Below are 110,887 nucleotides of genomic sequence, written 5' to 3' on the forward strand. Positions count from 1 at the left end.
GCTCGCGCTCTGACGCGCGGCCCCGCGGGGGGCTAGTACACGACGACGGTCGTGCCGATCGGCACGCCCCACGAGTCCCACAGCCAGTCCATCGCGGAGTTCGACACCCGGATGCAGCCGTGCGACGCGGGGTACGGCGGGATCGAGCCCGACCCGTGGACCGCGATCCCGCCCGTGAAGTACTTGGGCCGGTACATCGAGCCCAGCTCGAGGGTCGACTCGTGCAGGTAGTCGCGCTCCATGTAGGTGGCGTACGTGCCGCGCGGCGTCGTCGCCGTGTACGTGCGGCCGAGCGCCTCGTACGACTCGCCGTTGCCCGACGACGCGTTGAACGTCCGCACCACGCGACCGTCCTCGACGGCCTTGACGAGCTGACGGTCGAGGTCGATCTCCACGACCTTGCCCGACGACGACTCCGCGCCCGGCCGCACGCCGTCGTCCAGCGCCTGCTCCGTGCGCGGGCCGACCACCCCGTCGCGGTACAGGCCCGCGGCCTTCTGCAGCGCCCACACGGCCTGCTGCGTCATCGGCCCGAACGACCCGTCGACCGACGGCAGGTGGTAGCCGAGCTCGACCAGCCGCTCCTGCAGGGCGGTCACGCCGGCGCCGGACGAGCCGACCTCCAGGAAGTCCGGCTCGGCCGGCTTCTCGTCCTCGGACTTCTTCTTCGTCCCGCCGTCGGCGGTGCCCCCGGCGTCCGCGGAGGCGTCGTCGTCCGGCTCCGGCTCCGTCGAGGCCGACGGCGAGGGCGACGCGGACGGTGACGGGCTCGCGGTGGTCGGGGTCGGGGCTGGTGACGGGCTCGGGGGAGCGCTCGACGGTGACGGTGTCGGCGACGCCGAGGGGGACGGGGACGGGGCGGTCGACGCCTCCGCGACGGGTCCCGGGGACGCGGCGGGGGCATCGCCCGTCAGCTCGGACCACGCCGCGCAGCCGGGCAGCACGAGCAGAGCCGCGGCCAGCGCCGCCGCGGTCGCCGTCGCGCGACGGCGCGACGTCCTGCGGTGCGTACCCATGCCCCCACCCCTCCCGGACGCGCCCGGCGCGTCCTGCGGACTCCTACGGTGCCCTGCCGGGCGCCGTCCGGCGACCCCACCGGGCCGACCTCCCGACGATCGACACCGTCTCGTGACCTGTCCTCCGCGGACCGACCCGGCCCGTCCCGCCGCGGCACCCGGGGTACCGGCGGGGTCGGGCGCGACGCGGTCGGGATCAGACGGGCCGGGCCACCGGGTCGTCCGCCAGCCAGTCGTCGACGCCCGCCAGCAGGCGCTCGCGGGTCGTCGTCGACGCCCGGGACGCCCGGATCGACGACCGGGCGAGGTCCGCCAGCTCGGCGTCGGAGAACCCGTGCACCTCGCGGGCCGACTCGTACTGCGCGACCAGCCGCGACCCGAACAGCAGCGGGTCGTCCGCGCCGAGCGCGACCCGCGCGCCCGCGTCCACCAGCTCCCGCAGCGGCACGTCCTCGGCGTGCGCGTACACGCCCAGCGACACGTTCGACGCCGGGCAGACCTCCAGCGCGACCTCGGACTCCACCAGCGACGCCAGCAGCGTCGGGTCCTCCACCGACCGCACGCCGTGCCCGATCCGGTCCGGCGCCAGCGCGCCCACGACGTCGCGCAGGTGACCCGGGCCCAGCAGCTCGCCGCCGTGCGGCACCGACGCGAGCCCCGCCCGCCGCGCGATCCGGAACGCGTGCGCGAACTCGTCGGTGTCGCCGCGGCGCTCGTCGTTGCTCAGACCGAAGCCCACGACCTCGCCCGGTCCCTCGCCGGCGTACCGCGCGGCGAGGCGTGCCAGGGTCCGCGCGTCCATCGGGTGGCGCATCCGGGACGCCGCCACGACGACCGCCACCTCGAGGCCGTGCCGCGCGCTGGCGGCCCGCGCCTCGTCGAGCACGATCTCCAGGGCCGGGGTGATGCCGCCGACGAACGGCGCGTACGACGTCGGGTCGACCTGGATCTCCAGGCGCCCCGACCCCTCGGCGGCGTCGTCGGCGGCCGCCTCGTCGACCAGACGCCGCATGTCGGCCTCGGACCGGACGCAGTGCCGGGCGGCGTCGTACAGACGCTGGAACCGGAACCAGCCGCGCTCGTCCGCCGGGACGCGCAGCGCCTCGCCGTCGGTGAGGGCACCGGGCAGGCGGATGCCGTGGGCGGCGGACATGTCGGCGAGCGACGTCACGCGCAGGGAGCCGGTGAAGTGCAGGTGGAGGTGGGCTTTGGGGAGCCGGGCCAGGTCGCGCACCCGCACAGTCTGGCAGCCGTGGACCCCGCGGCGAGGGTGTGACGAACCCCGGTCGGGACGCGGTTCGACCTACGGCCTCGCGTCGCGTACAGTTGTCCCTCGGTGGTTGACGGCCACCATGCTGGGTCGCGCCCTTCGTGGTGCCCCCAGGACGGTCGTCGAGCACGAAGGGTAGTGGCGCAATTGGTAGCGCAGCGGTCTCCAAAACCGCAGGTTGCAGGTTCGAGTCCTGTCTACCCTGCCAGCGTGTTCCCCCGAGGGACCGCGCAGCGTGGTCGCGCGCCAGCGCGGCCCGGAACGCCAGAGTCCGTGCCGTGGGTGCGTCGCCGGCAGGCGGCGTGGCTGCGGTCCGATCGCGAAACGGGGTAGTGGAAGTGAGCGAGTCCTCCGCGCACGCCGCTGGAACGCACGACGCAGAGTCCGGCAAGGAGCGTCGCAACGTCTTCGCTCGGATCGCCCTGTTCGTCCGCCAGGTGGTGGGCGAGCTGCGCAAGGTCGTCACCCCGACGCGGTCCGAGCTCGTCAACTACACGATCGTCGTGATCGTGTTCGTCACCGTGATGATGCTGTTCGTCACCGCGCTCGACTACCTCGTCGGTCAGGGAGTCTTCTGGCTCTTCGGGGCCTGACCTTCGGGTCGGACCCTCGACCGCACGCCCCGTCATCAGCCAGAAAGCAGGTTCTTCCGTGTCCCAGGATCCTCTGGAGCAGACCGAGGACGTCGACGTCTCGCAGCCCGACGCCACCGGCGCCGAGGCCGAGCTCGACGCACCTGCCGACGTGGACGCGGCCGACACCCTGGCCGAGCAGGACGCGCCCGAGGTCGACGACGACGCGGCCGACGGCGAGCCCGGCACGGACGCCGAGGCTGAGCCCGCGGTCGACGCCGACGTCGACGACGAGGCTGACGCCGACGCCGACGCCGAGGCCGAGGTCGATCCCGCCGAGGAGCTGCGCCGTACGCTGCGCGGCCAGTTCGGCGACTGGTTCGTCATCCACTCCTACGCGGGCTACGAGAACCGTGTGAAGGCCAACCTGGAGAACCGCATCCAGAGCCTGAACATGGAGGACTACATCTTCCAGGTCGAGGTCCCCATGGAGGAGGTGACCGAGATCAAGAACGCGCAGAAGAAGACCGTCCGCCGCGTCCGGATCCCCGGCTACGTCCTCGTCCGCATGGACCTCACCGACGAGTCGTGGGGCGCCGTGCGCCACACGCCGGGCGTCACCGGGTTCGTGGGTCACACCCACCAGCCGGTGCCGCTGTCGCTCGACGAGGTCTTCGGCATGCTGGCCCCCTCCGTCCTCGAGGCCGCGCCGGCCAAGCCTGCCGCGTCCGCCGCGAAGGGCGGCGCGTCCGCGCCCGCCATCGAGGTCGACTTCGAGGTCGGCGAGTCGGTCACCGTCACCGACGGCCCGTTCGACACGCTGCCCGCCACGATCTCCGAGATCAACGCCGAGGGCCAGAAGCTCAAGGTCCTCGTCTCCATCTTCGGCCGGGAGACCCCGGTCGAGCTGTCGTTCAACCAGGTCGCCAAGATCTGACCGCGCCGCCGGAGCTCTCCGGCGCGCCGCGGGACGGCAGCACTGCAACCGGGTCATCGCCCACGGCGTCGGTCCACGACACAGGAAAGGGGAAGCACCATGCCTCCCAAGAAGAAGGTCGCCGGCCTCATCAAGCTCCAGATCCAGGCCGGTGCGGCCAACCCCGCCCCGCCGATCGGCCCCGCGCTCGGTCAGCACGGCGTGAACATCATGGAGTTCTGCAAGGCCTACAACGCGGCGACCGAGTCGCAGCGCGGCAACGTCATCCCCGTGGAGATCACGGTGTACGAGGACCGCTCGTTCACCTTCATCACGAAGACGCCGCCGGCCGCCGAGCTCATCAAGAAGGCCGCCGGTGTGGCCAAGGGCTCCCCGACGCCGCACACCGTCAAGGTCGCGCAGCTCTCGCAGGCCCAGGTCCGCGAGATCGCCGAGACCAAGATGCAGGACCTCAACGCGAACGACATCGAGGGCGCGATGCTGATCATCGCGGGCACCGCCCGCTCGATGGGCATCACCGTCGCCGAGTGACGCCGCCCCGGCTCCGGCAGGGTCCGCCCCGCCGGAGCCGGAGCACCCCGTCCGTCCTGGACGACCAAGACCCGACGAGCGTCGGGCACGTGGGAGGGTCCGCGCAGACCCGACGACCACGACTGCAGCAAGGAGAACGCAGATGGCAAAGCGCAGCAAGGCGTACCGCGCCGCCGCGGCGAAGATCGACCGCGAGAACCTGTACAGCCCGCTCGAGGCCGTGAAGCTGGCCAAGGAGACCGCCGCGTCGAAGGCTGACGCGACCGTCGAGGCCGTGTTCCGTCTCGGTGTCGACCCGCGCAAGGCGGACCAGCTGGTCCGCGGCACGGTCAACCTGCCGCACGGCACGGGCAAGACCGCCCGCGTCATCGTCTTCGCGAACGGTGCGAAGGCCGAGGAGGCCCTCGCGGCCGGTGCCGACGAGGTCGGCGGCGACGAGCTCATCGCGAAGGTGGCCGCCGGCTACACCGACTTCGACTCGGCCGTCGCGACGCCGGACCTCATGGGCAAGGTCGGTCGTCTGGGCAAGGTGCTGGGTCCCCGTGGCCTCATGCCGAACCCGAAGACCGGCACCGTCACGATGGACGTCACCAAGGCCGTGACCGACATCAAGGGCGGCAAGATCGAGTTCCGCGTCGACAAGCACGCGAACCTCCACTTCATCATCGGCAAGGTCTCGTTCGACGAGTCCGCGCTGGTCGAGAACTACGGCGCCGCGCTGGACGAGATCCTGCGTCTCAAGCCGTCGTCCTCGAAGGGTCGCTACATCACCAAGGCGACGCTGGCGACGACGTTCGGCCCGGGCATCCCGGTCGACCAGTCGAAGACCACCAAGCTGCTCGAGGGCTGACACCCTCCCGCACGCCCCGACGGCCCGGCACCTGCTCGCAGGTGCCGGGCCGTCGTCGTCCCCGCCGGGGCTCCCGAGCGGTGCCGCGGGTCGGTCCGCCGGGCCCGCCGGACCGGGTGCGCACGATTCGTGAAGTTTTTCCGCAGACGTGTATCAGGCCCGTCGGCGACCCCTCCCTCGCGGGTGACACTGCCGATGAGGTGAAGGGTGAATTCTGGTGACGGGAGCCATGGAGGGACGCGGGGCACCTGGTGCCCCCCTAGGCTCGTGGCCAGCCCCTGCCCGAGGGGTCCCGCACGACCACGACGAGGTGCCCGCCGTCATGTCCAGCACTGCCGACACGTCCAGTCTCGGTGACAGGGCGGCGTTCGCGCTGCTCGAGTACCGCGAGGGTCGTCCCGACGCCCTCGGCGACTTCGTCCGCGAGGCGATGCCGCTGCTGTGGCGGACGGTGCGCGCCCAGGGCGTCAGCCGGGAGGCAGCCGACGACGTCGTCCAGCACACCTGGGCGGCGCTGGTGCGCCACGCGGACTCGATCACCGAGCCGAAGGCGACCCTGAAGTGGCTGCTGGTCACGGCGCGGCGCGCCGCGTGGGAGGCCGTGCGCAAGGACCGCGCCGACCAGGGGCACCGCACCGAGCTGCCGGACGACGACGCGGAGACGTCGGCGACGCTCCCGGACGCCGGCCCGGGGCCGGAGGCCGAGGTGCTGAAGGACGAGCGGGACCGGCTGCTCTGGCAGGCCCTCGGCACGCTGCCGAAGCGCTGCCAGGAGCTGCTCCGGCTCGTCTCCCTGGCGGACCGCCCGGACTACCGTTCCATCTCCACCGCGATCGGCATGCCGGTCGGAAGCATCGGCGCCACTCGGGGACGCTGCCTCGCCAAGCTGCGGGTCGTCCTCACCGAACATGGGGAGGCCTCATGGACATGACCGAGCTCGACCACGTCCCCGGCGCGGACGACCCGCTCGACGGGCTCGACATCGCGCTGCTCACGCGGCTCGCCACGGTCGACGACCTGCTCGACCCGGTCCCCGACGGCCTCGTCGAACGGTCCCGCTTCGCGATGACGCTCGCCGGTCTCGAGGCGGAGGTCATGGAGCTGCAGGTCCTCGAGGTCCCCGTCGGCTCCGTGCGCAGCGACGCCCCGGTGGAGACCCGCACGATCACCTTCACCCACGAACGGCTCACCGTCATGGTCGCGCTGTCCGCGGGCAGCGAGCGCGGCACCGTGCGGGTCGACGGCTGGCTCGCGCCGGCCGAGGCCCTCGACATCGAGCTCCGTCGACCCGAGGGGACCGTGACCACCCGGTCCGACGAGGACGGCCGTTTCGTCATCGAGGACGTCCCGCGCGGGCCCGCCAGCCTGCTGGTCCGGCAGGGCGAGACACCCGTGTCGACGCCGGTCGTCGAGCTGTAGCAGCACCCTGCACCACCTGCACCACAGCGTTGTCGAGCGGTGGGCACGGGCTTCGCCCTGCCCTGATCCGAGGAGGAGCACGTGAGCGAGTCGTACATCCAGGACCCGGCCGGTGGCCGGCGCCCGGTCCGTCATCTCGACCCGGACCGGGTGCGTCGCAGCCCCGGCGCGGCGCGGGTGCAGGACACCACCTACGTCGCGGACCGGCTGATCGTCCGCGGCGACCTGCCGCCGTTCCTGCGCGAGCGTCTCGCCGGGGAGTCCGACCGTCTGACGGCGGGCGGGCAGGGAGCGGTCGTCGCGCTGGACGACTGGGCGGACGAGGGCGAGCCGACGTCGTGGCTCGACGGCGTGCGGCGGATCGCCACCGAGATGGGCTACCGGGTGGTCTACGACGGCACCCTGGGCGACCTGGCGGTGGACGACGTCGACGACGAGACGTTCGGGTACGCCCTGCGGTTGGTGCCGGCGCGGGACGACGACGTCGAGGTGGACGTCTGGCAGGTGATCGAGCGGATCACGGGCGAGCTGGGCGACCTGGACGCGGCGGACGAGGCGGACGAGGGGGACCGGCCCACCCCGCGGGTCGCGCTCGACCACGTCATGCGTGCCCAGCGACGGGGGAAGTCGACGCCGTTGCCGTTCGTGCCGGTGGCCCGCCCGAAGTCGACGCCCCTGCCGGTGAGCGCGATCGACGAGTACGGCCGTCCGGGCACGGGCGGTCTGGCGCCGGTGCGCTACCTCGGCGGCCCGCCGCGCCGGTCGCTGCCGGACGGGGAGACGCCCTGGGTGGCCGCGGACGGCACCCGCCGCCCCGCGGTGGCGATCGTCGACACCGGTGTCGGGTCGCACGAGTGGTTCGGCCCTTACGTCCCCGACGACCCGCAGGACAGCGCGGTGGTGGTGCGGACGGCGCAGCTCGAGGACGGCCGCCCCGTCGGGCTCTACCCGGTGCCGGACCTCCCGTCGGAGGACGCGGAGTACGGCGGCCTCAGCGTGGACCCGCTGACGGGACCGCTCGACCCCGTGGCCGGGCACGGCACCTTCATGGCGGGGATCGTGCACCAGGTGTGCCCGGACGCCGTGATCGTCGCGGTGCGGGCGTTCGGCGGCTCGGGGGACATCCCGGAGTGGCAGGTGCTGCACACGCTGTGGCGGCTGCTGCGGTTCCACCGGCGGGGTCAGCGCGGCGACGAGGGCTACCACCCGATCGACGTGGCGGTCCTGGCGATGGGCTACTACCACGAGCAGCCGGAGGACTACGGGTACGACGGACCCCTGCGGCGGGTGCTGCGGGCGCTGCGGCAGGCGGGCGTCGTGGTGGTCGTCGCGTCGGGGAACGACGGCACGACGCGGCCCATGTTCCCGGCCGCCTGGGCGCCGCACGTGGTGCGGCGTCCGGCGCCCGACACCGCCGTCGGGGAGACCACCGTGCCGGTGCCGGTGGACGACCGCCAGCTCACGGCCGACCACCCGCCCCTGCTGGTGGCCGGGGCGACCAACCCGGACGGCACCACCGCGGTGTTCAGCAACGACGGCCCGTGGGTGACGTGCGTCCGGCCGGGGGCGGCGGTGGTCTCGACGATGCCCGACACGATCGACGGTCCCGAGACCCCGCAGGCGAGCCTGCCCGAGCGGCTGCGGCCGGGCACCCGCGCGTCGGTGGACCCGGACGACTTCACCGGCGGGTTCGCGACGTGGAGCGGGACCTCGTTCGCGGCGCCCTACCTGGCCGCCGAGGTCGCCGCGGCGCGCCTGGCCGCCACGCAGCGCGTGGCCGCCCAGGCGGAGCCGGTGAGCGCCGCATGGGATGCTGTGACGACGACCACCCACCTGTCCGGTGCGGCGATCGGTGGTTCCGACGTGTAGGAGGAGGGGGCGGGACCCGGGTGACGAGCAGGACGGCCCTCGACGCGCGCCTGCGTGAGGCGCAGGAGCTCAACGCGGCCTCCCGGGTCCGGCCCGCCTCGAAGGCGTTCCGGGCGCTGCTGCGCGACGTCGCGCCGCTCGACGCGGCGACGGTCGGCTCCTGGGTGGTGGAGCTGCGCGTGCGGGCGCTCGTCGGCGAGGCGGCGTGCGTGCACTCCCTCACCGGGGACCTGGATGCCGCCCGGAGGCTGGTCCAGGAGGCCCTCGAGGTCGCGCAGGCGGCAGGGGACACCCGCCTGGCCGCCGTCGCCCACGGACAGCAGGGCCTGTTGCTGCTGTGGTCGGGTGAGGTGGCGGCTGCCGCGGACGCCTTCGACCGAGCACTGGCGGGTGTGGCGGCCGACAACCACCGCGACCTCGCGGTGCTGCACATCAACCGCGCGGCGGCCAACCTGGAGTTCGGGCGTCTGGACGAGGTGGTCGTCGACCACGAGGCGGCGCTGCAGCACGCCCGTGCCATCGGTCACGAGCGGTACGAGGCGTTCGCGGGGTTCAACCTGGGCTACGCGCACTACCGCCAAGGCGACTTCCCGGCGGCGCTGGCCGAGCTGGAGGCATCGGCGCGGCGGCAGCCCGGCGGACCCGACGGCTGGTCCGAGGTCATGCGGGCCCAGGTCCTCGTCGACGCCGGCCTGGTGTCGGAGGCCGAGCAGGTGCTGGCGGACTCCGAGGAGCTCCTGGCGACGGAGAACCTCGCCGGCGAGCTCGCGGACGCGCTGTACACCCGAGCGCTCTGTGCCCTGCTGCTGCGGCGCGCGGACGAGGCGACCCGCTGGGCGCGTCAGGCACGGCGGGCGTTCGCGCGGGTCGGGAACACGACGTGGGCCCTCCAGGCGGAGGTCGTCGAGCTGGAGGCGCGGCTGTCGCAGGACCGCCGCTCGCCCGGCGTGCGGCAGGCGACCTTGCGGCGGCGGAGCGAGGAGGCGTTGGCCCTGGCCCGGGCGGGGGACGACCGCGGCCCGGCCGCCGTGGCCGGTGTCTCGGTCGCTGCGCGGCTGCTCGCGGCGGAGTGGGCGCTGCTCGCCGGCGACACGGGTCGCGCTGCCGAGGTGCTCGACGCGGTCCCGCGCCGTCTCACGGCTTGCCCGCTGCCGCTGCGGCTGCACCACGAGTCGGTGCGTGCGCAGCTGGCGTTCGCGCGGGGGGACCGCCGCGGGGGGCTGGCGGCGGTGCGGCGGGGGCACCGGGTGCTCGCGGACCACCGGGCGCGGCTGGGGTCGGTGGACACCGTCACGGCGGCGGCGACGCACGGTGCGCGCCTCGCGATCGTGGACGTCGAGGCGGCCCTGGCGACGGGGCGTGCCGGCACGGTGTTCGACGCGACGGAGCGCGGTCGGGCGGCGTTCGCCGGGGCGGCGCGGGTGCGGCCTCCGGAGGACCCGGAGCTGGCGGACCTCATGGCGCGGGCCCGCCGTGCCGCGGAGGAGGCACGCGAGCTGGGTGCCGGTGAGGGTGGTGACGCCCGGGAGGGTGCCCGCAAGACGGTGGAGGCACGCCGGCTGCAGGAGCGGGCGCGGCAGCGGTCGTGGCAGCTGGGCGGCGCCGCGGGTGGTCCCGTGCCCCGGCCGGCGACGGCGCGGGCGGTGTCGGCGGGCCTGGCCGGGGACCGGCCGGGTGCCGCCGTCGTGTCGTTCCTGCTGCGGGACCGGCTGACGGCCGTGCGGGTGGACGCCCGGGGGGCTCGGCTGGTGGAGCTGTGCGCGCAGCCGGAGGTGACCGAGCTGGCCCGCCGGGTGCGGCAGGACCTGGAGGTGCTGTCCAACCGCCTCATCCCGGCGCCGATGCGGCACGTCGCCGCGACGTCGGCCGGCCGTTCGCTCGCCCGGCTGGACGACCTGCTCCTCGCGCCCCTGGAGGTCACCGGCCCGTTGTACGTCGCGGCCCGTGACGGCCTGCTCTCGTTGCCGTGGGCGGCGCTCCCGTCCCGGGCGGGCCTGCCGACCCGGGTGCACTCGTGGGTCGACCTCGGGGGGCTGCCGGAGCCGCCGCACCGGCGGGGCGCCCTCGTGGTCGGTGGTCCCGACCTGGAGTCGGCGGAGCGGGAGGCGGCTCTGGTGGCCGGGGAGTGGGACGAGGTCGTGCTGCTGACCGGCGCCGACGCCACGTGCGCCGCGACCACGGCCGAGCTGTCGCGTGCGTCGGTGGTGCACGTGGCCGCGCACGGCGTGCACGAGCCGGACAACCCGCTGTTCTCCTGTGTGCGCCTGGCCGACGGCCCGTTGTACGCGCACGAGCTCGACGGCGTGGACCTCGCCGGGACGGTGGTGGTGCTGTCGGCGTGCGAGGTCGGCCGCGCGTCGACCCGGGTCGGGGGAGAGCCCCTGGGGCTCAAGAGCGTCCTGCTGAGGCTGGGGGCGCGCGCCGTGGTGGCGTCGGTGGCGCCGTTGCGCGACGACGTCGCCGCCCGGGTGATGCCGCGGCTGCACGCGGCGCTCGCCGCGGGGGAGGCGCCGGCCGCGGCGCTCGCCACGGCGGTGGAGCCCGAGCAGGAGCCGGTCCCGTTGGTCTGCTACGGCCCGTTGCCACTGGACAAGGGGCTGCTGGGGTCCGTCCCGGCGCGCTAGCGTCGGGCCTGCCGCCGACCGGCGGCACCGAGGACGCCGGCGCCCCGGCGCTCGTGTGACGAGGGCCTCGTCCCGGAGGGTGCAGGGGCGGGGCTCTCGTCGTGTACAGTTCTCAGGTAACCCAAGACCGCCGGTCGTCGGACGCTGCCCAGGTTCACCTGGGAAAGCAGAAGACCGAAGTCCCGCTACGGAGCGGAGGCCAGCGCAGGTGACACGACGACGATCACACGGTTCAGACCGTGTTCTCCGAGCCCCGTGCGCACCTGCGCCGGGGCTCTTCTCTGTGCCGGGGTGGACGGCGGCTCCACCATCGGAAGGATTGCCATGGCGAGGCCGGACAAGGCAGCCGCCGTCGCGGAGATCGCGGACAAGCTCCGTAGCTCCAACGCGGCCGTGCTGACCGAGTACCGCGGGCTCACCGTCACGCAGCTCCAGGAGCTGCGGCGGTCGCTGCGCGGCAACGCAACCTACGCCGTGGTGAAGAACACGCTGACCACTATCGCGGCCAAGGAGGCCGGTGTCGAGGGTCTCGACGCCGAGCTTGCTGGACCGTCCGCGATCGCCTTCGTGACCGGTGACCCGGTCGAGGCGGCCAAGGGTCTGCGTGACTTCGCCAAGGCGAACCCCGCGCTGGTCATCAAGGGCGGTGTCCTCGACGGCGCCCCCCTGACCGCTGCGGAGATCACCAAGCTCGCGGACCTCGAGTCCCGTGAGGTCCTGCTGGCCAAGGCGGCCGGCGTGATGAAGGCCAAGATCAGCCAGGCTGCCTACGCCTTCACCGCGAAGCCCGCCCAGGTCGCCCGCGTCATCGATGCCCTGCGTCAGAAGCAGGAATCGGCTGGTGCCGCTGCCTGACCAGGCGGCGCACCGACACATCACCCCTGCTTCTGGCGGGCCTGACTGGCCCGTGAAGCGCTGACTGAAAGGAACGCCATCATGGCGAAGCTCAGCACCGAAGAGCTCCTGTCCGTCTTCGAGGAGCTCACCCTCATCGAGCTCTCCGAGTTCGTGAAGGCCTTCGAGGAGAAGTTCGACGTCACCGCTGCCGCCCCGGCCGCCGTGGCCGTGGCCGCCCCCGCCGGCGGTGCCGGCGACGCCGCCGCCGAGGAGGAGAAGGACGAGTTCGACGTCGTCCTGACCGCCGCCGGTGACAAGAAGATCCAGGTCATCAAGGAGGTGCGCGCGCTCACGTCCCTCGGTCTCAAGGAGGCCAAGGACCTGGTCGACGGCGCCCCGAAGCCCGTCCTGGAGGGCGTCAACAAGGAGACCGCCGAGAAGGCCAAGGCTGCCCTCGAGGGCGCCGGCGCCTCCATCGAGCTCAAGTGAGCCGTGCGGCCCTGCCGCACCTCACGGTGACCGCGGTCTGACCGCGGACGCTCCCGGAACGGCCCGCACCCCTCGGGGTGCGGGCCGTTCTGTCGTTCCTGTGAAGGTCTGCGGGAGTGTGAGCAAACCCTCCGCCGGACGGGTGGCGACGTCGTACCGAGGCGGGTAACGTTGGTGGGTACCGTTTCTTGGGCGGCATATGGCGGCCACCGAGACAACGTCCTCAGATCCATGAAACCCGAGGACGTCTCCTCGCGCGCCCACGCGGGTGGACTTGTTCAGAGGTTTCGGCTACGCTAGCGCTTTGCGCTCGACTGTGCCCCGACGCTCCTCCACGCCGACGAAGTCCCGCCCTCGCCACCCGTGTGACTCCCCGGACTCACCCTGTGACGCTTGGACGCGGTCCTCGCCCCGCCCCGGTGCCCGTCGCACGACCGAGCGTACAGCGTGCCATCGAACTGCAGGGAAGGACCCCTCTTGGCTGCCTCGCGCACCCCTTCTGCTCCGTCCGCCGACGCCATCGCGAACCGTACCGCCTCCCGCCGCGTCTCCTTCGCCAGGATCCACGAGCCCCTCGCTGCTCCGGACCTCCTCGGTCTGCAGGTCGAGAGCTTCGACTGGCTCCTCGGCAACGAGGCCTGGCAGGCCCGTGTGGAGGCCGCGATCGAGGCCGGCCGCCACGACGTCCCCGAGTCCTCCGGCCTTGAGGAGATCTTCGAGGAGATCTCCCCGATCGAGGACTTCGGCCAGTCGATGTCGCTCTCCTTCTCCAACCACCGCTTCGAGCCCGCGAAGTACACGGTGGACGAGTGCAAGGAGAAGGACTTCACCTACGCGGCGCCGCTGTTCGTCACCGCGGAGTTCGTCAACTACACCACCGGTGAGATCAAGAGCCAGACGGTGTTCATGGGCGACTTCCCGCTCATGACCGACCGCGGCACCTTCGTCATCAACGGCACCGAGCGCGTCGTCGTCTCGCAGCTCGTCCGCTCCCCGGGCGTGTACTTCGAGCGCACCCCCGACAAGACGAGCGACAAGGACGTCTTCTCCGCGAAGATCATCCCGTCGCGCGGCGCCTGGCTCGAGTTCGAGATCGACAAGCGCGACGCCGTCGGCGTCCGCGTCGACCGCAAGCGCAAGCAGCCCGTCACCGTCCTGCTCAAGGCGCTCGGCATGACCGAGGCGGAGATCCGCGAGGAGTTCGCCGAGTTCCCCGCCGTGCTCGACACCCTCGAGAAGGACCACGTCCACACCCAGGACGAGGCCCTCGTCGACCTCTACCGCAAGATCCGTCCGGGCGAGCCGCCCACGGTCGAGGCCGGTCGCGCGCTCATCGAGAACTTCTACTTCAACTCCAAGCGCTACGACCTCGCGAAGGTCGGCCGCTACAAGCTGAACAAGAAGCTGGGCGTCTCCGCCGAGCTGTCCGACAGCACCCTGGCCGTCGCGGACGTCGTCGCGACCATCAAGTACCTGGCCGCGCTGCACGCCGACATGACGTCGATGGCGGGCACCAAGGACGGCGAGCCGGTCGAGGTCCGCGTCGAGACCGACGACATCGACCACTTCGGCAACCGTCGCATCCGCGCGGTGGGCGAGCTCATCCAGAACCAGGTGCGCACCGGTCTGTCCCGCATGGAGCGCGTCGTGCGCGAGCGCATGACGACCCAGGACGTCGAGGCGATCACGCCGCAGACCCTGATCAACATCCGCCCGGTCGTGGCGTCCATCCGCGAGTTCTTCGGCACGTCGCAGCTCTCGCAGTTCATGGACCAGAACAACCCGCTGGCCGGCCTGACGCACAAGCGCCGCCTGTCCGCGCTCGGCCCGGGCGGTCTGTCCCGCGACCGCGCCGGCATGGAGGTCCGTGACGTCCACCCGTCGCACTACGGCCGCATGTGCCCGATCGAGACGCCGGAAGGCCCGAACATCGGCCTCATCGGTTCGCTCGCGTCGTTCGGTCGCATCAACCCGTTCGGCTTCATCGAGACCCCGTACCGCAAGGTCGTCCGGGGTCGCGTGACCGACGAGGTCGTCTACCTCACCGCGGACGACGAGGACCGTCACGTCATCGCGCAGGCCAACACGGCCCTCGCCGAGGACGGCACGTTCCTGTCCGACCGCGTCCTGGTCCGCACCAAGGGTGGCGAGACGGACGACGTCCCCGCCTCCGACGTGGACTACATGGACGTCTCGCCGCGCCAGATGGTGTCGGTCGCGACCGCGCTCATCCCGTTCCTCGAGCACGACGACGCGAACCGCGCGCTCATGGGCGCGAACATGCAGCGCCAGGCGGTGCCGCTGGTCCGCTCCGAGGCGCCGCTCGTCGGCACCGGCATGGAGCGTCGTGCCGCCGTCGACGCCGGTGACGTCATCGTCGCCACCAAGCCGGGCGTCGTGGCGCAGGTCTCGGCCGACCTCATCACGGTCGAGAACGACGACGCGACCACCACCACGTACCGCGTGGCGAAGTTCCGTCGCTCGAACCAGGGCACGTCCTACAACCAGCGCGTGCTGGTCGACGCCGGCGCCCGCGTCGAGGTCGGCTCCGTGCTGGCCGACGGCCCGGCGACCGACGAGGGCGACCTCGCGCTCGGCCGCAACCTGCTCGTGGCGTTCATGTCGTGGGAGGGTCACAACTACGAGGACGCGATCATCCTGTCGCAGCGCCTCGTGGAGGACGACGTCCTGTCCTCGATCCACATCGAGGAGCACGAGGTCGACGCCCGCGACACGAAGCTCGGGCCCGAGGAGATCACCCGGGACATCCCGAACGTGTCGGAGGAGGTCCTGGCGGACCTCGACGAGCGCGGCGTGATCCGCATCGGTGCCGAGGTCGGCGCCGGCGACGTCCTCGTCGGCAAGGTCACCCCCAAGGGCGAGACCGAGCTGACCCCGGAGGAGCGCCTCCTGCGCGCCATCTTCGGCGAGAAGGCCCGCGAGGTGCGCGACACGTCCCTCAAGGTGCCCCACGGCGAGTCCGGCACCGTCATCGGCGTGCGCGAGTTCAACCGGGAGGACGGCGACGAGCTGCCCGCCGGCGTGAACCAGCTGGTGCGCGTCTACATCGCCAACCGCCGCAAGATCACCGTGGGTGACAAGCTCGCCGGTCGTCACGGCAACAAGGGCGTCATCTCGAAGATCCTGCCGCAGGAGGACATGCCGTTCCTCTCGGACGGCACGCCCGTCGACATCGTGCTCAACCCGCTGGGTGTGCCGGGTCGTATGAACGTCGGTCAGGTCCTCGAGACCCACCTCGGCTGGGTCGCCAGCCGCGGCTGGGACGTCGAGCTGGCCGAGGGCGACGACCTGTCGTGGCGGGACAAGCTGCCGGAGCACGCCAAGCGCTCCGAGCCGGGTGTCCCGGTCGCCACGCCGGTCTTCGACGGCCTGGAGGAGGACGCCCTGCGCGGCCTCATCTCCACGACGCTGCCGAACCGCGACGGCGACCGCATGGTCGGCCACGACGGCAAGGCGCCGCTGTTCGACGGCCGCTCCGGCGAGCCGTTCCCGGACCCGGTGTCCGTGGGCTACATGTACATCCTCAAGCTGCACCACCTGGTCGACGACAAGATCCACGCGCGCTCGACCGGCCCGTACTCGATGATCACGCAGCAGCCGCTGGGTGGTAAGGCGCAGTTCGGCGGTCAGCGTTTCGGCGAGATGGAGGTGTGGGCGCTCGAGGCGTACGGCGCCGCGTACACCCTCCAGGAGCTGCTCACCATCAAGTCCGACGACATCCCGGGCCGCGTGAAGGTCTACGAGGCGATCGTCAAGGGCGAGAACATCCCGGACTCGGGCATCCCCGAGTCGTTCAAGGTGCTCCTCAAGGAGATGCAGTCCCTCTGCCTGAACGTCGAGGTGCTCTCGAGCGACGGTGTCTCCATCGAGATGAAGGAGTCCGACGACGAGGTGTACCGCGCGGCGGAGGAGCTCGGCATCGACCTGTCCCGCCGTCCGAACTCGGCGACCACGGTCGACGAGATCTGATCCAGCGACCAGCTGAACACCACGGATATTCCGAAAGAGCTTTGAGGAAGTAGGACATCTTGCTCGACGTCAACGTCTTCGACGAGCTTCGTATCGGCCTGGCCACGGCCGACGACATCCGCGCCTGGTCGCACGGAGAGGTCAAGAAGCCCGAGACCATCAACTACCGCACCCTGAAGCCGGAGAAGGACGGGCTCTTCTGCGAGAAGATCTTCGGTCCGACCCGGGACTGGGAGTGCTACTGCGGCAAGTACAAGCGCGTGCGCTTCAAGGGCATCATCTGCGAGCGCTGCGGCGTCGAGGTGACCCGTTCGAAGGTCCGCCGTGAGCGCATGGGCCACATCGAGCTCGCCGCCCCGGTCACGCACATCTGGTTCTTCAAGGGTGTGCCGTCGCGCCTGGGCTACCTGCTCGACCTGGCGCCGAAGGACCTGGAGAAGGTCATCTACTTCGCGGCCTACATGATCACGTGGGTCGACGACGAGGCGCGTCAGGAGGACCTCCCCAACCTCCAGAACGAGATCGACCTGGAGAAGAAGGAGATCACCGACCGGCGCGACAACGACATCAACGCCCGCGCCGTCAAGCTCGAGCAGGACATCGCCGAGCTCGAGGCCGAGGGCGCCAAGGCCGACGCGCGCCGCAAGGTCCGCGACTCCGCCGAGCGCGAGATGGCGCAGCTGCGCAAGCGCTCGGACGCCGAGCTCGACCGCCTCGAGCAGGTCTGGGACCGCTTCAAGAACCTCAAGGTCGCCGACCTCGAGGGCGACGAGATGCTGTACCGCCAGCTCGTCGACCGCTTCGGCACCTACTTCGAGGGTTCGATGGGTGCCGCGGCGATCCAGAAGCGTCTGGAGAGCTTCGACCTGGACGCCGAGGCCGAGTCGCTGCGCGAGACCATCCGCACCGGCAAGGGTCAGCGCAAGACCCGCGCCCTGAAGCGGCTCAAGGTCGTCAACGCGTTCCTCACGACGACGAACTCGCCGTCGGCGATGGTCCTGGACGCCGTCCCGGTCATCCCGCCGGACCTGCGTCCGATGGTGCAGCTGGACGGTGGCCGCTTCGCGACCTCCGACCTGAACGACCTGTACCGCCGCGTGATCAACCGCAACAACCGTCTCAAGCGTCTGCTCGACCTGGGCGCGCCGGAGATCATCGTCAACAACGAGAAGCGGATGCTCCAGGAGGCCGTGGACTCGCTGTTCGACAACGGTCGCCGCGGCCGCCCCGTCACGGGCCCGGGCAACCGTCCGCTGAAGTCGATCTCCGACATGCTCAAGGGCAAGCAGGGTCGTTTCCGTCAGAACCTGCTCGGCAAGCGTGTCGACTACTCGGGCCGTTCGGTCATCGTGGTCGGCCCGCAGCTCAAGCTGCACCAGTGCGGCCTGCCGAAGCAGATGGCGCTCGAGCTGTTCAAGCCGTTCGTCATGAAGCGGCTCGTCGAGCTCAACCACGCGCAGAACATCAAGTCGGCCAAGCGCATGGTCGAGCGCACCCGCGCGGTCGTGTGGGACGTGCTCGAGGAGGTCATCACCGAGCACCCGGTGCTGCTGAACCGTGCGCCCACGCTGCACCGTCTCGGCATCCAGGCGTTCGAGCCGCAGCTCGTCGAGGGCAAGGCCATCCACCTGCACCCGCTCGTCTGCGGCGCGTTCAACGCCGACTTCGACGGTGACCAGATGGCCGTGCACCTGCCGCTGAGCGCCGAGGCGCAGGCCGAGGCCCGCATCCTCATGCTGTCGAGCAACAACATCCTCAAGCCGTCGGACGGCCGTCCGGTGACCATGCCCTCGCAGGACATGATCATCGGTCTGCACCACCTGACGGCGGGCCGCCCCGGCGCGAAGGGCGAGGGCCGCGTGTTCTCGTCGCAGGCCGAGGCGATCATGGCGTTCGACCGTGGCGAGCTCGACATCAACGCGACGATCAAGCTGCGCGTCGACGACCTGGTGCCGCCGAGCCGTGGCTTCGTCGCCCCGGAGGGCTGGGAGCCCGGCACGCCGCTGCTGTTCGAGACCTCCCTGGGCCGCACCATCTTCAACGAGGCGCTGCCCGTCGACTACCCGTTCCAGAACGAGGTCGTCGGCAAGAAGGAGCTCTCGGCGATCGTCAACGACCTCGCCGAGCGCTACCCGAAGGTGGACGTCGCCACGTCGCTGGACGCGCTGAAGGACGCCGGCTACCGCTGGGCGACCCGCTCGGGCGTCACCATCGCGATCTCCGACGTCGCGATGCCCGAGGTGAAGAACGAGATCCTCGACGAGCACGAGGCGCGCGCGCTGAAGGTGCAGAGCCAGTACGACAAGGGTCTGATCACCGACGACGAGCGCCGTCAGGAGCTCATCGAGATCTGGACCCAGGCGACCGACAAGATCGCCGCGGTCATGCGCGAGAACCTGGAGAACGACGAGCGGAACACCCTGTACCGCATGGTCTCCTCCGGTGCCCGTGGTAACTGGATGCAGGTCCGTCAGATCGCCGGCATGCGCGGCCTCGTGGCGAACCCGAAGGGCGAGATCATCCCCCGCCCGATCAAGTCCAACTACCGCGAGGGCCTGTCCGTCCTCGAGTACTTCATCGCCTCGCACGGTGCCCGCAAGGGTCTGGCCGACACGGCGCTGCGTACCGCGGACTCCGGCTACCTCACGCGTCGTCTCGTCGACGTGTCGCAGGACGTCATCATCCGTGAGGACGACTGCGGCACCGAGCGCGGCCTGACGCTGCCCGTCGCGGAGCGCATCGGTGACCAGCTGGTCCCGGACGCCCGCGTGGAGACGTCGATCTACTCGCGCTCGTTCGCGACCGACGTGGTGGCCCCGGACGGGACCGTCATCGCGGCCGCCGGCTCCGACGCCGGTGACGTCGTCATCGGCGAGGTCATCGCGGCGGGCATCGAGGAGGTCAAGGTCCGCTCGGTCCTGACCTGCGAGTCCCGCGTCGGCACCTGCGCCAAGTGCTACGGCCGCTCCCTGGCCACGGGCAAGCTCGTGGACATCGGCGAGGCCGTCGGCATCATCGCCGCGCAGTCCATCGGCGAGCCGGGCACCCAGCTGACGATGCGTACCTTCCACACCGGTGGTGTCGCCTCCGCGGAGGACATCACCCAGGGTCTGCCGCGCGTCACCGAGCTGTTCGAGGCTCGCACCCCCAAGGGTGAGGCCCCGATCGCCGAGTACAACGGTCGCGTCGCGATCGAGGACACGGAGCGCACCCGTCACCTCGTCCTCACCCCGGACGACGGCGGCGAGGAGATCCGGTACCCGGTCACCAAGCGTGCCCGTCTGCTCATCGCGGACGGCGACCACGTGACGGTCGGCACCCAGCTCGTCCAGGGCGCCGTCGACCCGAAGAAGGTGCTCCGCATCCTCGGCCCGCGCGCCACCCAGCGTCAGCTGGTGGACGCGGTGCAGGAGACCTACCGGTCGCAGGGTGTGGACATCCACGACAAGCACATCGAGGTCATCGTGCGGCAGATGCTGCGTCGCGTGACCGTGCTCGACGCGGGTGACGCCGACCTGCTGCCGGGTGAGCTCGCCGAGCGCACCCGCTTCGAGGACGCCAACCGCAAGGCCGTGGCGGAGGGTGGCCAGCCGGCCTCCGGCCGTCCGGAGCTCATGGGCATCACGAAGGCCTCGCTCGCCACCGACTCGTGGCTCTCGGCCGCCTCCTTCCAGGAGACGACCCGCGTGCTGACCGAGGCGGCGATGAGCGGTCGTCGTGACCCGCTGCTCGGCCTCAAGGAGAACGTCATCCTCGGTAAGCTCATCCCGGCCGGCACCGGCCTGGCGCGCTACCGGAACATCGACGTGGAGCCGACCGAGCAGGCCAAGGCGGAGCTCTACCCGAGCTTCGGCTACGACGAGATCGACTTCCCGACCCTCGGCATGGGCTCGGGCGAGGCGATCCCGCTGGAGGACCTGGACTTCGGCGACTTCCGCTGATCGTCCGTTCGACGGGGGAGGCCCCCTGCGGGACCGGGAGACCGGTCCGGCAGGGGGCCTCCCTGCTGCCGCCGGGGCGGCGCGACGGACGTCACAGCCCGCCGGCCGTCTCACCCTTTGACCCGGCTTGCTTCCCCGGGTAATCTTGGAAGCCGTGCCCGTGCTGTCGCGCCGTGCATCCCCCGAGGCTTCGGACATCGTCCGTCGAGCTCGGGAGGACGCGCCGCCGACGTCGTGCGGGGGCATCCCGGGACAACGTTCGGACCGCCACGTGCGGGGGAGCGGACCCGGGCCATCGAGCCGGTGGTACGTGGCGTCGCGGTCCTGAGGGACCGCTGGTGCCGCATGCGATCGGCACGCACAAGCCAGACAGACCACCGTCGGGGACCGCCCGGTCCCCGTGAGCTCGAGAGACGACGGAGACGTAGTGCCTACGATCCAGCAGCTCGTCCGCAAGGGCCGGACCTCGAAGGCCGGGAAGTCGAAGACTCCGGCCCTCAAGGGTTCCCCGCAGCGGCGCGGCGTGTGCACCCGTGTGTACACCACCACCCCCAAGAAGCCCAACTCGGCGCTCCGCAAGGTCGCGCGTGTGAAGCTCTCCTCCGGCATCGAGGTCACCGCCTACATCCCCGGTGTCGGCCACAACCTCCAGGAGCACTCCATCGTGCTCGTGCGCGGCGGCCGTGTGAAGGACCTTCCCGGCGTCCGCTACAAGATCGTGCGCGGCGCGCTCGACACCCAGGGTGTCAAGGGCCGCAAGCAGGCGCGTTCCCGCTACGGCGCGAAGAAGGAGAAGGCCTGATGCCTCGTAAGGGTCCGGCCCCGAAGCGGCCGCTCATCGTCGACCCCGTCTACGGGTCGCCCGTCGTCACGCAGCTGATCAACAAGGTCCTGCTCGACGGCAAGAAGTCCACCGCCGAGTCGATCGTCTACGGCGCCCTCGAGGGCGTCCGTGCGAAGACCGACCAGGACCCGGTCGTCGTGCTCAAGCGCGCGCTCGAGAACGTCCGCCCGGCGCTCGAGGTCCGCTCCCGCCGTGTCGGTGGCGCGACCTATCAGGTGCCGGTCGAGGTGCGCCCCACGCGCTCCACGACGCTCGCGCTGCGCTGGCTCACCGACTTCTCGCGCGCCCGTCGCGAGAAGACGATGACCGAGCGTCTCATGAACGAGATCCTCGACGCCTCGAACGGCCTCGGTGCCGCGGTCAAGCGCCGCGAGGACATGCACAAGATGGCCGAGTCGAACAAGGCCTTCGCGCACTACCGCTGGTGATGCGCACGGACGACCCCGGGGGATCCCCGGGGTCGTCCGCGGATCCGGAGCCGGCCCGCCGCCGGGTCTCCGGCACCGGTTCCCCGACCCACTGACCCGAGGGGTAAGACACCGTGGCACTCGACGTGCTGACCGACCTGAACAAGGTCCGCAACATCGGCATCATGGCCCACATCGATGCCGGCAAGACCACCACCACCGAGCGCATCCTGTTCTACACCGGTGTGAACTACAAGATCGGTGAGACGCACGACGGCGCCTCGACGATGGACTGGATGGAGCAGGAGCAGGAGCGCGGCATCACGATCACGTCCGCCGCGACGACCTGCTACTGGAACAACAACCAGATCAACATCATCGACACCCCCGGGCACGTCGACTTCACCGTCGAGGTGGAGCGTTCGCTCCGCGTGCTCGACGGCGCCGTCGCGGTGTTCGACGGCAAGGAGGGCGTCGAGCCCCAGTCCGAGACCGTCTGGCGCCAGGCCGACAAGTACGACGTCCCGCGCATCTGCTTCGTCAACAAGATGGACAAGCTGGGTGCCGACTTCTACTTCACGGTCAAGACGATCGTCGAGCGCCTCAAGGCCAAGCCGCTGGTCATCCAGCTGCCGATCGGCTCCGAGAACGACTTCACCGGCGTCGTCGACCTGCTGCAGATGAAGGCGCTGGTCTGGCACGGCGAGACCGCCCTCGGCGAGAAGTACGAGGTCGAGGAGATCCCCGCGGACCTCCAGGAGAAGGCCGAGCAGTACCGCAACGAGCTCATCGAGGCCGTCGCGGAGTCCGACGAGGACCTGCTCGAGAAGTACCTCGGTGGCGAGGAGCTCACGATCGACGAGCTCAAGGCCGGCATCCGCAAGATGACGATCAACTCCGAGGCCTTCCCGGTCCTGTGCGGTTCGGCGTTCAAGAACAAGGGCGTCCAGCCCATGCTCGACGCCGTCATCGACTTCCTCCCGTCCCCGATCGACGTCCCGGCCGTCCAGGGCCACGACGTCAAGGACGAGGAGAAGGTCATCGAGCGTCACGCGGACGCCAGCGAGCCGTTCTCGGCCCTCGCGTTCAAGGTCGCGTCGCACCCGTTCTTCGGCAAGCTCACCTACGTCCGCGTCTACTCGGGCAAGGTCGAGCAGGGCGCCCAGGTCCAGAACACGACCAAGGGCAAGAAGGAGCGCATCGGGAAGCTCTTCCAGATGCACTCCAACAAGGAGAACCCGGTCCCCGAGGCGCAGGCCGGCCACATCTACGCGTTCATCGGTCTCAAGGACGTCACCACCGGTGACACCCTGAGCGCCCCGGACGCGCCGGTCATCCTCGAGTCGATGACCTTCCCGGAGCCTGTCATCGACGTGGCCATCGAGCCCAAGACGAAGGCTGACCAGGAGAAGCTCTCCACGGCGATCCAGAAGCTCGCCGAGGAGGACCCGACGTTCCGCGTCAAGCTGGACGAGGAGACCGGCCAGACCGTCATCGGCGGCATGGGCGAGCTCCACCTCGACATCCTGGTCGACCGCATGAAGCGGGAGTTCAAGGTCGAGGCCAACGTCGGCAAGCCGCAGGTCGCGTACCGCGAGACGATCCGTCGCAAGGCGGAGAAGATCGACTACACGCACAAGAAGCAGACCGGTGGTTCGGGTCAGTTCGCGAAGGTCCAGGTGACCTTCGAGCCGCTGGAGACCACGGAGGGCGAGCTCTACGAGTTCGACAACGCGGTCACCGGCGGTCGCGTGCCGCGTGAGTACATCCCGTCGGTGGACGCCGGTATCCAGGCGGCCATGCAGCAGGGTGTCCTCGCCGGCTTCCCCGTGGTCGGGGTCAAGGCCACGCTCATCGACGGTGCCTACCACGACGTCGACTCTTCGGAGATGGCGTTCAAGATCGCCGGTTCGATGGTGTTCAAGGAGGGTGTCCGCCGGGCCGACCCGGTCCTGCTGGAGCCCGTCATGGCCGTCGAGGTGCGCACGCCCGAGGAGTACATGGGTGACGTCATCGGCGACCTCAACTCGCGTCGTGGACTCATCCAGTCCATGGAGGACGCGACCGGCGTCAAGGTCGTTCGCGCCCAGGTACCGTTGAGCGAGATGTTCGGGTACATCGGTGACCTGCGTTCCAAGACGCAGGGCCGCGCCGTGTACTCGATGCAGTTCGACAGCTACGCCGAGGTCCCCAAGGCTGTGGCTGAGGAGATCATCAAGAAGACCCGGGGCGAGTGAGTCCCCACAGGTCGACGACCTGCACAACCATCAACCTGTAGGAAACCGCAACGCCCGCAGGGTTAGGCTTGATCGGCCGAACCTCGCAATCGTTCGGAACATCTACCCAAGTCCCAGGAGGACACAGTGGCTAAGGCCAAGTTCGAGCGGACCAAGCCGCACGTCAACATCGGCACGATCGGTCACGTCGACCACGGTAAGACGACGCTGACCGCCGCGATTTCGAAGACCCTCGCGGACACGTACCCGGACCTGCCGGCGAACGTGCAGCGCAACTTCGACGAGATCGACGCCGCGCCGGAGGAGAAGCAGCGCGGTATCACGATCAACATCGCGCACATCGAGTACGAGACGCCGAAGCGCCACTACGCGCACGTCGACGCGCCGGGTCACGCCGACTACATCAAGAACATGATCACGGGTGCGGCCCAGATGGACGGTGCCATCCTCGTGGTCGCCGCCACCGACGGCCCGATGGCCCAGACGCGTGAGCACGTCCTCCTGGCCCGCCAGGTCGGTGTCCCCTACCTGCTCGTGGCGCTGAACAAGGCCGACATGGTCGACGACGAGGAGATCCTCGAGCTCGTCGAGATGGAGGTCCGCGAGCTGCTGTCGTCGCAGGAGTTCGACGGCGACAACGCTCCCGTCGTCCGCGTCTCCGGCCTCAAGGCCCTCGAGGGTGACCCCGAGTGGACCGCCAAGGTGCTGGAGCTCATGGAGGCCGTGGACGAGAACGTCCCGGAGCCGGAGCGCGACCTCGACAAGCCGTTCCTCATGCCGATCGAGGACGTCTTCACCATCACCGGCCGCGGCACCGTCGTGACCGGCAAGGTGGAGCGTGGCACGCTCGACATCAACTCCGAGGTCGAGATCGTCGGTATCCGCAACCCGCAGAAGACCACGGTCACGGGTATCGAGACCTTCCACAAGCAGATGGACCAGGCCCAGGCGGGCGACAACACCGGTCTGCTGCTGCGTGGTCTCAAGCGCGAGGACGTCGAGCGCGGCCAGGTCGTCGTGAAGCCGGGTTCGATCACCCCGCACACGAACTTCGAGGCGCAGGTCTACATCCTGGGCAAGGACGAGGGCGGCCGTCACAACCCGTTCTACTCGAACTACCGTCCGCAGTTCTACTTCCGGACCACCGACGTCACCGGCGTCATCACGCTGCCCGAGGGCACCGAGATGGTCATGCCCGGCGACAACACCGAGATGTCGGTCGAGCTGATCCAGCCGATCGCCATGGAGGAGGGCCTCGGCTTCGCCATCCGTGAGGGTGGCCGCACGGTCGGTTCCGGCCGTGTCACCAAGATCAACAAGTGATCTGACGATCACCTGCTGATCCTGGGGAGCTGACGCTCCACCGGTCCGTCCGAGGCCCGGGCCCCGTCCGCGGGGTCCGGGCCTCGGTGCGTCCGGTGTCACACCCGTCCGGGCTTGGAATCCCTGGGGCGGGTATGGCAAGATAGTCAAGTTGCCTGTCACGGGCGCGTTCTTTCTCGTGTCGAACAGTGTGTAGCACCGCGGTGCACCTCACGGCCTCAGGTCGTCGGTGCGCCAAGTGCGATGTCCCTCCGGTGGAGGGGATCGTGGGATGCCGGCTGTCGACGCGCACGAGCGCCCCATGAGCACCAGTGTTCGACAGGCTCGACAAACGTCGTGGTCCGCGTCCGCGGTCCACATCCACGGCCCCTCGCCGTCTTGGCATGCGCCCGGTTGTGTCCCACACATGCGACACGCCCGAGCGCGGGGGTCGGACAGTAGCGGTTCGAGAGAGAGAGTCAGACGACGCCATGGCGGGACAGAAGATCCGCATCCGGCTCAAGTCCTACGACCACGAGGTCATCGACAGCTCGGCGCGCAAGATCGTCGACACGGTGACGCGCGCTGGTGCGACGGTCGTGGGTCCGGTGCCGCTGCCGACGGAGAAGAACGTCTTCACCGTCATCCGGTCGCCTCACAAGTACAAGGACAGCCGCGAGCACTTCGAGATGCGCACGCACAAGAGGCTGATCGACATCATCGACCCCACGCCGAAGGCCGTCGACTCGCTCATGCGTATCGACCTGCCGGCCGACGTGAACATCGAGATCAAGCTCTGAGGCTGGGGGATACATCATGACCAACCAGCAGAAGAACGTGACCGCGGTGCTCGGCACCAAGCTCGGCATGACGCAGACCTGGAACGAGGACGGCAAGCTCGTCCCCGTGACGGTCGTCGCCGTCCCCACCAACGTGGTGACGCAGGTCCGCACCGGTGACGCCGACGGCTACTCCGCCGTCCAGCTCGCCGCCGGCCAGATCGACCCGCGCAAGGTCACCAAGCCGCTCAAGGGCCACTTCGAGAAGGCCGGCGTCACGCCGCGCCGCCACGTGGCCGAGATCCGTACCGAGGACGCCGCCGAGTTCGCGCTCGGCCAGGAGATCACCGCCGCCGCCTTCGAGGCGGGCGTCGTGGTCGACGTCGTCGGCACCACCAAGGGCAAGGGCACCGCGGGTGTCATGAAGCGCCACGGCTTCTCCGGCGTCGGCGCCTCGCACGGTGCGCACCGCAACCACCGCAAGCCGGGTTCGATCGGCGGCGCCTCCACGCCGTCGCGCGTCTTCCGCGGCATGCGCATGGCCGGTCGCATGGGCCACGCCCGCAAGACCGTCCAGAACCTGACCGTCCACGCGGTCGACGCGGAGAAGGGTCTGCTGCTCGTCAAGGGCGCCGTCCCCGGCCCCAAGGGTGGCGTCGTCCTCGTCCGTACCGCCGCGAAGGGAGCCTGAGCATCATGGCTAACCTGACCGTCGACGTGATCGACGCCGCGGGCAAGAAGGCCGGCACCGCCGAGCTTCCCGCCGAGGTGTTCGACGTCGAGACGAACGTCCCGCTGATCCACCAGGTCGTCGTCGCGCAGCGCGCGGCGGCCCGCCAGGGGACCGCGTCCACCAAGACCCGCGGCGAGGTCCGCGGCGGTGGCCGCAAGCCGTACAAGCAGAAGGGCACCGGCCGCGCCCGTCAGGGTTCGACCCGCGCCCCGCAGTTCGCCGGTGGTGGCACCGTCCACGGCCCGCAGCCGCGCAAGTACGACCAGCGCACCCCCAAGAAGATGAAGGCCGCCGCCCTGCGTGGCGCCCTCTCCGACCGCGCTCGCGCCGGCCGCGTGCACGTCGTGTCGGGCTTCGGCGTCGACGGCGTGCCGTCGACCAAGACCGCGCTCAGCACGCTCGCCACGCTGACCTCCCGCACCCACGTGCTGGTCGTCACCGAGCGCACGGACGAGCTGACCATCAAGTCGCTCCGCAACCTCGAGCAGGTCCACCTGCTCACCGCGGACCAGCTGAACACCTACGACGTCCTCGTCTCCGACGACGTCGTCTTCACGCAGGACGCGCTCGCCGCGTTCCTCGCGCCGAAGACCGAGGAGGCCACCAAGTGACCGCCGTGACGAAGGACCCGCGCGACATCCTGATCGCGCCGGTCGTCTCCGAGAAGTCCTACAACCTCCTCGACGAGGGCAAGTACACCTTCGTCGTGGACCCGAACGCCAACAAGACCGAGATCAAGATCGCGGTCGAGAAGGTCTTCGGGGTCAAGGTCGCCTCGGTGAACACGATCAACCGCAAGGGCAAGGCGCGTCGTACGCGCTACGGCCTGGGCAAGCGCAAGGACACGAAGCGTGCGATCGTCACCCTCCGCGAGGGTTCGATCGACATCTTCGGCGGTCCGGTCGGCTGACCCGGACGAGAGCAGATCGAGGACTACTTCCATGGGAATCCGTAAGCACAAGCCGACGACGCCCGGCCGCCGCGGCTCGAGCGTTGCCGACTTCGTCGAGATCACGCGCTCGCAGCCGGAGAAGTCGCTGGTTCGCCCGCTGTCGAAGACCGGTGGCCGCAACAACTCCGGTCGTATCACCACCCGTCACAAGGGTGGTGGCCACAAGCGTGCGTACCGCGTGATCGACTTCCGTCGCCACGACAAGGACGGCGTGCCCGCCAAGGTCGCGCACATCGAGTACGACCCCAACCGCACGGCGCGCATCGCGCTCCTGCACTACGCGGACGGCACCAAGCGCTACATCATCGCGCCGAACAAGCTGTCCCAGGGTGACGTGGTCGAGGCCGGCGCCGGCGCTGACATCAAGCCCGGCAACAACCTGCCGCTGCGCAACATCCCGACGGGTACCGTCATCCACGCCGTCGAGCTCCGCCCCGGTGGCGGCGCCAAGATCGCCCGCTCCGCGGGTGCCTCGGTGCAGCTCGTCGCCAAGGACGGCCCCTACGCGCAGCTGCGCATGCCGTCGGGCGAGATCCGCAACGTCGACCTGCGCTGCCGCGCCACGGTCGGCGAGGTGGGCAACGCCGAGCAGTCGAACATCAACTGGGGCAAGGCCGGCCGCATGCGCTGGAAGGGCGTCCGCCCGACCGTGCGTGGTGTCGTCATGAACCCGGTCGACCACCCGCACGGTGGTGGTGAGGGCAAGACCTCCGGTGGTCGCCACCCGGTCAGCCCCTGGGGCAAGCCCGAGGGCCGTACCCGCCGCCCGAACAAGTCCAGCGACCGGCTGATCGTCCGCCGCCGTCGCACCGGCAAGAAGCGCTGACAAGGAGCCTGACAGATGCCTCGTAGCCTGAAGAAGGGCCCCTTCATCGACGGACACCTTCAGAAGAAGGTCGACGTCCAGAACGAGAAGGGGACCAAGAACGTCATCAAGACCTGGTCCCGCCGGTCGGTCATCACGCCCGACTTCCTCGGTCACACCTTTGCCGTGCACGACGGTCGCAAGCACGTCCCGGTCTTCGTGACCGAGTCGATGGTCGGGCACAAGCTGGGCGAGTTCGCCCCTACGCGGACCTTCCGCGGCCACGTGAAGGACGACAAGAAGGGTCGCCGCCGCTGACCTCGGGTCAGTGGTAGCGATCTGGACTGTCTGAGAAAAGGAAGCAGGACAGCAATGGAAGCCAAGGCGCAGGCGCGGTTCGTCCGTGTCACGCCCCAGAAGGCCCGGCGCGTCGTGGACCTCATCCGTGGCAAGCAGGCCGCCGAGGCCGTCGCGGTGCTGAAGTTCGCGCCGCAGGCAGCGAGCGAGCCGGTGCTGAAGGTCGTGGAGTCCGCCGTGGCGAACGCCCGGGTGAAGGCCGACCGCGCGAGCGAGCGCTTCGACGAGACGGAGCTCTTCGTCTCGGCCGCGTTCGTGGACGAGGGCCCGACGCTCAAGCGGTTCCGCCCGCGGGCCCAGGGGCGCGCGAGCCAGATCCTCAAGCGCACCAGCCACATCACCGTGGTCGTCGCACCGCGTGAGCAGAAGGAAGGGGCCCGATAGTGGGGCAGAAGATTCACCCGCACGGGTACCGCCTCGGCATCACCACCGACCACCGGTCGCGCTGGTTCGCCGACAGCACCAAGCCCGGTCAGCGGTACCGCGACTACGTCCGTGAGGACGTCGAGATCCGCAAGCTCATGGCCACGGGCCTCGAGCGTGCCGGCATCGCCAAGGTCGAGATCGAGCGCACCCGCGACCGTGTCCGCGTGGACATCCACACGGCCCGTCCGGGCATCGTCATCGGCCGCCGCGGCGCCGAGGCGGACCGCATCCGCGGCGAGCTCGAGAAGCTCACCGGCAAGCAGGTGCAGCTCAACATCCTCGAGGTCAAGAACGCCGAGATCGAGGCGCAGCTGGTCGCGCAGGGCATCGCCGAGCAGCTCGCCTCCCGCGTCTCCTTCCGTCGCGCCATGCGCAAGGGCATCCAGTCCGCGCAGCGCGCCGGCGCGAAGGGCATCCGCGTGCAGGTCTCGGGTCGTCTCGGCGGCGCCGAGATGAGCCGGTCGGAGTTCTACCGCGAGGGTCGCGTGCCGCTGCACACCCTCCGCGCGAACATCGACTACGGCTTCTTCGAGGCCCGCACGACCTTCGGCCGCATCGGCGTGAAGGTCTGGATCTACAAGGGCGACCTCACCGAGAAGGAGTTCGCCGCGCAGCAGGCGACCGCCGCTCCCCGCCAGGGCCGTGGGCCCCGTGGCGAGCGCGGTGGCGAGCGTCGAGGTGGTGCCGGTCGTCGGACCGAGCGCCCGCAGCGTCAGTCTGCCGACGCCCCTGCCGCGACCGACGCGCCGGCCGAGCAGGCCGCAGCGCCCGAGTCCGGAACGGAGGCCTGAGTCATGCTGATCCCCCGCAGGCTCAAGCACCGCAAGCAGCACCACCCGAAGCGCTCCGGCGCTGCCAAGGGTGGCACCACGATCTCGTTCGGCGACTTCGGCATCCAGGCTCTCGAGCCCGCCTACGTCACGAACCGCCAGATCGAGGCTGCTCGTATCGCGATGACCCGCCACATCAAGCGTGGCGGCAAGGTCTGGATCAACATCTACCCGGACCGCCCGCTGACGAAGAAGCCCGCCGAGACCCGCATGGGTTCCGGTAAGGGCTCCCCGGAGTGGTGGGTCGCCAACGTCAAGCCCGGCCGCATCGTCTTCGAGCTGGCCGGAGTCCCCGAGGAGCTCGCACGCGAGGCCATGCGCCGCGCGATGCACAAGCTCCCGATGAAGTGCCGTTTCGTGGTGCGCGAGGGTGGTGCGAACTGATGGCTATCGGAACCCAGGGCCTGGCCCCGGCCGACCTTGACGGCTTCGACGACGAGTCGCTCGTCGCGAAGCTCAAGGAGTCCAAGGAGGAGCTCTTCAACCTCCGCTTCCAGGCGGCCACCGGCCAGCTCGAGTCGCACGGCCGCCTCAAGGCGGTCAAGCGCGACATCTCGCGGATCTACACGATCCTGCGTGAGCGTGAGCTCGGCATCCGTACGGCCCCGAGCGTGAGTGAGTGAGGCACTGATGAGCGAGAACACCGAGACGGTGACCACCGAGGAGCGGGCTACCCGCAAGGTGCGCCGCGGCTACGTCGTCAGCGACAAGATGGACAAGACCATCGTCGTCGCGGTCGAGGACCGTGTGAAGCACCCCCTGTACGGCAAGGTCATGCGTCGTACGAACAAGGTGAAGGCGCACGACGAGCAGAACAGCGCCGGCATCGGCGACCTGGTCGTCATCATGGAGACCCGCCCGCTGTCCGCGACCAAGCGGTGGCGCCTGGTGGAGATCCTCGAGAAGGCCAAGTAAGCACTCGACCTTCCCCGGTGGGGCGCCGGTGTGACACACGTATGCACCGGCTCCCCACCACAGCAACTATCCGTTCGGCCAGGCTCGCCCGGGACAGCCCGGGCCGAGAACCAGCTCGACGACAGGAGATCAATCGATGATCCAGCAGGAGTCGCGACTGCGTGTCGCCGACAACACGGGTGCCAAGGAGATTCTCTGCATCCGTGTTCTCGGTGGCTCCGGCCGTCGCTACGCCGGTATCGGCGACACCATCGTCGCCACCGTCAAGGACGCGATCCCGGGCGGCAACGTGAAGAAGGGTGACGTCGTCAAGGCGGTCGTCGTCCGGACCGTCAAGGAGCGCCGTCGTCCCGACGGTTCCTACATCAAGTTCGACGAGAACGCCGCGGTCATCCTCAAGAACGAGGGCGAGCCCCGTGGTACGCGCATCTTCGGGCCGGTCGGCCGCGAGCTGCGCGACAAGAAGTTCATGAAGATCATCTCGCTGGCACCGGAGGTGCTCTGACCATGGCGAAGATCAAGAAGGGCGACCAGGTGATCGTCATCGCCGGTCGCGACAAGGGCCTCACGGGCCGCGTGCTCGAGGTCCTCAAGGACTCTGACCGCGTCATCGTCGAGGGCGTCCAGCGCGTCACCAAGCACGTCAAGGCCGGCCAGTCGGCTCGTGGCACCCGCACGGGTGGCATCGAGACCGTCGAGGCGCCGATCCACGTGTCGAACGTGATGCTGGTCGACCCGGAGACGAAGAAGGGCACCCGCGTCGGCTTCCGCACCGAGCAGGTCGAGCAGGACGGTCGCACCCGCACGGTGCGCGTCCGCGTCGCGAAGCGTTCCGGGAAGGACATCTGATGACCGAGACGACTCTCGAGGCCCCGGCCACGCCGCGCCTCAAGCAGAAGTACCGCGAGGAGATCCTCTCCGCGCTCCTCGAGGAGTTCGGCCACGCCAACGTCCAGCAGGTCGCCGGTCTCACGAAGATCGTCGTCAACATGGGTGTCGGTGACGCGGCGAAGGACTCGAAGCTGATCGAGGGCGCGATCCGCGACCTGACCGCCATCACCGGTCAGAAGCCGCAGGTCAACCGCGCCAAGAAGTCCATCGCGCAGTTCAAGCTGCGTGAGGGCATGCCGATCGGTGCGCACGTCACGCTGCGCGGCGACCGCATGTGGGAGTTCCTCGACCGTCTGCTGTCGATCGCGCTGCCCCGCATCCGCGACTTCCGCGGTCTGAGCCCGAAGCAGTTCGACGGGCACGGCAACTACACCTTCGGTCTCACGGAGCAGTCGATGTTCCACGAGATCGACCAGGACAAGATCGACCGTGTCCGCGGCATGGACATCACGATCGTGACGACGGCGACGACCGACGACGAGGGCCGCTCCCTGCTGCGCCGTCTCGGCTTCCCCTTCAAGGAGAACTGACATGGCGAAGAAGGCCCTGATCAACAAGGCGAACGCCAAGCCGAAGTTCGCCGTGCGCGCCTACACGCGGTGCCAGCGGTGCGGTCGTCCGCACTCGGTGTACCGCAAGTTCGGCCTGTGCCGCATCTGCCTGCGGGAGATGGCCCACCGTGGCGAGCTCCCCGGCGTCACCAAGAGCAGCTGGTAAAACCACTACGCCGTAGGTCCGTGCGGTGCTCGACGAGCACCGCACGGATACCCCGGCGAGGAAGGGCTAGAGCCCGATGACTATGACCGACCCGATCGCAGACATGCTGACGCGTCTGCGTAACGCGAACTCGGCGCACCACGACACGGTCACCATGCCGTTCTCGAAGCTGAAGTCGCGTATCGCCGACATCCTCCAGGCCGAGGGCTACATCGCCGGCTGGACCGTCGAGGACGCGACGGTGGGGCAGAACCTCACCATCAACCTCAAGTACGGCCCGAGCCGTGAGCGCGCGCTGACCGGCGTCCGCCGCGTGTCCAAGCCTGGTCTGCGTGTCTACGCGAAGTCCACCAACCTGCCCAAGGTCCTCGGCGGCCTCGGCGTGGCCATCCTGTCCACCTCCTCCGGCCTCCTGACGGACCGTCAGGCCCAGGCCAAGGGTGTGGGCGGCGAAGTCATCGCCTACGTCTGGTAATCGGAAAGGAGAGACGCCAATGTCTCGAATCGGCAAGCTCCCCGTTCCGGTCCCGGCCGGCGTGGACGTCACCATCAGCGGCGCGCTCGTGACCGTGAAGGGCCCCAAGGGTTCTCTCGAGCACAACGTCGCCACCCCCATCACCGTCGCCGAGGAGGACGGGACCCTCAAGGTCTCGCGTCCCGACGACGAGCGGAAGTCGCGTGCGCTGCACGGTCTGACCCGCACCCTGCTGGCCAACATGATCACCGGTGTGACCGACGGCTACGCCAAGAAGCTCGAGATCGTCGGTACCGGTTACCGCGTCACGGCGAAGGGCTCGGACCTCGAGTTCGCGCTCGGCTTCTCGCACCCCGTCGTGGTCTCCGCCCCCGAGGGCATCACCTTCACGGTCGAGAGCCCCACGAAGTTCACCGTGGTCGGCATCGACAAGCAGCAGGTCGGCGAGGTCGCTGCGAACATCCGCAAGATCCGCAAGCCCGAGCCCTACAAGGGCAAGGGTGTGCGCTACGCCGACGAGGTCGTCCGTCGCAAGGTCGGAAAGGCTGGTAAGTGATGGCTCTCAAGATTCTGGGCAAGGGCAAGACCGTCGCTCGCCAGCGCCGCCACCTTCGCCTGCGCAAGAAGATCAAGGGCACCGCGACGCGTCCGCGCCTCGTCGTGACCCGCTCGTCGCGTCACATGGTGGCGCAGGTCGTGGACGACACGGTCGGCAAGACCGTGGCCTCCGCGTCGACCCTCGAGGCCGACCTGCGTGCGCTCGACGGCGACAAGACCGCCAAGGCCCGCAAGGTGGGCGAGCTCGTGGCCGAGCGTGCCAAGGCCGCCGGCATCGAGTCCGTCGTCTTCGACCGCGGTGGGAACAAGTACCACGGTCGGGTGGCTGCGGTCGCCGACGGCGCCCGCGAAGGCGGTCTGGCGCTGTGATCGACACCACGTACGCACGGAAGATGAGGATCCTCTGATGGCTGCAGGGCAGCGCAACACCGGCGCCCCCCAGGGCGCCAACGAGTCCAAGAACGACGGTCGCCGCTCCAACCGGCGCGACGACCGCCGCAACCCCCGCGGTGAGGAGAAGAGCGCGTTCGTCGAGCGCGTCGTCACCATCAACCGCGTGGCCAAGGTCGTCAAGGGCGGCCGCCGCTTCAGCTTCACCGCGCTGGTCGTGGTGGGCGACGGCGACGGCACCGTCGGTGTCGGCTACGGGAAGGCCAAGGAGGTGCCCGCGGCGATCGCCAAGGGCGTCGAGGAGGCGAAGAAGAACTTCTTCCGCGTCCCCCGCATCCAGGGCACCATCCCGCACCCCGTCCAGGGTGAGGAGGCCGCCGGTGTGGTCTTCCTCCGTCCGGCCTCCCCGGGTACCGGTGTGATCGCCGGTGGTCCGGTGCGCGCCGTCCTGGAGTGCGCGGGCATCCACGACGTCCTGAGCAAGTCGCTCGGTTCGTCGAACGCGATCAACATCGTGCACGCCACCGTCGCGGCCCTCAAGGGTCTCGAGGAGCCGGCCGCCGTCGCCGCCCGTCGTGGTCTGCCGCTGGAGGACGTGGCCCCGGCCGCCCTCCTGCGTGCCCAGGCCGCCGGTCTCGCCGACAAGGCCGCCAAGAAGGCTGACGAGAAGGTGGGTGCGTGATGGCTCGTCTGAAGGTCACCCAGGTCCGGTCCGCCATCGGCGGCAAGCAGAACCAGCGTGACACGCTGCGGACCCTCGGTCTCAAGCGGATCGGCGACACCGCCGTGAAGGAGGACCGTCCGGAGATCCGCGGCATGGTCGCCACGGTGGCGCATCTCGTCACCGTCGAGGAGGTCGACTGACAATGGCTGACAACACCGAGAAGGTGCAGCCGCTCAAGGTGCACCACCTGCGTCCGGCCCCCGGCGCCAAGAAGGCCAAGACCCGTGTGGGTCGTGGTGAGGCGTCGAAGGGTAAGACGGCAGGTCGCGGTACCAAGGGTACGAAGGCTCGCTACCAGGTTCCCGAGCGCTTCGAGGGTGGGCAGATGCCTCTGCACATGCGCCTCCCGAAGCTGCGCGGGTTCAAGAACCCGTTCCGTGTCGAGTTCCAGGTCGTGAACCTGGACAAGCTCGCCGCGCTGTACCCCGAGGGTGGCTCCGTCACCGTCGAGGACCTCGTCGCCAAGGGCGCGGTCCGCAAGGGCCAGCCGGTGAAGGTGCTCGGCACGGGTGAGATCACCGTCAAGCTGGACGTCGCGGTCGACGCGCTGTCCGGCTCCGCCAAGGAGAAGATCCTGGCGGCCGGCGGCTCGGTCTCCGAGGACTGAGAACGGACGTGGGGCCGGTGGCGCTGTGGCGCCACCGGCCCTGCGTGCTGTCCGGGGGTCGTCGACGGACGACCCCGGCGCGCACCCGCCGTCGGGCGTATCGCGCGCGTCTGCTAGGTTGCCTGCGGACGACAGTGGCCCGGGTCACTCCCAGAGGCACGTAGAATCCGTCACGGTCCGTTCCGCGCAGCGTGTGCGCGGAGCCGTCGGTACCCCCGACCGGACCACGACCGACCCGGGACGTCGGCGTCGCGGCGACACCGCGGCGTCACGCCCCACACCTCGCCGGTCCCCGGCGACACGACACCCCGCCCCGGCGGGTCAGGAGGATAGGTGCTCAGCGCATTCGGCCGGGCTTTCCGGACACCGGACCTGCGGCGCAAGCTGCTGTTCACGATCGCGATCATGGCGCTGTTCCGTGTGGGGTCGTTCATCCCGGCACCGGGCGTGGACTACGCCAACGTGCAGCAGTGTGCTGCCGTGCTGGAGGGCAGCACGTCGCTGCTCGGGCTCGTCAACACCTTCAGCGGCGGCGCGCTGCTGCAGCTGTCGATCTTCGCGCTCGGGATCATGCCCTACATCACGGCCAGCATCATCGTGCAGCTCCTGCGGGTGGTCATCCCGCGGTTCGAGGCCCTGCACAAGGAGGGTCAGTCGGGGCAGTCGAAGCTCACGCAGTACACCCGCTACCTGACCATCGCCCTCGCGGTGCTGCAGTCGACGACGATCATCACGACGGCTCGCACGGGGCTCCTGTTCCCGGGCTGCGGCCTCGACGTGGTGGTCGACGACCGCTTCATGACGGCGGCGCTCATGGTGCTCACGATGACGGCCGGTACCGGCCTGGTCATGTGGCTCGGCGAGCTCATCACCGAGCGCGGCATCGGCAACGGCATGTCGCTGCTCATCTTCACGTCGATCGTCGCCAGCCTCCCGACGGCCCTGTGGTCGATCGCCGGTGGCGCGAACGGCGTCCTCAACTTCACCGTCGTCCTGATCATGATCGTCCTGGTCATCGCGATGGTCGTGTTCGTGGAGCAGTCGCAGCGCCGCATCCCGGTGCAGTACGCGAAGCGCATGGTGGGTCGTCGCATGTACGGCGGGACCAGCACCTACATCCCGATCAAGATCAACATGGCCGGCGTCATCCCGGTCATCTTCGCCGCGTCGATCCTCGCGATCCCGGCGCTCATCGCGCAGTTCGGCGACCAGACGGCCGACTGGGTCATCTGGATCTCGAACAACCTGGCCCAGCAGGACCAGGGCTGGTACATCGTGCTCTACATCACGATGATCATCTTCTTCGCGTTCTTCTACACGTCGATCACGTTCAACCCGGACGAGGTCGCCGACAACATGAAGAAGTACGGGGGCTTCATCCCCGGTATCCGCGCCGGTCGGCCCACCGCCGAGTACCTGGACTTCGTGATCACCCGCATCACGTCCGCCGGCTCGCTCTATCTCGCCGTCGTCGCCCTCATCCCGACGCTGGTGCTGGTCCTCCTCGGGGTGACCACGAACATCCCGTTCGGCGGCACCTCGATCCTCATCATCGTCGGTGTGGGCCTGGAGTTCGTGAAGCAGGTCAATGCTCAGCTCCAGCAGCGACACTACGAAGGGTTCCTCCGTTGACCGAGTCCACCACCCCGACCACCCGTCGTGAGCTCCACGGCACCCCGAACTCGGAGGCGCGGGTCACCCGCCTCGTGATCATGGGTCCGCAGGGCGCGGGCAAGGGCACGCAGGCCGCCCGGCTCGCCGAGGTGTTCGGTATCCCGGCGATCTCGACGGGTGACATCTTCCGCGCCAACATCAAGGGCGGCACCGAGCTCGGGCGCCTGGCGCAGGAGTACTCCGCCAAGGGTGAGCTGGTCCCCGACGAGGTCACCGACTCCATGGTCCGGGACCGCCTCGCCGAGGACGACGTCCGCACCGGGTTCCTGCTCGACGGCTACCCGCGCAACGCCCACCAGGTCGAGGCCCTCGACGGGATCCTCACCGATCTCGGCTGGGACCTGGACGGTGTCATCGAGCTCACCGCCGACCGCGACGAGCTGCTCGGCCGGATCGCGAAGCGGGCCGAGATCGAGGGCCGCGAGGACGACACCCCGGAGGCGATCGCACGCCGGCTCGACATCTACGACGCGGAGACCGCACCGCTGACGGCCGCCTACGCCGAGCGCAACCTGCTCGTCCAGGTCGACGGCATCGGCGAGATCACCGAGGTCACCGACCGGATCGTCGCGGGGCTCGCGCAGCAGCTCGGCTGAGCGTGCCCGTCCCTGTCATCACCACGACGCCGTCCCGCCACCCGCGGGGCGGCGTCGTGCTGCACCCCGAGGAGTCGTCCCGTGTTCCTGTCCCGTGAGAAGGTCGAGCTGAAGTCGCTCGACCAGGTGCTGCTCATGCGCCGCGCCGGCCTCGTGGTGGCCGACGCCCTCGCCGCCGTCCGGGCGGCGGCCCGTCCCGGGATGACGACCGCCGACCTCGACGCGGTCGCGGCGGGGGTGATCCGCGACGCGGGCGCCTCGCCGTCGTTCCTCGGCTACCACGGCTTCCCGGCGACGATCTGCACGTCGGTGAACGACGAGGTGGTCCACGGCATCCCCGGTGCGCGCGTCCTCGGTGTCGGGGACGTCGTGTCGGTCGACTGCGGTGCGATCGTCGAGGGATGGCACGGCGACTCCGCGGTGTCGTTCCTCCTCGGCGCCGAGGGCGCGGTGGACCCGGAGGAGGCGGGGGAGGGGTTCGACCCCGCGGACGCGCTCCTCGTCCGGGCGACGCGCACGTCGATGTGGGCCGGTATCGCGGCCCTCGCGTCCGCGCGGCGCGTGGGTGAGGTGGGTGACGCGGTCGAGGCGGCGGTGGAGCTCGCCGCGGACCTCCACGACGTCACCCTCGGCATCGTCGAGGAGTACACCGGGCACGGCATCGGGTCGGCGATGCACCAGCCGCCGGACGTCCTCAACTTCCGGGCGTCGGGGGACCGGGGGCCGCGCGTGCGTACCGGGATGTGCCTCGCGATCGAGCCGATGGTCACGCTCGGCACCGCGGAGACGCGGGTGCTGGCCGACGACTGGACGGTGGTGACGGCGGACGGCTCCCGTGCCGCCCACTGGGAGCACTCGGTGGCGGTCCTGGAGAGCGGCGTGGCCGTCCTCACGGCCCCGGACCTGGGGGCGGCAGGGCTGGCGCCCTTCGGGGTGACCCCGGTGGCGCTGGACGCCCTCGTGTGACGTCCCCCGGCAGGGGACGACGGGTGTGACGTAGCACCGGGTTGCCCTCCCGAAGCGATGGAGTACGATGGTCAGTCGGGTGTAGTCCGTTCGTGTGCGCTCGTCCTCGACGCCCTCGCGAGTCAATCGCGGGGTCCGGGGCCGGCATCAGGGCGAGCGGAAGCACGCGATCCACCTCCCCGAGGCTCCCTGCGGTGCTGCCGCAGCGGGTTCGAGGTCGTGGCTGCAGTCCGTCGAAAGACACAGACGAGAGTTAGCGGAGGACATGGCAAAGAAGGACGGTGTCATCGAGATCGAGGGCAGCGTGATCGAGGCGCTGCCGAACGCGATGTTCCGCGTGGAGCTGGCCAACGGTCACAAGGTTCTCGCGCACATCTCGGGCAAGATGCGCCAGCACTACATCCGGATCCTCCCCGAGGACCGGGTCGTGGTGGAGCTCAGCCCGTACGACCTGTCCCGTGGCCGGATCGTCTACCGCTACAAGTAGTCGTCATCCCCCACCCGATCGACATCGCCGCCTGCGCACCCGGGTCCTGACCGGTCAGGAGGCGGCGGAGGAACACTGATGAAGGTCAAGCCGAGCGTCAAGAAGATCTGCGACAAGTGCAAGGTGATCCGCCGGCACGGTCGCGTCATGGTGATCTGCGAGAACCTGCGCCACAAGCAGCGCCAGGGCTGATCCCTCGCACCACCCGCGTCCGCCCTCCGGGCTGACGCAACCAGCGCACCAGCACGAACCTGCCACGGCAGGGGAACCTCCGGTCCAGGGGCCGGGGCCCGCGAACCCGCGGGAGGCAGGTGCTCCAGACCTCTGGACGAAGTACAGGAGCCGGAAGGCACATGGCACGTCTTATCGGCGTCGACCTCCCCCGTGACAAGCGGGTCGTGGTCGCGCTCACCTACATCTACGGCGTCGGCCGTACCCGCTCGGAGCAGGCACTCGCCGCCACGGGCATCTCCCAGGACACGCGCGTGAAGGACCTCGGCGACGCCGAGCTCGTCGCGCTGCGCGACTTCCTCGAGGGCAACTTCCAGCTCGAGGGTGACCTCCGCCGCGAGGTCGCCGCCGACATCCGCCGCAAGGTCGAGATCGGCACCTACCAGGGTCTGCGTCACCGTCGCGGGCTGCCGGTGCGCGGTCAGCGCACCAAGACCAACGCGCGTACCCGCAAGGGCAAGAAGCGCACCGTCGCGGGCAAGAAGAAGGCCCGCTGACGTCAGCAGTCCGTGGAGCGGACCAGCCTCGCTGACGTCCGCCCCGGTCCGACGACCTCAGACCAGGAGATACCAAGCACATGCCTCCCAAGACTCGCTCCTCCGCCTCGCGCAAGCCGCGCCGCAAGGACAAGAAGAACGTCCCGCTCGGCCAGGCGCACATCAAGAGCACCTTCAACAACACGATCGTGTCGATCACGGACCCCTCGGGTGCCGTCATCTCGTGGGCCTCGGCCGGCCACGTCGGCTTCAAGGGCTCGCGCAAGTCGACCCCCTACGCCGCGCAGCTCGCTGCCGAGTCGGCCGCCCGCCGCGCCCAGGAGCACGGCGTCAAGAAGGTCGACGTCTTCGTCAAGGGCCCGGGTTCCGGTCGTGAGACCGCCATCCGCTCCCTCCAGGCGACCGGCATCGAGGTCGGCTCGATCCAGGACGTGACCCCGCAGGCGCACAACGGCTGCCGCCCGCCCAAGCGTCGCCGCGTCTGATCGTGTCTCGGCCGGCTGAGCCCCCGCGCTCAGCCGGCCGAACCCCTGCCCGGCCGGGTGGACCGAATCCCGCCCGGGACCGCGTGACCCGCGGATCCGTGATGCGTCATATGGCGGACGCACACTGAAAGGACCAAACCAGTGCTCATCGCACAGCGCCCCTCGCTGACCGAAGAGGTCATCTCGGAGTACCGTTCGCGCTTCTCCATCGAGCCGCTCGAGCCCGGCTTCGGCTACACGCTCGGCAACTCGCTGCGTCGCACCCTGCTGTCGTCCATCCCGGGCGCGGCGGTCACCTCCATCCGCATCGACGGTGTGCTCCACGAGTTCACCACCGTGCCGGGTGTGAAGGAGGACGTCACCGAGATCATCCTCAACATCAAGAACATCGTCGTCTCCTCGGAGAACGACGAGCCGGTCGTGATGTACCTGCGCAAGCAGGGTGCCGGGGCGGCGACCGCGGCGGACATCGTCCCGCCCGCGGGCGTCGAGGTGCACAACCCGGACCTGCACATCGCCACCCTGAACGACGAGGGCAAGCTCGAGATCGAGCTCACCGTCGAGCGGGGTCGCGGCTACGTGTCCGCCGTGCAGAACAAGTCGGTGGACGCCGAGATCGGCCGCATCCCGGTCGACTCGATCTACTCGCCGGTCCTCAAGGTCACCTACAAGGTCGAGGCGACCCGTGTCGAGCAGCGCACGGACTTCGACAAGCTGATCGTCGACGTCGAGACGAAGCAGGCCATCGCGCCGCGCGACGCTCTCGCCTCGGCGGGCAAGACCCTCGTCGAGCTCTTCGGGCTGGCCCGTGAGCTCAACGTCGAGGCCGAGGGCATCGAGATCGGCCCGTCGCCGACGGACTCCGCGCTGGCCGCGGACCTCGCGCTGCCGATCGAGGAGCTCAACCTCACCATCCGCTCGTACAACTGCCTCAAGCGCGAGGGCATCCACCAGGTCGGTGAGCTCGTGGCGCGCAGCGAGGCGGACCTGCTCGACATCCGCAACTTCGGTGCCAAGTCGATCAACGAGGTCAAGGAGAAGCTGGCCGAGCTCGGCCTGGCCCTCAAGGACTCGCCGCTCGACTTCGACCCCACCAGCGCGCAGTACTACGCCGGGGACGACGACGCCACGTACGGCGACGAGCAGACGTACTGACGCTCCGCGCAGGCTGCGGCACCGCTCGACATGACGGGGCCGCGCGGCGCGGGACCACATCCAAGGAGAACCTGACATGCCTACCCCCACCAAGGGTCCGCGGCTCGGTGGCAGCCCGGCTCACGAGCGCCTGATCCTCGCGAACCTGGCCACCTCGCTCTTCGAGCACGGCCGCATCACGACCACCGAGACCAAGGCCAAGCGCCTGCGTCCGCTGGCCGAGCGCCTCATCACGTTCGCGAAGCGCGGCGACCTGCACGCCCGTCGTCGCGTCCTGCGCGTCGTGCGCGACAAGTCCGTGGTGCACGCCCTGTTCACCGAGATCGCCCCGGCCATGGCCGAGCGCAACGGTGGCTACACCCGCATCACCAAGGTCGGCAACCGCAAGGGCGACAACGCCCCCATGGCCGTCATCGAGCTCGTGACCGAGCCGGTCAGCCCGAAGCAGGCCGTCGTCAAGGAGGCCACGAAGGCCGCCGAGAAGGCCGCGAAGTCGGAGCAGGTCGAGGAGACCCCGGTCGTCGAGACCGAGGCCGCCGAGGTCGAGACCACCGAGGCCGAGGAGAAGAAGGAGGCCTGAGGCCCCCTCTTCCCGCAGCGCGTCGCAGGGCCCCGCACCGGTGGTGCGGGGCCCTCGTCGTCCCTACGGTGAACGCATGCTCCCCGTGGTGCTGCTGCACGGCTCGCGCACGTCCGCCACCATGTGGCGACGCCAGGTCGAGGCGCTGACCGCCGCCGGCGTGCCCGTCCTCGCCCCCGACCTGCCCGGCCACGGTGCCCGCCGCGACGTCCGCTTCACGCTCGACGACGCCGTCGCGACCGTCCACGACGTCGTCGACGACGCCGGCGGCCGCGCGCTCGTCGTCGGGCTGTCCCTCGGCGGCTACGTCGGCATCGAGCACCGCGCCCGCCACCCCGGGCAGAGCGCCGGGCTCGTCGCGGCCTCCTGCTGCACCGACCCCGCCACCCCGCTGCGCGCCGGCTGGCTCCGGATCGCCCGCTGGATCGAGCGCTGGCCCGACAGCGGTGCCCGGCTCAACGCCGCCGCCGTCCACGCCCTGGTCGACACCCGGTCCGGGGAGGACCTCGCCGCGGGCGGCTACGCCCTCGACGCCATGAGCGACGTCCTCGACGAGATCGGGCACGTCGACGCCCGCGCCGCGCTCGCCGCCGCCACCAGCCCCGTCCGGCTCGTCAACGGCCAGTGGGACCACTTCCGGGGCCAGGAACGGTCCATGCTGGCCGCCGCCCGGCGCGGCGGCGCCGACGCGCGGATCGTCGTGATCCCGCACGCCCGGCACCTCGTCAGCCTCGACCAGCCCGTCGCCTTCACCCGGGCCGTCCTCGAGGCCCACGACGCCGTCGCCGCGCCCGCGAGCCCGACCACGCCAGTCAGTCGACCAGCAGGTCCCACGCCCGCGCCCCACCCGTGAGCGCCGCCGAGTTCGGCACCACCACCACGTCGTCGCCCAGCCGGTCCAGCGCCGAGCGCGTCAACCGCCGCGAGTTCCCGCCCCCCAGGTACACGCGGTCCCACCAGAACACCGGGCGCAGCCCTTCCACCGCCGCCACCACCCGACGCGACCACAACCCGTCACCCAGACGCCGGCGCTCCGGCTCGCCCAGCCACGCGTCGTAGGACGTGCCCCGCCGCACCGGCGCCCGCGACCACTCCAGGTGCGGCGCCAGCCGCCCCCCGTCGAACAGGGCCGCGCCCAGCCCCGTGCCGAGCGTGAGCACCAGCTCCAGGCCCGACCCCGAGATCACCCCCGCGCCGTGCACCTCCGCGTCGTTGAGCACCAGCGCCGGCACCCCCAGACGGTCCTCCAGGGCCGCCCGCACGTCCAGGCTGCGCCACCGCTCCACCAGGTCCGGGTCCACCCGCGTGCGCGGACCCGACCGCGTCACGTAGTGCGGCGTGTGCACCACCACGCCGTGCCGCAGCATCCCCGGCATCCCCAACGTCACCCGGCCCGCGCGCGGCAGCCGTGCCGCCACCTCCGCGACCGTCTCCAGCAGCCGCTCCGGCGGCAGCGGGTACGGCGTCGGCACCCGCACCGGCTCCGCGTGCGCCGTCCCCGCCCCGTCCAGCACGTTCGCCTTGATGCCGCCCCCGCCGCAGTCCACGGCCAACGTCAGTGGTGAGGTCATGCCCCCATCATCCGGGGACAATGGACCGATGAGCACCACCACACCGGACGGACCCGCCCACGACGACGTCCGCGTGCGGCTCGACCTCGGCTACGCCGGCACCCACTTCGCCGGCTGGGCGACCCAGCCGCGCCTCCGCACCGTCCAGGGCGTCCTCGAGGACGCCCTCGCCACCGTGCTGCGCAGCGGCCCCACCGGGACCCCCGCGCCCCGCCTCACCGTCGCGGGCCGCACCGACGCCGGCGTGCACGCCCGCGGCCAGGTCGCGCACGTCGACGTCCCCCGCGCCCGCTGGGACGCCCTGCCCGGCCGCTCCGACCGCGACCCCGGCCGCGCCCTCGTCGACCGCCTGTCCGGCGTCCTCCCGCCGGACGTCGTCGTCCACCGCGCCGCCCCCGCACCCGCCGGGTTCGACGCCCGCTTCTCCGCCGCCGCCCGCACCTACCGGTACCGCATCGCCGACGACCACACCCTCCGCGACCCCCTGCGCCGCGAATGGGTGCTGTGGCACCGCCGCCCCCTCGACGCCGCCGCCATGGACGCCGCCGTCCAGCCCCTGCTCGGCCTCCACGACTTCGCCGCCTTCTGCAAGCCCCGCGAGGGCGCCACCACCATCCGTGAGCTCACCCGCTTCACCTGGGAACGCCCCGACCGCGGCCCCGACGCGGGGCTCGTCGTCGCCACCGTCGAGGCCGACGCCTTCTGCCACTCCATGGTGCGTGCCCTCGTGGGCATCTCCCTGGCAGTGGGGGAGGGCCGCCGCGACCTCGACGCGCCCGCAGCCGTCCTCGCCGGACGCAACCGCTCCGCCGCGGCCGCCGTGGCTCCTGCCCGCGGCCTCACCCTCGAGCACGTCGCCTATCCGCCCGACGACGAGCTCGCCGCCCGCGCGGCCCGCATCCGCGCCCGCCGCTCACCGGACGAGGTCGCGCCGCCCCGCTGACCCGCGAGTCGGCGCACCGTCGCGCGAGTCAGCGCACATCCACGCGAGTCAGCGTGGGCTCGGTCGGGCGGTGGTGGGGGCCGCGCGTCGTCGCGTTCACGGGCCCCAGGGGGCCCTCCACTTCGGGTCTGACGACGACGCGCGGCCCCCACCACCGCCCGAGGCACGGCGGTCCGTCCTGCCTCGTCGTCTCCCGCGCTCACCCGTTCGCGCTTGGACCGACGTCGTCCCGTGAAGTGTGCGGACCCACGAGGAGGGCGAAGGGCGCCGAGCGGGGTCCACACGGACCATCTCTGGCTTCCGCGCCGGCCGACGTGTACTTGCGCGGGGTCGTGGGGCCAGCGCTGGACGGCAGACGAGTGCTGACTCGCGAGGCATTGCGCTGACTCGCGAGGAATCGCGCTGGGTCGCGTGGATGTGCGCTGAGTCGTGCGGAGCAGCGCTGACTCGCGTGGATGTGCGCTGAGTCGCGTGGATGTGCGCTGAGTCGCGTGGAGTGGCGCTGAGTCGTGACCAGAGGTCGGTGGTGGGGTCGCGGGCACGGTCGTCAGACCGGAAGTGGAGGGCCCCCTGGGGCCCGTGAACGCGACCGTGCCCGCGATCCCGCCACCGGCCGACACCTGACCGTGCCCGCGATCCCGCCACCGGCCGACACCTGACCGTGCCCGCGATCCCACCACCGGCCGACGCCCGAACGTGCCCGCGACCTCACCGCTCACCGGCCGTCGCGCAGTGACCGGGCGGGGCTCAGGGCTCGCTGGTCCAGTGGATCGCGGCCTCCTCGGCGGTCGCGCCCGCTCCGTCGATGCCGGCGTCCGTGCCGTAGAGGTCGTTGGCGCGACGGCCGTCGGCGCCGGGGTCGGCGTCGTCGTCCTCGACGAGGCGACCCGCACGGGTTGCGTCGGAGGGGCGGGCGGGGGCGTCCCAGTCGTCGGGCTCCTCCGCGGCGAGGCGCTGGTCGAGGGGCTCGCCGGCGGACTCCTCCCAGGCGGTCTCGCCCCAGTGGTTCTTGCGGGGGCGGTCGGGCGGCGAGTAGCCCTCGTCGAGCAGGTCGCGCGTGCCGCGGTCGTCCAGCGTGTCCTCGTGGGGCAGCTGGTCGGTGTCACCCTCGGCGCCCCACTCGGGGTCGGGGCGGGTGGCGGAGGTGTCGTCGCTCATGCCTCTACCGTGCACCCGGACGGGGGTCCGCGCAGCCCGGGCCGGGGCTGCCCCGTACCCTGGGGGAGGCCGTGGGGCCGGCAGGCGGGTGCGGGCGTCCGGGGCGGCGATCCGACGTGACCGACGTCGCTTTGACCCCCGCCGAACCCTACGGCTAGACTGAACAGCCGTTGTGCTATGCCTCCGGCGTCCGGCGTCGTCCACGTTCCCACCGTTGCGACGACGCAAGGCCAGGACGCCATCTCAGGAGATACCCGCGCACAACACCCTGATCATCGGGCGCCGCTTCTCGCCCGACGACTCCGAACACGAAAAGGTGACGCAACAGTGCGTACGTACACCCCGAAGCCCGGCGACGTCCAGGCCACCTGGCACGTCGTCGACGCTACCGACGTCGTCCTGGGCCGGCTGGCCACCCAGGTCGCCACGCTCCTGCGCGGGAAGCACAAGCCGACCTTCGCCCCGCACGTCGACGGCGGTGACTTCGTCATCGTCATCAACGCGGACAAGGTCGCCCTGTCCGGCAACAAGCGCGAGACGAAGCTGGCCTACCGCCACTCCGGCTACCCGGGCGGTCTCCGCTCCGTGAGCTACGGCGAGCTGCTCGACAACAACCCGGAGCGGGCCGTCGAGAAGGCCGTTCGCGGCATGCTTCCCAAGAACACGCTCGGGCGCGAGCAGCTCAAGAAGCTGAAGGTCTACCGTGGCGCGGAGCACCCGCACGCGGCCCAGCAGCCCCAGCCGTTCGAGATCACCCAGGTTTCGCAGCAGGCCTGAGCCGCTGCCAGACGCGAAGCGAAGGAATTTCAGTGGCTGACACCACCGTCGACACCGAGCTGGACGAGAACACGCCCAGCACCTACACCACCGAGACCGCTGCCCCCGTGGCCAACGGCGGTCAGTCCATCACTGCCCCCGGGCAGGCGCTGGGCCGTCGCAAGGAGGCCGTGGCGCGCGTGCGCCTCGTCCCCGGCTCCGGCCAGTGGACGATCAACGGTCGCACCCTCGAGGACTACTTCCCGAACAAGGTGCACCAGCAGCTCGTCAACGACCCGCTGAAGCTGGTCGAGGTCGAGGGCCGTTTCGACATCGTCGCCCGTATCACGGGCGGTGGCCCCTCGGGTCAGGCCGGCGCGCTGCGTCTCGGCATCGCCCGTGCGCTGAACGAGATCGACCGTGACGCGAACCGTGCCGCCCTCAAGAAGGCCGGCTTCCTCACGCGTGACCCGCGTGCGGTGGAGCGCAAGAAGGCCGGTCTCAAGAAGGCCCGCAAGGCTCCGCAGTACTCGAAGCGCTGATCCTCGATCGGTGCTTGGCGCACGGCCCCGTCGGACTCGTTCCGGCGGGGCCGTCCGCATGTCCGGGGACGGTGCGCGGCGCACCGACCGGACCGACCGGGCGGACGCCCGGGACCGCTCCGACGACGAGCGGGCCGCAGCGGCACTACGATCGACCGGGTGCCCGACGAGGAGGACAGCTGATGGGACGACTTTTCGGCACGGACGGTGTCCGTGGCCTGGCGAACCGGGACGTGACCGCGGCCCTGGCGCTCGACCTGGGCAGTGCGGCCGCGCACGTGCTCGGCGCGGGTGAGGGGCGGTCCTCCCACCGGCCGCGGGCGGTGGTGGCCCGGGACCCGCGCGTGTCCGGGGAGTTCCTGTCCGCGGCGGTCGCCGCGGGTCTGGCGAGCGCGGGCGTGGACGTGGTGAACCTCGGGGTGGTCCCGACCCCGGCGCTGGCCTACCTGGTGGGGGCGATGCACGCCGACCTGGGGGTCATGGTGTCGGCGTCGCACAACGCCATGCCGGACAACGGCATCAAGTTCTTCGCGCGGGGCGGGCTCAAGCTCGACGACGGTCTCGAGGACGAGATCGAGCAGCACCTGCACACCGAGCGCGAGCTGCCCGTCGGGGCGGACGTCGGTCGGATGCGTACCGACACGGGGATCGCCGCGCAGCAGTACGTCGACCACCTGACGGCCAGCATCGGCACGACCGCGGACCACCGGCCGCTGGAGGGCCTGCGCATCGCGGTGGACGCGGCCAACGGTGCGGCGAGCCAGATCGGCCCGGAGGCGCTGCGCGCGGCCGGTGCCGACGTCGTCGTCATCAACGCGAGCCCGGACGGGCGCAACATCAACGAGAAGGCCGGGTCGACCCACCCGGAGCAGCTGCAGGCGGTCGTGGTGGCCGCCGAGGCGGACTTCGGCGTGGCGTTCGACGGTGACGCGGACCGCTGCCTCGCGGTGGACCACGGCGGCGTGCTCGTGGACGGCGACCAGATCCTCGGCATCCTCGCGAAGTCGCTGAAGGACGAGGGGCGGCTCACGGGGGACACCCTCGTGGTCACGGTGATGAGCAACCTCGGGCTGCTGCTGGCCATGAAGAAGGCCGGCATCGCGACGCTGCAGACCGCTGTCGGCGACCGGTACGTCCTGGAGGAGATGCGAGCGGGCGGTTACGGGCTGGGTGGCGAGCAGTCGGGCCACATCATCCTGGCGGAGCACGCCACGACCGGCGACGGCATCCTCACGGCCCTGCACCTCGCGGCCCGCGTCAAGGCGTCCGGGCGGCGCCTGGCCGACCTCGCGTCGGAGATCCCGCGCCTGCCGCAGACGCTGGTCAACGTCAAGGGCGTGGACCGGACCCGGGCGGGGGACGACGACGGCGTGCTCGCCGCCGTGGCGCATGCGGAGTCGCTGCTGGGCGACACGGGCCGCGTGCTGCTGCGCCCGTCCGGCACGGAGCCGGTGGTGCGCGTGATGGTCGAGGCGGCGACGCAGACGCAGGCCGACGGCGTCGCGGAGACGCTGGCCGCCGTGGTGCGGGAGCGGCTGGCCCTGTGACGGGATGGACGGGCGGCGTCGCGCCCGCGCTGCGGGACGCGGTGGCCGACCTGCTGGACGTCGCGTTCGCGCACCCGGACCGGCCGGGCGTCCTGCCGATCGTGCAGGCCGGCGACCCGGTGCTGCGGGCACCCGCCGCGCCGTACACGGGGCAGCTGGGCGACCAGCTGGACCGGCTCGTCGAGGCGATGCGTGCCACGATGCACGCCGCGCCGGGGGTGGGGCTGGCGGCGCCGCAGGTCGGCATCGGCCTGGCCCTCGCCGTCTGCGAGGACCATCCGATGCCGGGCGACCCGCGCGAGCGGGACGGGCTGGGGTTCCGCGTGCTGGTCAACCCGCGCTACGAGGCGCTGCCCGCCGACGGTGACGAGCCCGGCGCCGTCGCGTTCTTCGAGGGCTGCCTGTCCGTGGCGGGCTGGCAGGCGGTGGTCGCACGACCCCGCCGGGTGCGTCTCACGGGCCAGGACGAGACCGGGGCGGCGTTCGACGACGTCCTGACGGGCTGGTCCGCGCGGATCGTGCAGCACGAGACGGACCACCTCGCCGGGCGGCTGTACCTCGACGTCGCCGAGTCGCGCTCGCTCACCTCGAACGACAACATGATGCGGTTCTGGGCGCAGTCCCCGGACCCGGCTCCCGCCGCGGCGGGGCTCGGCTTCGACCTGCCCTGAGCCCGCACGGCCCGGCTCGCCGGGTCGAGCCCGCCCTGTCCGACGCCCCGTCGTGCGCCCGCCGTGAAACCCGTGTGAACGTTCGACGCTCAGGGGACGTCCCGGGACATCCCTGATGTCTCGGGACGACGACGGCCCCTACGCTGGTGCACGGCACCGTTCGGTGCCGCCCATGGCCGGGTCCGCCCCGGCGGACGAACCGAGGGACCGCGTTGCTGGGACTGACCGCGCTGCTCGACCAGGTCGAGACCTGGATCCTGGACGTCGCCGCGTCCCTGTGGATCTACCCCGCGATGTTCGCGTCCGCCTTCATCGACGGCTTCTTCCCACCCGTGCCGTCCGAGTCGGTGCTGGTGACGCTGGTGATCTCCGCGGAGGCCACGGGCGTGCCGTGGATCTGGCTCATCGCGCCGATCGCGGGCGTCGGCGCCTGGCTGGGCGACCAGGTGGCCTACCTCATCGGGCGCCGGTTCGGCACCGAGCGCATCGGCATGCTGCGCTCGGCGCGGGGCCGCAAGGCCGTGTCGTGGGCGCGACGGGCGCTGTCCCGCCGCGGCGCCGTCTTCATCATCGCGGCCCGCTACATCCCCGTGGGGCGCGTCGCCGTCAACATGACGGCGGGGGCCGTCGGCTACCCGCAGCGGCGCTTCATGACGTTCTCCGGCATCGCCGCCGTCCTGTGGGTCGCGTACTCGACCGCGATCGGTCTGGTCGCCGCGGAGGCGCTCGGCCACGACCCGCTGCTGGCGATGGTCGTCGGCGTGGTCGGCGGGGGCGTCCTGGGCCTCCTCGTCGACCGGGTGGTGCAGGTGTTCACGCCCCGCGAGGAGGTCCTGGAGGAGATGCGCGAGCACGCGCCGCTCCCGACGGAGAGGACCCCCGCGGCGGAGGACGCCGCCCGCTGACAGCTCAGAGCTTGCGCAGCCGCACCCGCTGCACCGAGTGGTCGGCACCCTTCGTCAGGACGAGGGTCGCGCGGCCCCGGGTCGGGAGCACGTTCTCCTCCAGGTTCGGCGCGTTGATCGACTCCCAGATGCTCAGCGCCTTCTCGACGGCCTCGGCGTCCGACAGGTCGGCGTAGCGGCGGAAGTACGACTCGGGGCGGCTGAACGCCGTCCGGCGCAGCTTGAGGAACCGGTCGACGTACCACTGGCGCACGTTGCGCGTGCGGGCGTCGACGTAGATCGAGAAGTCGAAGAAGTCGCTCACGGCGAGCGTCGTGCCGTCGGACGTCGCCGGCCGGGCCGGCTGCAGCACGTTCAGGCCCTCGACGATGAGGACGTCCGGACGGTGCACCACCTGCTCCTCGCCCGGCACGATGTCGTACACGACGTGCGAGTAGACCGGCGCCCGGACCTCCGCCTGCCCCGCCTTCACCTTCGACAGGAACCGGATGAGGGCGCGCCGGTCGTACGACTCGGGGAACCCCTTGCGGTCCATGAGGCCGCGGCGCGCGAGCTCCGCGTTGGGGTGGAGGAACCCGTCGGTCGTGATGAGCTCGACGTTCGGGGTGTCGGGCCAGCGGGCCATCATCTCGCGCAGGACGCGCGCCGTCGTCGACTTGCCCACCGCGACGGACCCGGCGACGCCGATGACGTACGGGGTGCGCGGCGGGTCCTCGCCGAGGAACGTGGAGGTCGCCCGGTGCAGCCCCGCGGTCGCCCGCACGTACAGGTTGAGCAGCCGGGACAGCGGCCGGTAGACCGCGTCGACCTCCGCGAGGTCGATCGGGTCGCCGAGGCCGCGCAGCCGCTGGACGTCTGCGTCGGTCAGGGGCAGGGGCGTCTGCTCCGACAGGCGGCTCCAGGCGGCGCGGTCGAAGTCGACGTAGGGGGAGGCGGGCGCGAACCGGGACAGGTGCTCGACCAGCGGGTTCGGCGCGGTCACCGGGGTGTCGCCACCCGACGGGGAGGACGCGCTGGCAGGGGTCACCCGCAGATTCTGCCTGAGTCCCCGGTACGGGGCGCAAGCCCGCACCGCGGGAACGGGTCGTCGGACCCGTGACGAGGGAGCTCGTGCCGTGATCGGTACACTCGTCGCCATGTGTGGAATCGTCGGCTACGCCGGAGCAGGCCTGAGCACGTCCGAAGCGTTGGACACGGAGCGGCTCGCCTCCGTGCGCCCCCTGGAGGTCGCGCTCGCCGGGCTGAAGCGGCTCGAGTACCGGGGGTACGACTCGGCGGGCGTCGCGCTCGTCGGCCCGGGCAGCACGCAGGCGGCGTTCGCGAAGAAGGCCGGCAAGCTCGACAACCTCGTGACGGAGATCGCCGCGCACCCCCTGCCCGACGCGACCGCCGCCATCGGGCACACGCGCTGGGCGACGCACGGCGGCCCCACCGACGTGAACGCGCACCCGCACCTCGCGGACGACGGCCGCCTCGCCGTCATCCACAACGGCATCATCGAGAACTTCAGCGAGCTCCGCGCTTCCCTCGCGGCCGACGGCGCCGTCTTCCTGTCGGACACCGACACCGAGGTCGCCGCGCAGCTCCTCGCCCGCGAGTACCGCGCCGCCGGTGACCTCACCGCGGCGATGGCCGCCACGGCGCGGCAGCTGGAGGGCACCTTCACGCTGCTCGCGGTCCACACCGACGCCCCCGAGACCGTCGTCGGCGCCCGGCACGACTCGCCGCTCGTCGTCGGGATCGGCGAGGGCGAGAACTTCCTCGGGTCCGACGTCGCCGCGTTCGTCGAGCACACCAAGGAGGCCCTGGAGCTCGGGCAGGACCAGATCGTCACCATCACCCCCGGCTCCGTCGAGGTGTCCGACTTCGACGGCAACCCGGCCGAGGGTCGCCGCTTCACCGTCGACTGGGACGCCGCCGCCGCCGAGAAGGGCGGCTTCGACTCCTTCATGGACAAGGAGATCCACGACCAGCCGCACGCGGTGGCCGACACCCTGCTGGGCCGCACGGACGCCGCCGGCCGGATCGTGCTGGACGACCTGCGCATCGACGAGTCCGTACTGCGCAGCGTCGACAAGATCATCGTCATCGCGTGCGGCACCGCCGCGTACGCCGGGCACGTCGCCAAGTACGCCATCGAGCACTGGTGCCGCATCCCCGTCGAGGTCGAGCTCGCGCACGAGTTCCGCTACCGCGACCCCATCGTCGACGAGCGCACCCTCGTCGTCGCGATCTCGCAGTCCGGCGAGACGATGGACACCCTCATGGCCGTGCGCCACGCCCGCGAGCAGGGCGCCAAGGTGCTGGCCATCGTCAACACCAACGGCTCCACGATCCCGCGCGAGTCCGACGCCGTGCTGTACACGCACGCCGGTCCCGAGATCGCCGTCGCCTCCACCAAGGCGTTCCTCGCGCAGATCACCGCCGCGTACGTCCTCGGGCTCTACCTCGCGCAGCTGCGCGGCAACAAGTACCCCGACGAGGTCACCCAGATCATGGACGAGCTGCGGGACATGGCCCGCAAGGTCCAGACCGTCATCGAGCGCGGCGAGTACGTCAGGGCCACCGCCCGCTCCATGAAGGACGCCGACAAGGTCCTGTTCCTCGGCCGGCACGTCGGTTACCCCGTCGCCATGGAGGGCGCGCTCAAGCTGAAGGAGCTCGCCTACATCCACGCCGAGGGCTTCGCCGCCGGCGAGCTGAAGCACGGCCCCATCGCGCTCATCGACGAGGGCCAGCCCGTGTTCGTCGTCGTGCCGTCCCCGCGCGGCCGCGACCAGCTGCACTCCAAGGTCGTGTCCAACATCCAGGAGATCCGCGCCCGCGGCGCACGCACCCTCGTCATCGCCGAGGACGGCGACGACGCCGTGCGCGCCTACGCCGACGAGATCTTCTGGATCCCGCAGGCGCCGTCGCTGCTCCAGCCGCTGCTCGCCGTCGTCCCCCTGCAGATCTTCGCGATGGCGCTCGCCACCGCCAAGGGGCTCGACGTCGACCAGCCGCGCAACCTCGCCAAGTCGGTCACCGTCGAGTGACCTCGACCGTGACCGCCGTCCCCGTGCCGAGCATGCGATGGCGGACCGTCCACTCGGCCGGACGGTCCGCCATCGCATGCTCGACCGGCATCAGGGCATGATCGACCCCATGGACGAAGCACCGGGGCGGACGCCGGCTCGGCCGGGCGACCGGACCGACCTCCTGGCGTCGCAGGACGGGGGAGGGGTGCGCTGGTGATCGTCGGTGTGGGGATCGACGTCGTCGACGTCGAGCGCTTCATGGCGACCCTCGAGCGGACGCCGCGACTGCGGGAGAAGCTCTTCACGGAGGTCGAGCGTGACCTGCCGGCGTCGTCGCTGGCGGCCCGGTTCGCCGCCAAGGAGGCGATCGCCAAGGCGCTCGGCGCCCCCGGGACGATGCACTGGCACGACGCCACCGTGCACCGCGTGGTCGGCGGACCCCCGCAGGTCGAGCTGCGCGGGACGGTGCAGGCGCGCGCCGACGAGCTCGGCGTGAAGCACTGGCACCTGTCGATCTCGCACGACGCCGGCATCGCCTCGGCGATGGTGGTCGCCGAAGGCTGACCCCCTTCGGTGCCGACCATGCGACGCGGGCCCGTCCGCCGGCACGGACGGTCGCGCGTCACATGCTCGATCGACCAGGGGGCATGCTCGGCGCCGGGTCAGCGGTCCAGGGCGCGCCGGACGGTCACCGCCATCGTGGACTCCAGCGGTGACTCGGCACGGGCGTCGGCCAGCTCCCACAACAGGTGCCGGCTCGCGACGCCGCGTCGTCCCCTGGCGTGCTCGTGCGACCGGTCGAGCCCTGCTCGGGACACCTTGCCCGTGTGCAGGGCGGAGTCCAGGACGGCCAGACCGTTCGATCGAGGCAGCTCGGGCACGGCCTGGGCCAGCGCCCGTTCGACGGTGACCGCCCGGCGCCCGCGCACCACGACGAGATCCATCCCGTCGTCGAACTGGCGCAGCCGGACCGTGCCGCGAACGTTCCGGTTGAGCCCGCCGGGAAGGGCGGCCTCGGGCCGGATCGACGGTGGGAGACCCTCGACGCCGGCCCGGGGTCGACCATGCCCTCTCGACGACCGAGCTTGCGGAGAGGGCCCGTCCGTTGCGGCGGACGGGCCCTCACCGCATGCTCGGCCGAGGGGGAGCGGTCAGTCCTGGAGGTGGGGGATGACCTGCCGCTGGAACAGCTCGATCTGGTCGCGGTCGCCGACGGCGTTCGCGAAGTACGTGATCGCGTACGTCATGCCGCGGGACTTCAGGTCCGTGAGGGTCTCCACGATCTGCTCGGGCGTGCCCACGAGCGGGCCGTTGCGCCAGCTCTGCGCCTCCCGGGCACCGGGCTCCCCGGGCGCGTGCTTCGCGAAGTGGGCCTCGATCCAGGCGAGCTTGTCGTCCACCTCGGCCTGGTTCTCGCCGATGACGACGTTGTAGTTGGCCGACCGGGTGATCTCCTCGAAGTCCCGGCCGACGTCGCGGCAGTGGTCGGCGAGGATGCGCGACTTGTGGTCGAACGTCTCGACGTCACCGGAGAAGTTCGTGTACTGCGCGTGCTGCGCCGCGATCCGCAGCGTCTTCTTCTCCCCGCCGCCCGCGATCCACAGCGGGATGCTCGGCACGCTCGCGCCACCCTCGCCGACGGGCAGCTGCTGGAGCGGCTGCGGGTAGCACAGGGCGCCGTCCACCTGGTACCGCTCGCCCTCGAACGTGCCGGACGAGCCGGTGCGCCACATGTTCGCCATGATCTGCACGCCCTCGTCGAGCGCGCGCAGCCGCTCGCCCGCCGTCGGGAAGCCGTACCCGTACGCCCGCCACTCGTGCTCGTACCAGCCCGCACCGATGCCCATCTCGACACGGCCGCCCGAGATCGCGTCCACCGTCGAGGCGACCTTCGCCAGGTAGGTGGGCTCCCGGTACGCCATGCAGGTGCACATCTGGCCGAGGCGCACCCGCTGCGACGCCGCCGCGAACGCCGCCATCAGCGTCCACGCCTCGTGCGTCGCCTCCGTGCTCGGCACCGGCACGGTGTGGAAGTGGTCGTACACCCACACCGACTCCCACGCGAAGGCGCCACCCGGGACGGCCTCCCCGGCTGCGGCGTTGTCGGCGTAGTGCAGGAGGGAGAGCATCGTCTCCCAGTGCTGCTCGGGCGGCACGTCGGTGAGCGACATGCGCCAGCCCTGCGGGATGAAGAGTCCGAATCGCATGCCCCGACCCTATTCCTCTGACTGCGCGGGCGCGCCCGGCACGGGAGGATCGGTCCCATGATCCGTGCCTGGTCCGTCGCCGACGTCCGTGCCGCCGAGGAACCGCTGCTCGCCGCCGGCGTGCCGCTCATGGACCGGGCCGCGTTTGCGCTGGCGCTCCAGGTCCTCGCCGATCTGCGTGCCCGACGACGGTCCGCGCGCGGGGCGCACGTCGTCGTCCTGGCCGGGGCGGGGAACAACGGCGGGGACGCGCTGCACGCGGGCGCGCACCTGGTACACCGGGGGGTCGCCGTCACCGCCGTGCTGGCCGCGGACCGGGTGCACGAGGGCGGGCTCGCCGCGCTGCGGTCCGCCGGCGGGCGCGTGGTGGACGCCGCCGCTGCGGGGCGGGCCCCCGCCGCCGCGGTCGAGGCCGCGCGCGCCGACGTCGTGCTCGACGGTCTCGTCGGGATCGGGGCACGCGGTCCGCTGCGGGGGTCCGCTGCGGCGCTCGTCACCGCCCTCGGCGCCGCCGGGCTGCCGACGGCCGGGACCGACGCGGAGGAGGGCACGCCCGCCACGCATGCGGAGGAGGCGCAGGGGGCGTCGGCGGCGGTCGCGAGAGAGGGCACGGCACGGCCGTGGGTCGTCGCCGTCGACACGCCCTCCGGCATCGGCGTCGACGACGGCACCCTGCCCGGACCCGTCCTGCACGCCGACCGCACCGTCACGTTCGGCGCCGCCAAGCCCGGCCTGCTGCTGCCCCCGGCCGCGCACGTCGTCGGGGAGGTGACGGTCGTCGACATCGGACTCACGCTCCCCGGCACCCCGGCCGTGCAGCGCCTCGCCCCGGCCGACGTCGCCGCCCGCTGGCCCGTGCCCGGGCCGCAGGACCACAAGTACACGCGCGGCGTCGTCGGGGTCGTCGCCGGCACCGCCACCTATCCGGGGGCCGCCGTCCTGACGACCACCGCCGCGGTGCGGACCGGCGCCGGGATGGTCCGCTACCGCGGGTCCGACGTCGTCGCCCGCGCCGTCCTCGCCGCCCGGCCCGAGGTCGTCACCGCCCCCGGCCGCGTCCAGTCGTGGGTCGTGGGACCCGGCGTCCCGCCCGCCGCCGACGGCGCCGACGACGGTCAGGCCGCCCGTGCCCGCGCCGGGCTCGCCGCCGCGCGCGGCGAGCTCGCCGGACTGTCCCGGGGGCCCGTCCCCGCCGTCGTCGACGCGGGCGGGCTCGGGCTCGTCGAGGAGACGTGCCCGCCCTGGTTCGTCCTCACCCCGCACGCCGGCGAGCTCCGCACGGTGCTGCGCCGCCACGGCGAGGACGTCCACCGGGCCGAGATCGAGGCCGCACCCCTGCGGTGGGCCCGCCGCGCCCACGACCTCACCGGCGCGACCATCCTCCTCAAGGGTGCCGTGACCGTCGTCGTCGGCACCGGGATCGTCCACGCCCAGGCCGACGCACCCGCCTGGCTCGGCACCGCCGGCGCGGGCGACGTCCTCGCCGGCATCCTCGGCACGATGCTCGCCGCGCGCGCCGCGGACGTCGTCGCCGACCCCGCCGTCGCCGGCGAGGTCGCCGCGAGCGCCGCGCTCGTGCACGGCCTCGCCGCCGAGCACGCCAACCCCGGTGGTCCCGTCGCTGCGCTGGACGTCGCAGAAGCCGTTCCTGGCACGGTCGCGCGCCTGCTGGACCTGTGGTCGTCGTGACCGGTGACCTGCTCCGGACGCCACCGCCCGGGCCGTCGGAGACCTGGGCCCGGGTGCGGGAGGCAGAGATGGCGGACCTCGCGGCGGTGATGCGGCTCCAGTGGGCGGCCGGCCTGTCGGCGGACGCCGGGGCGTTGCGCGCGGCGGTCGTCGACGACGATCGACTGGTCGTGGTCGCCGCGGTGGACGGCGAGGTCGTCGGTTGGGCGAAGACGCACCGCTACCGGGTCGCGGACGGAGCCGCCCGGGCCGGGCACTACCTCGGCGGGGTGACGGTGCACCCGCGGTGGCGACGCCACGGCATCGGGACGCTCCTCACGACGGCGCGCATGGAGTGGCTCGCCGTGCGGACCGACCGCGTGCACTACCTCGTCAACGCCCGCAACGGGGAGTCCATCGCACTGCACCGGCGGTGGGGGTTCGTCGAGGTGGCGCGGGCGCGGTCGTTCCACGGGGTGACGTTCGCCGGGGGGTCCGGGGTGCTCCTGAGCGTCCGCCCCGGGGCACCGCGTGTTCCTCCGGCGCCCGGGGACGAGGTCAGCGCGGCAGGTTCTCCTCGATCGTCCGGATGATCTCGGCGTCGTCGGGGACGGTGCGCGGCGAGTAGCGGCGGACCTCGCCGCCCGGCAGGACGAGGAACTTCTCGAAGTTCCAGCGGATGCGGCCGTCGTACCCGGTCGCGTCGCGGGTCTTGGTGAGCTCGGCGTAGAGCGGGTGCGCCTTCTTGCCGTTGACCTTCACCTTGGACACCACGGGGAAGCTGACGCCGTACGTGGTGGAGCAGAACTCGGCGATCTTCTCGTCGGTGGACAGCTCCTGCAGGAACTGGTTGGAGGGGAACCCGACGACGGTGAACCCGCGCTCGCCGTACAGCTGCTGCAGCTTCTCCAGGGTCTCGTACTGCGGGGTGAGGCCGCAGCGGGACGCCACGTTGACGATCATGACCACGTCGTCGCGGTGGTCCGCGAGGGTGGCCTTCGTGCCGTCCATGCGGTCGAACTCGATGTCGTAGAAGTCCATGCCCTCATCCTGCGGCATCGTCGCCACCGGTCAAGGGGGTGGCGGCGCGTCGGCGGCGCCACCACAGTGCGCCGCCGACGGCGAGCAGGACGGCGAGGACCCCGAGGAGGCCGGCCCAGCCGAGTCCGGCGACGGCGGTCGAGACCGTGCGCTGCACGGCGGCGGCGGCCTCGACGACGGGGTCGGTCCCGGCGCCGGCGTGCAGCACGCGCAGCTCCCACACCCCGTACCAGGCGACGTACGCGCCGGCGAGCAGCAGGACGGCGCCCCCGACCCGGGCGAGGGCGCCCCCGGCGCGACGGGCGCGGGCCACGGCCGACGACCCGGCGAGCGCGACGGCGACGGCGGCGGTCGCGACGAGCAGTCCCATGCCGACGGCGTACGCGACGAAGAGCACGACGCCCTGGCCGACCGACCCGGCGCGGAACGACGTGACGACGACGGCGAGGAACGGCGCGATGGTGCACCCGAGCGACGCGAGCGCGTACGACGCACCGAACCCGACGACGGACCACGGCCGGTCCGTCAACGGGCGCCCGGACCCGGTGCGGCGCAGCCGCAGGCCGGGCAGCTCGCGCCCGGCGAGCACCCAGGTGCCGGCGGCGGCGAGCAGGACACCGAGCACGACGGTGAACACGGGCAGGTACTGCTGCACGGCCCCGGCGACGGGTGCGACGACGATCCCGAACACGGCGAACACCGCGGTGAAGCCCGCGGTGAGCAGGGCCGCGGACCGCAGGGCGCGACCCACGGCGGTGGCGCGGCCGTCGTCGGGTCGCACCAGCATCGCCAGGTAGGCGGGCAGCAGGGCGAAGCCGCACGGGTTGACCGCGGCGACCACGCCGGCGCCGAGGGCGAGCGCGAGGGCGCCGTCGTCGGGCACGGTCACCCCTGGGCGGCGAGGTCGGCCGTGACGTCGGTGATCTCCGCGTCGGACAGCGCGCCCTCGGCCACGATCTCGCCGTCGGCGTCCAGGACGACGTACGTGCTCTGCGCCGTCACCCCGAAGTGCCGCCACACCTCGCCGGCGTCGTCCACGACGTGCGTGACGCCGCCGATGATCGCGGCGAGGTCCGCGATCGCGTCGGCGTCGTCCAGGCCTCCGACGGCGACGACGTCGACGGCGTCACCGTGGTCGGTGCCGAGCGCGGACACGGTGGGGATCTGCGCGCGGCACGTGGGGCACCAGGGCGCCCAGAACCACAGCACGGTCGGCGTGCCGGCGAGGTCCGCGCCCTCGAGGGTCGCCCCGTCGAGGGTCGTGGCGGTGAAGTCGTAGACCGCCGCGACGGGGGGTACGTCGTCGGTCGTGCCGGGCGTCGCCCCGCCGCCGGGCGCCATGTCCTCGGCGGGTGCGTCCGCGGGAGCGGTCGTGGCGGCGTCGGGCCGCGCGTCGGCGTCGTCCGTGGTCCCGGCGCAACCGGTCGTCAGGAGCAGGACGAGGGCGGTGGCCGCGACGGCGCGGCTCCGTCGGGCGGTACGCATGGACCCAGTCTGTGCAGGTCGGGGCTGCCGGGACAAGCCCTCCGAGGCGGACAGTGTCGTCCGGGAGGGGGCCGCCCCGACCGTCGGGCGACAATGGCTGCGTGCCCACGCCGTCCCCCGCACGACCGTCCCGCCGCCCCGGCCCGGCACCGCACGTCCCGCCGCTGCCCGTGCGGGACGGCCTCAACCCGACGCGACTGGTGCTGCCGCACGACGAGGCGACGGTCGCCGCCCACCCGACGGCGCTCGGGTGGCTGCTGGCACGGTTCCCCGACGACGGCCCACGCCTGCGCGAGAAGGTCGCCGCGGGGGACGTCGTCACCGGGGACGGGACGCCCGTGACCGCGACGACGCCGTACGAGCCGCGCGGCTTCCTCTACCTCCACCGCGACCCGCCCGCCGACGAGCCGACCGTCGAGGCGCTCGCGGACGTCCGCGTGCTGCACCGTGACGACGACCTCCTCGTCGTCGACAAGCCGCACCTGGTGGCCACGACCCCGCGGGGCCGCTGGGTGACCCAGACCCTCCTCGTGCACCTGCGCCGCACCCTCGACCTGCCCGACCTCGTGCCCGCGCACCGCCTGGACCGACCCACCGCGGGCGTCCTCGTGCTCACGGTGCGGCCGCAGGTGCGCGGCGCCTACCAGACCCTGTTCCAGGAGCGGCGCGCCACCAAGGTGTACGAGGCCGTCGCGCCCCTGCCCGCGCCCGACGACGGGTTCCCGCGCACCGTGCGGTCCCGCATCGTCAAGGAGCGGGGCGTGGTGCGCGCCCAGGAGGTGCCCGGCGAGCCCAACGCCGAGTCCCGGATCGAGCTCGTCGCCCGCGACGACCCCCGCGGGCTCGGCCTCTACCGGCTCACGCCCCGCACCGGCAAGACCCACCAGCTGCGCCTCCACCTCGCGTCCCTCGGTCTGCCGATCCTCGGCGACCCTTTCTGGCCCGTGCTGCGCGACGACACCGACGACGTCGGGCCGGACGGCGTGCCCCTGCAGCTCCTGGCCCGCTCCCTGACGTTCGACGACCCGCTCACCGGACGCCCTCGCACCTTCACCTCCGGGCGGCGGCTCGCCGCCTGGCCCTCGCACGGGTGAGAGAATCGCAGCCGTGACCCTCCCCGCCTTCGCCGACGGCACCACCTCGCGCGCCGTCGTGGACCTCGACACCGTCACCGCCAACGTGCGCGCCCTGCGCGGGCACGCCCCGACGGCCGCCGTCATGGCCGTCGTCAAGGCCGACGGGTACGGGCACGGCATGCTTCCCGTCGCGCGGGCGGCGCTCGCGGGCGGCGCGACCTGGCTGGGTGTCGCGACGGCGGAGGAGGCTCTCGCGCTGCGGGCCGGGCTGCCCGACGTCGACGTGCCCGTCCTCGTGTGGCTCCTCGCCCCCGGGGCGCCGTTCGCCGCGCTGGTCGCCGCCGACGTCGACGTGGCCGTCGCCGCACCCTGGGCGGTGGACGAGGTCGCCGCCGGTGCCCGCGCGGCCGGTCGGCCCGCGCGCGTGCACGTCAAGGTGGACACCGGGCTGTCCCGCAACGGCGTCACCCCGACGGCGCTGGGTGACGTCGCCCGACGGCTCGCCGCGCTCGAGGCCGCCGGGGATGTGCAGGTCGTCGGACTGTTCTCCCACCTGGCGTGCGCCGACGAGCCCGGTCACCCGTCGATCGACCGCCAGGCGGACGCGTTCAAGGTCGCGACCGACGTCCTGCACGACGCCGGGCTGCGGCCCGCGGTGCGGCACCTCGCGAACTCCGCCGCGACCCTCACCCGGCCCGACCTGCACCTCGACCTCGTGCGACCCGGGATCTCCGTCTACGGGTTCTCGCCCGGCCCCCTGCTCGGCCCGCCCGGACGGTACGGGCTGCGCCCCGCCATGACGCTCCAGGCGCGGCTCGCGCAGGTCAAGCAGGTCCCCGCCGGCGAGGGCGTGTCCTACGGTCACCTCTACACCACGACGCAGGACACCACCGTGGGGCTCGTGCCCCTCGGCTACGGTGACGGCGTCCCGCGGCACGCGTCCGGCGGCACCGCCGGACCGGGCGGCCCCGTCGCCGTCGGCACCGGTGCGGACGCTCGCGTCCTGCGCGTCGCCGGGCGCGTCTGCATGGACCAGCTCGTCGTCGACCTCGGCCCCGACGCCGCCGAGCGGGCCGGGGACGTCGTCACCCTCTTCGGCGGCTCCGACGGCCTCGCGCACGGCGGCGACCTGCCGAACGCGCAGGACTGGGCCGACGCCGCCGGCACCATCAGCTACGAGATCGTCACCCGGCTGGGCTCCCGCGTGCCCCGGGTCCACGTCAGCGAAGGAGACCACGCGTGAGCGACGTCCTGCACCTCGACCTGCCCGAGGCCGACACCACCCGGGCGCTCGGCGCCGCCCTCGCGGGCGTGCTGCGCGCCGGCGACCTCGTCATCCTCACCGGCGACCTCGGCGCGGGCAAGACCACCCTCACGCAGGGCCTCGGCGCCGCCCTCGGCGTGCGCGGGCAGGTCGCCTCGCCCACCTTCATCGTCGCGCGCGAGCACCCGCCGCTGCCGCGCGCGGACGGCACCCGCGGTCCCGCGCTCGTGCACGTCGACGCCTACCGCCTCGGCAGCCTCGACGAGCTCGACGCCCTCGACCTCGACTCCTCCCTGGACGAGTCCGTCACCGTCGTGGAGTGGGGGCGCGGCCTCGCCGAGGCGCTCACCGACGACCGCCTCGAGATCGACCTGCAGCGCCCCCGCGGCGGCGACGTCGACACCGAGAACCCCGAGGCCGGGACCCGACGGGCCACCGTGCGCGCCGTCGGCGACCGCTGGGCCGGCGTCGACCTGTCGTCGCTGCTCGCGGCCTCCGCCTGACCACCCCGCACCGACTCGCGGGAGCCTGCGCCGGGTCGCGGGAGCCTGCGCCGAGTCGCGAGTCAGCGCACGGGGGCGCGAGCCGGCGCAGGGTGGCGCGAGCCGGTGCGCGGGCGACGGCGGTCCGTCGCCGTAGGCTGGTCCCGTGGCAGTTCTCGCACTCGACACCTCTGCAGCCGTGACGGTCTCCCTGGTCGACGACGACGGTGGGCGGCTCGCCGCCCGCAGCGCCGACGAGCGACGCCGGCACGCCGAGTCCCTCGCCCCGATGGTCGAGCAGGTGCTCGTCGACGCCGGGCTGACGCGCACCGACCTCACGGCCGTCGTCGGCGGCACGGGGCCCGCGCCGTTCACCGGCCTGCGGGTCGGTCTGGTCACGGCGCGCACGCTCGCCCTCGCGCTCGGCGTCGACGTCCTCGGTGTGCCGAGCGTGGACGCGCTCGCCGCGCAGGCCGTCGCGGACCTGGGTCTCGACCCGGGCGACGAGGTGCTCGTCGCGACGGACGCGCGGCGCAAGGAGGTCTACTGGGCCCGCTACCGCGTCGTCGCGCACGAGGGACCGCACGGCGTGCCCGTGGTGGACCGGCTGCGCGGCCTGGACGTCGGCAAGGCGGCGGACGTCGCCGCCGCGCACCTGGACGCCCCGGCCGAGGACGGCGCGCGGCTCGCCGTCGTCGGCGAGGGTGCCGTGCTCTACCCGGAGCACCTGCCCGCCGACGAGGACGCCCCGACGGTGCCGGACGCGACCGTGCTGGCGCGGCTCGCGCTGGCGCGCCGCGCGGCGGGGGAGGACCTCCCCACGGAGCCGCTGTACCTGCGCCGCCCGGACGTCCAGGTGCCGGGAGCGGCGAAGCGGGCGTCGGAGGCGACGGCGTGACCGACGACCCGCTGCCGGTGCGGCTGCGCCCGCTCGAGTCCGGGGACTTCGACCGGGTGCTGGAGCTGGAGCGCGAGCTGTTCGGCGCCGGCGCGTGGACGTACGGGATGCTCGCGGACGAGCTCGCGGGCTACGGGCGCTGGTACGTGGTCGCGGAGGCGGACGACGGCCGCCACGGCGCGGGGCGCCGACCGGTGGTCGGGTACGCGGGCCTGTGGTTCGACGGCGAGGTCACGCAGGTCATGACGATCGGCACGGCCCGCGAGGTGCAGCGACGCGGCGTGGGCCGCACGCTGCTGCGGGCGCTGGTGGACCGGTCGCGCGAGCTGCGGGCGCAGGCCGTGTTCCTGGAGGTCGCGGTGGACAACGACCGGGCGATCGCGCTGTACGAGGAGATCGGCTTCGAGCGGCTCGGGGTGCGCAAGCGCTACTACCAGCCGGAGGACAAGGACGCGTACACGATGCGCCTCGACCTCGCGGCGTCCGCGGCCCGTCCCGGCGAGGGGGACGCGGCATGACGGACGACCTGCGTTCCCACGTGCTGGTGGACGTCACGACGCTGGCCGCCGACCTTCAGCTCGGCGGCCTGGAGGACCCGGTCGGCGGCGCGCCGGTGCTGCTCGACGTCCGGTGGGAGCTGGGCCGCACCGACGGTCGGGACCGGTACGAGGCGGGCCATCTGCCCGGCGCGGTGTTCGTCGACCTGGAGTCCGAGCTCGCGGCCACGCCGTCCGCCGCCGAGGGGCGGCACCCCCTGCCGTCCGCGTCGGAGTTCCAGGCGGCGGCGCGACGCTGGGGCGTGTCGGACGACTCGCGGGTCGTCGTCTACGACGCGGTCGGCGGCACGTCGGCGGCGCGCGCCTGGTGGCTGCTGCGCTGGTTCGGCCACCCCGCCGTGCACCTGCTCGACGGCGGCCTCGCGGCGTGGGAGCGGGCAGGGTTCCCGCTGGAGACGGGCAGCACGCAGCGCGCCCCGGGGAACCTGCACGTGCACCCCGGCCGGATGCCGGTGCTCGACGCCGACGACGCCGCGGACCTCGCGGACGACGGCGTGCTCCTCGACGCCCGCGCCGCCGAGCGGTACCGCGGCGAGGTGGAGCCCGTCGACCCGCAGGCCGGGCACGTCCCGGGCGCGGTGTCCGCGCCGACGGGCGGCAACCTCGCCGCCGACGGCACGTTCCTGCCGACCGAGGACCTGGAGCGCCGCTTCGCCGCGCTCGGCGCGACCGACGGCGCGCCGGTGGGCGTCTACTGCGGGTCCGGCGTCACCGCCGCGCACCAGGTCGCGGCCCTCGAGTGCGTCGGCGTGCGGGCCGCCCTCTATCCGGGCTCCTGGTCGCAGTGGTCGAACGACCCGAGCCGCCCGGTCGCGACGGGCTAGGCCCGGCCGTCCGGTGCCGTCGTCCTCGGCCGGTCGGCGTTGTGCGTCTCGTCGGCGACGGAGCGGGCGTGGACGATCGCCCGCGTGGCGTGGTGTCGGGGTGTGCCGGTCGCGAGACTGGCTGGGCCTGGCAGGAGGCCGCGAGGAACGAGCGGCCGAGCGGACGTCTCGCGACCGGCACGCCCCGACACCACGGTCGGACTGCCCGGCGTCAGACGGTCGCGGTGACCTGGTCGTAGCCGAGGCGCGGGAAGCGCGGGTACGCGGTGCCCTCCCCCTCGACGTGGCCGACGCGCACGACGAGGAGCGACTTCCAGCCGGACTCGGCGAAGAACTCGGCGTCGGTGGCGTCGAAGTCCATGCCGTCCATGGGGCCGGCGGCGAGGCCGGCGGCGCGCAGGCCGACGACGAGGTAGCCGGCCTGGATGAGGGCGCTCTTGCGGGCCATGCCCTCACGGACCTCGGCGGCGCCGTCCAGGTTGTCCTTCACGCCGGGCACGGCGGGGAACAGGGTGTCGAGGTGCTGGTGGAACGCCGGGTCGGCGGCGAGCACGAGCGAGACGGGCGCCTGGCGGACGCGGTCGGCGTTGCCGTCGGCCATGTGGCGGGCGAGGCGCTCCTTGGCGTCGTCGGAGCGGACGACCAGCACGCGCAGCGGCAGCGAGTTCATCGCGGTGGGGCCGTACTTGGCGAGGTCCCACGCGGCCTCGAGCTGGGCGTCGGTCACGGGCTCGTCCGTGAACTGCTGGGCCGTGCGGGCGGTGCGGAACAGGTGGTCCGCGACCTCGTCGGCGATGGCCAGCGGGGTGGTGGTGAGGGTCTCGGTCATGCCCCGGGCAACGACTTCCATGCAAGTGGATCTTCCCGCCGGGCATGTGGTGTCGGACACACGCCCCGCGGGGCTCAGAGCTCCCCGACGAGGTCGAAGTCGAACCCGTCGGCGCGCGCCAGGTAGAGGCGGTGCTCGGCGTGGTTGCCGCGGAACTCCATCCGACCGCGCGGCCCCTCGTAGGCCAGGCCGTCCACGCTGCGGTCGGTCGCGGCGACGGCGGGGCTGCCGGCCCGCTCGACGATGGTGCGCAGGGCGAAGATCCCCTCGTAGCAGGCCTCGGCGGCGGCGCCGACGGCGGGCGCGCCGTGCCCGTGGTGCGACAGGTACCGGCCGACGAGGTCGAGGGCCTCGCCGGTGGCGAGGCTGCGGAACCAGCCGCCGGTGGAGAACAGGTTCGCGGTGGCGGCGGCCCCGCTGCCCATGAGCATGTTCTCCTCCATGAGCGTGCTCAGCCGCACGACGCGCTCGTGCAGGCCGCGGCGCGCGAACGCGCGGTTGAACCGGACCCCGTTCTGCCCGACCATCAGCACGAGCACGCCCTGGGCGCCGGAGGACTCGATCTCGGCGAGGACCTGCGCGAGCTGGACGGCGGTGGGGCCCTGCTCGGGCAGGAACCGGGCGCCCACGAACTGCACACCGAGGGAGGTGAGCTGGGCGGCGAGCACCTGCGCGGTGCGGCGGGGCCACGCGTAGTCGTCCCCGACGACGTACCAGCGGCACGTCCCGGCCTCGGCGCGCAGCCGCGCGACGGCGGGGAAGAGCTGCGCGGACGGCACCTCGCCGGTGACGTACAGGCCGGGGCGGGTCTCGGCGCCCTCGTAGGCGGCGGGGTAGACGTAGGGCACCCGCCGCTGGACGAGGGGGACGACGGCGTTGCGCACAGCGGAGGTGTGCCAGCCGGTGAGCGCGTGGAGGCGACCGGCGTCGAGGGCGCGCGCGAGCTGGGTGCGGAGCGCGGCGCGGGGCTGGCCGGCGTCCAGCAGCTCGGCGCGCACGGGTCGACCCAGGATGCCGCCGGTGGCGTTGAGCTCGGCGACCGCGAGCTCGGTGACGGCCTGGCAGGAGGGGCCGTAGATCCCGCCGGGTCCCTGAAAGTGCAACAGCGTTCCGACCACGAATTCCGACATCGTGCCTCGCCGTGGGTGGCGCCCGCTCACGGGCTCGGGCCTGCGTTGGCGGGTAGTCTACGAGCGAGGACGAGGGTGACGACGGACCGGACTGGCAGGTGAGACGGATGGCCACGCGCAGCACTCCCGCGCACGACGTGTCGGGCGCCGTCGCCGTCGCGATGCTCCGCGAGACGGTGCTGGCCGCGCGACGCGCCTCCCGCGACGCGTCGGCCGTGCTGGCGCGCGAGGGTGCGTCGCTGGACGAGTGGATGATCCTGGACGTCCTCGGCGACGAGGACGGCCTGACGATGTCCCAGTTGCGCGAGTCCCTGCTGGTCGACAAGGCGACGCTGGGCCGGCGGGTCGACGCCCTGGTGACGCGGGCGCTGGTCTACCGCGAGGTGGACGGTGTGGACCGACGCGTCATCCGCGTCTACCTGTCCTCACGCGGCCGCGACGTCCTGGCCCGGCTCACCACGAGACTGGCGGCGCAGCACGAGCACGCCGACGCCCCAGACGACGACCAGTAGGCCCGTCAGGACGAACCCGTACGGGTCGAGGTCGGCGGCCGCCCCGGGCAGTCCGGCGGCGGGGGACCAGGACTCCGCGAGGGTCTGCACGAGCGTGAGGACGGCGATGCCGAACGCGGCGAGCGCCGACGCCCCGGTGACGACGACGTCGTAGCCGGTCCCGGGGCGGCCACCGGTGGCGCCGGGCGCGCCGGCGTAGACGCGGCGCGCGACGGAGCCCTGCGCGGAGTCGAGCAGGGACATGCCCGACGCGAACAGCAGGGCGAGGGGGACGGCCGCGACCCAGCTCTGCTGCTCCAGGGTGACGGCGGTGGCGGTGGCGAGCAGCCCGACGGACGTCGCGGTGTCGAACCCGAGGCCGAACAGCAGGCCGACGCCGTACATGCGGCGGGGCCGGTCGGTCGCCCACTCGAAGCGCCGCAGCGCCCAGCTGACGGGCCCGCCCACCCGCACGGCGCTGGTCCGGTCGCCGACGGCGCGGCGGGTGCGCAGCGCGCGCCGCAGCAGCACCACGTTGATCGTGCCGAGGACGAGCAGGAACGTGCTGGCCACCAGCGGGCCCCAGAGCCCGGTGACGCGCCGCAGGAGGGAGCCGTCGTCGTCCATCATCCCGGCGAGCGCGGCGACCCCGACGGCGAGCAGCGCGGCGGACACCACGACGACCGTCGAGTGCCCGAGGGAGAACCACAGCCCGACGCCGTGCGGGTCGCGGCCGGTGCGCACGAGCCGTCGGGTGGTGTTGTCGATGGCGGCGATGTGGTCGGGGTCGAAGGCGTGGCGCAGCCCGAGCCCGTAGGCGGTGAGCGCGGTCGCCCACGTGAGGGCTCCGGCCCCGCCGGCGAGGAACGTCGCGGCGAGCGCCGCGAGCGCCGCGACGTGCAGGCCGACGACGACGGGGACGGTGACCGAGCGGTGCGTGGTGGGCGTGGCGGTGGTCATGCTTCCTCCGGGTGGCGGGTCGCCGGGTCGGGTGCCGGGCGGTCCAGGGGGCTGACGTGCGTGGCCGTGCCGAGCCATCGCACGAGGGTGCCGCCGCGCTCCAGGTGGAGCGTGGCGACGTCGGGGTCGTGCAGGGTGGACCGGGGCGGTGCCGGTTCCTCGTCGGTGGGGGTGCCGTGCAGGTCGGCGACGGTGTCCAGGACGCGATGGGTTCCCAGCACGCCGGGCACGGGGCGGGCGCCGTCGGCGGCGAGCTCCTCGACGAGCAGCGGCCCGTCGTCGTCGTGCACGACGCTGCGCACGACGACGTGGCCGCCGTGCTCCCCGCTGCGGCCGAGCACCGTGGTCTCGCGCAGGTGCAGGCGCGACCCGGCGGCGAGGTGCACGGTGGTGGTCCGGGTGACGTCGGCGCCGGTGGCGACGACGAGCGGGAGCCCGGCCCAGTCCAGGCTCGCGCCCACCCCGAGCCGCACGTGGACGTCCCACCGGCAGCCCAGCCCGTCGCCGTCGTAGGCGACGGTCCCGCCGACGTCGAGGAGCGCCAGGGCCAGGCCGTCGTCGACGTCGACCGTCACGACGACGTGGTCGCCGCCGAGCAGGAGGGCACCCTGCGCGACGAGCGCGACCGTGGCGACGGCGGGGCCGTGGGACACCCGGCGGGCGGCGAGCAGGCCGTCGACGGTGGTGACGCGCACGGGGGCGCCGGGCGCGGCGGCCGCCCGGACGTGCACGGACGTCCGGGCGGGGGCGCTCGTCGGGCGCAGCACGGCGGCGTCCTCAGTGGGTGTGCGCCGGGGCGCCGCCGGCGTGGTCGTGGACGTATCCGCCGCCGGGCGCGGTGTCGTCGGCGTGGAAGTGCGGGGCCATGGGTCCGGGGTCCTGGGCGACGTGCTGCCCGGCCCGGAACGTGGCCAGCACCCCGAGCACCCAGCCGCGCAGCTCGGCGACGGACGCCGGGTCGGTGCGGGAGAGCGCCACGACGGCGCGTCCGTCACGCGCGGCCGACGCGTCGGCGACCATCCGGTCGACGTCCACGCCGACGTGCGGGGCGAGGTCGGTCTTGTTGACGACGAGCAGGTCGGCGCGGCCGATGCCGGGCCCGCCCTTGCGGGCGACGTCGCCGCCGCCGGCGACGTCGAGCACGAAGACCTGCGCGTCCACCAGGGCGGGGGAGAACGTGGCGGTGAGGTTGTCCCCGCCGGACTCGATGACGACGAGGTCCAGCGGCGCGAAGTCGCGTTCGAGGTCCTCGGCGGCCAGGAGGTTCGCGGTGACGTCGTCGCGGATCGCGGTGTGGGGGCAGGCGCCCGTCTCGACGGCACGGATCCGGTCCGGGTCGAGCACGCCCTCGGAGCGCAGGAACCGGGCGTCCTCGTCGGTGTAGATGTCGTTGGTGATGACGCCGAGCGCGAGCTCGTCGGCCAGCGCGCGGCACAGGGTGGCGATGAGGGACGACTTGCCGACCCCGACGGGTCCGGCGATGCCGAGGCGCAGGGCGCGGGTCGTGTTCTCGATGGTGTCAGGCACGGAACAACCTCTGGTTCGTCAGGGCGTGGGCCTGCGCCCAGCCTTCGGTCTGCGGGGCGCCGGAGGCGGGGACGTCCTCCGGGGTGGTGCACGCCGCGACGAGGGGCACGAGCTCCTCGGCGGCGGCGCACGCGTCCAGGACCCACCGTGCGGGCACGAGGGGGTCGCAGGGCGCGAGCTTGAGGAACGCCGACGCCGCGGTCTGGGCGTCGTCGTAGACGGTGAGCCGGACGACGTCGGCCGGGGGCAGGCCGGTCGCGGCGGCCACGCCTCCCAGCACGACGGCGCGCGGCAGGGGGCCGTGCGCCGCCTCGTGGGCGACGAGCGCGCGCACCGCCGGCGCGGCGGGCCACAGGGTGCGCGCCACCCGCAGGTAGCCGCGCCCCAGCAGCCGGGCGGCGTCGCGCAGGGCGGGGGCCGGCGTCCGCGCCGCCCACGCGGCGACGACGGCACCGATCGGGGGCACCGCGGCCGGCTCGGCCGTGGCCAGGACCTTCGCGGCGACGACGGCGGTGCCCGCCTCGACGAGGCTCACGGTCGTCGCGCGGCCGATCATCCAGGCGGGCACGTCGCGCTCGGGCAGGCCGCCGAGCAGCGCCGGCTCGAGGCTCGCGGAGTGCGCGTGCCCGCCGCCGGGCAGGCGGGCGTCCGCCAGGAGCATGGCGACCGAGAGGGCGTGCGGTGAGGTCATGGGCCGCCCTAGAACATCGAGTAGAGCTGGGCCAGCGGCAGCCGCACGGCCGGGGCGGGCTCCACGAGCTCCCCGTCGACGCGGATCTCGAAGGTGTCCGGGCGGACCTCGATGTGCGGCAGGGCGTCGTTGTTGCGCATGTCCGCCTTGCCGACGTCGCGGGTCGGGGCGACGGGCGCGAGCCGGCGGCGCAGGCCGAGGCGTCCCGCCAGGCCGTCCTCGATCGCGGCGGGCGCGACGAACGCGAGGGACGTGTCCGCGGCGACGGCGTCGCCGAACGCGGGCCGCATCAGCACGGGCTGCGGCGTCGGGATGGACGCGTTGGGGTCGCCGAGCGCCGCCCACGCGATGACGCCGCCCTTGAGGACGACGTCGGGCCGCACCCCGAAGAAGCGCGGGTCCCACAGCACGAGGTCGGCGAGCTTGCCCGGCTCGACCGACCCGATCTCGGCGTCGACGCCGTGCCCGATCGCCGGGTTGATCGTGTACTTCGCGACGTAGCGGCGGGCCCGTTCGTTGTCCGCGGGCTCCGCGCCGCCCAGCGACCCGCGGCGGTGCTTCATCACGTGCGCGACCTGCCAGGTGCGGGTCACGACCTCACCGATCCGGCCCATCGCCTGCGCGTCCGACGACGTGATGGAGATGGCCCCCATGTCGTGCAGCACGTCCTCGGCGGCGATCGTCGTCGCACGGATCCGCGACTCGGCGAACGCGAGGTCCTCCGGCACGGCCGGGTTGAGGTGGTGGCAGACCATGAGCATGTCGAGGTGCTCGGCCACCGTGTTCACGGTGTGGGGGAGCGTCGGGTTGGTCGAGCCGGGGATGACGTGCGGCAGCCCCGCGACCGTGAGGATGTCGGGGGAGTGCCCGCCGCCCGCGCCCTCGACGTGGAACGCGTGGATCGACCGGCCCGCGATCGCGTCGACCGTCGAGCCCACGAAGCCCGTCTCGTTGAGGGAGTCGGAGTGGAGCGCCACCTGCAGGCCCCACTCGTCGGCGGCCGTCAGCGCGGCGTCCAGGGCGGCCGGGGTCGAGCCCCAGTCCTCGTGCACCTTGTAGCCGGCCGCGCCCGCGAGCGCCTGCTCGGCCAGGGACCCCGCGCTGACGGTGTTGCCCTTGCCGAGCAGGAGCACGTTGAGCGGGACGTCGTCCAGCGCCCGCAGCACCTGGCGCAGGTGCCACGCGCCGGGCGTCACCGTGGTCGCCTTGGAGCCCTCCGACGGTCCGGTGCCGCCGCCCGCGATCGTCGTGATGCCGGTGGCGAGCGCCTCGTGCAGCGCCGACGGGGAGAGCAGGTGGACGTGCGGGTCGAACCCGCCCGCGGTGAGGATGCGGCCCTCGCCCGAGATGACGTCCGTCGACGGCCCGATGACGAGGTCCGGGTGCACGCCGTCGGCGACGTCCGGGTTGCCCGACCGGCCGAGCGCGACGATCCGGCCGTCGCGCAGGCCGACGTCGGCGCGCACGATCCCCCACCAGTCGAGCACGACGACGTTCGTGATCACCGTGTCGAGGGCGCCCTCGGCGCGGGTGCGCGTCGACTGCGCCATCGACTCGCGGATCGACTTCCCGCCGCCGAACACGGCCTCCTCGCCGCCGACGGTGTAGTCCTGCGTGACCTCGATCCACAGGTCGGTGTCGCCGAGCCGGACCTGGTCGCCGACGGTCGGTCCGTACAGCGCGGCGTAGCGCGCACGGTCGACCCGCACCATCAGCGGGCCTCGCCCTCGGTCGCGACGGGACCCAGCTCGCCGCCGTCCGTCCTGCCGCGCTGCAGGCCCGGCACGCGGCGGGCCCCGCGCAGCGTCACGACGTCCACCTCCCGGCTGGCGCCCGGCTCGAACCGCTGCGAGGTGCCGGCGGGGATGTCGAGCCGGAACCCGTGGGCGCGCCCGCGGTCCATCTCCAGGGCCGGGTTGGCGTCCGGCAGGTGCAGGTGGGACCCCACCTGCACGGGCCGGTCGCCGGTGTTGACGACGACGAGCCGGCGCCGCTCGTGCGGCGGACGGACGTTGAGCTCGATCCGGCCGGCGGCGGTGCGCACCGCTCCCGGACCGGACGACGACGTGCTGGGCACGGGACCTCCTACTGGATCGGGTGGTGCAGGGTGACGAGCTTGCGGCCGTCGGGGAAGGTGGCCTCGACCTGGACGTCGGCGAGCATGTCGGCGACGCCGTCCATGACCTGGTCGCGGGCGAGCACGTCGCGGCCGGTCCGCATGAGCGTCGCGACGTCGGCGCCGTCGCGGGCGCGCTCCAGCACCCAGCAGGACAGCAGCGCGACGGCCTCGGGGTGGTTGAGGCGCACACCGCGGGCGAGCCGGTCGCGCGCCACCATCCCGGCGACGGCCAGCAGCAGCTTCTCGGTGTCGGCGGGGGTCAGGTGCACGACGGCTCCCTCCGGGGCGCGGGGCGGGTCACAGGGCGAGCGCGGCGCGGACGTCGGTGAGGGTGTCGGGGCCGCCGCCCGCGCCCCGGCTGACGATCCGTCCCGTGGCGAGCACGGCGTACTCCCGGGCGTGCTCGACGGCGAACCCCAGGTGCTGCTCCACCAGCAGGACCGACAGGTCCCCGGCGGCGAGCAGGGTCGAGACCGCGCCGTAGATCTCCGCGACGACGTTCGGCTGGATGCCCTCGGCGGGTTCGTCGAGCACGAGCAGCCGCGGCCCGGTGACGAGCGCCCGGGCGATGGCGAGCTGCTGCCGCTGACCGCCGGACAGCAACCCGGCCTGGCGGCCCAGCAGCTCGCGCAGGGCGGGGAACAGGTCGAGCGCGTCGGCGGTCCGCCGCCGACCGTCCCGGCCGTGGGCGTCCGCGACGACCTGGAGGTTCTCTCGGGCGCTGAGCTGCCCGAACGACTGCTGCCCCTGGGGCACGTACGCGATGCCGCGCCGGACGCGCTGGTGCGGGGCCCGCGTCGTGACGTCCTCGCCCGCGAGCAGGACGCGGCCGCTGCGGGCGGGCAGCAGCCCGAGCACGGCCCGCAGCAGGGTCGTCTTGCCCGCGCCGTTGTGCCCGAGGACGGCGGTGAGCGTGCCGTCCGCGACCGCCAGGTCGACGTCGTGCACCACCGCGGTGCGGCCGTACCCGGCGCTCAGGCCGGTCAGCTCCAGCATCATGCGGACTCTCCTTCCAGCGCGGGCGCGTCGCGGCGCTCGCGGTCCGGGTCGGGCCCGTCCTGCGCGGCGGTCCCGGGGGTCGGCGGGGTCGCCGTCGCCGGGGCGCCGAGGTAGACCTCGACGACGGCGGGGTCGTTCTGCACCTCGGCCACGGTGCCCTCGGCGAGCACGCGGCCCTGGTGCATCACCGTGACGGAGTCGGCGAACGAGCGCAGGAACTCCATGTCGTGCTCGACGACGACCACCACGCGCTGCGACCCGATGCGGCGCAGCAGCTCGCCGGTCTCGTCGCGCTCCTCGTGGGTCATGCCGGCGACGGGCTCGTCGAGGAGCAGCAGGTGGGCGTCCTGGACGAGCAGCATGCCGATCTCGAGCCACTGCTTCTGCCCGTGGGCGAGGATCCCGGCGGGCAGGTCCCGCTGGGCGGTGAGCCCGACGGTCTCCAGGGCCCGCTCGACCGCCTCCGGGACGGCCCGGCGGGCTCGCAGCAGCGACAGGGGGCGGCGCCGCGCGCCCGCGGCGATGTCGAGGTTCTGCAGCACGGTGAGCTCGGAGAACACGCTCGCCGTCTGGAACGTGCGGCCGACCCCGGCCCGGGCGATGCGGTGCGTGGACCGGCCCAGCAGCTCGGTGCGGCCGAAGGTGGCCGACCCGGTGCCCCGGACGAGCCCGGTGACGGCGTCGATGAGCGTCGTCTTGCCGGCCCCGTTGGGTCCGATGAGGAACCGCAGGTCGCCCTGGGTGACCGTGAGGTCGACGTCGCGCACGGCGACGAACCCGTCGAACTCGACCCGCAGGCCGCGGACCTGGAGGTAGTCGTGCCGGAACCGGGAAGTGTCGTCGCCGAGGAGCTCGGCCGCGGCGGCCAGGTCGGGGCCGGCGGTGGCGGGGGTGTCGGTCACGGGGTGCTCCCCTCGGGTGCGGTCCGGGCGTCGGCGGGCGGTGCGGTCCCGGGCTCGGGCGGATCGGCCCGTCGTCGGCGCCACCGGCCGAGCAGGGACGCGAGGCCGCCGGGCAGGAACGCGACGACCACGATGAACAGGGCGCCCTGGAAGTAGATCCAGCCCGACGGGAACTGCTCGGAGATCGACGTCTGCGCCCAGCTCACCGCGACGGAGCCCAGCACCGGGCCGAGGAGGCTGGCCCGGCCGCCGATGGCGACGCCGACCAGGAAGCCGATGGAGGGCACCACGCCGACGTCGGCCGGCGAGATGATGCCCACGATCGGCACGAACAGGGCCCCACCGATCGAGGCCATGACGGCGGCGACCACGTAGGCGACCGTCTTGACCACCGCGGGGTCGTAGCCGAGGAACCGGACGCGGTCCTCGCCGTCGCGCACCGCCACGAGGAGCTCGCCGAAGCGCGAGACGGTGAGCTGGCGCACGATAGCGACCATGACCAGCAGGACGACGGCCGCGAGGAGGTAGAGCATCCGCTGGTTGGCGGGGTCGGTGAGGTCGTAGCCGAAGAACCCGCGGAACCCGTTGAGCCCGTTGGTCCCGCCGGTGGTCTGCTGCTGGCCGACGAGGAGGATCGCGAACGCCGCGGCGAGCGCCTGCGACAGGATCGCGAAGTAGGCGCCGCGCACCCGCCGGGTGAACACCGCCCACCCGAGCAGGCCGGCGAGCGCCGCGGGCACGAGCACGACGAGCAGCAGCGTGAGCCCGGGCGAGCGCATCGGCTCCCACCACGCCGGGACCTCGCCCGTGCCGTACAGCAGCATGAAGTCGGGCACGCCGTCCGGGCCGGCGTCGGCGAGCTTGAGGTGCATCGCCATGACGTAGGCGCCGAGCCCGAAGTAGACGCCCTGGCCGAGGGTCAGCAGACCGCCGCGGCCCCAGGCGAGCCCGATGCCGACGGCGACCATGGCCAGGCACAGGAACTTGGCCAGGAGGCTGAGCCGGAACGGGCTCAGGACGACGGGGGCGACGGCGAGCAGCACGACGGCGGCGAGCGCGAACCCCGCGAGGGTGCGGGTGCGTCCGGGGGCGAGGAGCTTGTCGAGGACGGTCATGCCAGGCTCCTCGTCCGGACCGAGACCAGGCCCTGGGGTCGTACCTGCAGGAACGCGACGACGGCGACGAACACCAGCACCTTCGCGACCGAGGCGGTGGTGGAGTACTCGAAGAACGCCTGCATCATGCCGAGCGCCATCGCCGCGACGACGGTGCCCTTGATCTGCCCGATGCCGCCGGCGACCACGACGAGGAACGCGTCCACGATGTAGCCGGTGCCGAGGGTCGGGCCGACGGAGCCGAGCAGGGTGAGGGCGACGCCGGCGATCCCGGCGAGGCCCGACCCGAGGAAGAACGTGATCCGGTCGGTGGTGCGCGACGAGATCCCGGACGCCTCGGCCAGGTCACGGTTCTGGACGACGGCGCGGATGCGCCGTCCGAGCGGCGTCGCCCTCAGCACGAGCGTGAGGGCGACGACGCACGTCAGGGCGAGCGCGAGGATGAACAGCCTCGTCCTCGGCAGGGCGAGCCCACCGATCTCCACCGCTCCGGACAGCCAGCCGGGCGCCGAGACGTCCACGTTGGGTGCGCCGAAGACGTCGCGGGCCACCTGCTGGAGCACCAGGGCGACGCCCCAGGTGACCAGCAGGGTGTCGAGCGGACGGTGGTACATGCGGTGGATGAGGGCGCCCTCGAGCAGCAGGCCGAGCAGCCCGCCGACGAGGAACCCGAGCGGGAGCGCCACCAGCAGGCTGACGCCGGCGCTGGGGACGACGCCCTGCACGACGAACGCCGTGTAGGCCCCGGCCATCATGAACTCGCCGTGCGCCATGTTGATGACGCCCATCTGGCCGAACGTCAGGGCGAGCCCGAGCGCGGCCAGCAGCAGGACGGAGCCGAGGCTCAGTCCGGCGAAGAGCTGGGAGAGGATGTCCATCCGTCAGGCCCTTTCGTCAGGAGAGGCCTGCGGCCCAGTCGTAGCCCTCGAGGAACGGGTCGGGTTCGATCGGCTCGCCGGAGCTCCACTCGGTGTGGATGAGACCGTCGTCGCCGATCTTCCCGACGAGCGACGTCTTGGCGATGTGGTGGTTGTCGCCGTTGACGACGACGGTGCCCTCGGGCGCGTCGAAGGTGACGCCGTCGGCGGCCTCCTGGACGTCGGCGACGGCGAACGAGTCGGCCTTCTCGACCATCTCGCGCCACAGGTACAGCGAGGTGTAGGCGGCCTCCATCGGGTCGGAGGTCGGGCGGTCCGCGCCGTACTCCGCCTGGAAGGCCTCGACGAACGCGTCGTTCTCGGGGCTCTCGACCGTCTGGTAGTAGTTCCAGGCGGTGAGCTGGCCGACGACGTTCTCGACGCCGATGCCGCCGATCTCCTCCTCGGCGATCGACACGGACAGCACGGGCATGTCCTCGGCCGTCAGGCCGGCGTTCGTGTACTCCTTGAAGAACGCGACGTTCGAGTCGCCGTTGAGGGTGTTGAAGACGGCGTCGGCGCCCGCGGACTTCACCTTGTTGACGATGGTGGAGAAGTCGGTGTGGCCGAGGGGGGCGTACTCCTCGCCGACGATCTCGATGCCGTGCGCCTCGGCGTAGGCGTTGATGATCTTGTTGGCCGTGCGGGGGAACACGTAGTCCGAGCCGACGAGGAACAGCGAGGTGACGCCCTGCTCGGCGAGGTAGTCGAGCGCCGGGACGATCTGCTGGTTGGTCGTGGCGCCGGTGTAGAAGATGTTGGGCGACGCCTCGAGGCCCTCGTACTGCACGGGGTAGAACAGCAGGGAGTCGTTGGACTCGAAGACGGGGAGCATGGCCTTGCGGGAGGCCGACGTCCAGCCGCCGAACACCGCGGCGACGCAGTCGCTGGTGATGAGCTTGGTGGCCTTCTCGGCGAACACCGTCGGTTCGGACTGGCCGTCCTCGGTGACGATCTCGAGCTGCTTGCCGAGCACCCCGCCGTCGGCGTTGATCTCGGCGGCGGCGAGCTGGAGCGAGTCGTGGACGGTCTGCTCGGAGATCGCCATCGTGCCGGACAGGGAGTTGAGGAAGCCGATCCTGACGCTGTCGCCGGAGGTGTCGACGCAGCTGCCGGCGGCCGACGCGCTGCTGGCGGTGCCGGGGGAGTCGACCTGGGCGCCGCAGGCGGCGAGGGACAGGACGGAGAGGGCGGCGAGCGCGGGGACGGCGAGCCGCGCGGCGGAACGTGACGTCGGACGGTGACGCATGACTTGCTCCGTTCGGTCGGGCCCGGACGGGCCAATTAGGTTCAGATGAACCTAAGTACGCCGACGTGTCCGCCCGGTACGACGCGTGTAACCATCGTGTTTCCCTTTTTGTCCGGTCTCCCGAGGGCGGCCGGGGCCTCGCGCGCCCGCGCGATGACATCATGGGGGCCATGACGAACGGTGACCCCCTGGTCCTCGGCATCGAGACGTCCTGCGACGAGACCGGCGTGGCGCTGGTCCGCGGCGACACCCTCCTCTTCGACGCCGTGGCCTCCTCCATGGACGAGCACGCGCGCTACGGCGGGATCATCCCCGAGGTCGCGAGCCGCGCCCACCTGGAGGCGATGGTCCCCACCATCCGCCGCGCGCTCGGCGAGGCCGACGTCGACCTGTCCGAGGTCGACGCGATCGCCGTCACCGCCGGTCCGGGCCTGGTCGGCCCCCTGACCATCGGGGCGTCCGCCGCCAAGGCCCTGTCGATCGGGCTCGGCAAGCCGCTGTACGGCGTCAACCACGTCATCGGGCACGCCGCGGTGAACCAGCTCGTGGACGGCCCGTTCCCCGGCCGGTCGATGGCGCTCGTCGTGTCGGGCGGGCACAGCACGCTCATGCTCGTCGAGGACGTCGCCACGAAGGTCACCGAGCTCGGCTCGACGCTCGACGACGCCGCAGGCGAGGCGTTCGACAAGGTCGGCCGACTCCTCGGCCTGCCCTACCCCGGCGGTCCGCACATCGACCGCCTCGCGCGCGACGGCGACCCCGAGGCCATCCGGTTCCCCCGCGGCCTCACGGCCCGCAAGGACCAGGCGAAGCACGCCTACGACTTCTCGTTCTCCGGCCTCAAGACGGCCGTCGCCCGCTGGGTCGAGGCCCGCCAGGACGCAGGGCAGGAGATCCCGCTGAACGACGTCGCGGCCTCGTTCGCCGCGGCGGTGGCGGACGTCCTCACCGCCAAGACCATCGCGGCGTGCCGCGAGCACGACGTCGACACCCTCGTCATCGGCGGCGGGTTCTCCGCGAACAGCCAGCTGCGCGACATGGCGGCCGAGCGCTGCGCCGCCGCGGGGATCGACCTGCGCATCCCGCCGCTGCGCTACTGCACGGACAACGGGGCGATGATCGCCGCGCTCGGCTCCTCCGTCGTGCGGGCCGGCGTCGCGCCGTCGGACCTCGACATCCCCGTCGACTCGTCCATGCCGATGGCGATCGTCACCGTCTGACGCGCGCCGCGCGGTCGGTGCGGCGTAGAGCCGATGTCCCTGAATCAGGGCATGAGTAAGCCCCAGGCGCTTGCGTCAGAGGCGGCACTGGGGCGTTCGCTTTGACGATAGCATCCGCGCATGGCGGCGGTCGAGGGAGACGACACCAGTACAGGGCGGCAGGGGTCTTGGGCGGAAGGAGTGTGGTCGCTCCTCTCCGAACCGAGGATGCAGCCATACCTTGATCTATGTGGCGGTGACCAGGTTGCCGCTCTCGCACTCTACGAGTGGAGCAGCCGGACGGCGTCGGCGGCCTTCGAGGTGGTGGGTCACCTGGAGGTCCTCCTCCGCAACACCCTTGACCGGACGATGGCCGCTCACTGTCGCGAGTCTGCCGTCGGGATTCCGTGGTTCCTCCTCCCGACACCCGGAGGGGCGGCCGTCGCGGAACAGGTCGACACCGTGCGCGAGAGATTGCGTGCGCGAGGCCAGGAGAACCGCCACCAGATCGTGGCGGGGTTGTCCTTCGGTTTCTGGTCCGGTCTGCTCGGCACCAAGTACGAGGAACTGTGGCGTCAAGGCCTACGTCACGCCTTCCCCTACGGTGACGGTCGACGTAAACAGGTAGCTGTGGCCGCCGAGCGGGTACGGAAGTTCCGCAACCGCCTCGCCCACCACGATTCGATGGTGCGCGTGGACGTCCCTTTCGAGCTCCGACAGATTCTCGAGCTCGCGGGGTACATCGATCCGGCCGCCGCGCTCTGGCTGTCCTCAATCTCACGAGTGATGGAGGTCTACCGCGAGCGGCCGTTCCTTCCGGAGGACACTGTCGTCGTCCCGGCACGTGACGCCTGGCCGCTCTACGAGCAGGTGCAGGCCTACGTCTGCCAGGTCGGACGCAACTTCCGTCCGGTCGAGCGGATCGCCTTCTACGCCGACCAGGAGATCAAGAGGGAGATCCCGCAGATCGTCCACCGGCGGGACGACGTGGAGTTCTCCGACGCCGAGATCGACCGGCTGCAGACCGGAGACCGCAACGACAAGCGCGTCGCCCGTGTCATCGACACGGCTCGGACGGCGCAATGGACTGCAGGGCGCTATCAGGTCTTCCTGCTGTCACGGGTGGGTGATCCCGCCCACCGGCAGCTGTCCGCCACGGTTCCCCATCAGACCGGAGGGCGGGGAAGCGCCTTCGTGCAGCGCCAGCGGTATGTGTCGCTGCACGGGCTTGAGACGGCGAGCACGACGGCGGATCTCGTGGTGGCGGTCTAGCAGCGAGACCTCTGTCTCGAAATCGCGGGCTACGGCGACCGATCGTGCCGCTACGAGGTCGGCGCGAGCGGACGACCGGCCCGCAGCTCGGCCACGAGGGAGGCCACCACGGCCTCCAGCGCGGGCTGCCCGCCCCCGTGGGCCGCGGCGACGGCCCGCTGCCGCTGGTACGACGCGCCGAGCCGCAGGATGTCCCGCACCGCGTCGAGCTCCGTCGCGCAGCCGAGCCGCTCCGCGACGGGTGCGAGGTCGTCCAGGAGGCGGGCGGTGGCGTCCGTGACGAGCTCCTCGTTGCCGGCCTCGTCGAGGATGATGATGGCGTCCAGCCCGTAGCGGGCGGCGCGCCACTTGTTCTCGTGCACGTACCAGCGCGGCATCGTCGGCAGGGGGCGGCCCTCGTCGAGGAGCGTCGACAGGTGCTCCACCAGGCAGTGCACCAGCGCCCCGAGCGCCGCCAGCTCGTGCAGGTTCGACGTGCCGTCGCAGATCCGCACCTCGACCGTGCCGAAGTGCGGCGCGGGACGCACGTCCCAGCGGACCTCGGTGAAGTCGTCGATGACGCCGGTGCGCAGCATGTCGTCGACGTACCGCTCCAGCTCGTGCCACTGCCCGAACTGGTAGGGCAGCCCGGCGGTGGGGAGCTGCTGGAACAGCAGCGCCCGCATGGACGCGTACCCGGTGTCGGCGGCCTCCCAGAACGGCGACGACGCCGACAGGGCCTGCAGGTGCGCGACGTACACCAGCAGCGAGCGGACGATCGGCAGCACCTTGGCGCGGTCCTCGATGCCGACGTGCACGTGCACCCCGTAGACGACCTGCTGGCGGCCCCACACCTGGGTGCGGTCCACTACGGTGGCGTAGCGCTCCTTGTCGGTGACCCGCTGCTGCGACCAGTGCGCGAACGGGTGGGTGCCGGCGCCCATGAGCTCGGCCCGCATGGGGGTGATGACGTCCTGGATCGCGGCGACGCCGGACGCGAGGTCGGCGGTGGCCTGCCCGACCGTCGTGCACACGCCCGAGACGACCTCGAGGGTGTTGCGCAGGAATTCCGGCTTGACGTGCGTCGCGCGGGGGTCGCCGGCCAGGGCCGCCATCGCGGCCGGGGCGACCTGACGCAGGGTGCCCGAGTCGGCGTCGACCAGCGCCAGCTCCCACTCGAGGCCGACGCTCGACCGGGGCGAGGACGCGAACTCCAGGACCATGCGCTCATCGTTCCACGCCGGGTGCCGGGCTGCTGCCGGGCCGCGACCGGTCCCGCGACGGGCGACCGTGTCCGGTGTCGCATCGTCCGTGCTGGAACGGAACCTCATCGGCCAGGATGAGGTTCGGATCCAGCACGGACGATGCCGGACGGGGGTGGGTCAGCCGCCGAGCGGCTCCACGACGAGGACGTGCTGGCGTCCTGCGACCCGGGTGAGCACGATCGTCGCGGTCGCGTCGCCGGACAGGGCGAGCTGGGAGCGGAGCTGCTCGGGGGTGACGGCGGTGCCGCGCTTCTTGATCGTGAGGCGGCCGACGCCGCGCTCGCGCAGGTACGCCTTGAGCCGCTTCACGCTGAACGGCAGGACGTCGAGCACCCGGTAGCCAGTGGCGAGCGGCGCCTGCCCGGGCTCCGGAGCTGGAGCGGGGGCGTCGGTGGTGACGTAGGCGATGGTGCGGTCCACGAGGCGGCCGCCGAGCTCGGCGGCGGCGTGCGCGACCAGCCCGGCGCGCACCACCGCGCCGTCGGGCTCGTAGAGGTACGCGCCGACGGCGCCGACGTCCGGGACGAGGTCCGCGTCGTCGGGCCCGGTGCGCAGCAGGCGCGAGACGGTGCCCGACGCGCCGGTGCCGTGGGTCGGGTCGCCGCCGGTCGAGCGCAGGACGAGGGCCGAGCGTCCGGGGCCCTCGGGTGCGAGCGGACCGAACCACAGCCCGGCCTCGACGACGTCGCCGTCGACGGACACCCACTGCGTCTCGGCGTCGTCGGGCAGCCCGGCGTGGGGGACCCCGGGGCCGATCTTGATGCCGAGCGCGGGGACCTGGTCGCGCAGCGCCCACACGGCGTCGAGCGGCGGGGCGTAGGCGGCAGGGTCGAAGATCCGCTTGCCGCCGCGGGTGCGCCGGGCGGGGTCGGCGTAGACGCCGTCGACGCCCTCGGCGGCGAGGTCGAGCGTGAGCCCGTCGGCGTGCCGCACCTCCGCCTCGGGGAAGGCCCGCAGGTTCACGGTGGCCAGGGCGGCGGTGGTCTCGTCGACGTCGGTGGCGAGGACCTGGAGGCCGACACCGGCGAACGCGAGAGCGTCGGCGCCCACGCCGCTGGTGAGGTCGGCGACCTTCGTCACCCCGGCGGCGAGGTAGCGGCGGGCGTGCAGCGCGGCGACGACGAGCCGGGTGGCCTGCTCGACGCCGTCGGGGGTGAAGAGCATGCCCTCGGCGAACGGCCCGAGCTTGGCGCGGGCCTTGGCGCGCAGCCGGGACTGGGTGAGGGCGGCCGCGGCGAGGTCGGGGTCCACGCCCTCGGCGCGCAGGCGCGTGGCCAGCGCCATCGCGCGGGACTCGTCGTACGGGGGCAGCGCGTTGACCAGGGCCCAGCCCTCGGGGCTGAGGAGCTTGGCGAGCGACGAGGAGTCCATCGGACCATCGTCTCAGGTCCACTTGTTGGCACTCGACTTGTCAGAGTGCTAACGGCTGCCTAGATTGGTCGCAGCGCACTCGCTGTGCCGGCACCCGCGACGACGGACAGCGCTCGGGCGCGTCCCAGTCCAGCTAGTCATCGCGAACAAGGAGGTCCGACGTGTCGGTCCCCATCAAGCCGCTCGAGGACCGGATCGTCGTCAAGGCCGTCGAGGCCGAGACCACGACCGCTTCCGGCCTGGTCATCCCGGACACCGCCAAGGAGAAGCCCCAGGAGGGCGAGGTCCTGGCCGTGGGCGAGGGCCGTTTCGACGACAAGGGCGCTCGCGTCCCGGTCGACGTGAAGGTCGGCGACAAGGTCATCTACTCCAAGTACGGCGGCACCGAGGTCAAGTACGGCGGCGTGGACTACCTGGTCCTGTCGTCGCGCGACATCCTCGCCGTCGTCGTCGGCTGACCGTAGCCGCGACGTCCGTACGCACCGAGGCCCCGCATCGTCATCGATGCGGGGCCTCGTGCTGTGCGGGGGGTGGTGCGTCGGGCGTCAGCCGGTCTTGCGGTCGCGGCCGGCGAGGATGGCGGAGCGCTCGTCCTCGCTCAGGCCGCCCCAGACGCCGTAGGGCTCGCGGACGCGCAGCGACTGCTCGCGGCACTCCATCATGACGGGGCAGGCGCGGCAGATGGCCTTGGCGGCCTCGGCCCGTCGTCGTCGGGTGGATCCACGTTCTCCCTCGGGGTGGAAGAACAGGGTGTCGTCCGCGTCGCGGCACGAACCCTGGTACTGCCACTCCCACAGCTCCATGACCGGCCCGGGCAGTCTTGAGATCTCCGTCATGGCGAACAACCTACAAGTTGTGCAGAAGTTGTTCAAGCCCGTGGTGCAAGTTGGGCATGCGGGACGGGTTGGACACACCCTGAACGGCTTCCGAATCGGTTGCCTGCCGCACTGACCTGGTTCGACATGATTCATCGCATCGGATCGAGGCTCACCGCGGGGCGCGGTGGCGGCACCCCTCACCCCTGGGCAGAATCGACGCATGACCACATCGCGACCCGCCCAGGACTCGGGGGGCGCTCGCACGTCAGGCCCCGGGCTCGCGGTCGCCGCCGTGGCCCGCCGCCTCGGCGTCGCCCCCGCGACGCTCCGGACCTGGGACCGCCGCTACGGACTCGGCCCCTCGGGCCGCACCGCGGGGTCCCACCGTCGCTACACCCCCGAGGACGTGGCACGACTCCTCGTCATGCGCCGGCTCACGCTCGAGGGCGTCGCCCCCGTGGACGCCGCCGAGGCCGCGCTCGAGGCCGACGTCGACGAGCTCGAGGCCGCCCACCGCGCCGGCCCGCCCACCGTCCCCGCCGAGGACACCGCCGAACCCGACGACAGCGGCGACGCCGCCGACGCCGGCGCCCGGCAGCGTGCGCACCTGCGTGCCCTGCCCGGCGGGGGCCAGGGCGGCCCGGGCGGCCCGGGCGGCCGCCCCGCCGGCAGCGCTCCCGGAGCTCCCGGCCAGAACACGTCCGGCCGGGTGTCGGCGGTCGTGGACTCCGCGCTCGCCTACGACCAGTCCCGCTGCGACGACCTGCTGCGCATCGGCCCGAACGGCGACCCGGCCCTGTGGTGGTCGCAGCTGGTGGACCCGGCGTGGAGCCGCCTCGCGGAGCGCACGGTGCTCGCCGGGCCGGGCGCCGTGCCGGAGCTCGTGCTCGCCACCGCCGCCCTGCAGGCGCTGCGCAGCTTCACCGAGGCGCTCGAGCAGACGGTCGTGCAGAACGGCGGCCCGCCCGCGAACCACCCGAGCCGCATGCGCAACATCGTGCTGATCTTCGCGGCGCCGGACGAGGTCGTGCCGCTGTCGGCGCACGCGCTCGCGGCGGCGCTGACGGCGAAGGGCAAGACGGCGCGGATCGTCACCGGCCCGGCGAGCGTCCGCCGCTCGCTGGAGCTGATCACGATGGTGCGTCCGGCGGCGCTCGTCCTGGCGACCCTGCAGCGCCGCCCCGACCTCGACCTCGTCCATGCCGTCCACGAGGGCTTCCCGCAGCTCCCGATCTTCGTCGGGCTGCGGCGTGACGACGCCGCGGCCGAGCTGCCGCTGACCCCGCAGGTGCAGCGAGTGCGCTCCTTCACCGGCATGCTGCACGAGATCCTCGAGGTCGTCGGGAGCTGACGTCCGGCCGGTCCCGCGCGGGCCGGCCGGAGCCCTCCGGGGCCGGTGCCGCTGTGACGGACACCGCCCCGGAGGGTGCTCGCGGTCGCCGTAGACTCGTGCCATGACGGACACCTCCTCGCCCGCGCACGACCCGTTCGGATTCCTCGGCCTCACCTACGACGACGTCCTGCTGCTGCCGGGGTACTCGGACCTCGCGCCGTCGGACATCGACACCACCTCGCGTCTGACCCGGGAGATCTCCCTGCGCATCCCGCTGGTGTCGGCGGCGATGGACACCGTCACCGAGGCGCGCATGGCGATCGCGATGGCCCGCCAGGGCGGCCTCGGCGTCCTGCACCGCAACCTGTCGATCGAGGACCAGGCCCGCCAGGTCGACCTCGTCAAGCGCACCCAGACGGGCATCATCGACAACCCGGTGACGATCGGCCCCGACGCGACGCTGGAGGAGCTCGACCAGCGAGCCGGCGAGTTCCGCGTCTCCGGCTTCCCCGTCCTGGACGCCGCCGGCAAGCTCGTCGGCATCGTGACGAACCGCGACCTTCGCTTCACCCCGGTCGCCGAGTGGGCGACGACCAAGGTGTCCGAGGTCATGACCCCGCAGCCGCTCATCACGGGCGCCGCCGGGATCTCCCGCGACGAGGCGACGGCGCTGCTGCGCAAGCACAAGCTGGAGCGCCTGCCCCTCGTCGACGACGAGGGCCGCCTCGCCGGTCTCATCACCGTCAAGGACTTCGTGAAGTCCGAGCAGTTCCCGAACGCGTCGAAGGACGGTCAGGGCCGCCTGCTCGTCGGCGCGGCCATCGGCTACTTCGGCGACGCGTGGGAGCGCGCGACGACCCTCGTCGACGCCGGGGTGGACGTCCTCGTGGCGGACACCGCGCACGGCAACGTGCGGATGCTCGTCGACATGGTCAAGCGGCTCAAGACGGACCCCGCGACGAAGCACGTCCAGGTCATCGGCGGCAACGTCGCGACCAAGGAGGGCGCCCAGACGTTCGTCGACGCGGGCGCGGACGGCATCAAGGTCGGTGTCGGCCCGGGCTCCATCTGCACCACGCGCGTCGTCACCGGCGTCGGCGTCCCGCAGATCACGGCCGTGTACGAGGCGTCGCTGGCGGCCCGCGCCGCGGGCGTGCCCGTCATCGCGGACGGCGGCATGCGGCACTCGGGCGAGATCGGCAAGGCGATCGTCGCCGGCGCCGAGGCCGTCATGCTGGGCTCGATGCTCGCGGGCACCGAGGAGGCGCCGGGCGACACGATCCTCGTCAACGGCAAGCAGTTCAAGGCGTACCGCGGCATGGGCTCCGTGGGCGCGATGAGCTCGCGCGGCAAGAAGTCCTACTCCAAGGACCGGTACTTCCAGGCCGAGGTGGCCAGCGACGACCTCATCGTTCCCGAGGGCGTCGAGGGTCAGGTCCCCTACAAGGGCACCCTGTCGACGGTGGCGCACCAGCTCGTGGGAGGCCTGCACCAGACGATGTTCTACGTCGGCGCGCGCACCGTCCCCGAGCTCCAGGCCAAGGGCCGGTTCGTGCGCATCACGTCGGCCTCGCTCAAGGAGTCGCACCCGCACGACGTCGTCATGACGGTCGAGGCGCCGAACTACCGCGTGTCCTGACGTCGCACGTCGAGAGGGCCGTCGTCACGGGTGACCGTGCCGGCGGCCCTCCGGCGTCCCCGGCGGCCGCACGCGGCAGGGATCAGCCGGCGGCGCGCGGCTCGACGGGCCACGCGGGGGAGGCGCCCGGGCCGTCGAGCCCCTGGTCCCGACGCCACGCGTTGAAGCTCTCGGCCCAGGCGCGGTGCGCGTCGCGCTGCGCCAGGTGCAGGGCGTCGAGGGCGACGGAGCGCAGGTCGGGGTAGCGCAGCACCAGCGCCTCCAGCACGTCGAGCGTGGCGAGCACGTCGACGTCCGCGGTGTGCAGCTCGCCCTCGCCCGTCACCCCGTACAGCTCGACGAGGTCGCCGAGGCGACGCTTGCCCCGCCGGTAGCGGTCCTGCCAGCGGTCGATGACGAGCGGGTCCAGGACCGGCGACACGGCGCGGCCCAGCCGCTCGGGCAGGGTGGGCAGACCGTGGCGCGCCAGCTCCGCGTCGAGCAGCGTGAGGTCGAACGCCGCGTTGTACGCGACCACCGGCACCCCGGCGCGCACGTGCTCGGCGAGGAACACGGCGATCTCCTCCAGCGCCTCGGCCGGCGGGCGACCGTGGGCGCGGGCGTGCTCGGTGCTGACCCCGTGTATCGCGGCCGCCTCCGCGGGGATCTCCACGCCCGGGTCGACCAGCCAGGTCCGGACCTCCGTCGTGAGCGGCGTGCGCAGCACGACCGCCGCGGTGACGATGCGGTCGGTGTGCACGTCGATCCCGGTGGTCTCGGTGTCGAAGCCGAGCAGTGGCCCCGCGGTCCAGCCCGTGTCGTCCATGGTGGTTCCTTCCCTGCGACGTCTGCCACGAAACGTCCCACGAGCCACCGACACGGCCCCGACCTGCGGACGTCGGCGGCCCCGCCGGCGCGGCGCCGGTAGTCTGGACCGCGTGAGCAACGAGATCGAGATCGGCCGTGGCAAGCGCGGGCGCCGCGCGTACTCCTTCGACGACATCGCCGTGGTGCCGTCGCGACGGACGCGCGACCCGAAGGACGTCTCCACCGGCTGGCAGATCGACGCGTACCACTTCGACCTGCCGATCCTCGCCGCGCCGATGGACTCCGTGATGAGCCCGGACACCGCGGTGGCGCTGGGCCGCCACGGCGGGCTCGGCGTCCTCGACCTCGAGGGCCTGTGGACCCGCTACGAGTCGCCGGAGCCGCTGCTCGCGGAGATCCGCGACCTCCCCGCGGCGCAGGCCACCCGGCGCATGCAGGAGATCTACGACGAGCCCATCAAGCCGGAGCTCATCACGCAGCGCCTCAAGGAGGTCCGCGCCTCCGGCGTGACCGTCGCGGGCGCCCTGTCGCCGGCGCGCACGCAGGAGCACTACCAGACGGTCGTCGACGCGGGCGTGGACCTGTTCGTCATCCGCGGCACCACCGTCTCGGCCGAGCACGTGTCGGGCAACGCCGAGCCGCTCAACCTCAAGCGGTTCATCTACGAGCTCGACGTGCCCGTCGTCGTCGGCGGCGCCTCCACCTACACCGCCGCGCTGCACCTCATGCGCACCGGTGCCGCGGGCGTGCTCGTCGGGTTCGGCGGCGGAGCCGCGCACACCACCCGTGTGAGCCTCGGCATCCACGCGCCCATGGCGACCGCCGTGTCCGACGTCGCCGCGGCCCGGCGGGACTACCTCGACGAGTCCGGCGGCCGGTACGTGCACGTCATCGCCGACGGCGGCGTCGGCCGCTCGGGCGACGTCGTCAAGGCCGTCGCGTGCGGTGCGGACGCCGTCATGCTCGGCGCCGCCCTGGCGCGCGCCTCCGAGGCCCCCGGCCGCGGCTGGCACTGGGGCCCCGAGGCGCACCACTCCCAGCTCCCGCGCGGCGAGCGCGTCGAGGTCGGCACCGCCGGCACCCTCGAGGAGATCCTCTTCGGGCCGGGCCACCACGCCGACGGCACCACCAACCTCGTCGGCGCCCTGCGGCGTGCGATGGCGACCACCGGCTACTCCGACCTCAAGGAGTTCCAGCGCGTCGAGGTCGTCGTGTCGCCCTACCAGCCGCGATGACCGGGGCGCCCGCCGCGCCGACGGGCACGTCCGCCCCGGCAGCGGCGGGCGACGCCGTCGTGATCGGCGAGATGCGTGACGCCGACGTCGAGGGCGTCGTCGCGCTGTGGGAGGCCTGCGACCTGACCCGGGCGTGGAACGACCCGCACCGCGACGTCGCCGCCGCGCGCCGCAACCCCACCTCCACGGTCCTCGTCGCACGCGACGGCGACACCGTCGTCGGCTCCGCGATGGCGGGCTACGAGGGGCACCGTGGCTGGCTGTACTACGTCGCCGTCGCCCCGGGACGCCGGGGCACGGGGCTCGGCCGGCAGGTGGTGACGGCCGCGGAGGACTGGCTGCACGCCGCCGGGGCGCACAAGGTGCGCCTCATGGTCCGCACCACCAACACCGCCGTGCTCGGGTTCTACGCCGGCCTCGGATACACCGACGCCGGGTGCACGGTGCTCGGCCGCGACCTGTCACGCTGACGGCGAACGACCCGGACATCCCGGCACGGAGTCCACGTCCGCGTCACCGGCCCCGCGTAGGGTGTCGCCCATGGCAACTGCGCACGAGAGCGACGGTGCTCTGGGCGATGTGATCGACCCCGAGCTCCCCGCGTCCACCTACGTCCTCGAGCCCGAGGTCGTGGAACCCCTGGTCCGCCGGCTCGCGACCTCCCACGACGCGGGGGTGCACCGCAGCACGCTGCCCTTCACGGGCGCCCCGCTGGCCGCGGTGCCGTTCTCGTCCGTCGCCGACGTCACCGAGGCCGTCACCCGCGCCCGCGCGGCCCAGCACGACTGGGCGGCCCGCCCGCTCCGCGACCGTCTGCAGGTCGTCGACCGCCTGGGCGTGCTCGTCCTGCAGCGGCAGTCCGAGATCCTCGACCTCATCCAGATGGAGTCCGGCAAGGCGCGCCGGTCGGCCTTCGAGGAGGTCGCGGACGTCGCGCAGACCTGCCGGCACTACGTCGTGCGCGGCCCGCGCTACCTCGCCGACCGCCGCGAGCCCGGCGCGCTGTCCGTCCTGACGGGCGTGCGCGTGCACCGCCGCCCCGTGGGCGTCGTCGGCGTCATCTCACCCTGGAACTACCCGCTCACCCTCGCCCTGGCCGAGGCGATCCCCGCCCTTGTGGCGGGCAACGCCGTCGTGCTCAAGCCGGACCCGCAGACCATGCTGTCCGCGCTGTGGGCCGCCGAGCTGTTCGCCGAGGCCGGCCTGCCCGACGACCTCCTCGCCGTCGTCGGCGGCGCCGGGGACGTCGGTGCCGCGCTCGTCGACCACGTCGACCACATCGCGTTCACCGGTTCCACCGCGGTGGGCCGGAAGGTCGCGGCGCGCGCCGGCGAGCGGCTCATCGGCGCCACTCTGGAGCTCGGCGGCAAGAACCCCCTCTACGTCGCCGCGGACGCCGACCTCGACGCCGCGGTGCCCGGCGTCGTGCGCGCCTGCTTCTCCAACGCCGGTCAGCTCTGCATGTCGATCGAGCGGCTCGTCCTGCACGAGCGCATCGCCGACGCCTTCCTCGAACGGTTCGTCCCCGCCGTGCGCGAGCTGTCGCTCGGGCCCGGCCTCGACTACACCGCCGACGTCGGCTCGCTGGTCTCCGCCGACCAGCTCGCCAAGGTCGCCGAGCACGTCGACGACGCCCTCGCCAAGGGTGCGCACGCCCTCACCGGCGCCGTGCACCGCGCCGACATCGGCCCGTACTTCTACGCGCCCACCGTGCTGGACCACGTCCCCGACGACGCCGTCTGCCTGCGCGAGGAGACGTTCGGGCCCGTCGTGACGGTGTCCCGCGTCGCCAGCGACGACGCGGCCGTGGCCGCGATGAACGACACGGAGTTCGGCCTCAACGCGTCCGTCTGGACGTCCGACGTCGCCCGGGCCCGCCGGCTCGCCGCCCGCGTGGACGCGGGGACGGTCGTCGTCAACGACGGCTACGCCTCGGCCTGGGGCAGCGCGGGCGCACCCATGGGCGGCATGAAGTCCTCCGGCCTGGGCCGTCGGCACGGTCGCGAGGCGATCGACGCCGTCACCGAGGTGCAGACCGTGGCCGTGCAGCGTGGCCTCGGCGCCGGGGTGTCCCTGGACACCCTCTACCGGCTGGGCGGGGAGACCCCGAGCGCCGTCCTCACGACCGCGCTGCGGGCGATGCGCCGGCTGCGCATGCCCTGAGCCCACGGTCGTCCGTGCGCCGACCCGCGAGTCGGCGCACGAGCGTGGTCACAGGGCCTCGCGGGCCGCGGCCTTCCAGGACGCCGGGACCTCGCGGACGCGCCACCACACGGCCTGCACGGGCGTCACGCTGGTCGCGGACACCCCGACGCCCGTGGCGTCGAGCCCGGCGCGGGCGCACGAGAACAGGGCGCGACGCAGGTGGTAGTCCTGCGTGACGACGACGGCGGTGCGGACGGCGTACTCGTCGTGGGCGCGGCGGCAGGTGGCGGTGGTGTCGTAGCCCTCGCGGTCCAGGACGAGGACGTCCGGCGGCACGCCGAGCCCGACGATCCAGTCACGCATCGACGCGGGCTCGTCGTAGGGCGTGCCGTCCGCGCGGTCCGCGCCGTCGCCGGACAGCACGACGCGCGGTGCGGCGCCCGCCGCCCAGAGCTCCGCCGCCGCGGCGAGCCGGCGACGCAGGTACGTCGACGGGGTGCCGTCGGGGCGCAGGCCGGCCCCCAGCACGACGATCGCGTCCACGGGGTCGGCCGCGGCCTCGGCGACCGAGCCGCGCACCCGCGCCTGTCCCGTGGCCTGCACCCACGCGACGGGCAGCAGCACCGCCAGCGCGAGCAGCACCGCGCCCCCGGCGAGCAGCCGGCGTCGGACGCGACGACGGGACGACGGGGCGGTGGGGGGTGCGGTCACGGGCGCTCCTCGGTGAGTGCGGCGGCCTCGGCCCGCAGGTTGGCCCGGGCGGCCTCCGCCCAGCGGCGACGTCCCGCCGCGGTGCGGTACAGCCCGGGTCCGTCGGCCAGGGCGAGCAGGTGGTCGACGACGGCGGCACGTCCGGCGCGGAACGCGTCGTCCGGCACGTGCCCGTACTCGGCGCGGACCTGCGCGACGTAGCGGCGGTAGCGGTCCGGCGCGGAGCCGAGGACGGCCAGGTCGGCGTCGCTGACGAGGGCTCCGGTCGTGTCGTCGGGTGCGGGGTCGTGGCCCGCGGTGAGCCGCACGAGGCGGGCGGCCCCGGCCACGTCCTCCGAGGTCGGCGCGCCGCCCGGCGCCACGGCGAGCAGGGGCGTGAGCAGCACCTCGACGAGGGTGGCGGAGGCCTCCTCGTCGGCGGGCGTGGCGCCGTCGTGCACGGCGTCGTGGAACCAGAGCGCGACCGCCGCGTGCCACCGGGAGCCGGGGGCGCCGTCGGCGACGAGGTCGTCGAGCCGGTCGAGGACGTCCGCGAGGTGCAGGCGGGAGTGGTAGACGCGGTGCGGCTCGCGCCAGCGGTCCACGAGGTCCGCGCCGACCTCCGCGGCGCCCTCGACGTCGCCCCACAGGGTGGCCCACCGGTCCAGCAGCACGGCGCGGGCGGCGCGGCGCCGCTCGTGGCCGGGGACGCGCAGCCCCGACGTGGCCAGGCGCCGGGCGAGCGTGCGCCCGTCGACGGGGACGGCCCCGGCGGCGACCAGGTCGTCGTAGCGCTCGGCGGGGACGTCGTAGTGGTCGAGGTCGAACCCGCGGTCGGGGATCCCCGCGGCCCGCGCGAAGACGCGCAGCTCGTGCAGGGAGGTGTCGGACACGAGGTGGGACCAGAGGCGCTGGTGCGCGGGCCAGGCCGGCGGGTCGAGCAGCACGGTCACCGGGCGGCCTCGCCGTCGGTGAGGGTGCGCTGGACCTCGCCGACGATGGCGCTCATGGCGGCCTGCGCGGCGGCCGGGTCGCCCGCGGCGACGGCGCGGGCCACGGCCTCGTGCTGGTCGAGGGCCTCGGGGACGGGGGAGGCGGGCATGAGGCCGAGGTGGGTGCGCCCGGCGAGGACCTCGGCGACCACGTCGGCGAGGCTGCCGAACATCTCGTTGCCGCTGGAGCGCAGGAGCAGCTCGTGCATGCGGACGTCGAGCGCGAGGAAGGTCTCGAGGTCGCCGTCCTCGCCGGTGCGGCGCATGCGCACGGCGAGGTCGAGGAGCTCGCCGCGCACGGCGGGGGAGGCGTGGCGGGCGGCGCCGGCGGCGGCCAGGGGCTCGACGGCGTGCCGGAGCTCGGTGAGGCTGCGGAGCTGGGCGTCACGTCCGGGGCCCTGGAGCCGCCAGCGGATGACGCGGGCGTCCAGGACGTTCCAGGACTCCATGCCGAGGACGACGATGCCGACGCGGCGGCGGGAGCGTACGAGGCCGAGGCCTTCGAGGGCACGCATGACCTCGCGGGCGACGGTCCGTGAGACGCCGTGCTCGGTGCTGATGCCCTCCAGCGTGAGCGGGGTGCCGGCGGGGACGTCGCCGCTGGTGACGGCGCGACCGATGGCGTCGAGCACGCTCTCGTGCAGCGCGGGGACCGTCATGGGGCCGAGCCTAGTGCGCGGCACCGCCGGCCACGATTGGTAGCACCTTTCTTGCCAAAGGTGCTACCAATGAGTCATGCTCGGATCCGAGCGACGACACGGCGCCGTCGCAGGACCACCCCGGACAAGGAAGTCGACCGCCATGGACACCGACGTCACCCGCCCCGCGCCCACGGCGCGCGCGGCCAGCACACCCCGGACCCAGCCCGCCGGTCACCTCGTCGTCATGGGCGTCGCCGGCTCCGGCAAGACCACGATCGCCGGGCTGCTCTCCGACCGGCTCGGCCTCACCCTCGCCGAGGCCGACGAGTTCCACCCCGCCGCCAACATCGCCAAGATGTCCGCCGGCACCCCCCTCACCGACGCCGACCGCGCCCCCTGGCTCGCCGCCATCCGCGACTGGCTCAGCACCCAGGCCGACAGCGGGCACGCCGCCGTCGTCACCTGCTCCGCCCTCAAGCGCGACTACCGGGACGTCCTGCGCGCCGCCCACGGCACCGTGCGGTTCGTCCACCTCGACGGCTCCGCCGCCCTGCTCGCCGACCGCATCCAGGAGCGCAGCGGGCACTTCATGCCGCCCGCCCTGCTCCCGTCCCAGCTCGCCGACCTCGAACCGCTCGCCGACGACGAGGACGGCCTGGTCGTCGACGTCGCCGCCGCGCCCGACGAGATCGTCGCGACCGTCCTGGCCTGGCTCCGCCAGGCCTGACCCGCCCCTCCACGCACCACCCGACCCGACCGCAACGACGCACCGGAGGTCCCCATGACCGACGACTGGACACAGACCCTCTCCGCCGGCCCCCTGCTGGCCATCGCCGCAGCCGCCGTCGCCGTGCTGCTGATCCTCATCATCAGGTTCCGCCTGCACGCCTTCCTCGCCCTCGTGCTCGTCAGCCTGATGACGGCCGTCGCGACCGGGCTCCCCGCCGGGGGCGTCGTCGACGTCCTGCTCGGCGGGTTCGGCTCGACGCTGGCCTCGGTGGCGCTGCTCGTCGGCCTCGGCGCGATGCTCGGCCGCCTCATCGAGACCAGCGGCGGCGCCCAGGTGATGACCGACGTCCTCATCGACGTCTTCGGCGAGAAGCGCGCACCGCTCGCCCTCGGCGTCGCGTCCCTCATCTTCGGCTTCCCGATCTTCTTCGACGCCGGGCTCGTCGTCATGCTGCCCATCATGTTCTCCGTGGCGCGCCGCCTCGGCGGGTCCCTGCTGCTGTACGGCCTGCCCGTCGCGGGCGCGTTCTCCGTCATGCACATCTACGTGCCGCCGCACCCCGGTCCCGTCGCCGCGTCGGAGTTCCTCGGCGCGAACGTCGGCATGGTGCTCCTGCTCGGCCTCGTCGTCGCGATCCCCACCTGGTTCGTCACCGCGTACCTGTTCGGCCGGATCACCGGTCGGCGCATCGTCCTGCCCGTGCCCGAGATCCTCGGCCGCGCGGACGCCGTGCAGGAGGCGAACCCGCCGCGCTTCGGCACGGTCGTCGGGATCCTGCTGCTCCCGCTCGTCCTCATCTTCGCCAACACCGGCCTGGCCGCCGCGGCGTCCGCCGGCTGGGTCGACCCCGAGTCGACGCTCGTCGAGTGGGCCGGGCTGATCGGCTCCACCCCCGTCGCCCTGCTCATCGCGGTGCTCGTGGCCGCCTGGGTCCTGGGCCGCCGCCGCGGCATCGAGAAGACCGCCCTGGAGAAGACCCTCGACGGCGCGCTCGGCCCCGTCTGCTCCGTCATCCTCATCACCGGCGCGGGCGGTATGTTCGGTGGCGTCCTGCGGTCCTCCGGCATCGGCGACGCGCTCGCCGAGTCCCTCGGCGACCTCGGGCTGCCCGTCATCGTCGCCGGGTTCGTCATCGCGGCGGTCCTGCGCGTCGCCCAGGGCTCCGCCACCGTCGCCCTCACCACCGCCGCGGGCCTCATCGCGCCGGCCGTCGCCGCGGGCGGGTTCGGCGCCGTGGAGACCGCCGCGATCGTCATCGCCGTCGCCGCCGGGTCCGTCGTCCTCAGCCACGTCAACGACTCGGGCTTCTGGCTGGTCGGCCGGTTCTTCGACATGGACGTGCGCACCACCCTGAAGACCTGGACGGTCATGGAGACCGCGATCGGCGTCATGGGCTTCGCGCTCGCCTGCGTCGCGTTCGCCATCGCCTGACCCGGAGCGGGACGACCCGCCCACCCTGCGCCGACGGCCCGCCCGGATCCCCGGACGGGCCGTCGGCCGTTGCGCGGCGCGGGCGGGTCAGCCCGCGGTGACCGCCCGCGGCGGCTCGAGGCGGTCGACCGCCTCGACGCACTGCCGGGCGATCGCCAGCTCCTCCATGGTGGGCACCACCATGACGAGCGTCTTCGCCCAGTCGGGGGAGATGATCCGCTCCCCGCCGCGCCGCGCGTTGCGCTCGTCGTCGACGGCGATGCCGAAGCCCTCGAGGTCGGCGCACACCGCGGCGCGGACCACCTCGTCGTTCTCCCCGACGCCGGCCGTGAACGCGATGGCGTCCACCCGGCCCAGCAGCGCGGCGTACCCGCCCACGTACTTGCGCAGCCGGTGGATGTACACGTCGAACGCGAGCGCCGCGTCCGCGTCGCCGGCCTCGACGAGCCGGTGCAGCTCGCGGAAGTCGTTGACGCCCGACAGCCCCAGCACGCCCGACCGCTTGTTGAGCAGCGTGTCGAGCTCGTCCACGCCCATCCCGGCGTTGCGCGCCAGGTGGAAGACCACGGCGGGGTCGACGTCGCCCGACCGGGTGCCCATGACCAGGCCCTCCAGCGGCGTCAGGCCCATCGACGTGTCGATCGGCACCCCGCCCCGGACCGCCGACGCGGACGCGCCGTTGCCCAGGTGCAGCACGATCGTGTTGAGGTCCTGCACGCGCCGGCCGAGCACCCGGGCCACCTTGCCCGCCACGTACTGGTGGCTCGTGCCGTGGAACCCGTACCGGCGCACCCCGTGCTCGCGCGCCACGTCCTTGTCGATGGCGTACGTGTACGCCTCCGGCGGCAGCCCCTGGAAGAACGCGGTGTCGAACACCGCCACGTGCGGCACGTCGCCCAGCAGCTCGCGCGCGACCCGGATGCCCTGCACGTTCGCCGGGTTGTGCAGCGGCGCCAGCGGCACCAGCGCCTCGATCCGGTCGATGATGCCGTCGTCCACGACCACCGGCCCGGAGAACTCCGCCCCGCCGTGCACCACCCGGTGCCCGACCGCGTAGATCCCCGCCTCGGACAGCCGCGGGCCCAGCTCGTCGAACAGGCCCAGCGCCAGGCGCAGCGCCGCCCCGTGGTCCGGCACCTCCAGCTCCCGGCGGGTCCTGTTCCCCGCGAACGTGTGCGTGACGATGCCGGACGGCTCGCCGATCCGCTCCACCGTGCCCGCCGCGATCGCCTCGCCCCCCACCGGGTTCACCAGCTGGTACTTCAGCGACGACGACCCCGAGTTCAGCACGAGCACCGACCCGTGCGCCCCGTACGCGCTGTACGGGTTCGGCCGCTCCGACTCCGGGACGATGCTCATGCGGACTCTCCGTTCGTGGCGCCCTGCGCCTGGATCGCGGTGATGGCGACGGTGTTGACGATGTCGGCGACGAGCGCGCCGCGCGACAGGTCGTTCACCGGCTTGTTGAGGCCCTGCAGCACCGGCCCGACCGCGACGGCGCCGGCCGACCGCTGCACCGCCTTGTACGTGTTGTTGCCCGTGTTGAGGTCCGGGAAGACGAAGACGCTCGCCCGCCCCGCGACCGACGAGTCCGGCAGCTTCGACGCCGCGACGGACGCGTCCACCGCCGCGTCGTACTGGATGGGGCCCTCCACGCTGAGCTCCGGGTGGCGCTCGCGGACCAGCTCGGTGGCGGTGCGCACCTTGTCGACGTCGGCGCCCGACCCGGACGTGCCCGTCGAGTAGGACAGCATCGCGACGCGGGGCTCCACGCCGAACTGGGCGGCGGTCTGCGCCGACGACGCCGCGATGTCCGCGAGCTGCTCCGCCGTCGGGTCGGGGTTGACGGCGCAGTCGCCGTACGCGAGCACCCGGTCCGGCAGGCACATGAGGAACACCGACGACACCACGGACACCCCGGGCCTCGTCTTGATGATCTCGAACGACGGCCGGATGGTGTGGGCCGTCGTGTGCGCGGCACCCGAGACCATGCCGTCCGCGAGGCCGAGGTGGACCATCATCGTGCCGAAGTACGACACGTCGGTGACGATCTCCCGGGCCCGCTCCACCGTCATGCCCTTGTGGGCGCGCAGCCGCGCGTACTCGGCGGCGAACTTCTCGACGTGCTCCTCGTCGGTGGGGGACAGCACCCGCGCCGCGGAGATGTCCAGGCCCAGCGCGGCCGCGCGGGACCGGATCGCGGCCTCGTCGCCCAGGATCACCAGGTCGGCGATGCCGCGGGCCAGCACGGTGGACGCCGCGCGCAGGATGCGGTCGTCGTCGCCCTCCGGCAGCACCACGGTGCGGCGGTCGGCGCGCGCCCGCTCCACGAGCTCGTGCTCGAACATCAGGGGCGTCACCACGGGCGTGCGCTCCACCGCGAGACGCGCGAGGAGCTCGTCGCCGTCCACCCGCTGCTCGAACATCGCGCGCGCCACGTCGTGCTTGCGCTGCGCCGTCGCCGTCATCGCGCCCCGCGTGCGGCTCGCGGCACGCGCCACCTCGTACGTGTCCTTCGCCGTGAGGATGATCGGGACGTTCGGCTGCAGCGCGGCGGCGAGCTGGCCCGAACGTCCCGTCGGCCGGTAGCCGCCGGTGAGCACCACGCCCGCCAGCGACGGGAAGCGCGGCGCCGCCTGCACAGCCAGCATGCCCAGCAGGACGTCCGTGCGGTCGCCCGGGGTGATGACGACCGTGCCGTCCGCGATCCGGCCCAGCAGGTTCTCGAACGTCATCGCCCCGACGATGACGTCGAGCGCCTCGCGGGCCAGGAGGTCCTTGTCGCCCAGCAGCAGCGTGCCGTCCACCGCCTCGGCGAGCTGCGCGATCGTCGGCGCCGTGAGGAACGGCTCCTCCGGGATGACCCACGTCGGCAGGTCCTCGCCCGAGATCGCGGCCCGCGTCGCACGGTCCGCGTCGCCCACCGCGCCCTCGGCCCGGTTCACGACCACCGCGATCGGCTGCGCGTGGTTGGCCCGCAGCTCCGCCAGGCTGAGCCGCGCCAGCGTCGTGACGTCGTCCAGGTCGCGGTCACGACCCGAGACGACCAGCAGCACGGGGGAGTCCAGGTTGGCCGCGACCCGGGCGTTGAACGCCAGCTCGGTCGCGCCCGACACGTCCGTGTAGTCCGTGCCCAGCACCACCACCGCGTCGCACTTCGCGGCCACCGCGTGATAGCGGTCCACGATCCGGGCCAGCGCGGCCTCCGGGTCGGCGTGCACCTCCTCGTAGGTGACCCCGACCGTCTCCGCGTACGTGAGGTCGACGCCGTCGTGCGCGAGCATCATCTCCAGGACGTGGTCGCGCACCTCACCGCCCGCCGCCGAGGGACGCTCCGGGACGCGGGAGACCGCACGGAACACCCCCACCCGCTGGACCTGCCGGACCAGCAGCTCCAGGACGCCCAGCGCCACGGTCGACTTGCCGGTGTCCCCCTCGGGGGACGCGATGTAGATGCTGCGTGTGCTCACTGGCCACCTGTCCTGATCGCCCTGGGTCGGTCCTCCCATTGCACCCCATCGTGCCCCGTCGCCGCGGAGCGCGCCGCGGTGAGAACCGTCACCAGGGTGCTGACGCCGCGGGTGCCGGGCACCCGCGGCGTCAACGGTCCGTCACTCGTTGTCGCCGCCCGTCGCCGCCGCGGCGTCGTACTGCGGCCCGCCCGAGCCGGCCGCCGTGTCGCCGGCGTCCGGCCACACCCAGTCGCGCACCTCGGGGACGTCCTCCCCGTGCTCGCGGGTGTACTGCCGGGCCGCCAGCCGGGCGTCCACCATCCGCTGGCGCAGGCCCGCGACCTTCGAGCCCAGCTCCGGGACCCGGTCGATGACGTCGATCACCAGGTGGAACCGGTCGATGTCGTTCAGCATCGCCATGTCGAAGGGCGTCGTCGTGGTGCCCTCCTCCTTGTAACCCCGCACGTGGATGTTCGCGTGGTTGTTGCGGCGGTACGTGAGCCGGTGGATCAGCCACGGGTAGCCGTGGTAGTTGAAGATCACCGGCCGGTCCGGGGTGAACAGCCCGTCGAAGTCCTTGTCCGACAGGCCGTGCGGGTGCTCGTGCTCGTCCTGCAGGCGCATCAGGTCCACCACGTTGACCACCCGCACCTTGAGGTCCGGCAGCTCACGACGCAGGATGTCCGCCGCGGCCAGCACCTCCAGGGTCGGCACGTCGCCGGCGCAGCCGAGCACCACGTCCGGGCTCTCGCCCGGCACCTCCGTGCCCGCCCACTCCCAGATGCCGAGGCCCCGCGTGCAGTGCGCCACCGCCTCCGGCATCGACAGGAACTGCGGCGCCGGCTGCTTGCCCGCCACCACGACGTTCACGTACTGGCGGCTGCGCAGGCAGTGCTCGTACGTGGACAGCAGCGTGTTCGCGTCCGGCGGCAGGTACACCCGCACGATCTCGGCCTTCTTGTTCACCACGTGGTCGATGAACCCCGGGTCCTGGTGGCTGAACCCGTTGTGGTCCTGCCGCCACACGTGGCTCGACAGCAGGTAGTTCAGGCTCGCGACCGGTCGGCGCCACGGGATGTGGTTGGTGACCTTCAACCACTTCGCGTGCTGGTTGAACATCGAGTCGACGATGTGGATGAACGCCTCGTAGCTGGTGAACAGGCCGTGGCGCCCCGTCAGCAGGTAGCCCTCCAGCCAGCCCTGGCACTGGTGCTCGCTGAGCATCTCCATGACCCGCCCGGCACGCGCCATGTGCTCGTCGACGTCCGGCCCGTAGAACTCCGCGTTCCACTGCTTGTCCGTCACCTCGTAGACGGCCTGCAGACGGTTCGACGCCGTCTCGTCCGGCCCGAAGATCCGGAAGTTGTCCGGGTTGAGGCGCACCACGTCGGTCAGCCACTGGCCCAGCACGCGCGTCGCCTCCGCGACCGCCCCGCCCGGCGCCGGGACGTCCACGCCGTACTCGCGGAAGTCCGGCAGGCGCAGGTCCTTGAGCAGCAGGCCGCCGTTCGCGTGCGGGTTGTCGCTCATCCGCAGCGCCCCCTCCGGCGCCAGCCCCGCGATCTCCGGGCGCAGGGCGCCCGCGTCGTCGAACAGCTCGTGCGGCCGGTACGACTCCAGCCAGCCGCGCAGCACCTCCAGGTGCTCCGGGGTGTCCCGCGCGCTCGCCAGCGGCACCTGGTGCGCCCGCCACGAGTCCTCCGTCTTGTGACCGTCGATCTCCGGCGGGCACGTCCAGCCCTTCGGCGTGCGGAACACGATCATCGGCCACGCCGGACGCGCGTCGTTCCCCGCCGCGGCGTCCGCCTTGATCCGCGCGATGTGCTCCAGCACCTCGTCGAGCAGCTTCGCGAACCGGCGGTGCACGGCCACCGGGTCCTCCCCGTCGAACCCGCCGACGAAGAAGTACGGCGTGTGCCCGTACCCGATCATGAGGTCGCGCAGCTCGTCGTCGCTGATGCGGCTCAGCACCGTCGGGTTCGCGATCTTGTAGCCGTTCAGGTGCAGGATCGGCAGCACCACGCCGTCCGTGCGCGGGTTGACGAACTTGTTCGAGTGCCAGCTCGTCGCCAGCGGGCCCGTCTCCGCCTCCCCGTCACCCACCACCGCCGCGACCAGCAGGTCCGGGTTGTCGAACGCCGCGCCGTACGCGTGGCTGAGCGCGTACCCCAGCTCACCACCCTCGTGGATCGAGCCCGGCGTCTCCGGCGCCACGTGGCTCGGGATGCCGCCCGGGAACGAGAACTGCCGGAACAGCCGGCGCAGACCCTCGTCGTCCTGGGTGATGTCCGAGTAGATCTCCGAGTACGTGCCCTCCAGGTAGGTGTTCGCCACCAGGCCCGGACCGCCGTGCCCCGGCCCCGCCACGTAGATCGTCGACAGGTCGCGCTCCTTGATCGCGCGGTTCAGGTGCGCGTACAGGAAGTTCAGGCCCGGCGTCGTGCCCCAGTGGCCCAGCAGGCGGGGCTTGACGTGGTCCCGGGTGAGCTCCTCGCGCAGGAGCGGGTTGTCGAGCAGGTAGATCTGCCCGATCGACAGGTAGTTCGCGGCACGCCACCACTGGTCGAGGCGCTCGACGTCGGCATCCGACAGGTCGGCGACGCCCGTGGCGCGCCAGGTCTCGGAACCGGTGGACGTGGTGCTCGAGGTCATCACACACTCCCTGGTCTGCGGGGTCTTGCGATCGCTCTCATTCCACCGCACCGGCCGTCCGGGCGCAGCATCTGGGCCCACGTGTCCTGCGTGACGTCGATCTGACTCACCGTCCACCTCCGCCCTCCGCGCTCCGGGCGACCGTCCCGACGCCGGTCGCCCCCGTGTCCCGCCGGCCCGCCGGCGCCCCTCCCGGTGGCCTCCGCTCCCGTCGGCCGCGCCGCCCGACGGCACGCCCTCCTGTCGCCCGTGCCCGACGACGCTCCCTCCCGTCCGGCGGTGCCGCCCTCCACCGGCCCGCGGCTCGCCCGGCAGCGCCGGTGCCAGGAGCGTGAGGTTGGCCACGCGGTTCCAGCGCCCGGCCCCACCCCCGCTACCGTGGTCCCGTGCCTGACGCCCCACCCGCCCGACGGTCGTTCTGGGCGGTCGCCCTCCAGCCGCGCATGCTCGCGATCCTGCTGCTCCTGCTGGCCGCCGCCCTCGTGTGCGGACGGCTCGGCGTGTGGCAGATCGACCGCGCCTACGAGCGCGCCAACCTCGCCGCCCAGCAGGAGGCCGCCGAGGCCGCTGCCACCGGACCCGCCGCCCTCGGCGAGCTCGTCGCCCCGCAGGCGTCGTTCCCCGGCGAGCTCGTCGGCCGCCAGACGTGGGTCGAGGGCGAGTGGGAGCCCGACGGGCAGACGCTCGTCGCCGGACGCACCCTCGACGGCGTCGAGGGCTACCTCGTGCTCACCCCGCTGCGCGTCACCGACGACGGCACCGGCGGCGCGTCCTGGGCCGGACTGTCCGGCGCGCCCGTGCTGCCCGTCGTGCGGGGCTGGGTCGAGTCGCCCACCCCCGACGCCGCCGCCCTCGACGTCCCCGACGGCGAGGTCCGCGTCGAGGGCTGGCTCCAGGCGTCCGAGTCCACCCTGCGCACCGGCGACGCCCCCGCCAACCCCGGCGGGCCGCCCCTCACCCAGGACATCGCCTCCTCGCACCTCGCCAACGTGTGGGACGGCCCCATCTACACCGGGTACGTCGTCCTCACCGGGTCCGACCCCGCCCAGCCCGCCGCCGCCGAGGGCGGTCCCGCGCCGCTGCCCCGCCCCGTCCTGGAGGGCGGCTCGGACGTCAACCTCCAGAACTTCTTCTACGCCCTGCAGTGGTGGGTGTTCGGGCTGTTCGCGTTCTCCCTGTGGATCCGCCTCGTCCGCGACGAGATGGCCGGCGGGCGGCGCGAGACCCGTCGTCGCGCCGACCGCACCGACGACCCCGTCGGCCGCGGCATCGCGGGCCTGCCGTCCTGACCCCTTTCAGCCATCGTCCGTGCTGACTTGGTACCTCAACTCTCCGTGTGAGGTACCAAGTCAGCACGGACGATGCCGAAGCTGTGGATGACGCCGCCAAGGTCCGGCGCCACCTGCTCGGATGGGCGTGTGTCCAGACCCGTCGGCCCGCTTCCGCCCACGCTCGTCGGCGCCGCCCGCCGTCAGGAAGGGCTCGTCACCATCCGGCAGTGCCTGGAGTCCGGCATGTCCCGCCGACGGGTCCAGGGGCACGTCGAGCGCAAGGACTGGGAACGGCCGGCCCGCGGCGTGTACGACACCGGCCTCGTCGTCCCGACCTCCACGTCCGACGGCTTCGCCCACCGACGACGGCGCACCGCACTGCTGGGTCCGCTCAGTCACGAGGGCACGGTGGCCGTGGGCGTGAGCGCCCTCGTGCTCCACGGAGTCCAGGGTTCACCGGTCCGCTTCGTCCCGGAGGTGGCGGCACCGAGAGCCGCGCACCGGGCGCCGGACGGCCCGGTGCGGGTCCGCCGGATCCTCGTGACCGAGCCGGAACGGCTCGACGGGGTCCTCGTGGCACCCGTCGTCGACTCGCTCGCGCTCGCGATCCCGACGCTCAGCCGCGCCGACGCCGTGGCGATGATGGACTCCGCCCTGCACCAGGGCCTCGTCACGCCGGCCGGCATCGCCGGCGCGCGAGCACGGGCCACGGGCAGGCGCGGCGCGCGGCGGTGCGAACCGTGGTGGTCGGAGCCGGACGCGAGGTCGGAGTCGCCCGCCGAGTCGTGGGCACGGGTCACCTGCACGGCCGCCGGCGTGCCGCCCGACGCGGTCCAGCTCGTCGTCGTCCGGGGCGGGCAGGTCGTGGCGCGGGTCGACCTGGCGTGGATCCTGCCCGACGGCGTCGTCCTGCTGGTCGAGATCGACGGTCGTGACGTCCACTCCACCCCGGACGCGCTGCTGCACGACCGTCGCCGGCAGAACCGGATCGACACCCCGGTCACGATGATCCGCCGGTTCACCGGGACGGAGGCCAGGGACGGCACCGCCGCCCGGGAGGTGTCGGCGGTGCTGGCGCAGGCCCGCTGGCGTCCTCGGCCGGTGGCTCCCGGCCTCGCCTACTGCATCGAGCGTGCTGGGTTGGTACCTCAACCGAAGGTTTGAGGTACCGACCCAGCACGGACGTTGCGGAGCAGGGGGTCAGTCGGCCTGCCACGAGTGCCAGAGCCGGGCGTAGTCCCCGCCGGCGGCGACGAGCTCGTCGTGGGGGCCGATCTCGGTGATGCGGCCACCGTCGACGACGGCCACGCGGTCGGCGTCGTGGGCGGTGTGCAGCCGGTGGGCGATGGCGACGACGGTGCGGCCGGACAGGACGGCGTTGAGGGACTGCTCGAGGTGCCGGGCGGCGCGGGGGTCGAGCAGGGAGGTGGCCTCGTCGAGGACGAGGGTGTGGGGGTCGAGCAGGACGAGCCGGGCGAGGGCGACCTGCTGGGCCTGGGCAGGGGTGAGGGGGTGCCCGCCGGAGCCGACCTCGGTGGCGAGGCCGTCGGGGAGGGCGGCTGCCCAGCCGCGGGCGTCGACGGCGCCGAGGGCGCCCCAGAGGGCGTCGTCGTCGGCGGTGGTGTCGGCGAGGCGCAGGTTCTCAGCCAGGGTCCCGACGAAGACGTGGTGCTCCTGGGTGACGAGGGCGACGTGCCCGCGCAGGTCCTCCAGCGGCAGGTCGACCAGCGGCACGCCGCCGACGGTGACGGTGCCGCCGGTGGGTGGGTGGATGCCGGCGAGCATGCGGCCGAGGGTGGACTTGCCGGCACCGGAGGGTCCGACGACGGCGAGGCGTTCGCCGGGGCGCAGGTCCAGGTCGATGCCGTGCAGGACGTCCCGGCCGGGGGTGTAGGCGTAGCGGACGGCGTCGGCGCGGACGTCCTCGGCGGTGGGGACGGCGCCGGTGGCCTGCCGGTCGGGGGCGACGAGTCCGACGCCGACGACGCGGGCGAGGGCGACGACGGCGACCTGGAGCTCGTCGAGCCAGAACACGAGGTCGAACACGGGGCCGCCCATCTGGTGGGCGTACATGGCGAGCGTCGCGACCGTGCCGACGGTGGTGAGGTCCTGGGAGACGAGCCAGGCGCCCCACAGGACGACGGCGATGGGGGCGACGGCGACGGCGGTGTCGATGCCGGGGATGAGCCGCTGGCGCAGCCGCAGGGTGTGGGACTCGGCGTCGAACGTCTCGGCGAGGTCGCCGCGCAGCCGACGGCGCAGCCGGGTGCCGAGCCACAGCGCCTCGGTGGTGCGGGCGCCCTCGACGGTCTCGGTGATGGTGCCGTTGACGGTCGCGAACGCGGCGGACACGCGCAGGTAGCCGGGGGTGGCGCGCCGCAGGTACCAGCGCAGGGTGAGGACGATGACGGGCACGCCGACGAGCATCGCGACGGCGACGAGCGGGTCGGCGACGAACGACGCGACGAGGGTGAGGCTCAGGGTGACGACGCACACGAGCACGCGGGGGACGCCGAACCGGACGGCGTGCGCGAGCTTGTTGACGTCGTTGGTGGTGCGGGCGACGAGGTCGCCGGTGCCGGCCTTCTCCACGGTGGACAGGGGCAGCCTGGTGGCGGTGGTCAGGAACTCCTCGCGGAGCTCGGCGAAGACGCGCTCGCCGAACACCATGGAGAGGCGCTGGGCGTAGCGGGTGACGACGGCCTGGGTGACGACGGCGCACACGAGCACGACGGCGAGCGTGTTCACGCGGTCCAGGGTGGTGCCGGTGGTGGCCTCGTCGATGAACCGGCCCAGCAGGAAGGGTCCGGTGAGGCCGGCGAGCGCGGCGAGGGTGTGCAGGACGGCGATGCCGCCGAGGCTGCCGCGGTGGCGGCGGAAGAGCCGGGCGACGGTGCGCCGCACCTCGGTGGTGTCGGCGACGGGCAGCCGGCGCGGGTCGGCCGGTGCGGCCGACGGCGGGGTGGCGCTCATCGGGCGGCTCCTTCCAGGGTGTCGGTGTCGTCGGCGGGCTCGGCGGCGGGCTCGTCGAGGGAGCGGCCGACGACGGCGCGGTAGGCGACCGCGGCGGTGTCGGTGCGGGCGAGCAGGTCGGCGTGGGTGGCGGTGGCCACGACGCGCCCGTCGTCGGACAGCAGTGCGACCTCGTCCACGTGGTCGAGCACGAGGGGGCTGGCGGTCACGACGAGGGTGGTGCGGCCCCGGCGTGCCTGGGCGACCCGTTCGGCGATGCGGGCCTCGGTGTGGGCGTCGACGGCGCTGGTCGGCTCGACGAGGACGAGGACCTCGGCGTCGGTGAGCAGGGCGCGGGCGAGCGCGACGCGCTGCCGCTGGCCGCCGGACAGCGACCGGCCCTTCTCGGGGAGCTCCCCGTCGAGGCCGCCGGGCACGGAGTCGAGGACGTCCTGCGCGTCGGCGGTCAGCAGGGCGGCCAGGAGCTCGTCGCGGGCGGCGCGGCCGCGGGCGTCGAGGGTGTCTGCGAGGACTCCGGAGAACAGGTGGGGGGTGGCCTCGGCGACGACGACGCGCTCGCGCAGGACGGACTTGTCGAGGTCGGCGAGGCGGACGTCGCCGAGGGTGACGTGGTGGTCCGCCTCGACGTCGTCGTCCAGCCGGCCGAGGCGGGTGGCGAGCGCCGCGGAGACGTCGGGGTCGGCGCAGACGAGCCCGACGACGCGGCCGGGCCGGAGCACGAGCCCGCTGGTGCGGTCGGCGAGGTCGGCGCCGCCCGGCGGCGCGGCGGCGGGCGTGGCGGCCTGCGGGGTGGCCTCGGTGACCTGCAGGACGCCGAGGATCTTGCGGGCGGCGACGAGCGCGTTGGTGGTCATCTGGAGCATCTGGGTGGCCATCTGCACGGGCCACGACAGGAACGCGGCGTACCCGTAGAAGGTGACGAGCTCGCCGGGGGTGAGGTCGCCGGTGACGACGGCGCGCGCGCCGATCCACAGCACGAGGGCGACGAGGAGGCCGGGCAGGAGGACCTGCAGGCCGTCGAGGACGGACTGCACGGTGGCGACGCGCACGCCGCGGCGGCGCACCTCCTGGGACTGGGCGGCGTAGCGGGCGGCGAACACGTCCTCGCCGCCGATGCCGCGCAGGATGCGCAGCCCGGAGACGGTGTCGGCCCCGAGGGCGGTGAGGCGCCCGGTGGCCTCGCGGGCGGCCTGCTGGCGGGCCTGGAGCGGGCGGACGAGCAGGGCGAGGGCGGCGGCGACCACAGGGATGCCGAGGGCGACGACGAGCCCGAGGCGGACGTCCTGGGAGAGCAGCACCCCGGTGGCGACGGCGTACGCGACGACGCCGCCCAGGAAGCGTCCCGACATCGCGAACACGTCACCGACGCGCAGCGCGTCGTTCGCGACGGCCGCGACGACCTCCCCGGTGGGGAGCTTGCGCGTGACGGCGTGCCCGGCGCGCGTCGCCTTGTCCCCGACGAGCTCGGTGAAGGCGAAGGTGGCGCGCAGCCAGCTCTCCACGTCCCAGGTGTGCGAGAAGACCCCGGACACGACGATCGTCGCGGCGGCGACACCCATCCACGCGACCTGCACGAGGAGCTCGGGCCCGAACCCGGCCGCGAGACCGGCGTCGACGGCGCGCCCCAGGAGCAGCGGCGACGCGGCGGACGCCAGCATCGACACGGTGCCCGCGAGGGCCGCGAGCGCGACGACGCCGCGCTGGCGGCCCGCCTGCCACAGCAGCAGGCGGGGGGCGGACGTCAGGGGCGGGGTGCCGGGGTCGGGCAGGGGGAGGGGGCGCACGGGCGTCAAGCCTAGGTGGCGCAGCCGACACCGATCACCGCATTTTCGCCGCCTATCCTGGAGGCGTGAGCACCGAGCAGCCCTCCGCCCCGACCGTGACCAGCGAGCAGGCGGCGACCGCGATCCGCAAGGCCCGTGGTTCGCTGTCCCGCTACCGCGTGATGGCGTTGATCACGGGTGTGACGCTCCTGGTGTTCTGCGTGGAGATGCTCATCAAGTACGGCGTCGGCGCCCTGACGGACGTCGACGGCGTCATGGTGTACCTGGCGTGGATCCCGTTCGCGCACGGGTGGATCTACGTGCTGTACCTCATCACCGTGCTGGACCTGTGGGCGAAGATGCGCTGGGGGTACGGGCGGCTCACGGCCATGGTGTTCGCGGGCGTCGTCCCGGTGATGTCGTTCGTGCTGGAGAAGAAGATCCACGCCGAGGCCGACGTGAAGCTGGCGGCGCTGGCCGAGCGGTACGGCGCGTGACCTCGCTCCGCGCCGACGAGGGCGTGCGCGGCACCGACCGGCTGGCGCCGCTCGTCGCCCCGGCGCCGGGGCTGTCGGACGCCGAGGTCGCGCGGTACGCCCGCCACCTGGCGCTGCCGGGCCTGGGCGTGCAGGGGCAGCGTCGCCTGGCGGCGGCGCGGGTGCTCGTGGTGGGCGCGGGCGGGCTCGGCAGTCCCGCGCTGCTCTACCTGGCCGCGGCGGGCGTCGGCACGCTCGGGATCGTGGACGACGACGTCGTCGACGTGACGAACCTGCAGCGGCAGGTCGCGCACGGCGAGTCGGACGTCGGCCGGGCGAAGGTCGCCTCGGCGCGGGCGACGGTCGCGGAGGTCAACCCGCACGTCACCGTGGTCGAGCACCCGGTGCGGCTCACCCCCGACAACGTGCTCGACGTGCTGCGCGGCTACGACGTCGTCCTGGACGGCGCCGACAACTTCCCGACCCGCTATCTGGTGTCCGACGCCGCGGAGGTGCTCGGGCTGCCGGTCGTGTGGGGCTCGATCGACCGGTTCGACGGCCAGGTCGCCGTGTTCTGGGGCGCGCCCCGCCACCTCGTGACGGGCGACGACGGCGCGCCGCGCGTCGAGACGCGCCGCGGCGTCACCTACCGCGACGTGTTCCCCGTCCCGCCGCCGCCCGGCACGGTGCCGGACTGCGCGACCGGGGGCGTGCTGGGCGCGATGTGCGGCACCATCGGGTCCGCGATGGCGGTGGAGGCCGTCAAGCTGGTCACAGGCGTCGGCCGCACCCTGCACGGCCGCCTCGCCGTCCACGACGCGCTCGGCCCCGAGTGGCGCGAGCTCACCGTGCTGCCCGACCCGACCCGCGAGCCCGTCACCGCGCTGCTGCCCGGCGACGACGCCTACGCCGCGTTCTGCGGCCTGGCCCCGACCTCCGCGTCCGCCCCGAGCACCGACGCGACCACGGCAGCGACCACCGCACCGACGGCCGGGCCGGCCGGCGACCCGCAGGTCAGCGGCGCCGAGGCGGCCGCGCTGCTCGCCGCCGACCCGCCCGCCGTCCTCGTGGACGTGCGCGAGGAGTGGGAGGCGCAGGTGCGTCCCCTGGCCGGGGCGCGGCTCGTGCCCAGCGGCACGTTCCTCGGCCGCGTCGGCGGGGCGGGGGAGCCCGGACCGGACGCAGCCGCGCGGGCGGCGCTCGCGGACCTGCCGACCGACCGTCCCGTGGTGCTGGTGTGCGCGGTGGGCGCCCGCTCGGCGCGCGTCGCCGCCGTGGCCCGCGAGGCCGGGATCGACGCACGGTCCGTCGTCGGGGGCCTGCCGGCGCTCGGGTAGCGCCCGCCCCGGGCTCCCCGCTGGCCGCGAGCCCGGCGTGTGGTGGTCCGTGGCCCCGACGGCGGCCGGTCAGAGCGCGAGGTCGAGCCGGCCCTCGGGGGACGAGCTGGCCAGCGCGCCCTCGCGGCGCGGGATGCGCCCGGCCCCGGCGGCGAGCCGCCCGGACTCCACGGCGAGCCGCATCGCCCGGGCCATGCGCACGGGGTCCTCGGCGCGGGTCACGGCGGTGGCGAGCAGCACGCCGTCGCAGCCGAGCTCCATGGCGAGCGCCGCGTCCGACGCCGTCCCGATGCCCGCGTCGAGGATGACGGGGACCTGCGCGGCGTGGGTGACGGCCTCGATGTTGCGCGGGTTGAGGATGCCGAGGCCGGAGCCGATGGGGGCGCCGAGAGGCATGACGGCTGCGCAGCCGACGTCCTCCAGGCGCCGCGCGAGGATCGGGTCGTCGTTCGTGTACGGCAGGACGACGAACCCGTCGCGCACGAGCGCGTCCGCGGCCTCGACCAGCCCGAGCGGGTCGGGCAGCAGGGTGACGTCGTCGGCGATCACCTCGAGCTTGACCCAGTCGGTGCCGCAGGCCTCGCGGGCGAGCTGCGCGGTGAGCACGGCCTCGCGCACGGAGAAGCACCCGGCGGTGTTGGGCAGGGCGCGGATGCCGAGCCGCTCCAGCAGGCCCCAGATGCCGGCGTCGCGTGCGGCCTCGGGCGTGGCGGCCGCGGCCACGCGGCGCAGGGCGACCGTCGTCAGGGCGGTGCCGGACGCGACGAGCGCGTCTTCCAGGAGGAGCAGGTTCGCGGCGCCGCCCGTGCCCATGACGAGCCGGGAGCCGATCTCGGTGCCGGCGACGACCAGCGGGTCCTGCACGGTCGTGGGGGTGACGGTCTCGCTCATGGTTCCTCCTTCAGCCGCCCTGGACGGCGGTGACGATCTCGACCCGGTCCCCGGCGCGCACCGTCGTGCGGTCCCACGCCCCGCGCGGCACCACGACGTCGTCGACGGCGACGGCGACGCCGCGCGGGACGCCGTCGACCACGTGGCCGGGCAGCAGGCGCGCGACGACGTCCGCGACGGGGACGGCGTCGTGGCCCTCGAGGTCGAACGGGGCGCCGTTGACGAGCGCGCTGGTGCTGGCGGGGGCGGTCATGGGCGGGCTCCGTCGGGGGTGCGGGGGTCGGTGTCCTGGCGGGTGAAGCGGCGGGGGTCGCAGGCGCGCAGCGCGGCGACGGTCGCGGCGGGGTCGGCGGCGGTGCGACCCACGTCGAACCAGGTGCCGGTGAGGCCCGCGACGACGACGTCGGCGGTCAGCGGCGCCATGAGGATGCCGTTGCGGTAGTGGCCGGTGGCGAGGTGCAGGCCGGGGACGTCGGTGGGGCCGACGGCGGGCAGGTGGTCGGGCGTGGTGGGGCGGGCGCGGGGCGTCACCTCGACCAGCGCGGCCTCGTCGATCGAGGGCAGCAGCACCCGGGCGTCGCGCAGCAGCGCGTACACGCCGCCGGCGTCGGCGCGGCGGTCGTCGGGGCGTTCCAGGGAGGTGGCGCCGATGACGAGCTCGCTGTGCCCGGTCCACGGCCCGTCGGACGCGGTGGTGCGGGCCACGACGTACACGGGGCGGCCCTGCACGAGACCCCGCACGACGTGCGTCGGGGCGAGCATGGGGTCGGCCTGCAGCCGCAGGGTCTGCCCCTTGACGGGACGCACGGGCAGGCTGACGCCGCGGACCCCGGCGAGCAGGGGCGCGGACGCCCAGCCCGCGGCGACGAGGGTGGTGCCGGCGCGGTGGCGGTGCCCGGCGTCGTCGACGACGCCGACGACACGTCCGCCGGGCTCCTGCTCGAGGTGCACGGCGGAGCGGTGCACGAGCTCGCCGGCAGGGTGCTGCTCGACGGCGGCGCACAGCGCCCGGTGCGTGG

The 110,887-nt window shown here is 72.7% G+C and carries 118 protein-coding genes and 1 tRNA gene (2 of these 119 running past the window's edge); 80 read left to right on the forward strand and 39 right to left on the reverse strand.

The window, feature by feature from the left end; genetic code table 11:
* Positions 1–13, forward strand: the 3' end of a protein-coding gene (locus tag ATJ88_RS04095; RefSeq protein WP_098462731.1) for a UDP-N-acetylmuramate dehydrogenase. The gene continues 1,196 nt to the left of window position 1, outside the view; only the last 13 of its 1,209 coding nucleotides appear in the window; the start codon falls outside the window, past its left edge; its stop codon occupies positions 11–13.
* 19 nt (positions 14–32) lie between these two features.
* On the opposite strand, the gene ATJ88_RS04100 is transcribed toward ATJ88_RS04095, so the two are convergent.
* Both ATJ88_RS04100 and ATJ88_RS04105 read right to left on the reverse strand, forming a co-directional pair.
* A complete protein-coding gene (locus ATJ88_RS04100) occupies positions 33–1,016 on the reverse strand; it encodes a L,D-transpeptidase family protein (protein ID WP_098462732.1) in 984 nt (327 codons plus the stop codon).
* A gap of 196 nt (positions 1,017–1,212) precedes the next feature.
* Positions 1,213–2,250 (reverse strand): adenosine deaminase, encoded by a 1,038-nt coding sequence (locus ATJ88_RS04105; protein WP_098465107.1) that lies wholly within the window; start codon positions 2,248–2,250, stop codon positions 1,213–1,215.
* A gap of 168 nt (positions 2,251–2,418) precedes the next feature.
* On the opposite strand from ATJ88_RS04105, the gene ATJ88_RS04110 reads away from it, so the two are divergent.
* From ATJ88_RS04110 to ATJ88_RS04345, 48 genes are all read left to right on the forward strand, one after another.
* Positions 2,419–2,494: transfer RNA gene (locus tag ATJ88_RS04110), tRNA-Trp, on the forward strand.
* A 130-nt stretch (positions 2,495–2,624) separates the two neighbouring features.
* On the forward strand, positions 2,625–2,879 hold the full coding sequence (gene secE, locus ATJ88_RS04115; protein ID WP_098462733.1) for a preprotein translocase subunit SecE: 255 nt from the start codon (positions 2,625–2,627) through the stop codon (positions 2,877–2,879).
* A gap of 58 nt (positions 2,880–2,937) precedes the next feature.
* Positions 2,938–3,795 (forward strand): transcription termination/antitermination protein NusG, encoded by an 858-nt coding sequence (gene nusG, locus ATJ88_RS04120; protein WP_098462734.1) that lies wholly within the window; start codon positions 2,938–2,940, stop codon positions 3,793–3,795.
* Positions 3,796–3,894: 99 nt separating this feature from the next.
* Entirely contained in the window at positions 3,895–4,326 is a 432-nt protein-coding gene (rplK, locus tag ATJ88_RS04125; protein WP_098462735.1) for a 50S ribosomal protein L11, read from the forward strand.
* Between the two features lie 142 nt (positions 4,327–4,468).
* Positions 4,469–5,176 (forward strand): 50S ribosomal protein L1, encoded by a 708-nt coding sequence (rplA, locus tag ATJ88_RS04130; protein ID WP_098462736.1) that lies wholly within the window; start codon positions 4,469–4,471, stop codon positions 5,174–5,176.
* 322 nt (positions 5,177–5,498) lie between these two features.
* Positions 5,499–6,107: an RNA polymerase sigma factor gene (locus tag ATJ88_RS04135; RefSeq protein ID WP_170023509.1), complete on the forward strand. Its 609-nt coding sequence runs from the start codon at positions 5,499–5,501 to the stop codon at positions 6,105–6,107.
* Positions 6,098–6,595, forward strand: coding sequence for a hypothetical protein (locus ATJ88_RS04140; RefSeq protein ID WP_098462738.1), 498 nt, complete (start codon positions 6,098–6,100; stop codon positions 6,593–6,595). Before ATJ88_RS04135 ends, ATJ88_RS04140 begins: the two co-directional genes overlap by 10 nt.
* Before the next feature lie 81 nt (positions 6,596–6,676).
* Positions 6,677–8,464, forward strand: coding sequence for a S8/S53 family peptidase (locus tag ATJ88_RS04145; protein WP_098462739.1), 1,788 nt, complete (start codon positions 6,677–6,679; stop codon positions 8,462–8,464).
* 20 nt (positions 8,465–8,484) lie between these two features.
* Positions 8,485–11,088 (forward strand): CHAT domain-containing protein, encoded by a 2,604-nt coding sequence (locus ATJ88_RS04150; protein ID WP_098462740.1) that lies wholly within the window; start codon positions 8,485–8,487, stop codon positions 11,086–11,088.
* 324 nt (positions 11,089–11,412) lie between these two features.
* The gene (rplJ, locus tag ATJ88_RS04155; RefSeq protein ID WP_098462741.1) at positions 11,413–11,943 is read left to right on the forward strand and encodes a 50S ribosomal protein L10; all 531 of its coding nucleotides are present in this window, start codon (positions 11,413–11,415) and stop codon (positions 11,941–11,943) included.
* 81 nt (positions 11,944–12,024) lie between these two features.
* Positions 12,025–12,414 carry a 50S ribosomal protein L7/L12 gene (gene rplL, locus ATJ88_RS04160; RefSeq protein ID WP_068202539.1) on the forward strand — a complete coding sequence of 130 codons (390 nt, stop codon included), beginning with the start codon at positions 12,025–12,027 and terminating at the stop codon, positions 12,412–12,414.
* Positions 12,415–12,891: 477 nt separating this feature from the next.
* A complete protein-coding gene (gene rpoB / locus ATJ88_RS04165) occupies positions 12,892–16,404 on the forward strand; it encodes a DNA-directed RNA polymerase subunit beta (RefSeq protein ID WP_098462742.1) in 3,513 nt (1,170 codons plus the stop codon).
* A gap of 59 nt (positions 16,405–16,463) precedes the next feature.
* Positions 16,464–20,345, forward strand: a complete 3,882-nt coding sequence (locus ATJ88_RS04170; protein WP_098462743.1) for a DNA-directed RNA polymerase subunit beta' — start codon at positions 16,464–16,466, stop codon at positions 20,343–20,345.
* A 427-nt stretch (positions 20,346–20,772) separates the two neighbouring features.
* A complete protein-coding gene (gene rpsL, locus ATJ88_RS04175; protein ID WP_068202536.1) occupies positions 20,773–21,147 on the forward strand; it encodes a 30S ribosomal protein S12 in 375 nt (124 codons plus the stop codon).
* Positions 21,147–21,617: a 30S ribosomal protein S7 gene (gene rpsG, locus ATJ88_RS04180; protein WP_068202535.1), complete on the forward strand. Its 471-nt coding sequence runs from the start codon at positions 21,147–21,149 to the stop codon at positions 21,615–21,617. The genes rpsL and rpsG overlap by 1 nt, the downstream gene beginning before the upstream one ends.
* Positions 21,618–21,730: 113 nt before the next feature.
* On the forward strand, positions 21,731–23,833 hold the full coding sequence (gene fusA, locus ATJ88_RS04185; protein ID WP_098462744.1) for an elongation factor G: 2,103 nt from the start codon (positions 21,731–21,733) through the stop codon (positions 23,831–23,833).
* Between the two features lie 126 nt (positions 23,834–23,959).
* A complete protein-coding gene (gene tuf, locus ATJ88_RS04190) occupies positions 23,960–25,156 on the forward strand; it encodes an elongation factor Tu (RefSeq protein ID WP_098462745.1) in 1,197 nt (398 codons plus the stop codon).
* Positions 25,157–25,626: 470 nt separating this feature from the next.
* Positions 25,627–25,935: a 30S ribosomal protein S10 gene (gene rpsJ / locus ATJ88_RS04195; RefSeq protein WP_013837837.1), complete on the forward strand. Its 309-nt coding sequence runs from the start codon at positions 25,627–25,629 to the stop codon at positions 25,933–25,935.
* A 16-nt stretch (positions 25,936–25,951) separates the two neighbouring features.
* Positions 25,952–26,605 (forward strand): 50S ribosomal protein L3, encoded by a 654-nt coding sequence (gene rplC / locus ATJ88_RS04200; protein WP_098462746.1) that lies wholly within the window; start codon positions 25,952–25,954, stop codon positions 26,603–26,605.
* Positions 26,606–26,610: 5 nt separating this feature from the next.
* The gene (gene rplD, locus ATJ88_RS04205) at positions 26,611–27,258 is read left to right on the forward strand and encodes a 50S ribosomal protein L4 (RefSeq protein ID WP_098462747.1); all 648 of its coding nucleotides are present in this window, start codon (positions 26,611–26,613) and stop codon (positions 27,256–27,258) included.
* Entirely contained in the window at positions 27,255–27,557 is a 303-nt protein-coding gene (gene rplW / locus ATJ88_RS04210; RefSeq protein WP_098462748.1) for a 50S ribosomal protein L23, read from the forward strand. Before rplD ends, rplW begins: the two co-directional genes overlap by 4 nt.
* Before the next feature lie 31 nt (positions 27,558–27,588).
* A complete protein-coding gene (gene rplB, locus ATJ88_RS04215) occupies positions 27,589–28,425 on the forward strand; it encodes a 50S ribosomal protein L2 (RefSeq protein WP_068202529.1) in 837 nt (278 codons plus the stop codon).
* A gap of 15 nt (positions 28,426–28,440) precedes the next feature.
* Positions 28,441–28,722 carry a 30S ribosomal protein S19 gene (gene rpsS / locus ATJ88_RS04220; protein WP_068202528.1) on the forward strand — a complete coding sequence of 94 codons (282 nt, stop codon included), beginning with the start codon at positions 28,441–28,443 and terminating at the stop codon, positions 28,720–28,722.
* Between the two features lie 54 nt (positions 28,723–28,776).
* Positions 28,777–29,145 carry a 50S ribosomal protein L22 gene (gene rplV, locus ATJ88_RS04225; protein ID WP_068202527.1) on the forward strand — a complete coding sequence of 123 codons (369 nt, stop codon included), beginning with the start codon at positions 28,777–28,779 and terminating at the stop codon, positions 29,143–29,145.
* Entirely contained in the window at positions 29,145–29,978 is an 834-nt protein-coding gene (rpsC, locus tag ATJ88_RS04230; protein ID WP_098462749.1) for a 30S ribosomal protein S3, read from the forward strand. Before rplV ends, rpsC begins: the two co-directional genes overlap by 1 nt.
* A gap of 3 nt (positions 29,979–29,981) precedes the next feature.
* On the forward strand, positions 29,982–30,401 hold the full coding sequence (rplP, locus tag ATJ88_RS04235; RefSeq protein WP_068202525.1) for a 50S ribosomal protein L16: 420 nt from the start codon (positions 29,982–29,984) through the stop codon (positions 30,399–30,401).
* Complete coding sequence (gene rpmC, locus ATJ88_RS04240) at positions 30,401–30,640, forward strand: 50S ribosomal protein L29 (RefSeq protein ID WP_098462750.1); 240 nt, start codon at positions 30,401–30,403, stop codon at positions 30,638–30,640. The genes rplP and rpmC overlap by 1 nt, the downstream gene beginning before the upstream one ends.
* A 7-nt stretch (positions 30,641–30,647) precedes the next feature.
* Positions 30,648–30,932 carry a 30S ribosomal protein S17 gene (gene rpsQ / locus ATJ88_RS04245; RefSeq protein ID WP_098462751.1) on the forward strand — a complete coding sequence of 95 codons (285 nt, stop codon included), beginning with the start codon at positions 30,648–30,650 and terminating at the stop codon, positions 30,930–30,932.
* A gap of 136 nt (positions 30,933–31,068) precedes the next feature.
* Positions 31,069–31,437, forward strand: a complete 369-nt coding sequence (gene rplN, locus ATJ88_RS04250) for a 50S ribosomal protein L14 (protein WP_068202522.1) — start codon at positions 31,069–31,071, stop codon at positions 31,435–31,437.
* Between the two features lie 2 nt (positions 31,438–31,439).
* The gene (gene rplX / locus ATJ88_RS04255; protein WP_098462752.1) at positions 31,440–31,781 is read left to right on the forward strand and encodes a 50S ribosomal protein L24; all 342 of its coding nucleotides are present in this window, start codon (positions 31,440–31,442) and stop codon (positions 31,779–31,781) included.
* Complete coding sequence (gene rplE, locus ATJ88_RS04260) at positions 31,781–32,353, forward strand: 50S ribosomal protein L5 (protein WP_098462753.1); 573 nt, start codon at positions 31,781–31,783, stop codon at positions 32,351–32,353. The genes rplX and rplE overlap by 1 nt, the downstream gene beginning before the upstream one ends.
* 1 nt (position 32,354) lies before the next feature.
* Positions 32,355–32,540 carry a type Z 30S ribosomal protein S14 gene (locus tag ATJ88_RS04265; RefSeq protein ID WP_013837851.1) on the forward strand — a complete coding sequence of 62 codons (186 nt, stop codon included), beginning with the start codon at positions 32,355–32,357 and terminating at the stop codon, positions 32,538–32,540.
* A 76-nt stretch (positions 32,541–32,616) separates the two neighbouring features.
* A complete protein-coding gene (rpsH, locus tag ATJ88_RS04270; protein ID WP_098462754.1) occupies positions 32,617–33,015 on the forward strand; it encodes a 30S ribosomal protein S8 in 399 nt (132 codons plus the stop codon).
* A gap of 19 nt (positions 33,016–33,034) precedes the next feature.
* The gene (gene rplF, locus ATJ88_RS04275; protein WP_098462755.1) at positions 33,035–33,571 is read left to right on the forward strand and encodes a 50S ribosomal protein L6; all 537 of its coding nucleotides are present in this window, start codon (positions 33,035–33,037) and stop codon (positions 33,569–33,571) included.
* Complete coding sequence (gene rplR / locus ATJ88_RS04280) at positions 33,571–33,942, forward strand: 50S ribosomal protein L18 (RefSeq protein WP_098462756.1); 372 nt, start codon at positions 33,571–33,573, stop codon at positions 33,940–33,942. Before rplF ends, rplR begins: the two co-directional genes overlap by 1 nt.
* 37 nt (positions 33,943–33,979) lie before the next feature.
* Positions 33,980–34,645: a 30S ribosomal protein S5 gene (rpsE, locus tag ATJ88_RS04285; RefSeq protein WP_098462757.1), complete on the forward strand. Its 666-nt coding sequence runs from the start codon at positions 33,980–33,982 to the stop codon at positions 34,643–34,645.
* Positions 34,645–34,827, forward strand: coding sequence for a 50S ribosomal protein L30 (gene rpmD, locus ATJ88_RS04290; protein ID WP_098462758.1), 183 nt, complete (start codon positions 34,645–34,647; stop codon positions 34,825–34,827). Before rpsE ends, rpmD begins: the two co-directional genes overlap by 1 nt.
* 2 nt (positions 34,828–34,829) lie before the next feature.
* Positions 34,830–35,294 (forward strand): 50S ribosomal protein L15, encoded by a 465-nt coding sequence (gene rplO, locus ATJ88_RS04295; RefSeq protein ID WP_098462759.1) that lies wholly within the window; start codon positions 34,830–34,832, stop codon positions 35,292–35,294.
* Between the two features lie 333 nt (positions 35,295–35,627).
* Positions 35,628–36,926, forward strand: coding sequence for a preprotein translocase subunit SecY (secY, locus tag ATJ88_RS04300; RefSeq protein ID WP_098462760.1), 1,299 nt, complete (start codon positions 35,628–35,630; stop codon positions 36,924–36,926).
* A gap of 80 nt (positions 36,927–37,006) precedes the next feature.
* Positions 37,007–37,564, forward strand: a complete 558-nt coding sequence (locus ATJ88_RS04305) for an adenylate kinase (RefSeq protein WP_098465108.1) — start codon at positions 37,007–37,009, stop codon at positions 37,562–37,564.
* A gap of 81 nt (positions 37,565–37,645) precedes the next feature.
* The gene (gene map, locus ATJ88_RS04310) at positions 37,646–38,530 is read left to right on the forward strand and encodes a type I methionyl aminopeptidase (RefSeq protein ID WP_098462761.1); all 885 of its coding nucleotides are present in this window, start codon (positions 37,646–37,648) and stop codon (positions 38,528–38,530) included.
* A 265-nt stretch (positions 38,531–38,795) separates the two neighbouring features.
* Positions 38,796–39,017, forward strand: a complete 222-nt coding sequence (infA, locus tag ATJ88_RS04315; RefSeq protein WP_012877432.1) for a translation initiation factor IF-1 — start codon at positions 38,796–38,798, stop codon at positions 39,015–39,017.
* A 78-nt stretch (positions 39,018–39,095) separates the two neighbouring features.
* A complete protein-coding gene (gene rpmJ / locus ATJ88_RS04320) occupies positions 39,096–39,209 on the forward strand; it encodes a 50S ribosomal protein L36 (protein ID WP_009740505.1) in 114 nt (37 codons plus the stop codon).
* Positions 39,210–39,370: 161 nt separating this feature from the next.
* Positions 39,371–39,745 (forward strand): 30S ribosomal protein S13, encoded by a 375-nt coding sequence (gene rpsM, locus ATJ88_RS04325; protein WP_098462762.1) that lies wholly within the window; start codon positions 39,371–39,373, stop codon positions 39,743–39,745.
* Between the two features lie 80 nt (positions 39,746–39,825).
* On the forward strand, positions 39,826–40,230 hold the full coding sequence (rpsK, locus tag ATJ88_RS04330; protein ID WP_098462763.1) for a 30S ribosomal protein S11: 405 nt from the start codon (positions 39,826–39,828) through the stop codon (positions 40,228–40,230).
* Positions 40,231–40,371: 141 nt separating this feature from the next.
* A complete protein-coding gene (locus ATJ88_RS04335; protein ID WP_098462764.1) occupies positions 40,372–41,385 on the forward strand; it encodes a DNA-directed RNA polymerase subunit alpha in 1,014 nt (337 codons plus the stop codon).
* Between the two features lie 76 nt (positions 41,386–41,461).
* A complete protein-coding gene (rplQ, locus tag ATJ88_RS04340; RefSeq protein ID WP_098462765.1) occupies positions 41,462–41,965 on the forward strand; it encodes a 50S ribosomal protein L17 in 504 nt (167 codons plus the stop codon).
* A gap of 76 nt (positions 41,966–42,041) precedes the next feature.
* Complete coding sequence (locus tag ATJ88_RS04345) at positions 42,042–42,818, forward strand: alpha/beta fold hydrolase (protein WP_098462766.1); 777 nt, start codon at positions 42,042–42,044, stop codon at positions 42,816–42,818.
* Here the strand turns inward: ATJ88_RS04345 and ATJ88_RS04350 are convergent.
* The gene (locus tag ATJ88_RS04350; RefSeq protein WP_098462767.1) at positions 42,778–43,536 is read right to left on the reverse strand and encodes an ROK family protein; all 759 of its coding nucleotides are present in this window, start codon (positions 43,534–43,536) and stop codon (positions 42,778–42,780) included. The genes ATJ88_RS04345 and ATJ88_RS04350 overlap by 41 nt on opposite strands.
* 28 nt (positions 43,537–43,564) lie before the next feature.
* Between ATJ88_RS04350 and truA the strand changes: the two genes are divergently transcribed.
* Entirely contained in the window at positions 43,565–44,479 is a 915-nt protein-coding gene (gene truA / locus ATJ88_RS04355; protein ID WP_098462768.1) for a tRNA pseudouridine(38-40) synthase TruA, read from the forward strand.
* Between the two features lie 747 nt (positions 44,480–45,226).
* On the opposite strand, the gene ATJ88_RS04360 is transcribed toward truA, so the two are convergent.
* Positions 45,227–45,637, reverse strand: a complete 411-nt coding sequence (locus tag ATJ88_RS04360; protein WP_098462769.1) for a DUF5709 domain-containing protein — start codon at positions 45,635–45,637, stop codon at positions 45,227–45,229.
* A 327-nt stretch (positions 45,638–45,964) separates the two neighbouring features.
* Here ATJ88_RS04360 and rplM point away from each other — a divergent pair, with 327 nt between their 5' ends.
* The 5 genes from rplM (at position 45,965) to ATJ88_RS04385 (ending at position 50,058) form a co-directional block, all read left to right on the forward strand.
* Entirely contained in the window at positions 45,965–46,414 is a 450-nt protein-coding gene (gene rplM, locus ATJ88_RS04365) for a 50S ribosomal protein L13 (RefSeq protein ID WP_098462770.1), read from the forward strand.
* Between the two features lie 32 nt (positions 46,415–46,446).
* The gene (gene rpsI / locus ATJ88_RS04370; protein WP_098462771.1) at positions 46,447–46,935 is read left to right on the forward strand and encodes a 30S ribosomal protein S9; all 489 of its coding nucleotides are present in this window, start codon (positions 46,447–46,449) and stop codon (positions 46,933–46,935) included.
* 182 nt (positions 46,936–47,117) lie between these two features.
* The gene (gene glmM / locus ATJ88_RS04375) at positions 47,118–48,482 is read left to right on the forward strand and encodes a phosphoglucosamine mutase (protein ID WP_098462772.1); all 1,365 of its coding nucleotides are present in this window, start codon (positions 47,118–47,120) and stop codon (positions 48,480–48,482) included.
* Complete coding sequence (locus tag ATJ88_RS04380) at positions 48,479–49,153, forward strand: peptide deformylase (protein WP_425432653.1); 675 nt, start codon at positions 48,479–48,481, stop codon at positions 49,151–49,153. The genes glmM and ATJ88_RS04380 overlap by 4 nt, the downstream gene beginning before the upstream one ends.
* A 212-nt stretch (positions 49,154–49,365) precedes the next feature.
* On the forward strand, positions 49,366–50,058 hold the full coding sequence (locus ATJ88_RS04385; RefSeq protein WP_245852114.1) for a DedA family protein: 693 nt from the start codon (positions 49,366–49,368) through the stop codon (positions 50,056–50,058).
* A 4-nt stretch (positions 50,059–50,062) separates the two neighbouring features.
* On the opposite strand, the gene coaA is transcribed toward ATJ88_RS04385, so the two are convergent.
* Positions 50,063–51,040: a type I pantothenate kinase gene (gene coaA, locus ATJ88_RS04390; RefSeq protein ID WP_098462773.1), complete on the reverse strand. Its 978-nt coding sequence runs from the start codon at positions 51,038–51,040 to the stop codon at positions 50,063–50,065.
* 154 nt (positions 51,041–51,194) lie between these two features.
* Here coaA and glmS point away from each other — a divergent pair, with 154 nt between their 5' ends.
* Together glmS and ATJ88_RS04400 are read left to right on the forward strand one after the other, a co-directional pair.
* The gene (glmS, locus tag ATJ88_RS04395) at positions 51,195–53,093 is read left to right on the forward strand and encodes a glutamine--fructose-6-phosphate transaminase (isomerizing) (RefSeq protein WP_098462774.1); all 1,899 of its coding nucleotides are present in this window, start codon (positions 51,195–51,197) and stop codon (positions 53,091–53,093) included.
* Between the two features lie 195 nt (positions 53,094–53,288).
* Positions 53,289–53,639, forward strand: a complete 351-nt coding sequence (locus ATJ88_RS04400) for a holo-ACP synthase (protein ID WP_068202500.1) — start codon at positions 53,289–53,291, stop codon at positions 53,637–53,639.
* A gap of 98 nt (positions 53,640–53,737) precedes the next feature.
* On the opposite strand, the gene ATJ88_RS04405 is transcribed toward ATJ88_RS04400, so the two are convergent.
* Positions 53,738–54,019, reverse strand: coding sequence for a hypothetical protein (locus ATJ88_RS04405; protein ID WP_098462775.1), 282 nt, complete (start codon positions 54,017–54,019; stop codon positions 53,738–53,740).
* A gap of 207 nt (positions 54,020–54,226) precedes the next feature.
* Positions 54,227–55,282 (reverse strand): LLM class F420-dependent oxidoreductase, encoded by a 1,056-nt coding sequence (locus ATJ88_RS04410; RefSeq protein ID WP_098462776.1) that lies wholly within the window; start codon positions 55,280–55,282, stop codon positions 54,227–54,229.
* 57 nt (positions 55,283–55,339) lie between these two features.
* Here ATJ88_RS04410 and ATJ88_RS04415 point away from each other — a divergent pair, with 57 nt between their 5' ends.
* Both ATJ88_RS04415 and ATJ88_RS04420 read left to right on the forward strand, forming a co-directional pair.
* Positions 55,340–56,971: a bifunctional ADP-dependent NAD(P)H-hydrate dehydratase/NAD(P)H-hydrate epimerase gene (locus tag ATJ88_RS04415; protein ID WP_098462777.1), complete on the forward strand. Its 1,632-nt coding sequence runs from the start codon at positions 55,340–55,342 to the stop codon at positions 56,969–56,971.
* Positions 56,972–57,039: 68 nt separating this feature from the next.
* Positions 57,040–57,543, forward strand: a complete 504-nt coding sequence (locus tag ATJ88_RS04420; protein WP_098465111.1) for a GNAT family N-acetyltransferase — start codon at positions 57,040–57,042, stop codon at positions 57,541–57,543.
* On the opposite strand, the gene ATJ88_RS04425 is transcribed toward ATJ88_RS04420, so the two are convergent.
* From ATJ88_RS04425 to ATJ88_RS04435, 3 genes are read right to left on the reverse strand one after another with little or no spacing between them, the layout of a single operon-like run.
* Positions 57,509–57,991 (reverse strand): glutathione peroxidase, encoded by a 483-nt coding sequence (locus ATJ88_RS04425; RefSeq protein ID WP_098462778.1) that lies wholly within the window; start codon positions 57,989–57,991, stop codon positions 57,509–57,511. The genes ATJ88_RS04420 and ATJ88_RS04425 overlap by 35 nt on opposite strands.
* Positions 57,992–57,995: 4 nt before the next feature.
* A complete protein-coding gene (locus tag ATJ88_RS04430; RefSeq protein ID WP_098465112.1) occupies positions 57,996–58,874 on the reverse strand; it encodes a cytochrome c biogenesis CcdA family protein in 879 nt (292 codons plus the stop codon).
* A gap of 2 nt (positions 58,875–58,876) precedes the next feature.
* Positions 58,877–59,476 carry a TlpA family protein disulfide reductase gene (locus ATJ88_RS04435; protein ID WP_098462779.1) on the reverse strand — a complete coding sequence of 200 codons (600 nt, stop codon included), beginning with the start codon at positions 59,474–59,476 and terminating at the stop codon, positions 58,877–58,879.
* A gap of 101 nt (positions 59,477–59,577) precedes the next feature.
* On the opposite strand from ATJ88_RS04435, the gene ATJ88_RS04440 reads away from it, so the two are divergent.
* The 6 genes from ATJ88_RS04440 to ATJ88_RS04465 all read left to right on the forward strand — a co-directional run bounded on the left by ATJ88_RS04440 (position 59,578) and on the right by ATJ88_RS04465 (position 64,577).
* Positions 59,578–60,570, forward strand: coding sequence for a pseudouridine synthase (locus tag ATJ88_RS04440; protein WP_098462780.1), 993 nt, complete (start codon positions 59,578–59,580; stop codon positions 60,568–60,570).
* A 4-nt stretch (positions 60,571–60,574) separates the two neighbouring features.
* Complete coding sequence (alr, locus tag ATJ88_RS04445) at positions 60,575–61,795, forward strand: alanine racemase (protein ID WP_425432699.1); 1,221 nt, start codon at positions 60,575–60,577, stop codon at positions 61,793–61,795.
* Positions 61,792–62,319 carry a tRNA (adenosine(37)-N6)-threonylcarbamoyltransferase complex ATPase subunit type 1 TsaE gene (tsaE, locus tag ATJ88_RS04450; protein ID WP_098462782.1) on the forward strand — a complete coding sequence of 176 codons (528 nt, stop codon included), beginning with the start codon at positions 61,792–61,794 and terminating at the stop codon, positions 62,317–62,319. The genes alr and tsaE overlap by 4 nt, the downstream gene beginning before the upstream one ends.
* Positions 62,320–62,464: 145 nt before the next feature.
* Positions 62,465–63,196, forward strand: a complete 732-nt coding sequence (gene tsaB, locus ATJ88_RS04455) for a tRNA (adenosine(37)-N6)-threonylcarbamoyltransferase complex dimerization subunit type 1 TsaB (RefSeq protein ID WP_098462783.1) — start codon at positions 62,465–62,467, stop codon at positions 63,194–63,196.
* Complete coding sequence (gene rimI, locus ATJ88_RS04460) at positions 63,193–63,714, forward strand: ribosomal protein S18-alanine N-acetyltransferase (RefSeq protein ID WP_098462784.1); 522 nt, start codon at positions 63,193–63,195, stop codon at positions 63,712–63,714. The genes tsaB and rimI overlap by 4 nt, the downstream gene beginning before the upstream one ends.
* Positions 63,711–64,577, forward strand: coding sequence for a sulfurtransferase (locus ATJ88_RS04465; RefSeq protein ID WP_098462785.1), 867 nt, complete (start codon positions 63,711–63,713; stop codon positions 64,575–64,577). Before rimI ends, ATJ88_RS04465 begins: the two co-directional genes overlap by 4 nt.
* A 211-nt stretch (positions 64,578–64,788) precedes the next feature.
* Here the strand turns inward: ATJ88_RS04465 and ATJ88_RS04470 are convergent, their stop codons facing one another.
* Together ATJ88_RS04470 and ATJ88_RS04475 are read right to left on the reverse strand one after the other, a co-directional pair.
* Positions 64,789–65,427: a malonic semialdehyde reductase gene (locus tag ATJ88_RS04470; RefSeq protein WP_245852115.1), complete on the reverse strand. Its 639-nt coding sequence runs from the start codon at positions 65,425–65,427 to the stop codon at positions 64,789–64,791.
* A gap of 53 nt (positions 65,428–65,480) precedes the next feature.
* On the reverse strand, positions 65,481–66,524 hold the full coding sequence (locus ATJ88_RS04475; protein WP_211287461.1) for a substrate-binding domain-containing protein: 1,044 nt from the start codon (positions 66,522–66,524) through the stop codon (positions 65,481–65,483).
* 119 nt (positions 66,525–66,643) lie between these two features.
* Between ATJ88_RS04475 and ATJ88_RS04480 the strand changes: the two genes are divergently transcribed.
* Positions 66,644–67,048, forward strand: a complete 405-nt coding sequence (locus ATJ88_RS04480) for a MarR family transcriptional regulator (protein WP_098462788.1) — start codon at positions 66,644–66,646, stop codon at positions 67,046–67,048.
* Here the strand turns inward: ATJ88_RS04480 and ATJ88_RS04485 are convergent.
* The 12 genes from ATJ88_RS04485 to urtA are packed head-to-tail and all read right to left on the reverse strand — an operon-like array spanning position 66,962 to position 77,506.
* Positions 66,962–67,987, reverse strand: coding sequence for a HoxN/HupN/NixA family nickel/cobalt transporter (locus ATJ88_RS04485; RefSeq protein WP_170023515.1), 1,026 nt, complete (start codon positions 67,985–67,987; stop codon positions 66,962–66,964). The genes ATJ88_RS04480 and ATJ88_RS04485 overlap by 87 nt on opposite strands.
* On the reverse strand, positions 67,984–68,754 hold the full coding sequence (locus ATJ88_RS04490) for an urease accessory protein UreD (protein WP_211287462.1): 771 nt from the start codon (positions 68,752–68,754) through the stop codon (positions 67,984–67,986). Before ATJ88_RS04490 ends, ATJ88_RS04485 begins: the two co-directional genes overlap by 4 nt.
* A gap of 10 nt (positions 68,755–68,764) precedes the next feature.
* Complete coding sequence (ureG, locus tag ATJ88_RS04495; protein WP_098462790.1) at positions 68,765–69,514, reverse strand: urease accessory protein UreG; 750 nt, start codon at positions 69,512–69,514, stop codon at positions 68,765–68,767.
* A complete protein-coding gene (locus ATJ88_RS04500; RefSeq protein WP_098462791.1) occupies positions 69,507–70,205 on the reverse strand; it encodes an urease accessory protein UreF in 699 nt (232 codons plus the stop codon). Before ATJ88_RS04500 ends, ureG begins: the two co-directional genes overlap by 8 nt.
* 8 nt (positions 70,206–70,213) lie before the next feature.
* Positions 70,214–71,917, reverse strand: coding sequence for an urease subunit alpha (locus ATJ88_RS04505; protein ID WP_211287463.1), 1,704 nt, complete (start codon positions 71,915–71,917; stop codon positions 70,214–70,216).
* Positions 71,917–72,282 carry an urease subunit beta gene (gene ureB / locus ATJ88_RS04510; RefSeq protein ID WP_098462792.1) on the reverse strand — a complete coding sequence of 122 codons (366 nt, stop codon included), beginning with the start codon at positions 72,280–72,282 and terminating at the stop codon, positions 71,917–71,919. Before ureB ends, ATJ88_RS04505 begins: the two co-directional genes overlap by 1 nt.
* An 8-nt stretch (positions 72,283–72,290) precedes the next feature.
* Positions 72,291–72,593 (reverse strand): urease subunit gamma, encoded by a 303-nt coding sequence (locus tag ATJ88_RS04515; RefSeq protein WP_098462793.1) that lies wholly within the window; start codon positions 72,591–72,593, stop codon positions 72,291–72,293.
* 28 nt (positions 72,594–72,621) lie between these two features.
* Positions 72,622–73,323, reverse strand: a complete 702-nt coding sequence (locus tag ATJ88_RS04520; RefSeq protein ID WP_245852116.1) for an ATP-binding cassette domain-containing protein — start codon at positions 73,321–73,323, stop codon at positions 72,622–72,624.
* A complete protein-coding gene (gene urtD, locus ATJ88_RS04525) occupies positions 73,320–74,225 on the reverse strand; it encodes an urea ABC transporter ATP-binding protein UrtD (RefSeq protein WP_245852118.1) in 906 nt (301 codons plus the stop codon). The genes ATJ88_RS04520 and urtD overlap by 4 nt, the downstream gene beginning before the upstream one ends.
* Positions 74,222–75,340 (reverse strand): urea ABC transporter permease subunit UrtC, encoded by a 1,119-nt coding sequence (gene urtC / locus ATJ88_RS04530; RefSeq protein ID WP_098462794.1) that lies wholly within the window; start codon positions 75,338–75,340, stop codon positions 74,222–74,224. Before urtC ends, urtD begins: the two co-directional genes overlap by 4 nt.
* The gene (urtB, locus tag ATJ88_RS04535; RefSeq protein WP_098462795.1) at positions 75,337–76,218 is read right to left on the reverse strand and encodes an urea ABC transporter permease subunit UrtB; all 882 of its coding nucleotides are present in this window, start codon (positions 76,216–76,218) and stop codon (positions 75,337–75,339) included. Before urtB ends, urtC begins: the two co-directional genes overlap by 4 nt.
* 16 nt (positions 76,219–76,234) lie before the next feature.
* Positions 76,235–77,506, reverse strand: coding sequence for an urea ABC transporter substrate-binding protein (gene urtA, locus ATJ88_RS04540; protein ID WP_098462796.1), 1,272 nt, complete (start codon positions 77,504–77,506; stop codon positions 76,235–76,237).
* 161 nt (positions 77,507–77,667) lie between these two features.
* On the opposite strand from urtA, the gene tsaD reads away from it, so the two are divergent.
* Both tsaD and ATJ88_RS04550 read left to right on the forward strand, forming a co-directional pair.
* Entirely contained in the window at positions 77,668–78,726 is a 1,059-nt protein-coding gene (tsaD, locus tag ATJ88_RS04545; protein WP_425432654.1) for a tRNA (adenosine(37)-N6)-threonylcarbamoyltransferase complex transferase subunit TsaD, read from the forward strand.
* Positions 78,727–78,846: 120 nt separating this feature from the next.
* Positions 78,847–79,977 (forward strand): hypothetical protein, encoded by a 1,131-nt coding sequence (locus ATJ88_RS04550; protein ID WP_211287464.1) that lies wholly within the window; start codon positions 78,847–78,849, stop codon positions 79,975–79,977.
* A 50-nt stretch (positions 79,978–80,027) separates the two neighbouring features.
* On the opposite strand, the gene ATJ88_RS04555 is transcribed toward ATJ88_RS04550, so the two are convergent.
* Positions 80,028–81,179 (reverse strand): glutamate--cysteine ligase, encoded by a 1,152-nt coding sequence (locus ATJ88_RS04555; protein ID WP_098462798.1) that lies wholly within the window; start codon positions 81,177–81,179, stop codon positions 80,028–80,030.
* Positions 81,180–81,338: 159 nt separating this feature from the next.
* Positions 81,339–82,592 carry a class I SAM-dependent methyltransferase gene (locus tag ATJ88_RS04560; RefSeq protein WP_098462799.1) on the reverse strand — a complete coding sequence of 418 codons (1,254 nt, stop codon included), beginning with the start codon at positions 82,590–82,592 and terminating at the stop codon, positions 81,339–81,341.
* A gap of 161 nt (positions 82,593–82,753) precedes the next feature.
* Between ATJ88_RS04560 and groES the strand changes: the two genes are divergently transcribed.
* Positions 82,754–83,050: a co-chaperone GroES gene (groES, locus tag ATJ88_RS04565; RefSeq protein ID WP_098462800.1), complete on the forward strand. Its 297-nt coding sequence runs from the start codon at positions 82,754–82,756 to the stop codon at positions 83,048–83,050.
* 87 nt (positions 83,051–83,137) lie between these two features.
* On the opposite strand, the gene ATJ88_RS04570 is transcribed toward groES, so the two are convergent.
* A complete protein-coding gene (locus ATJ88_RS04570; RefSeq protein WP_098462801.1) occupies positions 83,138–83,428 on the reverse strand; it encodes a WhiB family transcriptional regulator in 291 nt (96 codons plus the stop codon).
* 202 nt (positions 83,429–83,630) lie between these two features.
* On the opposite strand from ATJ88_RS04570, the gene ATJ88_RS04575 reads away from it, so the two are divergent.
* Together ATJ88_RS04575 and guaB are read left to right on the forward strand one after the other, a co-directional pair.
* Positions 83,631–84,761 (forward strand): MerR family transcriptional regulator, encoded by a 1,131-nt coding sequence (locus ATJ88_RS04575; protein ID WP_098462802.1) that lies wholly within the window; start codon positions 83,631–83,633, stop codon positions 84,759–84,761.
* 103 nt (positions 84,762–84,864) lie between these two features.
* Positions 84,865–86,382: an IMP dehydrogenase gene (guaB, locus tag ATJ88_RS04580; protein WP_098462803.1), complete on the forward strand. Its 1,518-nt coding sequence runs from the start codon at positions 84,865–84,867 to the stop codon at positions 86,380–86,382.
* 82 nt (positions 86,383–86,464) lie between these two features.
* On the opposite strand, the gene ATJ88_RS04585 is transcribed toward guaB, so the two are convergent.
* The gene (locus tag ATJ88_RS04585) at positions 86,465–87,187 is read right to left on the reverse strand and encodes an exonuclease domain-containing protein (RefSeq protein ID WP_098462804.1); all 723 of its coding nucleotides are present in this window, start codon (positions 87,185–87,187) and stop codon (positions 86,465–86,467) included.
* A gap of 112 nt (positions 87,188–87,299) precedes the next feature.
* On the opposite strand from ATJ88_RS04585, the gene ATJ88_RS04590 reads away from it, so the two are divergent.
* The 3 genes from ATJ88_RS04590 to ATJ88_RS04600 all read left to right on the forward strand — a co-directional run bounded on the left by ATJ88_RS04590 (position 87,300) and on the right by ATJ88_RS04600 (position 90,587).
* A complete protein-coding gene (locus ATJ88_RS04590) occupies positions 87,300–88,424 on the forward strand; it encodes a GuaB3 family IMP dehydrogenase-related protein (RefSeq protein WP_098462805.1) in 1,125 nt (374 codons plus the stop codon).
* The gene (locus ATJ88_RS04595; RefSeq protein WP_098462806.1) at positions 88,421–88,894 is read left to right on the forward strand and encodes a GNAT family acetyltransferase; all 474 of its coding nucleotides are present in this window, start codon (positions 88,421–88,423) and stop codon (positions 88,892–88,894) included. Before ATJ88_RS04590 ends, ATJ88_RS04595 begins: the two co-directional genes overlap by 4 nt.
* 70 nt (positions 88,895–88,964) lie before the next feature.
* On the forward strand, positions 88,965–90,587 hold the full coding sequence (locus ATJ88_RS04600) for a succinic semialdehyde dehydrogenase (RefSeq protein WP_098462807.1): 1,623 nt from the start codon (positions 88,965–88,967) through the stop codon (positions 90,585–90,587).
* A 48-nt stretch (positions 90,588–90,635) separates the two neighbouring features.
* On the opposite strand, the gene ATJ88_RS04605 is transcribed toward ATJ88_RS04600, so the two are convergent.
* Genes ATJ88_RS04605 through ATJ88_RS04615 form a run of 3 tightly spaced genes read right to left on the reverse strand, consistent with a single transcriptional unit; the run spans position 90,636 to position 92,910 of the window.
* On the reverse strand, positions 90,636–91,280 hold the full coding sequence (locus tag ATJ88_RS04605) for a SanA/YdcF family protein (protein ID WP_245852120.1): 645 nt from the start codon (positions 91,278–91,280) through the stop codon (positions 90,636–90,638).
* On the reverse strand, positions 91,277–92,212 hold the full coding sequence (locus tag ATJ88_RS04610; RefSeq protein WP_098462808.1) for a DUF4031 domain-containing protein: 936 nt from the start codon (positions 92,210–92,212) through the stop codon (positions 91,277–91,279). The genes ATJ88_RS04605 and ATJ88_RS04610 overlap by 4 nt, the downstream gene beginning before the upstream one ends.
* On the reverse strand, positions 92,209–92,910 hold the full coding sequence (locus tag ATJ88_RS04615) for a FadR/GntR family transcriptional regulator (protein WP_098462809.1): 702 nt from the start codon (positions 92,908–92,910) through the stop codon (positions 92,209–92,211). Before ATJ88_RS04615 ends, ATJ88_RS04610 begins: the two co-directional genes overlap by 4 nt.
* A 142-nt stretch (positions 92,911–93,052) precedes the next feature.
* Here ATJ88_RS04615 and ATJ88_RS04620 point away from each other — a divergent pair, with 142 nt between their 5' ends.
* Complete coding sequence (locus ATJ88_RS04620; protein WP_098462810.1) at positions 93,053–93,619, forward strand: gluconokinase; 567 nt, start codon at positions 93,053–93,055, stop codon at positions 93,617–93,619.
* Between the two features lie 54 nt (positions 93,620–93,673).
* Positions 93,674–95,053, forward strand: coding sequence for a GntP family permease (locus ATJ88_RS04625; RefSeq protein ID WP_098462811.1), 1,380 nt, complete (start codon positions 93,674–93,676; stop codon positions 95,051–95,053).
* 87 nt (positions 95,054–95,140) lie between these two features.
* Here ATJ88_RS04625 and ATJ88_RS04630 read toward each other — a convergent pair whose 3' ends face one another.
* The 3 genes from ATJ88_RS04630 to ATJ88_RS04640 form a co-directional block, all read right to left on the reverse strand.
* The gene (locus ATJ88_RS04630) at positions 95,141–96,412 is read right to left on the reverse strand and encodes an acetate/propionate family kinase (protein ID WP_098462812.1); all 1,272 of its coding nucleotides are present in this window, start codon (positions 96,410–96,412) and stop codon (positions 95,141–95,143) included.
* Positions 96,409–98,562, reverse strand: coding sequence for a phosphate acetyltransferase (gene pta, locus ATJ88_RS04635; RefSeq protein WP_098462813.1), 2,154 nt, complete (start codon positions 98,560–98,562; stop codon positions 96,409–96,411). Before pta ends, ATJ88_RS04630 begins: the two co-directional genes overlap by 4 nt.
* A gap of 102 nt (positions 98,563–98,664) precedes the next feature.
* Positions 98,665–101,157 (reverse strand): phosphoketolase family protein, encoded by a 2,493-nt coding sequence (locus ATJ88_RS04640; RefSeq protein ID WP_098465119.1) that lies wholly within the window; start codon positions 101,155–101,157, stop codon positions 98,665–98,667.
* 386 nt (positions 101,158–101,543) lie between these two features.
* Here ATJ88_RS04640 and ATJ88_RS04645 point away from each other — a divergent pair, with 386 nt between their 5' ends.
* Together ATJ88_RS04645 and ATJ88_RS04650 are read left to right on the forward strand one after the other, a co-directional pair.
* A complete protein-coding gene (locus ATJ88_RS04645) occupies positions 101,544–102,446 on the forward strand; it encodes an SURF1 family protein (protein ID WP_245852123.1) in 903 nt (300 codons plus the stop codon).
* A gap of 129 nt (positions 102,447–102,575) precedes the next feature.
* Entirely contained in the window at positions 102,576–103,592 is a 1,017-nt protein-coding gene (locus ATJ88_RS04650) for a type IV toxin-antitoxin system AbiEi family antitoxin domain-containing protein (RefSeq protein WP_098462815.1), read from the forward strand.
* A gap of 36 nt (positions 103,593–103,628) precedes the next feature.
* Here the strand turns inward: ATJ88_RS04650 and ATJ88_RS04655 are convergent, their stop codons facing one another.
* A complete protein-coding gene (locus tag ATJ88_RS04655; protein ID WP_098462816.1) occupies positions 103,629–105,401 on the reverse strand; it encodes an ABC transporter ATP-binding protein in 1,773 nt (590 codons plus the stop codon).
* Positions 105,398–107,185: an ABC transporter ATP-binding protein gene (locus ATJ88_RS04660; protein ID WP_098462817.1), complete on the reverse strand. Its 1,788-nt coding sequence runs from the start codon at positions 107,183–107,185 to the stop codon at positions 105,398–105,400. The genes ATJ88_RS04655 and ATJ88_RS04660 overlap by 4 nt, the downstream gene beginning before the upstream one ends.
* 65 nt (positions 107,186–107,250) lie before the next feature.
* Between ATJ88_RS04660 and ATJ88_RS04665 the strand changes: the two genes are divergently transcribed.
* Positions 107,251–107,661 carry a DUF3817 domain-containing protein gene (locus ATJ88_RS04665; protein ID WP_098462818.1) on the forward strand — a complete coding sequence of 137 codons (411 nt, stop codon included), beginning with the start codon at positions 107,251–107,253 and terminating at the stop codon, positions 107,659–107,661.
* Positions 107,658–108,977, forward strand: coding sequence for a ThiF family adenylyltransferase (locus tag ATJ88_RS04670; RefSeq protein WP_245852125.1), 1,320 nt, complete (start codon positions 107,658–107,660; stop codon positions 108,975–108,977). The genes ATJ88_RS04665 and ATJ88_RS04670 overlap by 4 nt, the downstream gene beginning before the upstream one ends.
* A 69-nt stretch (positions 108,978–109,046) precedes the next feature.
* On the opposite strand, the gene ATJ88_RS04675 is transcribed toward ATJ88_RS04670, so the two are convergent.
* The 3 genes in view from ATJ88_RS04675 to thiO are tightly spaced (at most 10 nt apart) and all read right to left on the reverse strand, a layout consistent with a single transcriptional unit that may run on beyond the window.
* Complete coding sequence (locus tag ATJ88_RS04675) at positions 109,047–109,868, reverse strand: thiazole synthase (protein ID WP_098462819.1); 822 nt, start codon at positions 109,866–109,868, stop codon at positions 109,047–109,049.
* A gap of 10 nt (positions 109,869–109,878) precedes the next feature.
* Positions 109,879–110,121, reverse strand: coding sequence for a sulfur carrier protein ThiS (thiS, locus tag ATJ88_RS04680; RefSeq protein ID WP_098462820.1), 243 nt, complete (start codon positions 110,119–110,121; stop codon positions 109,879–109,881).
* A protein-coding gene (gene thiO, locus ATJ88_RS04685) for a glycine oxidase ThiO (protein ID WP_098462821.1) crosses the window boundary here: on the reverse strand, positions 110,118–110,887 show its 3' portion. It continues 463 nt past the right edge of the window; the window shows 770 of its 1,233 coding nt (coding positions 464–1,233); the start codon falls outside the window, past its right edge — the gene reads right to left on this strand; it ends in the stop codon at positions 110,118–110,120. The genes thiS and thiO overlap by 4 nt, the downstream gene beginning before the upstream one ends.

The sequence above is a fragment of the Isoptericola jiangsuensis genome (assembly GCF_002563715.1).
Lineage (GTDB): Bacteria > Actinomycetota > Actinomycetes > Actinomycetales > Cellulomonadaceae > Isoptericola > Isoptericola jiangsuensis.

Excerpts from the sequence above, each read along its gene's own strand:
- ATJ88_RS04100 (WP_098462732.1), bottom strand. The coding sequence starts at position 1,016 with ATGGGTACGCACCGCAGGACGTCGCGCCGTCGCGCGACGGCGACCGCG.
- rplK (WP_098462735.1), top strand. The coding sequence starts at position 3,895 with ATGCCTCCCAAGAAGAAGGTCGCCGGCCTCATCAAGCTCCAGATCCAG.
- rplA (WP_098462736.1), top strand. The coding sequence starts at position 4,469 with ATGGCAAAGCGCAGCAAGGCGTACCGCGCCGCCGCGGCGAAGATCGAC.
- ATJ88_RS04135 (WP_170023509.1), top strand. The coding sequence starts at position 5,499 with ATGTCCAGCACTGCCGACACGTCCAGTCTCGGTGACAGGGCGGCGTTC.
- ATJ88_RS04140 (WP_098462738.1), top strand. The coding sequence starts at position 6,098 with ATGGACATGACCGAGCTCGACCACGTCCCCGGCGCGGACGACCCGCTC.
- rplJ (WP_098462741.1), top strand. The coding sequence starts at position 11,413 with ATGGCGAGGCCGGACAAGGCAGCCGCCGTCGCGGAGATCGCGGACAAG.
- rplL (WP_068202539.1), top strand. The coding sequence starts at position 12,025 with ATGGCGAAGCTCAGCACCGAAGAGCTCCTGTCCGTCTTCGAGGAGCTC.
- rpsG (WP_068202535.1), top strand. The coding sequence starts at position 21,147 with ATGCCTCGTAAGGGTCCGGCCCCGAAGCGGCCGCTCATCGTCGACCCC.
- rpsJ (WP_013837837.1), top strand. The coding sequence starts at position 25,627 with ATGGCGGGACAGAAGATCCGCATCCGGCTCAAGTCCTACGACCACGAG.
- rplC (WP_098462746.1), top strand. The coding sequence starts at position 25,952 with ATGACCAACCAGCAGAAGAACGTGACCGCGGTGCTCGGCACCAAGCTC.
- rplD (WP_098462747.1), top strand. The coding sequence starts at position 26,611 with ATGGCTAACCTGACCGTCGACGTGATCGACGCCGCGGGCAAGAAGGCC.
- rplB (WP_068202529.1), top strand. The coding sequence starts at position 27,589 with ATGGGAATCCGTAAGCACAAGCCGACGACGCCCGGCCGCCGCGGCTCG.
- rpsS (WP_068202528.1), top strand. The coding sequence starts at position 28,441 with ATGCCTCGTAGCCTGAAGAAGGGCCCCTTCATCGACGGACACCTTCAG.
- rplV (WP_068202527.1), top strand. The coding sequence starts at position 28,777 with ATGGAAGCCAAGGCGCAGGCGCGGTTCGTCCGTGTCACGCCCCAGAAG.
- rplP (WP_068202525.1), top strand. The coding sequence starts at position 29,982 with ATGCTGATCCCCCGCAGGCTCAAGCACCGCAAGCAGCACCACCCGAAG.
- rpmC (WP_098462750.1), top strand. The coding sequence starts at position 30,401 with ATGGCTATCGGAACCCAGGGCCTGGCCCCGGCCGACCTTGACGGCTTC.
- rpsQ (WP_098462751.1), top strand. The coding sequence starts at position 30,648 with ATGAGCGAGAACACCGAGACGGTGACCACCGAGGAGCGGGCTACCCGC.
- rplN (WP_068202522.1), top strand. The coding sequence starts at position 31,069 with ATGATCCAGCAGGAGTCGCGACTGCGTGTCGCCGACAACACGGGTGCC.
- rplX (WP_098462752.1), top strand. The coding sequence starts at position 31,440 with ATGGCGAAGATCAAGAAGGGCGACCAGGTGATCGTCATCGCCGGTCGC.
- rplE (WP_098462753.1), top strand. The coding sequence starts at position 31,781 with ATGACCGAGACGACTCTCGAGGCCCCGGCCACGCCGCGCCTCAAGCAG.
- ATJ88_RS04265 (WP_013837851.1), top strand. The coding sequence starts at position 32,355 with ATGGCGAAGAAGGCCCTGATCAACAAGGCGAACGCCAAGCCGAAGTTC.
- rpsH (WP_098462754.1), top strand. The coding sequence starts at position 32,617 with ATGACTATGACCGACCCGATCGCAGACATGCTGACGCGTCTGCGTAAC.
- rplF (WP_098462755.1), top strand. The coding sequence starts at position 33,035 with ATGTCTCGAATCGGCAAGCTCCCCGTTCCGGTCCCGGCCGGCGTGGAC.
- rplR (WP_098462756.1), top strand. The coding sequence starts at position 33,571 with ATGGCTCTCAAGATTCTGGGCAAGGGCAAGACCGTCGCTCGCCAGCGC.
- rpsE (WP_098462757.1), top strand. The coding sequence starts at position 33,980 with ATGGCTGCAGGGCAGCGCAACACCGGCGCCCCCCAGGGCGCCAACGAG.
- rpmD (WP_098462758.1), top strand. The coding sequence starts at position 34,645 with ATGGCTCGTCTGAAGGTCACCCAGGTCCGGTCCGCCATCGGCGGCAAG.
- rplO (WP_098462759.1), top strand. The coding sequence starts at position 34,830 with ATGGCTGACAACACCGAGAAGGTGCAGCCGCTCAAGGTGCACCACCTG.
- ATJ88_RS04305 (WP_098465108.1), top strand. The coding sequence starts at position 37,007 with ATGGGTCCGCAGGGCGCGGGCAAGGGCACGCAGGCCGCCCGGCTCGCC.
- infA (WP_012877432.1), top strand. The coding sequence starts at position 38,796 with ATGGCAAAGAAGGACGGTGTCATCGAGATCGAGGGCAGCGTGATCGAG.
- rpmJ (WP_009740505.1), top strand. The coding sequence starts at position 39,096 with ATGAAGGTCAAGCCGAGCGTCAAGAAGATCTGCGACAAGTGCAAGGTG.
- rpsM (WP_098462762.1), top strand. The coding sequence starts at position 39,371 with ATGGCACGTCTTATCGGCGTCGACCTCCCCCGTGACAAGCGGGTCGTG.
- rpsK (WP_098462763.1), top strand. The coding sequence starts at position 39,826 with ATGCCTCCCAAGACTCGCTCCTCCGCCTCGCGCAAGCCGCGCCGCAAG.
- rplQ (WP_098462765.1), top strand. The coding sequence starts at position 41,462 with ATGCCTACCCCCACCAAGGGTCCGCGGCTCGGTGGCAGCCCGGCTCAC.
- ATJ88_RS04345 (WP_098462766.1), top strand. The coding sequence starts at position 42,042 with ATGCTCCCCGTGGTGCTGCTGCACGGCTCGCGCACGTCCGCCACCATG.
- ATJ88_RS04350 (WP_098462767.1), bottom strand. The coding sequence starts at position 43,536 with ATGACCTCACCACTGACGTTGGCCGTGGACTGCGGCGGGGGCGGCATC.
- truA (WP_098462768.1), top strand. The coding sequence starts at position 43,565 with ATGAGCACCACCACACCGGACGGACCCGCCCACGACGACGTCCGCGTG.
- ATJ88_RS04360 (WP_098462769.1), bottom strand. The coding sequence starts at position 45,637 with ATGAGCGACGACACCTCCGCCACCCGCCCCGACCCCGAGTGGGGCGCC.
- glmM (WP_098462772.1), top strand. The coding sequence starts at position 47,118 with ATGGGACGACTTTTCGGCACGGACGGTGTCCGTGGCCTGGCGAACCGG.
- glmS (WP_098462774.1), top strand. The coding sequence starts at position 51,195 with ATGTGTGGAATCGTCGGCTACGCCGGAGCAGGCCTGAGCACGTCCGAA.
- ATJ88_RS04405 (WP_098462775.1), bottom strand. The coding sequence starts at position 54,019 with ATGGATCTCGTCGTGGTGCGCGGGCGCCGGGCGGTCACCGTCGAACGG.
- ATJ88_RS04410 (WP_098462776.1), bottom strand. The coding sequence starts at position 55,282 with ATGCGATTCGGACTCTTCATCCCGCAGGGCTGGCGCATGTCGCTCACC.
- ATJ88_RS04415 (WP_098462777.1), top strand. The coding sequence starts at position 55,340 with ATGATCCGTGCCTGGTCCGTCGCCGACGTCCGTGCCGCCGAGGAACCG.
- ATJ88_RS04420 (WP_098465111.1), top strand. The coding sequence starts at position 57,040 with ATGGCGGACCTCGCGGCGGTGATGCGGCTCCAGTGGGCGGCCGGCCTG.
- ATJ88_RS04425 (WP_098462778.1), bottom strand. The coding sequence starts at position 57,991 with ATGGACTTCTACGACATCGAGTTCGACCGCATGGACGGCACGAAGGCC.
- ATJ88_RS04435 (WP_098462779.1), bottom strand. The coding sequence starts at position 59,476 with ATGCGTACCGCCCGACGGAGCCGCGCCGTCGCGGCCACCGCCCTCGTC.
- ATJ88_RS04465 (WP_098462785.1), top strand. The coding sequence starts at position 63,711 with ATGACGGACGACCTGCGTTCCCACGTGCTGGTGGACGTCACGACGCTG.
- ATJ88_RS04470 (WP_245852115.1), bottom strand. The coding sequence starts at position 65,427 with ATGGAAGTCGTTGCCCGGGGCATGACCGAGACCCTCACCACCACCCCG.
- ATJ88_RS04480 (WP_098462788.1), top strand. The coding sequence starts at position 66,644 with ATGGCCACGCGCAGCACTCCCGCGCACGACGTGTCGGGCGCCGTCGCC.
- ATJ88_RS04485 (WP_170023515.1), bottom strand. The coding sequence starts at position 67,987 with ATGACCACCGCCACGCCCACCACGCACCGCTCGGTCACCGTCCCCGTC.
- ATJ88_RS04500 (WP_098462791.1), bottom strand. The coding sequence starts at position 70,205 with ATGACCTCACCGCACGCCCTCTCGGTCGCCATGCTCCTGGCGGACGCC.
- ATJ88_RS04505 (WP_211287463.1), bottom strand. The coding sequence starts at position 71,917 with ATGGTGCGGGTCGACCGTGCGCGCTACGCCGCGCTGTACGGACCGACC.
- ATJ88_RS04520 (WP_245852116.1), bottom strand. The coding sequence starts at position 73,323 with ATGATGCTGGAGCTGACCGGCCTGAGCGCCGGGTACGGCCGCACCGCG.
- urtC (WP_098462794.1), bottom strand. The coding sequence starts at position 75,340 with ATGACCGTCCTCGACAAGCTCCTCGCCCCCGGACGCACCCGCACCCTC.
- urtB (WP_098462795.1), bottom strand. The coding sequence starts at position 76,218 with ATGGACATCCTCTCCCAGCTCTTCGCCGGACTGAGCCTCGGCTCCGTC.
- urtA (WP_098462796.1), bottom strand. The coding sequence starts at position 77,506 with ATGCGTCACCGTCCGACGTCACGTTCCGCCGCGCGGCTCGCCGTCCCC.
- tsaD (WP_425432654.1), top strand. The coding sequence starts at position 77,668 with ATGGGGGCCATGACGAACGGTGACCCCCTGGTCCTCGGCATCGAGACG.
- ATJ88_RS04550 (WP_211287464.1), top strand. The coding sequence starts at position 78,847 with ATGGCGGCGGTCGAGGGAGACGACACCAGTACAGGGCGGCAGGGGTCT.
- ATJ88_RS04555 (WP_098462798.1), bottom strand. The coding sequence starts at position 81,179 with ATGGTCCTGGAGTTCGCGTCCTCGCCCCGGTCGAGCGTCGGCCTCGAG.
- ATJ88_RS04560 (WP_098462799.1), bottom strand. The coding sequence starts at position 82,592 with ATGGACTCCTCGTCGCTCGCCAAGCTCCTCAGCCCCGAGGGCTGGGCC.
- ATJ88_RS04570 (WP_098462801.1), bottom strand. The coding sequence starts at position 83,428 with ATGACGGAGATCTCAAGACTGCCCGGGCCGGTCATGGAGCTGTGGGAG.
- ATJ88_RS04575 (WP_098462802.1), top strand. The coding sequence starts at position 83,631 with ATGACCACATCGCGACCCGCCCAGGACTCGGGGGGCGCTCGCACGTCA.
- guaB (WP_098462803.1), top strand. The coding sequence starts at position 84,865 with ATGACGGACACCTCCTCGCCCGCGCACGACCCGTTCGGATTCCTCGGC.
- ATJ88_RS04585 (WP_098462804.1), bottom strand. The coding sequence starts at position 87,187 with ATGGACGACACGGGCTGGACCGCGGGGCCACTGCTCGGCTTCGACACC.
- ATJ88_RS04595 (WP_098462806.1), top strand. The coding sequence starts at position 88,421 with ATGACCGGGGCGCCCGCCGCGCCGACGGGCACGTCCGCCCCGGCAGCG.
- ATJ88_RS04600 (WP_098462807.1), top strand. The coding sequence starts at position 88,965 with ATGGCAACTGCGCACGAGAGCGACGGTGCTCTGGGCGATGTGATCGAC.
- ATJ88_RS04615 (WP_098462809.1), bottom strand. The coding sequence starts at position 92,910 with ATGACGGTCCCCGCGCTGCACGAGAGCGTGCTCGACGCCATCGGTCGC.
- ATJ88_RS04620 (WP_098462810.1), top strand. The coding sequence starts at position 93,053 with ATGGACACCGACGTCACCCGCCCCGCGCCCACGGCGCGCGCGGCCAGC.
- ATJ88_RS04625 (WP_098462811.1), top strand. The coding sequence starts at position 93,674 with ATGACCGACGACTGGACACAGACCCTCTCCGCCGGCCCCCTGCTGGCC.
- ATJ88_RS04630 (WP_098462812.1), bottom strand. The coding sequence starts at position 96,412 with ATGAGCATCGTCCCGGAGTCGGAGCGGCCGAACCCGTACAGCGCGTAC.
- pta (WP_098462813.1), bottom strand. The coding sequence starts at position 98,562 with ATGGGAGGACCGACCCAGGGCGATCAGGACAGGTGGCCAGTGAGCACA.
- ATJ88_RS04640 (WP_098465119.1), bottom strand. The coding sequence starts at position 101,157 with ATGACCTCGAGCACCACGTCCACCGGTTCCGAGACCTGGCGCGCCACG.
- ATJ88_RS04655 (WP_098462816.1), bottom strand. The coding sequence starts at position 105,401 with ATGAGCGCCACCCCGCCGTCGGCCGCACCGGCCGACCCGCGCCGGCTG.
- ATJ88_RS04675 (WP_098462819.1), bottom strand. The coding sequence starts at position 109,868 with ATGAGCGAGACCGTCACCCCCACGACCGTGCAGGACCCGCTGGTCGTC.
- thiS (WP_098462820.1), bottom strand. The coding sequence starts at position 110,121 with ATGACCGCCCCCGCCAGCACCAGCGCGCTCGTCAACGGCGCCCCGTTC.